This is a genomic window from Streptomyces sp. BRA346 (assembly GCF_052851135.1).
This window is the reverse complement of the sequence record NZ_JAIWIH010000006.1, coordinates 226432-341774: the sequence shown is the minus strand read 5'-3', so window position 1 is coordinate 341774 and position 115343 is coordinate 226432. Positions and strand designations below refer to the sequence as shown.

Genomic DNA, 115343 nt, shown 5'->3' with positions numbered 1-115343 from the left:
GCCGCAGCCGCACCCTGTGGCTGCTGGACCGGGCGGCGGCGAGCGGTCTGCCGCGCGGGCTGTACCCGCCGGCCTCGCCGTAGGGCTCTTTCACCCGGATCCCCCGTGCGCCCGCGTGCGCACGGGGGATCGCCGCGTTCAGGGGCGGCTCAGCGGCCGCGCAGCGAGCGGTACGTGGCGACGAGGCGGGCCGTGGAGGCGTCGAGCCCCGGCACCTCGGCGCCCTCGGTCAGCGCGGGCTCGACCCGCTTGGCCAGCACCTTGCCCAGCTCGACGCCCCACTGGTCGAAGGAGTCGATGTTCCAGATGGCGCCCTGCACGAACACCTTGTGCTCGTAGAGGGCGATCAGCTGGCCGAGCACGGACGGGCTCAGCTCGGCGGCCAGGATGGTGGTGGTGGGGCGGTTGCCCGGGAAGGTCTTGTGCGGCACCAGCTCCGCGGGCACGCCCTCGGCGGCGACCTCTTCCGGCGTCTTGCCGAAGGCCAGCGCCTGCCCCTGGGCGAAGAGGTTGGCCATCAGCAGATCGTGCTGGGCGACCAGCCCGGGCTGCAGGTCGTCCACCGGCTTGGCGAAGCCGATCAGATCGGCCGGGATCAGCTTGGTGCCCTGGTGGAGCAGCTGGTAGTAGGCGTGCTGGCCGTTGGTGCCGGGGGTGCCCCAGACCACCGGGCCGGTCTGCCAGCGCACCGGCTCGCCCTCCCGGTCCACCGACTTGCCGTTGGACTCCATGTCCAGCTGCTGGAGGTAGGCGGTGAACTTGGACAGGTAGTGGCTGTAGGGCAGGACGGCGTGCGCCTGGGCGTCGTGGAAGTCGCCGTACCAGACGCCCAGCAGGCCGAGCAGCAGCGGCACGTTCTGCTCCGGCGGGGCGGTGGCGAAGTGCTCGTCCACGAGGTGGAACCCGGCCAGCATCTCGCGGAAGCAGTCCGGGCCGATGGCGACCATCAGGGAGAGGCCGATGGCCGAATCGTAGGAATACCGGCCGCCGACCCAGTCCCAGAACTCGAACATGTTGTCCGTGTTGATGCCGAACTCGGCGACCTTCTCCGCGGCGGTCGACACCGCCACGAAGTGCTTCGCGACGGCCTCCTCACCGGCCCCGAGCCCGCTCAGCAGCCACTCGCGGGCGGAGACGGCGTTGGTGATGGTCTCGATGGTGGTGAAGGTCTTGGAGGCGACGATGAACAGCGTCTCCGCCGGGTCCAGGTCGCGCACCGCCTCATGGAGATCGGCGCCGTCCACATTGGAGACGAAGCGGAACACCAGCTCGCGGTCGGTGTAGGCGCGCAGCGCCTCGTACGCCATCGCCGGGCCCAGGTCCGAGCCGCCGATGCCGATGTTGACGATGTTCTTGATGGGCTTGCCGGTGTGGCCGTGCCAGTCCCGGGCCCGGATCCGGTCGGCGAACACGCTCATCTTGGTGAGGACCGCGTGCACCTCGGGGACGACGTCCTCGCCGTCCACCGTGATGACCGCCGAGCGGGGCGCGCGCAGCGCGGTGTGGAGCACCGCGCGGTTCTCGGTGGTGTTGATCTTCTGACCGCGGAACATCGCGTCCCGCAGGGCGGCCACTCCGGTCGCCGACGCCAGCTCGCGCAGCAGCCGCAGCGTCTCGTCCGTCACCAGGTTCTTGGAGTAGTCGACATGGAGATCGCCGACCTGGAGCGTGAACCTGCTCGCGCGCTCCGGGTCGTTGGCGAACAGCTCGCGCAGATGCGCGTCGCCCAGCGCCTTGCGGTGCTCGGCCAGTGCGCTCCACTCCGGCAGCTGATCGAGCCTGGTGCGGCCTTCTGCGTTCATCTCGGACATCAGCCCACTTCTCATCGGTGCCTGGCCCCCGTTGTCCACCAACCTAATTGACGGTAGCCCGCGGCACTGACAACGGCCCGGCCGGGCACCCCCGTCAGGGGTGCCCGGCCGGGCCGTCGTCGCGCGCTGTCGCTGGGCTCCGCTCAGATCTCGCCGCGGAGCTTGGCGAGCGCCTCGGCGAGGATCGCCTCGCCGTCGGCGTCGCTGCGCCGCTCCCGCACATAGGCGAGGTGCGTCTTGTACGGCTCGGTGCGGGGCGGGTCCGGCGGGTTGTCCCGGTCCTTGCCGGCCGGGAAGCCACAGCGGGGGCAGTCCCACGTGTCCGGGATCTGCGCGTCGCTGGCAAAGCTCGGCACGGTCTCGTGCCCGTTCGAGCACCAGAAGGAGATGCGCAGGCGCGGCGCCGATTCGCCTCGCTCGGCTTCTCCCATCGGCCCCGCTCCGACCCGACTTCCACGGATCGCGTTGCCACTTGCCACGGTCGTAACTCCCTGCGTGATGGTGCCGCGAAGCATCGAATGGCGGCCCCGCTGCCCGGCGCCCCAGACTACGAAAGGCCCAACGCGCGTCCATCGAGAGGAGTTACACCCGCCTTGAGGACGCCACTCCATGATAGGCCGCGAATCCGCCGCACTGACGACGGTACGTCAGTTATCGGGCCGGAATCGGGCCCCGACCGCGCTTCGGTCGAACGTCAGTCGAGCTTCATCAACAGGCCGAGCACGACGATGACGACGAACCACAGCAACCCGACCACGATGGTGATGCGGTCCAGGTTGCGCTCAGCGACCGAAGAGCCACCGACGGAGGACTGCATTCCGCCACCGAACATGTCGGACAGACCCCCGCCCTTCCCCTTGTGCATGAGCACCAGCATCATCATCAAAAGGCTCAAGATGATGAGGGCGATCGAAAACCCCATGATCACAGCTGGACCAACTCTCTCGGGCTCGTTACGGACGGTTTCTTACGGGAGACGGGGGCCGGGGAGGCGCGAAATGCGCCACCACGACCCCCGACAGAGTACGACGAGGCCAGGCTCAGGACCTACTCACTGGTCGCGGAATCGAACGATCTTGACGAATTCGTCCGCGTCCAGCGCGGCGCCGCCGATCAGGGCGCCGTCGACATCCGGCTGCGCCATGATCGCCGCCACGTTCCCGGACTTCACCGAGCCGCCGTACTGGATCCGGACCTTGTCGGCCAGCTCCTGGCTGTACAGCTCGGCCAGCCGGCCGCGGATGGCCCCGCAGACCTCCTGGGCGTCCTCGGGGGTGGCGACCTCGCCGGTGCCGATCGCCCAGACCGGCTCGTACGCGATCACGATGGTCTCGGCCTGCTCGGCCGGGACGTCCTTGAGGCCGCCGTCCAGCTGCGCCAGGGTGTACGCCACCTGCTGGCCCGCCTTGCGGACGTCCAGGCCCTCGCCCACGCACAGGATGGGCGTGAGGTCGTTCCGGAAGGCCGCCTTGACCTTGCCGTTGCAGATCTCGTCGGTCTCGGCGTGGTACTGGCGGCGCTCCGAGTGGCCGATGGCCACATAGGTGCACTTCAGCTTGGAGAGCATCGGGCCGGAGATCTCACCGGTGTACGCGCCGGAGTCGTGCGCGGAGATGTCCTGGGCGCCGTACTTGATCTTCAGCTTGTCGCCGTCGACCAGGGTCTGCACCGACCGCAGATCGGTGAAGGGCGGCAGAACCGCGACCTCGACGGCCTCGTAGTCCTTTTCTGCCAGCGCGAAGGCGAGCTTCTGGACGTGGGCGATGGCCTCGAGGTGGTTGAGGTTCATCTTCCAGTTGCCCGCCATCAGCGGGGTGCGGTCACTCACGGTGTTCAGTCCTCCAGTGCGGCGAGGCCGGGGAGCGTCTTGCCCTCGAGGTATTCGAGGCTCGCTCCGCCGCCGGTCGAGATATGGCCGAAAGCGGATTCGTCGAAGCCCAGGATGCGGACGGCCGCGGCGGAGTCGCCGCCGCCCACCACGGTGAAGGCGGGGCTGTCGAGGAGCGCCTGGGCCACGGCCTTGGTGCCGTCGGCGTAATCGGGGTGCTCGAAGACGCCCATCGGGCCGTTCCAGAAGACGGTGGCCGTGTCGGCGAGCTTCGAGGCGTACAGCTTGCGGGTGTCCGGACCGATGTCCAGCCCCTCCAGGTCCGCCGGGATGGCATCCGCGGGGACGACCTGCGGATGCGCCGGGGCCTTGGTCTTCAGGTCCGGGAACCCGTCCGCCGCGAGGACGTCGACGGGCAGCACGAACTCCACGCCGCGCTCCTGCGCCCGCCGCAGGTAGTCCTGGACGGCCGGGACCTGGTCCTCTTGGAGCAGCGACTTGCCGACCTCGTGGCCCTGGGCCTTGAGGAAGGTGTACGCCATGCCGCCGCCGATCAGGATGCGGTCGGCCTTCTCCAGCAGGTGGTCGATGACGCCGAGCTTGTCGGAGACCTTGGCGCCGCCGAGGACCACCGCGTACGGCCGCCGGACGTCCTCGGTGAGCTTCTTCAGGACGTCGACCTCGGTGGCGATGAGCCCGCCCGCGGCGTGCGGCAGCCGCGCCGGGAGGTCGTACACGGAGGCGTGCTTGCGGTGCACCGCGCCGAAGCCGTCGCCCACGTAGAGGTCGGCGAGGGCGGCGAGCCGGTCCGCGAAGGCGCCGCGCTCGGCGTCGTCCTTGGCCGTCTCACCGGCGTTGAAGCGCAGGTTCTCCAGCAGCGCGACCTCGCCCGCTGCGAGCCCCTCGACGGTGGCCCGGGCGCTGTCGTCCACGGTGTCGGTCGCGAACGCGACCGGCTTGCCGAGGAGTTCACCGAGCCGCTCGGCGACCGGGGCGAGCGAGAACTGCGGGTCGGGCGCGCCCTTGGGGCGGCCGAGGTGCGAGGCGACGACCACCTTGGCGCCCGCGTCCAGGAGCGCGGAGATGGTCGGCACGGCGGCGCGGATCCGGCCGTCGTCGGTGATCGTCCCGCCGTCGAGCGGGACGTTGAGGTCGGCGCGGACGAAGACCCGCTTCCCGTCGACCTGGAGATCGTCAATCGTCTTCACAGAGTGACTCCTTGTTCATGGCACGGGGCCCGTTACGACGTGTGCCGTAGCGGGCCCCGTTCTCGCTCATCGCGGCAGGGTCAGAGCCGGCCGCCGACGTAGACGGTCAGGTCGACGAGGCGGTTGGAGTAGCCCCACTCGTTGTCGTACCAGCCGACGACCTTGACCTGCTTGCCCTGGACCATGGTCAGGGAGGAGTCGAAGGTGCAGGACGCCGGCCAGTTGACGATGTCCGAGGAGACGATCGGGTCCTCGGTGTACTCCAGGACCCCCTTGAGCTGACCCTCGGCGGCCTTCTGGAAGGCGGTGTTGATCTCGTCCTTGGTGACCTCGCGGTCCAGCTCCAGGACCAGGTCGGTGACCGAGCCGGTCGGGACCGGGACGCGCATCGCGATGCCGTCCAGCTTGCCCTTGAGCTGCGGCAGGACCAGGGCGGTGGCCTTGGCGGCGCCGGTGGAGGTCGGAATGATGTTCTCCGCGGCGGCGCGGGCGCGGCGCAGGTCCTTGTGCGGGAAGTCAAGGATGCGCTGGTCGTTGGTGTACGCGTGGACCGTCGTCATCATGCCCTTGACGATGCCGAAGTTCTCGTCGAGAACCTTGGCCATCGGCGCCACACAGTTGGTGGTGCAGGAGGCGTTGGAGATGACGTCGTGCTGGGACGCGTCGTACTTGTCCTGGTTGACGCCCATCACGATCGTGATGTCCTCGTCCTTGGCGGGCGCGGAGATCAGGACCTTCTTGGCGCCCGCGGCCAGGTGCTTGGCCGCGTCGTCACGCTTGGTGAAGATGCCGGTGGACTCGACGACGATGTCGGCCCCCAGCTCTCCCCACGGAAGGGCGGCCGGGTCGCGCTCGGCCATGGTCTTGAAGGTCTGGTTGCCCACCGTGATGGTGTCCTCGGTGTGGCTGACCTCGTGCTTCAGCCGTCCGAGGATGGAGTCGTACTTCAGCAGGTGCACCAGGGTGGCATTGTCGGTCAGGTCGTTGACACCGACGATCTCGATGTCCGCGCCCTGCTCCAGGAGCGCGCGGAAATAGTTGCGACCGATGCGGCCAAAGCCGTTGATGCCTACGCGGATCGTCACGAACCGATCTCCTCGTTGGTGTGCCGGTCTGGACGCCGGCGAGCTGTTTGGGAATCCCCGACCGCCTCCGACCCTACCGCTATCACGGAACGTCCGTGACATTGGCGTTCGGCGGCCCATGACCACCGGAAAGGGGCATGGGCCGCCGATTCAGTCACGATTCGTCACGCTCTGTCAACGGCGCAGCGCACGCAGCGCACTCCTCACGAGCGACGCCCGCTGGGCGGCGTCCCGGACGTGTTCCAGGCCGAAGCCGAGCAGCACGGTGTCCCGGGTGGTGACCGCGGCCGCGGTACGGAACAGCTCCTTCGAGCGCGTCCAGTCCGCCGCGTTCGCGGGGCTGCCCGCCGGCGGCCCCGGTACCGACCAGGGGCCGAGCGCCGTTTCGAAGCCCTCGGCGTCCCGCGTGTCGCCGCCGGTGACGAGCGCGGTGCTGTCGACGAAGGCGCCGCGGCCGCCGATGCTCGAATCGGTGACGTACGACAGGGCCAGTTCGACCTTCTCGCCCGCGTAGCGGCTCAGGTCCAGGGTGACCGGCTTCCAGCCGCCCGAGGAGCCCGTGAAGCTGTTCCAGGCGCCCGTGCTGCCCTCGGCGCGGCAGCCGTCGTCGGCGGCCGTCAGGTAGCGCTTCAGGAACGGGTGGGTGGTCAGCAGGAAGCCCGCCTCGCACTCGGCCGGGACCTTGCCCGAGCCGGCACCGCCCGCGTCCGGCAGCGTGGTCCAGTCGTCCTCGCCGACGGTGTGCGCCTCGGCGATCACATGGTCGTAGCCGGGCTCGGTGTCGTAGCTGAGCCGGAAGGTCAGGCTCGGCTCGTCCCCCGCGCCCACCCCGGTCAGGTCGACGGTGCGGGACAGCCGCGTCCAGGAGCTGTTCCGGTGGACGGCGGCGGCCATCCACTCGCCCTCGTAGGGCTGGTACGGGGTGCGCGCGCCGGAGTACGCGCCCGCGCCCGCGCTGCGGAACTGCGGGAAGTCCTCCGGCGGCAGCACATCGGAGGTGACGGTGTACGCGCCCGCGGCGTCCAGGGGGTTGCCGGGCGCGTCGCCGAGGGTCGCGGAGGTGCCGTCGAGCGCCCCGCCGCCCTCGTACACGGGCGGCGACTGCACCGTGGTGCGGCCGTCGGCGCCCAGGTAGTACTGGCTGAAGTCGTCGGTGTCGGCCGGGCCCACCACGGAGCTGCCGCCCGCCTGCTCACCGGTGGTGATCAGCTTGCCGCCCTCGTTGAGGTAGTCGCGCACCGCGAGCAGGGTGGCGCCGCCGGGCTTCTGGGCACCGGTGTACCAGAGCACCGTCCTGAAGTGACCGAGCACCCCGAGCGCGGACGGCGCCCCCTGGGTGGCCACGTCCCAGACGGCGGCCTTGCGGCCGTTCCGGGCGAGCGCGTCGGTGTACGCGGCGAGGTGCCGGGCCGGTGAGGCGCCGCCCTCCTCGGCGATCACCAGCGTGTCGGCGCGGGGCCGCTCGGCGACGGTGTAGGTGAACGGCTCGCTCGCGGTCCGCTCGCCGCCCCTCGTACGGCCGGTGAACCAGACCTTCACCGTGTCGCCGGGGTCCGCGCCCCTGACCGCGGCCCGGTACCGGTCGAAGTGGATGTTGTCCTCGCCGCCGTAGGTCTCGCCGCCCTTCCAGGGCCGCAGGGACGCGGTGTGGGTGCGCCCGCCGTTCACCCGGTACGCGAGCGTCTTGGCGCGGACGCTCTTGCGGGCGGTGACGGAGACGTCCTGGGCGGCGCCGCGGGCGTAGGAGGTGGTGAAGGCGTCCGGGGTGAAGTCGGGCGCGGTCATGCCGACCGATGACGACGGCTGGTCGGGGTGGCGGGCGGTCTCGGCGACGGAGAGCGCGAAGGGGATGTTCTTGGCGAACTCCTGCTGGATCAGCTTCTCGTCGTCCGGGAAGGTGAAGACGGACGCGCAGTCGCGCGGCTGCCAGGCGTCGTTCGGGTCGACGTCGGAGGCGGCCTGACAGGTCGACATCTCCGGGGTGAACATCATCATCCCGTTGACGTTGGCCGCGTGGCCGTCGGCCTCGCCGTTGGTGGTGTACAGCTCCGAGGACACCTGCGGGTGGTAGCCGGGGATCGCCGAGTGTTCGGGGGTGCCCGCGAGCGCCTTGTACAGCACGTCGTCGGGGGTCGGGGTGGCGACCTGCCAGCCGACGCCGTAGAGCAGCAGTTCGGCGGCCGAGTGGTAGTTGATGCCGTAGGTGAAGCCGATGCGCTTCTGGAAGCGGTCCAGCGCCTTGGTCTCGGGCTCGGATCCGGGGGCGGGGCCGCGGTAGGTCTCGTCGGCCGGTTCGGCGGACGACCCCTCGTTGTCGTAGCCCCACTTGTAGGGGAAGTTGCGGTTGGGGTCGACGCCGTCGCCGGGGGCGATCTTGCCGTCGCCGTTGTTGTCCCGCAGGGTCTTGCGCCATTGGCGGTTGGCCGGGCTCTGATGCGTGTAGTCGTAGCCGTCCGGGTTGGCGGAGAGCACGAACCACAGCTCGGTGCGGTCCACGATCCTGGTGACGCGGTCGTCCTTGCCGTAGTGGTCCAGGTAGTAGTGCATCAGCCGCCGGGTCATCTCCGGGGTGATCCACTCACGGGCGTGCTGGTTGGACATGTACAGCACCGACGGCTTGCTGCCGTCACGGCTCTTCGCTGCGCCCTTGGTGAGCTTGAGCGCGAGGATGTCCTTGCCCTGGGTGGTCTTGCCGATGCTGACCACCTTGGTGAGACCGGGATGCGTCTGCCCGGTCCGGACGATCTCCTGCCGGAGGCCACCGTCGCCGCTGTACGGGCGGAAGACGCCGTCGCCCGCGGCCTTCACGCGGCCCAGGGTCCGCTGCGAGAGCTTCTTCTCGGTGAGCGCCACGCCCTGGCCGCGCAGCGCGGCGGCCTGAGTGCCGGTCAGATACAGCTCGACCGGTCCGGCGCCCTTCTCGGGCACCTGCGTGCCGAGTTCCGTGCCGTCCACACCCGCCCTCAGCAGCAGCGGGATCTGCGCCCGGGTGACCTGGGCGGTCCATACGGTGAGCGTCTCGCCCGCGCTGTCGGCCGCGGGTCGAGCGTGGGCCGCGGGTGTGGCGGCCAGTCCGGTGAGAGTTAAGGAAGCCAGTGCCGCGGCCGAGCCGACCGCTCTCGCCGTGCGTCTCCATCCGGCCGTGCGTGTCTTCATGAGCCCCCCTGCGTGTCGTTCCGACGTGTGGGTGCACCGACGCATAAGCCTCATGTCGGCACATGGCCATGTCAACAGCGACTCGCGCCGATGATCCGATGGTGTGACCACCCGGTTCCCCGTGCGGACCCGGACGCACCGCACCCCCGGGTCCGCACGGGGAACCGGGGGCGCGGGACGCGAGGGGCTGTGGGCGGTCAGCCGACCATGCCCTCGGCCATCTCGTCGGTCAGGGTCGACTCCGTACCCGGAATGCCCAGGTCCTGCGCCCGCTTGTCGGCCATGGCGAGCAGCCTGCGGATACGGCCCGCGACGGCGTCCTTGGTCAGCGGAGGATCGGCGAGCGCGCCCAGCTCCTCCAGGGACGCCTGCTTGTGCTCCATGCGCAGCCGCCCGGCCGCGGCCAGGTGCTCGGGCACCTCCTCGCCCAGGATCTCCAGCGCGCGCTGCACCCGGGCGCCCGCGGCGACCGCGGCCCGGGCCGAGCGGCGCAGGTTGGCGTCGTCGAAGTTGGCCAGCCGGTTGGCGGTGGCCCGCACCTCGCGGCGCATCCGCCGCTCCTCCCAGGCGAGCACCGACTCGTGCGCCCCCAGCCGCGTCAACAGCGCGCCGATGGCATCACCGTCCCGGACGACCACCCGGTCCACCCCGCGCACCTCGCGCGCCTTCGCGGCGATCTGGAGCCGCCGGGCGGCGCCGACCAGCGCCAGCGCGGCCTCCGGGCCGGGGCAGGTCACCTCCAGGGAGGACGAGCGGCCGGGCTCGGTGAGCGAGCCGTGGGCGAGGAACGCCCCGCGCCAGGCCGCCTCGGCGTCACAGGTGGCGCCGGAGACGACCTGCGGCGGCAGTCCGCGGATCGGCCGGCCGCGGCCGTCGACCAGACCGGTCTGGCGCGCCAGCTGATCACCGCCCGCCACCACCCGCACCACGTACCGACTGCCGCGGCGCAAGCCCCCGGGGGCCATCACCACCAGATCGGAGGAGTGCCCGAAGATCTCCAGGATGTCCTTGCGGACCCTGCGGGCCGCGATGCCCGTATCCAGCTCCGCTTCGATCACGATGCGCCCGCTCACCAGGTGCAGGCCGCCCGCGAACCGCAGGATCGCCGAGACCTCCGCTTTCCGGCAGCAGGTGCGGGTGACGGGGAGCCGGGAGATTTCGTCCTTCACCGCTGCCGTCATCGCCATGGGCCGATCCTTCCATGCATCCGAAAAATACGGTCGTACGCGGCCGCCAGAAGCTCCGGGTCGTGCTTCGGGGAACCGTCGGTCGCGGCCACCGGCGCCAGCTCGACCGTGCCGCCCAGTCGCTTCGCGGCATCGCACAGACTGCTCTGGTCGGGAACGGCGGCCTCGTCGGCCAGCACCACGTCGAAGGCGAGTTTAGGGGCGTGTCGGGCCAAAACCTCCAAATGACGCTGCGGGGAGAAGCCATCGGTTTCACCCGGCTGGGGTGCCAGATTCAGCGAGAGCACCCGCCGGGCCTTGGTGTCGGTGAGGGCCCGCAGCAGATCGGGCACCAGGAGGTGCGGGATCACGGAGGAGAACCAGGAGCCGGGGCCGAGCACCACCCAGTCGGCGTCCATGACCGCCTCGACCGCCTCCGGGACCGCCGGCGGGTCGTTCGGCACCAGGTGGACCGACTGCACCTCGCCGGGCGTGAGGGCGACGGTGGCCTGCCCGGCGACCGTCGACACCTCGTCAGGGCGGGCCGGGTCATGACCCTTGACGTACGCCTGGAGCTCCAGCGGCACCGCCGACATCGGCAGCACCCGGCCGTGCGCGCCCAGCAGCTTGCCGACCAGGTCGAGCGCGGCCACATGGTCACCCAGCTGCTCCCACAGGGCGACGATCAGCACATTGCCCACCGCGTGGCCGTGCAGCTCGCCCTCGCTGATGAAGCGGTGCTGGATCACCCGGGCCCACGTCTGGCCCCAGTCGTCGTCCCCGCACAGGGCCGCCAGCGCCTTGCGCAGATCACCGGGCGGCAGCACCCCCAGCTCGTCGCGGAGCCGCCCGCTGGAGCCGCCGTCGTCGGCCACCGTGACCACGGCGGTCAGATCACCGGTGATCCGGCGCAGCGCGGCGAGCGACGCGGACAGGCCCATACCGCCGCCGAGCGCGACCACCTTGGGCTGCGCGCTCCGGCCCGTACGGGCCCCGACGAGCCGCCGCAGCCGCCCGTTACGGATCGTCACTCGCGCCCCATGTCACGGTGGACGATGACGGTCTCGACACCTTCGGCGCCGAGCCGGGCGGCCAGCCGCTCGGACATCGCGACGCTGCGGTGCTTACCACCCGTACAGCCGACCGCGATCGTCACATAGCGCTTGCCCTCGCGGCGGTAGCCCGCGGCGATCAGCTGGAGCAGCTCGGCATACCGGTCCAGGAACTCCTTGGCGCCGGGCTGGTTGAAGACATAGCCGGACACCTCCTCGTTGAGCCCGGTGAAGGGGCGCAGCTCGGGAACCCAGTGCGGATTGGGCAGGAAGCGGCAGTCCACCACCAGATCGGCGTCGACCGGCAGGCCGTACTTGTAGCCGAAGGACATCACGGTGGCGCGCAGCTCCGGCTCCTCCTCACCGGCGAACTGGGCGTCCATCTTGGCGCGCAGCTCGTGCACGTTGAGGCTGGAGGTGTCGATCACCAGGTCGGCGTCACCGCGCAGCTCGCGCAGCAGATCGCGCTCGGCCGCGATGCCGTCCACGATCCGCCCGTCGCCCTGGAGCGGGTGCGGGCGGCGCACCGACTCGAAGCGCCGCACCAGGGCCTCGTCGGACGCCTCCAGGAACAGCACGCGCCGCTTGACGTTCTTGGCGGCCAGGTCCGCGAGGGACTCGCGGAGGTTGTCGAAGAAGCGGCGGCCGCGGACGTCCACCACCACGGCGATGCGCGCCACATTGCCCTGGGAGCGGGCGCCGAGATCCACCATGGTGGGGATCAGCGCGGGCGGCAGGTTGTCCACCACGAACCAGCCGAGGTCCTCCAGACATTTGGCGGCGGTGCTGCGCCCCGCGCCGGACATGCCAGAGATGATCACCAGCTCGGGAATGGCTGCCGCCGTCTCGGCGGACTCTCCCGTCGTGCCCGTATTCACCTGCGCTCCGTCTCCGTGGATCTCGTGCTCGGTCATGATCTCGTCCCCCGGTTCGCGGACGGCGCCGACGATGCGGCCTCGTCCTCAATGATCTCTCCTGTCGCGGTGTTCACGGCGGGGGCGGCCGGAGCCGCTCCGGTGAGCGCCGCCGCGACCGTCTCGGCCGTCTTCCGGCCGACGCCCGGCACCTCGCAGATCTGCTCGACCGTGGCGGCCCGCAGCCGCTTGACGGAGCCGAAGTGCTTCAGCAGCGCCTGCTTACGGCTGTCACCGAGGCCGGGTACGGCGTCCAGCGGCCCGGCCTTCAACGCCTTGGCGCGCTTGCTGCGCTGGTAGGTGATGGCGAACCGGTGGGCCTCGTCGCGGACCCGCTGGAGCAGATACAGCCCCTCGCTGCTGCGGGGCAGCACCACCGGGTCGTCCTCGTCGGGCAGCCAGACCTCTTCGAGCCGCTTGGCGAGCCCGCAGACGGCCACGTCGTCGACGCCCAGCTCGTCCAGCGCCCGCTTGGCCGCGGCGACCTGCGGCTGCCCGCCGTCGACCACGACGAGCTGCGGCGGGTACGCGAACCGCTTGGGCCTGCCGTCGTCGTCGAGCGGGCCGGAGGTCTCTTCGCCGGGGGGCGCCTCGCCAGGGGCCGCCTGGGCGGGCTCGCCGGGAGCCTCCTCCCACTCCCCCGACTTCTGCTTCTCCTGGAGGTAGCGACGGAAGCGGCGGCCGACGACCTCGTGCATGGAGCGGACGTCGTCCTGCCCGGCGAAGCTTTTGATCTGGAAGCGGCGGTACTCGCTTTTCCGCGCCAGCCCGTCCTCGAAGACCACCATGGACGCCACCACGTCATCGCCCTGGAGGTGGGAGATGTCGAAGCACTCGATGCGCAGCGGCGCCGAGTCCAGCCCGAGCGCCTCGGCGATCTCCTCCAGGGCCCGGGAGCGGGTGGTGAGGTCGGAGGCGCGCTTGGTCTTGTGCAGCGCGAGCGCCTGCTGGGCGTTGCGCTGGACGGTCGCCATCAGGTCCTTCTTGTCGCCGCGCTGCGGGATGCGCAGATCGACCCGGGAGCCCCGGCGCTCGCTGAGCCACTGGGTGACCGGCTCGGCCGGGTCCGGTACGGCGGGCACCAGGACCTCCTTGGGCACGGCGTCGCCCCGCTCCTCCCCGTACAGCTGCTGGAGGGCGTGCTCGACCAGGTCGGCGGTGTCGACGGCCTCGACCTTGTCGGTGACCCAGCCGCGCTGGCCGCGCACCCGCCCGCCGCGGACGTGGAAGATCTGGACGGCGGCCTCCAGCTCGTCCTCGGCGACCGCTATCAGGTCGGCGTCGGTCGCGTCGGCGAGGACGACCGCGTTCTTCTCCATGGCGCGCTTGAGCGCCCCTATGTCGTCACGCAGCCGGGCGGCCTTCTCGTACTCCATCTCCTCGGCGGCCTGCTGCATCTGCTGTTCGAGGCGGCGGATGTAGGTGCCGGTGCGCCCGGCCATGAAGTCGCAGAACTCATCGGCGAGTTCGCGGTGCTCCTCGGCGCTGACCCGGCCGACGCAGGGGGCGGAGCACTTGCCGATGTAGCCGAGCAGACAGGGGCGGCCGATCTGGGCGGAGCGCTTGAACACCCCGGCCGAGCAGGTGCGCACGGGGAACACCCGCAGCATCAGGTCGACGGTCTCGCGGATCGCCCACGCGTGCGCGTACGGACCGAAGTAGCGCACGCCCTTCTTCTTGGCGCCGCGCATGACCTGGACCCGGGGGAACTCCTCGTTGAGGGTCACCGCGAGCGACGGATAGCTCTTGTCGTCCCGGTACTTGACGTTGAACCGGGGATCGAACTCCTTGATCCACGAATACTCGAGCTGGAGCGCCTCGACCTCGGTCGACACCACGGTCCACTCGACCGCGGCGGCCGTGGTGACCATGGTCCGGGTGCGCGGGTGAAGGTTCGCCAGGTCCTGGAAGTACGAGGAGAGCCGCTGGCGCAGGCTCTTCGCCTTTCCGACGTAGATCACCCGGCCGTGCTCATCACGGAACTTGTAGACCCCCGGCGACTCGGGGATCTGTCCCGGCTTGGGGCGGTAGCTGCTCGGGTCGGCCATGGTCACCACCCTACTGGCGGGCGGTGACAGTTCAGGCGGATCAGGCGTCCGGCCCCGCGACGAGCTTTCCGCCCTTCGTCCGGACGGGCACGGACGGCAGCGGGGAGACGGCGGGGCCCTGGAGGACCTTGCCGGTACGGGCGTCGAAGACGCTGCCGTGGCAGGGGCAGCTGATCCTTCCGTTCTCGACGGCGTCCACGACGCAGCCCCGGTGGGTGCAGACCGCGCTGAACGCCGTGTACCGGTCCTCGGCGGTCCGGGAGACCACCACCCGGTCCTCGCAGTAGATCTTCGCGCCCCCGGCCGGGACGGCGTCGGCCGGGCCGAGGTCGACGGGGGCGGTGGGGGTCGGGGACGCCTTCTCGCCCGACCCCTCCGGACCGCAGGCCGCCGCCCCGAGCCCGGCGGCTCCGGCCAGCGCCGCTCCGCACAGCACGGTTCTACGGGAGGCGGGCTGGCTGGGCATGGGGGCTCCACGGGGCATAGCGGTACGAGCTGGGACTGCTCTACGACGATACCGGTACGGATCGGTCCGCCCACCGGCGGATCCGGGTTCGTCCGGGGCGACGTAAACGTTTGCGCAAGCGTTTACGCGCGGTCGCCGATGCGATACGTTCCCCCACGTTCCCGCAGCACACCGCGAAGACAGCACACCGAGGAGAGGGGCGGGCGGATGGCGACCATGGTCGACGTGGCCCGGCGCGCGGGCGTCTCCGTGGCCACGGTCTCGCACGTCCTCAACGAGACCCGCCGGGTGCGCCCGGACACCCGCCAGGCCGTCCTGGACGCCATCGACGCCCTCGGCTACACCCCCAACACACTGGCCCGCTCCCTGGTCACCGCCCGCACCCGCTCGATCGGGCTGGCCGTTTCGGCGATCAGCAATCCGTACTTCACCGAGATCCTCCAGGGCGTCGAGTCCAGCGCCCTCGCCCACGGCTACAGCCTGCTGATCGCCGATCCGCATGACGACCCGGACCATGAACGGAAGGTCGTCCAGCTGCTCCATGAGCGGCGGGTGGACGGAGTGATCGTCGCGCCCTCCGCCGAGCCCTCCGCGCTGATCGGCTATCTGACCCGGAGCGGGATCCCCTGCGTCTTCCTCGACCGGATGGTCGGCGACGGAGACGACCATCCGTACGACCAGGTCGGCGCCGAGAACGCGTTCCACCTCGAACAGCTGGTGCGCCACCTCGCCGAGCTGGGCCACACCCGCATCGGCCTGGTCGCGGGCCTGCCGGGGTTGAGCACCACCGCCGAGCGGATCGCCGGATACCGCACCGGACTGGACCACAGCGGACTGCCGTTCGACCCCGGGCTGCTGGCGGACGGCCACTCCGAGGCGCGGGGCGCGGCGGACGCCACCCACCGGCTGCTGGCCTCCGCCGAGCCGCCCACCGCGATCATCACCGCCAACAACGCGATGACGATCGGCGCGCTGCGCGCCCTGCGGACGGCGGGCCGCACCGTCCCCGGCGATCTGGCGCTCGCCTGCTTCGACGACTTCTCCTGGGCCGATGTCTTCTCCCCCGGGCTCACCGCGATCTCCCAGCCCAGCCGGGAGATCGGCAGCACCGCGGTCCGGCTGCTGCTGGACCGGCTGGAGCGGCCGGAGCGGCCGCCGCGTACCGTGCGGCTGCCCTGCGCCTTCGTCCACCGCACGTCCTGCGGCTGCGCTCCCGAACCCCCCGACCGCCCAGCACCTGGAAAGGACCCCGTCTCTTGAACCCTCCCTCAGCTGAAGCAGAGGGATTCCTGGCTCAGGAAGCCCCGCAGGTCAGCGACCTGAAAGGTCTTACTCCCTCAGCACCAGCCGGGACGGAACCTGCCCGGTTGCCCGAAAGCATTGAGTTGCGCTGGCTTGGTTCTCGCTCAGCGCGTTGTGCGTGCTTGGTTCTCGCAACACACGATACGCACCTTACCCGTTCGCGCAGGCGGTATTTCGCCCTAGAGGCGAAATACCGTTCTTTGCCCTGCTCCGCAGGGGTTCGGTTCCTCCCCCGCCTGAAGGCAGGGGCATCCTCGAAGGAGGCCAGGTGATCGTCGTCGCCGGAGAAGCCCTGATCGATCTCGTGCCCGATCGCGCGGCCCCCGCCGCGACGGGCGACGAGCTGCCCGCGCTGCGTCCGGCGCGCGGCGGCGGCCCCTACAACACCGCGATGGCGCTGGGGCGGCTCGGCGTACCGACCGCGTTCTGCTCACGGGTCTCCACGGACGGCTTCGGCGAGGCGCTGCTGTCCCGGCTGCGGAAGGACGGGGTGGACACCGCCCTGGTGCAGCGCGGCCCGGAGCCCACCACCCTCGCCGTCGCGTCGATCGGCGCCGACGGGTCGGCGGGCTTCGGCTTCTACGTACAGGGCACCGCGGACCGGCTCTTCGCGCTGCCCCCGGCCCTGCCCGAGGGGACCACCGCGCTGTCACTGGGGACCTGTTCGCTGGTGCTGGAGCCGGGCGCGAGCGCGTACGAGGCGCTGCTGCGGCGCGAGGCCGGACGCGGCGTCTTCACCGCGCTGGACCCCAACATCCGCACCGGGCTCATCCCCGACGCCGACGCCTACCGGGCCCGCTTCCGCGGCTGGCTGCCGTACGTCGAGCTGCTCAAGCTGTCGATCGAGGACGCGCGCTGGCTGGCCGGTTCCGGGGACACCCCGGCGGAGTCCGACGCGGCGGTCGAGGCGGCGATACGGGAGTGGGCGGCGGCCGGTCCTGGGGCCGTGGTCTGCACCCACGGCGGGGACGGGCTGAGCGTGCTGTGCCAGGACGGATCCCGCTGGGCCGTGCCCGGGGAGCGGGTGGAGATCGTGGACACGATCGGGGCGGGCGACACCGTGAACGCCGCGCTGCTGCACCGGCTGGCCGCCCACGACGCGCTGTCGGCGCCCGCGCTGGCCAAGCTGGGCGAGGCGGCCTGGCGGGACGTCCTGGGCTTCGCCGCCCGCGCCGCCGCGATCACCTGCTCCCGGGCGGGCGCCGAGCCGCCGTACGCCGCCGAGCTGGCGTAAGCGCGAAGCGAGCGCCGCTGCGTGTCAGCACACGAGTGCGCCGCGCCCGGTCCGGGCGCGGCGCACTCGCACGAAGGGCCTTCCGCGGCCTACTTGGCGGCTGTCCGCTTCGAGGCGGCCGTGGACTTGGCCGCCGCCTTCTTGGTGACGGTCTTCTTCGCCGCGGCCTTCTTCACCGCGGTCGTGTTCGCGGTGGCCTTCTTCGCCGCGGTCTTCTTGGCCGCCGCCTTGGCCGGGGCCTTCCTGGCGGTGGCCTTCTTCGTCGTACCACCCGTGCGCGCCGCGGGCACCGACGCGTCGCTCACCCGCTCGCCCAGCATGTCCCGCAGGAACTTTCCGGTGTGGCTGGCCGGAACCGAGGCCACCTCCTCCGGGGTGCCCTCGGCGATGACCAGACCGCCGCCGCTGCCGCCCTCGGGACCCATGTCGACAACCCAGTCCGCCGTCTTGATCACATCGAGGTTGTGCTCGATGACGATCACCGAGTTGCCCTTGTCGACCAGTCCGGACAGCACATTGATCAGCTTGTTGATGTCCTCGAAGTGCAGACCGGTGGTCGGCTCGTCCAGCACATAGACCGTCCGACCGGTGGACCGCTTCTGGAGCTCGCTCGCCAGCTTGACGCGCTGTGCCTCACCGCCGGAGAGGGTGGGCGCGGGCTGGCCGAGCCGCACATACCCGAGGCCGACCTCGTTGAGGGTGCGCAGATGGCGGGCGATCGTCGGCACCGCCTCGAAGAAGTCCAGCGCCTCCTCGATGGGCATGTCCAGCACCTCGGCGATGGACTTGCCCTTGTAGTGCACCTCCAGCGTCTCCCGGTTGTAGCGCGCGCCGTGGCAGACCTCGCACGGCACATACACATCCGGCAGGAAGTTCATCTCGATCTTGATCGTGCCGTCGCCGGAGCAGTTCTCGCAGCGGCCGCCCTTGACGTTGAAGGAGAAGCGCCCGGGCATGTAGCCGCGCACCTTCGCCTCCATCGTCTCGGCGAACAGCTTGCGCACGTGGTCGAACACCCCGGTGTACGTGGCCGGGTTGGACCGTGGCGTACGGCCGATGGGCGACTGGTCGACGTGGACGACCTTGTCGACCAGATCGTCACCGGCGACCCGGGTGTGCCGCCCGGGGACGGTCTTCGCCCCGTTCAGCTCGCGGGCCAGATGGGTGTAGAGGATGTCGTTGACCAGCGTGGACTTACCGGATCCGGAGACGCCGGTGACGGCCGTGAGCACGCCGAGCGGGAAGGACACGTCGATGTCCTGGAGATTGTTCTCCCGGGCGCCGTGCACCGTCAGCTGCCGCTCCGGGTCCATGGGACGCCGGTTCCGGGGCAGCGGGATGACCTTCTTGCCCGACAGATAGTGGCCGGTCGCCGACTCCTCGTTGACCAGCAGCTCGCTCAGCGGCCCGCTGTGCACGACCTTGCCGCCGTGCTCACCCGCGCCCGGGCCGATGTCCACCACCCAGTCCGAGGTCTTGATGGTGTCCTCGTCGTGCTCCACGACGATCAGAGTGTTGCCGAGGTCGCGCAGCCGCACCAGCGTCTCGATCAGCCGGTGGTTGTCGCGCTGGTGCAGACCGATCGACGGCTCGTCCAGCACGTACAGCACGCCCACCAGACCGGAGCCGATCTGGGTGGCCAGCCGGATGCGCTGGGCCTCGCCGCCGGAGAGCGTGCCCGCCGCCCGGTTGAGCGAGAGATAGTCCAGGCCGACGTCGACCAGGAACCGCAGCCGCTCGTTGACCTCCTTGAGGACGCGCTCGGCGATGGTCTTCTCGCGGGCGGTCAGCTCCATGTTCCGCAGGAACTCGGCGCATTCGCTGATCGACATCGCGGAGACGTCCGCGATGGACCGCTCCTGCACGGTGACCGCGAGGACGATCGGCTTGAGGCGGGTGCCCGCACAGGTGGGGCAGGGCACCTCGCGCATATAGCCCTCGAACCGCTCCCGGCTGGCGTCGCTCTCCGCCTCCGTGTGCCGCCGCTTGACGAAGGGCACGGCGCCCTCGAACGCGGTGGTGTACGCCCGCTGGCGGCCGTACCGATTGCGGTAGCGGACCTCGATCTGGGTGCGGTGGCCGTTCAGCAGCGCCTTCTTGGCCCGCTGCGGCAGCCCCGCCCAGGGGATGTCCGTACGGAAGCCGAGAGCGTCGGCGAGCGCGCCGACCAGCCGGCCGAAGTAGTCCTTGGTGTGGCCGTGGGACCAGGGGTGGATGGCGCCCTCGTCCAGCGACTTCTCCTCGTCCGGAACGATCAGCTCCGGGTCGACCTCCATCCGGGTGCCGATCCCGGTGCAGTCGGGGCAGGCGCCGAACGGCGAGTTGAAGGAGAAGGAGCGCGGCTCCAGCTCCTCGAAGGACAGGTCGTCATACGGGCAGTAGAGGTGCTCGGAGAACATCCGCTCGCGCTGCGGATCGTCCTCGTCCAGATCCACGAAGTCCAGGATGATCATGCCGCCGGAGAGGCCGAGCGCGGTCTCCACCGAGTCGGTCAGCCGCCGCTTGGCGCTGTCCTTGACGGTGAGGCGGTCGACGACCACCTCGATGGTGTGCTTCTCCTGCTTCTTCAGCTTCGGCGGGTCGGACAGGTGGATCGTCGCGCCGTCCACCCGGGCCCGGCTGTAGCCCTTGGTCTGGAGATCGGAGAAGAGGTCGACGAACTCCCCCTTGCGCTCGCGCACCAGCGGCGAGAGCACCTGGAAGCGGCTGCCCTCGGGCAGCTCCAGCACCCGGTCCACGATCGCCTGGGGCGACTGGCGGGCGATCGGACGGCCGCACTCCGGGCAGTGCGGCTTGCCGATGCGGGCGAACAGCAGCCGGAGGTAGTCATAGACCTCGGTGATGGTGCCGACGGTCGAGCGCGGGTTGCGGGACGTCGACTTCTGGTCGATCGACACCGCCGGGGACAGGCCCTCGATGAAGTCCACATCGGGCTTGTCCATCTGGCCCAGGAACTGCCGCGCGTAGGAGGAGAGCGACTCGACGTAGCGGCGCTGCCCCTCGGCGAAGATCGTGTCGAACGCGAGGGACGACTTGCCCGACCCGGACAGTCCGGTGAAGACGATGAGGGAGTCACGCGGGAGGTCGAGCGAGACGTTCTTGAGATTGTGCTCGCGAGCGCCACGGACGATGAGACGGTCGGCCACGCCGGTCGGCACCTTTCTTGAGGAGAGGCGGGTGCGCCGGGCCCGCTCCCGGGTCCCTCCCGACGGGCAGGACGGAGCGGAGCGAAGCCCCCGACCCAGGGTATGGGGGCGCCACGGCGATGTCTTAAGGATGCAGCACACCGAGCCTATAGCACGCACATTCGATTTGCGGGGCCCGTGCGCCTGGTTCACCCGATCGTGTGGCAGGCACTACCGGATAAAAGGCGCATCACGCCCCCGGTATTCCCCTGCCGCCATCGCGCCCCCGACCCCGCGCCGCCCGGTCGCCCGGGACTAGGCTGAGGCCATGACCTACAGCGGAGTTGTGACGGTCGGCGGACCGGCGGACGTACACGAACTGCCCGATCTGATGATCTCGAAGGTCGCGGTCGGCCCCATGAACAACAACGCGTATCTGCTGCGGTGCCGGGCCACCGACGAGCAGCTGCTGATCGACGCCGCCGCCGACCCACAGACCCTGCTGTCACTGATCGGCGAGAGCGGCATCGCGTCCGTCGTCACCACCCACCGCCATCAGGACCACTGGAACGCGCTGCGCGAGGTGGTGGACGCCACCGGCGCCCGCACCCTGGCGGGCCGGTACGACGCCGAGGGCATCCCGGTCCCCACCGACGTGCGGGTCGAGGACGGCGACACGGTGCGGGTCGGCCGGGTCGAGCTGACCGCACGCCATCTGGTGGGCCACACCCCGGGCAGCATCGCCCTGGTCTACGACGACCCGCAGGGCCATCCGCACGTGTTCACCGGCGACTGTCTGTTCCCGGGCGGCGTCGGCAACACCTGGAAGGACCCCGAGGCGTTCGAGAGCCTGATCAACGACGTCGAGACCAAGCTCTTCGACCGGCTCCCGGACGAGACCTGGGTCTACCCCGGCCACGGCGACGACACCACCCTCGGCGCCGAGCGCCCCCACCTCGCCGAATGGCGCGAGCGCGGTTGGTAACACCCCCTTCACCACCACACCGCACCGCACGCCGCCGCGCGCCCCGTAACCGGGGGCCCGCGGCGGCTGTTGGCGCGGCATGCACGACGTCCCGCGCGACGACGACCGCGCCCCGCCCGCCCCTGCCGCCCCTGCCGCCCCTGCCGCCCCTTCCATGGTCCGCCTCGCTGCCGCGGCCCTGGCCGGCACCGCCATCGAGTTCTACGACTTCTTCGTCTACGGCACGGCCGCGGCCCTCGTCCTCGGGCCGCTCTTCTTTCCCACCTTCTCCCCGCCGGCGGGCACCCTGGCCGCCTTCGGCACCTTCGCCGCCGGGTTCGTCTCCCGGCCGCTGGGCGCGATGCTGCTCGGGCCACTGGGCGACCGCCACGGACGGCGGCCGGTGCTCATCGCCTCCCTGCTGCTGACCGGCCTCGCGACGGTCGCGGTCGGCTTCGTCCCCACGTACGACTCCATCGGCATCGCCGCCCCCGCCCTGCTGCTCACCCTCCGCTTCCTCCAGGGGCTCGGGCTCGGCGGCGAATGGGGCGGCGCGGTGCTGCTGACCGTCGAGCACGCGCCCGCCGGGCGGCGCGGCCTGTGGTCGGGCTTTCCGCAGATCGGCCCGGCCATCGGCTTCCTGCTGGCCAACGGCACCATGCTGATCCTGTCCGCCACGCTCTCCGACGCCGCGTTCCGCTCCTGGGGCTGGCGGGTGCCGTTCTGGGGCGCGGGGCTGCTGGTCGCCGCCGGGCTGCTGCTGCGCACCCAGTTGACCGAGACCCCGCGGTTCCGGGAGCTGGCCGAGCGCGACGAGCTCGCCGCCGCGCCGCTGGCCGAGGTGGTGCGCGGCCACTGGCGGCTGGTGCTGCTGACCGCGGGCGGGCTCGCGGTGGGGTACGCGGTCTTCTACGCGGTGACGACCTGGTCCCTCGCCTACGGCACCGAACGGCTCGGAGTGGACCGCACCGTCATGCTCGGCTGCATCATGGCGGCGGTGGCGGTCAAGGGCGCCGTGACGCCCCTGGCGGCCCATCTCGGCGACCGCTTCGGACGGCGGCCGTTGTGCCTGCTGGGCTGCGCGGCCACGGTGGTGTGGATGTTCCCGCTGATCGCGCTGCTGCGCACCGGGGAGCCGCCGCTGATGTTCCTGGGCTTCCTGGGCGCGCTGCTCGCCTTCATCACCCTGTTCGCCGTGACCTCGGCCTATCTGCCCGAGCTGTACGAGCCGCGGGTACGCTGCACGGGCGCGGGGCTCGGCTACAACCTCGCGGGGGTGCTCGGCGGTGCGCTCACCCCCATCGTGGCGACCGCGGTCTCCCGGGGTGATGGCCCGCCCTGGGGCGTCGCGGCGTATCTGACCGCGGTCGCGCTGCTGAGCCTGGGCTGCTTCGCCCTGCTGCCGGACACACGCCCGACGGCCGACCGTCCGACGGACGGACGGTCGGCCGTGCGGCCCCTGGAGGCCGGGGAGGCCACTGCCTGAGCCGGCATCGTGCGGGCGGGGCCGCCGCAGAGGACGGGCCGCCCGCACGGACAAGCGTCAGACGTCGGCGCTGTCCCTGTCCCGGGACCCGCCCTCCCCGGTCCCCGCCTCCGCCAGGGCCTGCTTCTTCGAGGCGTAGAGGCTCGTGATCGTCGTGACCGCGAGCACCGCGCAGATCACACCCAGCGACACCGGTATGGAGATCTGCGGGACATGCACCCCGGACTCGTGGAGCGCGTGCAGCACCAGCTTGACGCCGATGAAGCCGAGGATGACCGACAGCCCGTACGACAGGTGGACCAGCTTCTTGAGCAGCCCGCCGATCAGGAAGTACAGCTGGCGCAGACCCATCAGCGCGAAGGCGTTGGCGGTGAACACGATGTACGGGTCCTGGGTCAGGCCGAAGATCGCGGGTATGGAGTCCAGCGCGAAGAGGACGTCCGTGGTGCCGATCGCCAGCATGACGATCAGCATCGGCGTCATCAGCCGCTTGCCGTTCTCCATGATGAACAGCTTGGTGCCGTGGTACTGGTCGGTGGAGGGGACGCGCTTCTCGACCGCTTTGAGCAGGCGGTTCTCCTCGTACTCCTCGTCCTCCTCGCCCGAGCGCGCCTCCTGGATGAGCTTCCAGGCGGTCCAGATGAGGAAGGCGCCGAAGATGTAGAAGACCCAGGCGAAGGTCGAGATGATCGCGGCGCCCGCGGCGATGAAGACCGCGCGCAGCACGAGCGCGATCAGCACGCCCACCATCAGTACCCGCTGCTGGTAGATCGTGGGCACCGAGAACTTCGCCATGATCAGGACGAAGACGAAGAGGTTGTCGACACTGAGCGACTTCTCGGTGATGAAGCCCGCGAAGAACTCGCCGGAGGGCTGGCCGCCCGCGAAGACCAGCAGCCCGAGCCCGAAGAGCCCGGCGAGGACGATCCAGACGGTCGTCCAGATACCGGCCTCCTTGAGGGAGACCTCATGCGGTTTGCGGCCGCCTATGAAGAAGTCGACGGCGATGAGAGCGCAGAGACCGACAATCGTCAGCCCCCACATGGCCACGGAAACGTCCACGGATCCTCCGGCATTCGTACGGCAATTTCAGCGTCGTCGCTGCCGGAGGTCTCTTCCGCCCGGGCTCGCGCCACGGACCGGTGTCCCGGGATCGCGCCCGACCCGACTCAAGGTGCACGGGCGCGATCCGTGGTGACGGGAACACCGCTAAGGAGTACTCCCCTCCGCGTAAAGGAGAGTACAGGAAATCCCATGAAAGAGTAAAGAGAAAGGCAAATGCTCTGCTCAGAGGGGCCGTTGGCGAGTAGTGATCTTCCGGTTCAGCGCCCGTACGCCTGCCGGGCCCGCGCCACCTGCCCCAGCACCTGCTGGAGCACCTGGCTGCCCGCCGGGACCAGCGGCGGCTCGTACGTCCAGGCGTGGCCGACCCAGGGGTCGGCCAGGTGATCGTCGGCGACCGGGGTGATCCGCAGCAGCGAGCGCCACAGCGGGTCCAGCACCGGCCCGTACGCCTGCGCGTCCTCGCGGTCGGCGACCATCATCAGATGCACCCCGACCGAGGGGCCTTCGTCCGCGAGGTAGCGCAGCTGCGTGACGGCCCGGTCGTCGAAGCCGTGGGGGAAGTCGTGGACGATCAGCAGCTGCTGGGCGAGGTCCAGATCGGGCGGCAGCGCGTCGGTGGCCCCGCTGCGGATCGCCATCTGCACCAGGTCGACGCGCCGGGTCAGCGCGGCGAGCACCGAGGACACGCCCGCCGCCCCGGCCGCCGGCGGCTCACGCAGCGCACCGGACGACACCAGCGGGGCCAGCGACACCGCGGCCGAGCCCGCCGGGTCGATCACATGCAGCGAGAACTCGTCCACCGGATACACCGCCAGCAGCCGCGCCGCGTGCGCCACCGCCGTCTCGGCGGCCAGCCTGCGCAGCTCCGCGGAGTCCAGCAGGGCGCCGTGGGCGGAGCCGGTGCGCCCCGCGTCGATCCACAGACCGCGCTCCAGCGGCAGCCGCACCAGCATGGGGATGCGCAGCCCCGTGCGCTCCGGAAGGTGCAGATCGCCCAGGCGCAGCGCCATCGGGACCTCCATCGGCACCTGATAGCCCTGCCAGACCGGGCTGTCCCAGCGGGCGTACGCGGGCGGCAGCGCGGGCTCGACGACCTCGGCCTCGGCGGTCAGCTGCGCCAGGTCGCGGTCGAGGGCGGTCCGGGCCTGCTCGACCAGTCCGGCCTGCTTGGCGCGGGCCTGCGCGCGGGCGGAGTCGGCAGCGGGGCCGACCCGGGTGCGCGGGTCGGAGAGGACCTTGTCCAGCTCCTGTTCCATCCGGGATTCGGCGAAGTCGACGGCGCTGCGATAGGCGGCGGTGGTGCGGGCCAGGTCCTCGAACATGCCCCAGACCTGGTTGTAGAGCCGCTCGTCCATGGTCCAGCCGGAGGCGTCGCCCGCGACGGGCTGCGCGGGCTGTCCGGGCGGGGCGGGCGGCGCGGCCGGCGGGGGCGTGGGCGGCGCGGCAGTACGGCGCCCGGGGTGCTGGTAGTTGATCGGCCCGCCCGGGGACGTGTCCCCCGCGGAGGACGCCTGGGTCTGGGGCTGAGTCTGCGGCTGGGCCGGGGCCGGGGTGTCCGGCGCGGCCCCGGTGCCCGCCGTGGCCGTGCGCACCCGGCCGTCGCCCCCGGCAGCACGCGGCGGGGGCTGGGCCACCGAGCGGGCCATGCCGTGCGCCACCGCGTCGTTGATCTCGGCGGCCAGCTCGGCGGCCTGGGGCAGCCCCTGGTCCCGCAGCATCTCGGCCAGCCCGCCCGCGTACCCCTGGCCCACCGCGCGCACCTTCCAGGCGCCCTGCCTGCGGTACAGCTCCAGGGCGACCACCGCGGACTCCGCGTCCAGGTCGGTGATGGTGTAACCGGCCACCTCGGTGCCGTCGAGGCCGGTGACGGCGACGAACGGCGCGGCCATGGCGCCGAACCGGACCGGGCCGCCGGCCCCGCTCACCAGGGCGAGCAGCACATGCACCCGGTGGACGCCCTCGGGCAGCGCGTCGAGGTCGACGGCGAGCCGATGGGCTGCCGCCGCCTGTTTGGACACTTCGATGCCGGGCAACTGCGGCGAGGCGGGGTGCGCGACCCACTCCACGCCCTGCACCGTGCCCTGCTCATCGCCGAGTGTCGCCCCGGCCACGATCGGATTACCCGCCGAGATCCGGATCTCCAAACGGGTCTGGGGCAGCGGGTGGTTCTGCCCCCGGACCAGCTCGGCCGTCATCGTGCGTCCCCTCGTTGTGTTCCGTTGTGTGCATGGTGGTGCGTGGTACGTCGTGACCGCGTGGTTAGCGCCGTGTCGGGCGTGCGGACGGTGCCGCATGAGCGCGTCGGCCCGGCGGGCAGACGCACCACCGGGCCGACGGGACAACCACTTCCGCTTACAGGTGCGGCACGATGTGCGGCATCAGGTCCTGGAAGGTGCGGCCGTTGGCGGGCTCGCCCACGGCCTTCATCTGCCAGGCACTGCCCTGGCGCTGCACGATCGCCATGATCTGCGCGGTGTACTGGCCGCCACCGGTGAGGGTATAGCGGGCCAGCTCCTGGCCGTTGGTCTCGTCGACCAGTCGGCAGAACGCGTTCTGCACCTCGGCGAAGGTCTGGCCGGTGAACGAGTTCACCGTGAAGACGATCTGGTCGATGTGCACCGGCACCCGCTGGAGGTCGACCAGGATCGCCTCGTCGTCACCGCCCTGACCGGCGCCGCCGACCAGGTTGTCGCCGGTGTGGCGCACCGAGCCGTCGTCGCTCACCAGGTGGCGGAAGAACACGACGTCGGTCGGCTGCTTGTCGGCGAAGAGGACCGCCGACGCGTCGAGGTCGATCTCACGGGTACGGGAACCGAACAGTCCGCGGCGGGGCGCCGCCTGCCAGCCCAGTCCCATCCGCACCGCGGTGAGGGTGCCCCCGTCGGCCTTCTGCAGGCTGATGGCCTGTCCCTTGGACATGTTGACCGTCACGCGCTGTCCCTACTCTCGTCTCTCGGTTTCCCCGTGGCCCCAGGCCCTGCCCACGGCCCTCCCGAAAACCCTATGCACGCCGACCAGCACTCCGGCCAGGCGAGCGGGCTTTTGTGTCGGTCTTGCAACACAGCAGGCCCACAGCGCAGTCCCAGCAAAACCCCAACCGCCCCAGGGGTCAGGAGAGCCCGGCCTCCCTCATCTGCCGCAGCTCCTTCTTCAGCTCCCCGACCTCGTCCCGCAGCCGGGCCGCGACCTCGAACTGGAGCTCCGCCGCCGCGGCCTTCATCCGGTCGGTCATCTCCTCGATCAGCTCGGCCAGTTCGGCGGCCGGACGGTCGGTCAGCTCGCCGTCCTTCGCCCCCTTGCCGCCCGTCTTGTGGGACGCCAGGGCGGGCACCGGCGCCTTCGCCTGACCCTTGCCCGCTCCCTTGCCCTGGTCCGCCGACTTGCGGTAGCCGGTTTCCAGCAGCTCCTTGGTGTCGATCTCCTCGCGCGCGAGGGTCGCCACGATGTCGCCGATCTTCTTGCGGAGGGGCTGCGGGTCGATCCCGTTCTTCTCGTTGAACGCGATCTGCTTCTCCCGGCGGCGGTTGGTCTCGTCGATGGCCTTCTCCATCGCCGGGGTGACCTTGTCGGCGTACATGTGGACCTGGCCCGAGACGTTACGGGCGGCACGGCCGATGGTCTGGATCAGGGAGGTGCCGGAGCGCAGGAAGCCCTCCTTGTCCGCGTCGAGGATGGCGACCAGCGAGACCTCCGGCAGGTCGAGGCCCTCCCGCAGGAGGTTGATGCCGACCAGCACGTCGAACTCGCCCGCGCGCAGCTCGCGCAGCAGCTCCACCCGGCGCAGGGTGTCCACGTCGCTGTGCAGATAGCGCACCTGGATGCCCAGTTCGAGCATGTAGTCCGTCAGGTCCTCGGCCATCTTCTTGGTGAGGGTGGTGACGAGGACCCGCTCGTCCTTCTCGGTGCGGGTGCGGATCTCATGGATCAGATCGTCGATCTGGCCGTCGGTGGGCTTGACCACGACCTCGGGGTCGACGAGACCGGTGGGCCGGATGATCTGCTCCACGAAGCCGTCGCCGCGGGACATCTCGTACGTCCCGGGGGTCGCGGAGAGATAGACGGTCTGGCCGACCCGCTCGAGGAACTCCTCCCACTTCAGCGGGCGGTTGTCGAGCGCGGAGGGCAGCCGGAAGCCGTGCTCGATCAGCGTGCGCTTCCGGGACGCGTCGCCCTCGTACATCGCGCCGATCTGCGGCACGGTGACATGCGACTCGTCGATGACCAGGAGGAAGTCGTCCGGGAAGTAGTCGAGCAGGGTGTGCGGCGGGGAGCCGGTCTCCCGGCCGTCGATGTGCAGCGAGTAGTTCTCGATGCCGGAGCAGGTGCCGATCTGCCGCATCATCTCGATGTCGTACGTGGTGCGCATGCGCAGCCGCTGGGCCTCCAGCAGCTTGCCCTGCTTCTCCAGCCGGGCCAGGGTCTCCTCCAGCTCGGCCTCGATCCCGGCGATGGCCTTCTCCATGCGCTCGGGTCCGGCCACGTAGTGGCTGGCCGGGAACACATACAGCTCCTGGTCGTCGCTGATCACCTCGCCGGTGAGCGGGTGGAGCGTCGACAGCGCCTCGATCTCGTCGCCGAACATCTCGATCCGGACCGCCAGCTCCTCGTAGACCGGGAAGATCTCGATGGTGTCGCCGCGGACCCGGAAGGTGCCCCGGGTGAACGCCATGTCGTTGCGCGCGTACTGGATGTCCACGAAGCGGCGCAGCAGCTGGTCGCGGTCGATCTCCTCGCCGACCTTGAGCGGCACCATGCGGTCCACGTACTCCTGCGGGGTGCCCAGGCCGTAGATGCAGGAGACGGAGGCCACCACGACCACATCGCGCCGGGTGAGCAGCGAGTTCGTCGCGGAGTGGCGCAGCCGCTCGACCTCCTCGTTGATCGAGGAGTCCTTCTCGATGTAGGTGTCCGACTGCGGTACGTACGCCTCGGGCTGGTAGTAGTCGTAGTACGAGACGAAGTACTCGACCGCGTTGTTCGGCAGCAGCTCGCGGAACTCGTTGGCGAGCTGGGCGGCGAGGGTCTTGTTCGGCGCCATGACGAGCGTGGGCCGCTGAAGCTTCTCGATCATCCACGCGGTGGTCGCGGACTTGCCGGTGCCGGTCGCGCCGAGCAGCACGACGTCCTTCTCACCGCCGCGGATGCGCCGGTCCAGGTCGGCGATGGCCGTGGGCTGGTCGCCGCTGGGCTGGTACGGGCTGACGACCTCGAAGGGCGCCACCTTGCGTTCGATCTGAGTCACGGGCCGCATGAGACCCACCGTACGACTCGCCACTGACAACGGCCGGGCCTCCCGCTCCCGCGGCCGCTCCGGGAGGGGTACGGGATGGATCAATGTACGGCCTTTCTGTGACTGTCCTCCGGTACGGCCGGTCTGGCACGCTTCGGCCGTCCACGAGTCAGACGACGCGAGGAGTCCGTATGCAGATCCGCCCCGCCGCCGCGTTATCCGGCGCTCTCCTGGGTGTCTCGGCGCTCTTCCTCCCCACGGCGGCGCAGGCCGCCGGCGGCGCATCGCACCACCACACGGTCACGGTGGCGCACCGGGGCGCCTCCGCCTATGCCCCCGAGAACACGCTCGCCGCCGTCGACGCCGCCGATGACCTGGGCATCGACTGGGTGGAGAACGATGTGCAGCGCACCCGGGACGGGGAGCTGATCATCATGCACGACACCACCCTGAACCGGACCACCGACGTCGAGGAGGTCTTCCCGGACCGCGCCCCCTGGAAGATCTCCGACTTCACCCTGGACGAGATCGAGAAACTTGACGCCGGGAGCTGGTTCGGGCCGGCGTTCGCGGGCGAGCCGGTGCCGACCCTGGAGGAGTACCTGGATCGGGTTTCGGACAACCACCAGAAGCTGCTGATGGAGATCAAGGCGCCGGAACTGTACCCGGGCATCGAGCGGCAGGCGCTGCGCGAGCTGCGCCGGGAGGGCTGGCTGGACCGCAAGCACCTCAAGCGGCTGATCGTGCAGAGCTTCAGCGCCGACTCCGTCCAGGCGGTCCACAAGCTGCGGCGGGACGTCAAGACCGGTTTCCTGGGCACCCCGCCCGTCGCCGATCTGCCGCGGTACGCGGAGTTCGCCGACCAGATCAACCCCAGCCACACGACGATCGACGCCGCGTACGTGCAGGAGATCCAGGCGGTGCGCGGCGCCCACGGCCGTCCGCTGGAGGTCTACACCTGGACGGTGAACGACGCCCCGAACGCGGTCAAGGTCGCGCGGATGGGGGTGGACGGGATCATCACCAACAAGCCCGATGTGGTGCGGGAGGCGCTGGACGACCTCCGCTGACGGCGGCTGACAGCAGCGTGTGACGGGGGCTGTCGGACCCCCGCCTACGCTTGACAGGTGTGACGAACGAGCAGCGGCAGCCGGAGCGGCAGTCCGAGCGGTTGGAGACCCACGACTGGTCCTGGGCGGTGTCCGACACGCCCATCGGTCCCCTGCTGCTCGCGGCCACCGGCCAGGGGCTGGTCAACGTGGTCTTCCACGCCGACCCGAGGACGGCGGCCGCGGCCGTCGACCGGCTCACCCGCCGCCTCGGCACCGGCCCCGCGCCCGAGCCCGGTGCGCATCTCACCGAGGCGATACGGCAGGTGGAGAGCTACTTCGCCGAGCAGACGCAGGCGTTCACCCTGCCGCTGGACTGGTCCCTGTCCACCGGTTTCAACCGCCGGGTGCTGCGCGAGCTGGCCGCCCACGTTCCGTACGGCACGGTCGTCGGCTACCAGGACCTCGCCCGCCGGGTCGGCGAGCCGGACGCCGCCCGTGCGGTCGGGGTGGCCATGGGCAGCAATCCGCTGCCGGTGGTGGTTCCCTGCCACCGCGTCGTGGAGAGCGACGGCGGCATAGGCGGCTTCGGCGGCGGGCTGGAGACCAAGCGGACCCTGCTGGCCCTGGAAGGTGTGCTTCCGCAACCGCTTTTCTGACCGGAAGGGTTCTCCGGTTACCGGGTCCGAAAATATCTTGCCGCGGAAATCCACCGACATCTTGTCATGGACCCGTTCCACCCTTACCTTAAGAGCGCTCGCGGGCCCCACCCGGCGAGAATGCTACGCAAGCACATTCAGGTACGCGGTAACGCTCTTTCGTTCTTCCGCTCTTCCTTCTGCTCTTCCTCCGCTCTTCCCGCTCGCGCTCGAAAGACGTACGCGTTCCTTCACGGCTCAACCACGTCCCCCGATGATCGAATTGGAGAGCCATGTCCGGTGTTCTGCTCGCCGGCGGCGCGGCTGCGGCGTTATTCGCCTCCGCCTTTTCCGCCCAGGGTGTTTCCTCGGCCCCCGATGTACCGCCGGAAAAGATCCAGATCAGCGTCAATACGGTGAACGGCTCGGGCTGCCCGAAAGGGACCGCAGCGGTGGCCGTGGCCGGTGACAACACGGCATTCACCGTGACCTACAGCGACTACCTCGCCCAGGTCGGCCCCAGCTCGAACCCCACCGACATCCGTAAGAACTGCCAGCTCAACCTGGGCGTTCACGTGCCGCAGGGGTTCACCTACGCCATCGCCCAGGTCGACTACCGCGGCTACGGCTCCCTACAAAAGGGCGCGAAGGGCACCGAGAAGGCGAGTTACTACTTCCAGGGGTCGCCGGACACGGCATCGCGCACCCATGAGTTCAGCGGTCCGTACAACGACAACTGGCAGACCACCGACAGCACGGAATACAGCGCCCTGGTGTGGGCGCCGTGCGGCCAGGACCGCAACTTCAACATCAACACCGAACTGCGGGTCAGTGCGGGCACCTCCGCGGCCGGGACCACCAGCTTCATGGCCATGGACTCGACGGACGGCGGAGCCAACACCATTTACCACCTGGCCTGGAAGGAATGCCCCTAGCCCTTCCAGCGGGGCGGGCCCATCCGGCAGGGCGGGTAAATCCACCATCGAATGGAGAATCATGCCCGGTGTTCTGTACGCAGGCGGCGTGGTCGCGGCGTTATTCGCCTCGACACTCACCTCCCAGGCATACGCGCAACCACCGTTCGACACCGTGCCACCCGACAAGATCGTGATCAAGGTCGCGACCGTCAACGGCTCGGGCTGTCCGGCCGGAACGGCGGCGGTGGCCGTCTCTCCCGACAACACCGCGTTCACGGTCACCTACAGCAATTACCTCGCCCAGGTGGGCAAGGGCTCCAAGCCGACCGACTTCAGGAAGAACTGCCAGCTGAACCTGGTCACGCATGTGCCGCAGGGCTTCTCCTACGCCATCGCCAGCGTCGACTACCGGGGCTACGCCCACCTGGAAAAGGGCGCCTCCGCCACCGAGAAGGCCTCGTACTACTTCCAGGGCCAGTCGCAGACGACGTCGAGCTCGCATGACTTCAGCGGCTCGTACGACGACAACTGGCAGGTCACCGACACGGCCGACATCGCCACCGTGGTCTGGTCCCCCTGCGGTGAGCTGCGGAACTTCAACATCAACACTGAACTGCGGGTCAACGCCGGATCGTCGAACACCACGGACACGACGAGCTTCATCACCATGGACTCGACGGACGGCGACGTGAGCACCACCTACCACTTCGCGTGGAAGGAATGCCCACAGAAGAAGTAGCGCGCGGACGCGGACGGACGGCCCTCCGGGACTCTCCGGCAGCCCCAGGAAGTCCCCGGCAATCCCCGGAAAGGACCCAGGCCGGTCCCCCAGGCGGCCCTACGGTTCCGGGCGGTGCCACGCCGGGTGCCGGGGGTCGTCCGCCCGCACCACGACGTCGGCGCTCTCGACGGGCCGCACCTCGTCCTCGTACCGCGCGAAGGCGGGCAGCGTCCAGTGCTCGTCCTCCTCGGTGCGGCGGGCGAGGGCGGCCCGCGTCAGCCACAGATGCACCGACAGGTCGAACGGGAACCAGTGCCCCAGCAGCAGCGCGCCGTGCAGCAGCAGTACGCCGCCCGGCGGCAGTTCGGCGTAGGGGCTGCGGGTGGCCCGGTCGGTCACCGGGTCCCACAGGTCGGGCAGCACCCGCCCGGTGCCGCCCGGCCCCGGCTCCAGCGGGGTGAAGACCTCGCGCCACAGGGCTCCGGTGTCCAGCCAGCGGTCGTAGTACGCGTCGGCGTCCCGCTTCCCGTACTCGTAACGCAGCGACGCGGGCCGCAGGAACCCCGCCGCCGCGACCACGAGCACCGGGCGCCCGCGTATCCGCAGCGCCTCCGCCAGGTCCCGGGCCAGCTCCCCGGGGCGCGCCGCGGGGGCGCCGTCGACCGCCACCCTGAGCCAGGGGCCGCCGTCCGCCGCCGTCATTCCGGCGATGCGGTCGGCGGTCGCGTCGGTCAGCCGTTCCCAGGTGATCGCTTCGAGCCGCACCCACCCCATGATGCCGTGCCCCTCCCGGCGCGCTGCGGGTACGCTCCCCGCAGGCGTCACGTCAGGAGATCCGGCCATGGCATCCCAGGTAGCGCTGCTGCGCGGCATCAATGTGGGCAGCGGCAGAAGGTTCCCGATGGCGCGGCAGCGCGCGCTGATGGCCGAGCTGGGCTTCGAGGACGTCACCGTCCACCTCCAGAGCGGCAACATCGTCTTCGCCGACCCCGGCACCCCACCCGAGCGCACCGCCCGCAGGCTGGAGGACGCCTTCGCCGCCGACCTGGGCTTCTCCGTACCGGTGCTGGTGCGGACCCGCGACGAGCTGGCCGCCGTCGTGGACGCCAACCCGTACCCCGCCGCCGTGGCCGAGCCCAAGACCCTGCACGTGGTCTTCCTGTCGGACGTGCCCACCGACACCTCGGCGCTGGACGCGGTGGACGCGTCCGCGTACGCGCCCGACGAGTTCCGGCTCGTCGGGCGCGAGCTCTACCTCCACCTGCCGGGCGGACTCGGCCGTTCCAAGCTGGCCGCGAAGCTCACCAACCCCCGTCTCGGGGTGACGGCCACCGCCCGCAACTGGAACACGGTCACCAAGCTGCTGGCGCTCGCCGACGCCTGACCACCCGCCCGCCGCGGGGGGGGCTCAGCGCCAGCCGTACCGCTGCCGCAGCCGCATCACGACCAGGTCGAAGCGCGGCCGGTCCAGCGCACACGCCTCGCGCCGCATGCCGTCCGGGTGCACCCGCAGGACGCGGTCCAGGTCGACCCAGGAGTCCCGCCCGGCCCGGTCCCACGGCCCGGCGCCGATCGCCACCCACTCGTGGTCACCGTCGTGCCGCTTGCTCGACAGCTGTACGGCCAGCAGCGTGCCGCCGCGCTCACGCGCGACGACCAGCACCGGCCGGTCCTTGCCGCGGCCGTCGTTCTCCTCGTACGGAACCCACGTCCAGACGATCTCGCCCGGATCGGGGTCCCCGTCCGGATCCGGTGCGTACTCGGTCCGTACCCGCCCGACCTGGCGCGGCGCGGCTTCGACGGTGGCGGTGGGGCCGGTGCTCCCGGGCAGCGCCTCGTCGTCTTCGGTCCCCTTGAATGGCCTGATCACGCCCCACACGTTAGCCCGTCCGAGGTGGCCGGGCGGCGGCGCGGTACCCGTCGTGGACGCAGCGGGAAGGGACAAGCATGTGCCTGATGTCCTCGACCCGGTGGCGGATCTCGTCAAGCGCCGCAAAGCCCCCGTCGTCGTCCAGACCCTGCGTTCCGCGGCGGCCGCGACCATCTCCTACGTCGTCGCCCTCCAACTGAGCGCCGAAGCGGCCCCGCTGACCGCCCCGCTCACCGCGCTGCTCGTGGTGCAGGTGACCCTCTTCGCGACCCTCACCACCGGTATCCGCCGGGTGAACGCCGTGGTGGTGGGCGTCCTGCTCGCCATCGCCTTCTCCATCCTGGTCGGGCTGACCTGGTGGAGCCTGGGCCTGATCATCCTCGCCTCGCTGACGGCCGGTCACTTCGCGCGGGTGAGCGAGTTCGTCCCCGAGGTGGCGATCAGCGCCATGCTCGTCCTCGGCGTGAGCCAGGTGACCACCACCGCCTGGTCCCGGGTGCTGGAAACCCTGATCGGGGCCGTCGTCGGACTGGCCTTCAACTTCCTGTTCGCGCCGCCCGTCTGGGTCCAGACCGCGGGCGAGTCCATCGTGGACCTGGCCCGCCGGATGCGTCAGCTCCTGCTGCACATGGCCGAGGAGCTGGGCAGCCCCACCCCGGTCGAACGCGCCGCCGCCCGCCTCCACGAGGCCCGCCGCCTCGACCACGACATCTCCCAGGTCGACGCCGCCCTCCGGCAGGCCGAGGACAGCGTCCGCCTCAACCCCCGGGTCAAGGAGGGCCTGCTGCACCGGGTGGTGCTGCGCACCGGCCTGGACACCCTGGAGATCTGCACGGTCGTCCTGCGCGTCCTCACCCGCACCCTCACCGACCTCGCCAAGAAGCGCACGGACGAACCCCTCTTCCCCGCCGACGTGGCCGAGGCGCTGGAGCGCCTCTTCCGCTACACCGCCGCCGCCGTCGAAAGCTTCGCCCTCCTGGTCACCAGCTCGATCAGCGCCAACGCCGAGGAGGCCGAATCCCATCTGGCCACCGAGCTGGCCCGGGCCCACACCAGCCGCGACGAGGCCGCCCACCTGCTCCTCCGCCGTGTCCAGCGCCACCCGGGCCAATGGCAGCTCCAGGGCGCCCTGCTCGCCGAGGTCGACCGCATCCTCGCCGAGCTGGACATGGAGCAGCGCTCCCGGCGCCTCATGGAAGAACTGGACCGCAGCACCCGCGAGAAGCGCGACCGCTTCCCCGCCCTCCGCAAGCTCCGGCACCGCATCCGCGGCGACCGGGGCCGCCAGTTGAGCACGTAGTCGGTTCAGCGGGTGGTCAGTTCAGCGGGTAGCGGTCCTGGGGGAAGACCGTCGCGTCGTACGGCTGGGCGGACGGGTGGAATACGGAGGCGAAGTCATCGGCCAGCTCGGCTATCGTGCCGCGGCCCTCCACCTGCGCCAGCCAGGACGGCGGCAGGCGCAGGTCGCCGTGGTGGACGCCCAGCAGGTTGCCGCAGATCGAGCCGGTCGAGTCGCTGTCGCCCGAGTGGTTGACGGACAGCAGCAGCGCCGCCGGGAGGCTGGGGCCCGCCAGGGCCGCGTAGACGCCGATGGCCAGCGCTTCCTCGGCGATCCACCCGCCGCCGAGCGACTCGACCTTCTCCGCGGTGGGGTCGCCCCCGGCCGCCAGGTCGATCGCGCGGCGCAGGGCGGTGGCGGTCTCCTCGTGCCGCGGATAGCCGCGCAGGATCTCCAGGGTGCGCAGGGCGGCGCCCTCCAGGGAGTCGCCTTCGAGGAGGTACGCGACGATCGCGGCCAGGGCGCCCGCCGCGAGGTAGCCGGTCGGATGGCCGTGGGTGATCTGGGCGCAGCGGGCGGCGAGTTCGAAGCAGTCGCGGGCGGGCAGACCGGTGAGGCCGAACGGGGCCGACCGCATCACGGTGCCGCAGCCCTTGGAGCCGCTGTTCACCGGGCCCGGGCCGCCGTAAAGGGGAGCGTCCACGGCGGGGGTGTGGCCTTCGAGGAGGCCGGAGAGGCAAGCGTTGCCGGGCGCGCGGCGGGCGTACAGCCACGGGTGGGTGCGCAGCCAGCCGGAGCGGCCGATGTCCTCCGGGGTCCTCTGGCGCGGCGGCTCGGGATAGTTCTGCGTGTCGAGCCAGCGCAGATACGCCCGGCGGATGACGGCGATCACGGCGCCCCCGGCGCCCTCGGCGGAGGCGAGGGCGTGGGCCCGGATCAGCCCCTCGGCCGTGAACAGGGTCATCTGGGTGTCGTCGGTGATCCGGCCCGCGACGCCGCTGTCGTCCGGGACGAAGCCGGTGGCGCCCGCCGGGCCGTACGCCTCACGGATCCCCGACAGGGAGCGGAACTCGATCGGGTTGCCGATCGCGTCACCGATCGCACCGGCCAGCAGACAGCCGCGGATGCGGGCCCGCCGGGCGGCCGATTCGTCCCAGGACTGCTGGATCACGTGCGACTCCTCTTCCCGCGCGGCTGGCTGCACGGCTCCCGTGTGCTCAGCACATGATCGCAGATCACACCGACAGGCCCCGGCGCGGTAGCGTCGAAGCAGGGGGTGGGTGGGAGATGCCTGTGATGTCGATGCGATTCATCCGTACGGGCGATGAGCCCGCGCATGCCCGCAGCCCGCTGCGCATGCGGCTGTGGCTCGCCGTCTGGGGGCTGTTGTGGACCGCCGGCGGCGCGGTGGCCTTCGTCCTGGCGGGCAGGCCGGGCTGGGCGGCCGCCTGCGCGGCGATCGCCGCGATCACCCTGATCGACCTGGCGCTGGTCATCCGGCACATCCGGCAGGGGCCGCACTACCAGCCGGGGCGGGACGTGCCGCCGTACACTCCGGTCAGGGGGCGCGGCCCGGGGCAGCGGCGCTAGCGGTGCTACGCCGGAGCCGCCGCCCGGCCCGGCTCAGCCCTGCTCGCCGAACCGCGCCGCCTCCACGAAGTCCGGGCGCGGATCCAGCGCCGCGGCGAGGCGGAAGTGGCGGGTCGCCTCCGCCCGGCGAGAGGCGCGCTCCAGCGTGCGGGCGAGGGCGAAGTGGGCGAACGCGTTGTCCGGCTCGCGCTCCAGCACGATGTGGAATTCCAGTTCCGCGGCGCGGAGCTGGGCCGCGCCGAAGAACGCGCGGGCCCGCAGCAGCCGGGCCGCGGTGTTCTCGGGGTGGGCGGTGATGACCGAGTCGAGCAGCTTGACGGCGCCTCGCGGATCTCGGGCGGCGAGCAGCTGCTCCGCGGCGCGGTAGTCGATGACATGGGTCTCGGGCGTGGGCTCGGGCACAGCCGCTTCCTTCCCCGGGCTTGCGTGATCAGTGGCCCCGTATGGGGTGATCCCTCGGTGGTCCCTGGGTGGTCCCTCGGTGATGATCGTCGTTACGGGCAGCACAACAACCACCCGGTGCGCCACATTCCCCCTCGGCCCGCCCCGCAAGCATGCCCGTCCCGCACGTGCGGCTCTTCGCCTCAGTCCGTGGCGGCGGCCCGTTCCACCAGCTCCGTCCAGACCTTGCGGACCCGCGGCTCCAGCTCCTCCAGCGGGCCGTCGTTGTCGATCACGACATCGGCGACGGCCAGCCGCTCCTCGCGGGTCGCCTGGGCCGCCATCCGGGCCCGCGCCTCGTCCTCGGTCATGCCGCGCAGCCGGACCAGCCGGTCGAGCTGGGTCTCGGGCGTGGCGTCGACGACCAGCACCAGGTCGTACAGGGACCCCAGGCCGTTCTCGGTGAGCAGCGGGACGTCGTGGACGACCACCGCCTCCGGCCCGGCGCCCGCCTGGAGCTCGGCGGAGCGCTCGCGGACCAGGGGGTGGACGATGGCGTTCAGGGCGCGCAGCCGCTCGGGGTCGTGGAAGACGATCCCGCCGAGCTTCGGCCGGTCGAGCCGGCCGTCGGCGGTCAGCACCTCGGGCCCGAACTCGGCGACGACGGCGGCGAGGCCGGGGGTTCCGGGCTCCACCACCTCACGGGCGATCCGATCGGAGTCGATCAGTACCGCGCCGTAAGAGACCAACAAACGCGAGACTTCGCTCTTGCCCGCGCCGATTCCGCCCGTGAGCCCCAGCTTCAGCATGGGGCCCACGCTATACGAGCACAGAGCCCCGCTATATGGGCACGGGGCTCCGCTGGAGGGGCCGCCCTGCCGGAGGGGCCGCGGCTCAGGCGCCGCCCTCGCCCTCCCGCTCGGCCAGGAAGCGTTCGAACTCGGCGCCCAGCTCGTCCGCCGACGGCAGCTCGGCCGGTTCCGCGACCAGGTTGCCGCGGCTGTCGGCCCCGGCCACCGCGTCGTACTGGTGCTCAAGGCCCCGTACGAGCGCGACCAGCTCGTCGTCCCCCTCCGCGACCTGCCGCTCGATCTCCTCCTGCGTCTTCAGCGCCTCGTTGCGCAGCGCGTGCGCCGCGCCCGGCAGCACCAGGCCGGTGGCCGCGGTGACCGCCTCCAGCGCGGTGAGCGCCGCGTCGGGGTAGGCGGACCGGGCCAGGTAGTGGGGGACGTGGGCGGCGACCCCGAGGACGTCGTGGCCCGCCTCGCCGAGCCGGTACTCGATCAGCGACTCGGCGCTGCCGGGCACCTGGGCCTCGTCGAAGTAGCCGCGGTGGCCGGGCATCAGATCGGTGCGGTTGCCGTGCGGGGTGAGACCCACCGGCCGGGTGTGCGGAACGCCCATCGGGATGCCGTGGAAGTTCACCGCGAGCCGCACGCCGAGCCGCTCGACGATCTGCCGCACCGCGGCGGCGAAACGCTCCCACTCCACGTCCGGTTCGGGCCCGCAGAGCAGCAGGAAGGGCGCCGCGGTCGCGTCCCGCACCAGGTGGAGTTCGATCGCCGGGGTCTCGTAGGCCGTCCAGCGGTCGCGCTGGAAGGTGAGCAGGGGGCGCCGGGCCCGGTAGTCGACGAGCCGGTCGTGGTCGAAGCGGGCGACGACCTGCCGCGGCAGCCCGTCGAGCAGCCGCTCCACGATCTGGTCGCCGGTCTCACCGGCGTCGATGTAGCCGTCGAAGTGGTAGAGCAGCACCAGCCCGGCCGAATCCCGGGAGGCTATCGCGTCGACTTCGGCGAGCCCACTCGGTTCCCACGCGTACAAATCCTGCGGATCAAGCACTGTGACCGCTCCTCCTTGTGTTCCGTACGCGAAAACACCACATGGGGGCGGGCGCATTCCCGGCCGCCGGTCCCAACTCCTGTGCGCATCATGGCCTGTGCGCATCATGGCCGTCCGTGCCCCGAGACATGCGTGAGCCGGAAACATGCGTGGGGACATGCGCCGGAACATGCGTGAGGCCCGCTCCCCCGAAGGGGAACGGGCCTCACGCACGTTCAGCCGGTGCCGCTAGCGGTCAGCGGCGCAGCGATTCAGCTCTGGCCACCGGCCAGCTTCTCGCGGAGCGCGGCCAGCGCCTCGTCCGACGCCAGGGCGCCGGAGTTGTCGGCCGACTCCGAGGAGTACGAACCGCCGCCGGAGGCCTGCCCGCCGCCGGGCGCCGGGGCAGCCCCGCTGCCGGCCTCGGCAGCGGCCTGCTCGTCGGCCTCGCGGGACTTGATGACCTGCGCCTGGTGCTGCTCGAAGCGGGTCTGCGCGTCGGCGTACTGACGCTCCCACTCCTCGCGCTGCTTCTCGTAGCCCTCGAGCCAGTCGTTGGCCTCGGGGTCGAAGCCCTCGGGGTAGATGTAGTTGCCCTGGTCGTCGTAGGACGCGGCCATGCCGTACAGGGTCGGGTCGAACTCGACCACGGACGGGTCGGCACCGAAGGCCTCGTTGGCCTGCTTCAGCGAGAGGCTGATGCGGCGGCGCTCGAGGTCGATGTCGATGACCTTGACGAAGATCTCGTCGTTGACCTGGACGACCTGCTCCGGGATCTCCACGTGGCGCTCGGCCAGCTCGGAGATGTGGACCAGGCCCTCGATGCCCTCGTCGACGCGGACGAACGCACCGAACGGAACGAGCTTGGTGACCTTACCCGGGACGACCTGACCGATCTGGTGGGTCCGGGCGAACTGCTGCCACGGGTCTTCCTGGGTCGCCTTGAGCGACAGGGAGACGCGCTCGCGGTCCATGTCGACGTCCAGGACCTCGACCGTGACCTCCTGGCCGACCTCGACGACCTCGGACGGGTGGTCGATGTGCTTCCAGGACAGCTCGGAGACGTGGACCAGACCGTCCACGCCGCCCAGGTCCACGAAGGCACCGAAGTTGACGATGGAGGAGACGACGCCGGAGCGCACCTGGCCCTTCTGGAGGGTGGTGAGGAAGGTCTGACGGACCTCGCTCTGGGTCTGCTCCAGCCAGGCGCGGCGGGACAGGACCACGTTGTTGCGGTTCTTGTCCAGCTCGATGATCTTCGCCTCGAGCTCCTTGCCCACGTAGGGCTGGAGGTCGCGGACGCGGCGCATCTCGACCAGGGAGGCGGGAAGGAAGCCGCGGAGGCCGATGTCGAGGATGAGACCACCCTTGACGACCTCGATGACGGTACCGGTGACGATCCCGTCCTCTTCCTTGATCTTCTCGATGGTGCCCCAGGCACGCTCGTACTGGGCGCGCTTCTTCGAGAGGATCAGGCGGCCTTCCTTGTCCTCCTTCTGGAGAACCAGGGCCTCGATCTCATCGCCGACGGCCACGACCTCGTTCGGGTCGACGTCGTGCTTGATCGAAAGCTCGCGGGAAGGGATGACGCCTTCGGTCTTGTAACCAATGTCGAGCAGGACCTCGTCCCGGTCGACCTTCACGATGACGCCGTCGACGATGTCGCCGTCGTTGAAGTACTTGATCGTCTCGTCGATCGCGGCGAGGAAGGCTTCCTCGGAACCGATGTCGTTGACCGCCACCTGCGGGGTGGTGCGGGTTGCCTCGGTGCTGCTCGTCATGTGGGAAAGGGCTCCGGTACGGACATTGAGTCGTAGGTACTGCTACGCCGAGGACCCTTATCGCACCGCCGAAGCCGGACAGCCTGTGAGGCGTGAATCTTTCCGAATCTTTACCAGAGACCGAAAGCGCCTCGACAACCGAGGGGACATACAACAGATGCGAGCGCGGCCTGCTCCGTCTGAGTCGCGCAGGCCCGCAGCGCAACTTGTAGCATACGGGGGCGGCCGGGCATGGTCAATGCACGAAGAGCGCACGTGGGGACTAACGCCCCTAACCCGGCAATTTGCAGGTCACTGCTGCGACGCGGTTTCGTGCCGCGCCCCGCAGCCACAGGTCGATACAGAGAGTACGACGACGCGCCCGATGGTCCAAGAACACAAGCCCAGCGGTGCCTTCAGGGCTCCCGAGAGTGCCCTCGGGGCCCTTGCGGAGGCCCTTGACGAGGCCCCCGAGGCCTTCGAGCCCACCGCCACCCGCCGGATCGCCGACGACACCGAGAGCAGCCGGGCCAGCCGCGGCTGGTGGGATCGCAACGCGGACGAGTACCAGGAGGAGCACGGCGCCTTCCTCGGCGACGACCGGTTCATCTGGGGGCCGGAGGGGCTGGACGAGGAGGAGGCCGGGCTGCTCGGGCCCGCGGACCAGCTGGAGGGGCGCGACGTGCTGGAGGTGGGCGCGGGCGCGGCACAGTGCTCGCGCTGGCTCGCGGCGCGCGGGGCCCGGCCCGTGGCGTTCGACATCTCCCACCGCCAGCTGCGGCACGCCCAGCGGATCGACGCGGAGGCGGCCGCTCCCGGCCCGTCCGGAATCGCGCTGGTCCAGGCCGACGCGACCACGCTCCCCTTCCGGGACGGCGCGTTCGACCTCGCCTGCTCCGCGTACGGGGCGGTGCCTTTCGTGGCGGAGCCGGTGCGGGTGATGCGCGAGGTGCACCGGGTGCTGCGGCCGGGCGGCCGGTGGGTGTTCTCGGTGACGCATCCGGTGCGGTGGGCGTTCCCGGACGAGCCGGGGCCCGAGGGGCTGAGCATCTCCGGCTCGTACTTCGACCGCACCCCCTATGTGGAACAGGACGACGCGGGCCGTGCCGTCTATGTGGAACACCACCGGACCCTCGGTGACCGGGTACGGGACGTCGTGGCCGGGGGCTTCCGGCTGATCGACCTCGTGGAACCGGAATGGCCCGCCTGGAACCGTCAGGAGTGGGGCGGCTGGTCGCCGCTGCGCGGCGGTCTCATCCCGGGCACGGCCGTCTTCGTCTGCGAGCGGGACTGAGCGGGGCACCACCGGCCATGCGTACGGACGTCCTCGACCAGCTCCCCGTCCGCGAAGCCGTCCCCGAGCTGCTGCGCGCGCTCGACCGGCGGGGGTCGGCGGTGCTGTGCGCACCGCCCGGGACCGGCAAGACCACCCTCGTGCCGCTCGTCCTGGCCGGACTGCTGGACGGCGGCGGCGACGGCGGCTCGCCGGTTCGTCGGGTCCTGGTGGCCGAGCCGCGCCGGATCGCGGCGCGGGCCGCCGCGCGGCGCATGGCGTGGCTGCTCGGCGAGCGGACCGGCGAACGCGTCGGCTTCACCGTGCGCGGGGAGCGGCAGGCCGGCCCCCGCACCGTGGTCGAGGTGGTCACCACCGGGGTGCTGGTGCAGCGGCTGCAACGGGACCAGGAGCTGGCCGGCATCGACGCCGTCGTGCTGGACGAATGCCATGAGCGGCACCTGGACGCGGACACGGCGGCCGCCTTCCTGCTGGACGTCCAGGCCACGCTGCGCCCGGAGCTGCGGCTGATCGCCGCGTCGGCGACGACCGACGCGGAGGGGTGGGCGCGGCTGCTGGGCGGCGACGGTGGCGGCCCCGCCCCGGTCGTCTCGGCCCCGGGCGTGTCGCACCCCGTGGAGGCGGTGTGGGCGCCGCCCGTACGCCCCGTACGCCCACCGCATGGGATGCGCGTGGACCCGGCCCTGCTCGACCACGTCGCGGACGTGGTGCGGCGCGCGCTGCGCGAGCGGTCCGGTGACGTCCTGTGCTTCCTGCCCGGCGTCGGCGAGATCGGCCGGGTGGCGGGGCTGCTGGGCGGCGCCGACGCGGACGTCCTCCAGGTCCACGGGCGCGCCCCCGCCGCCGTGCAGGAGGCCGTGCTCGCGGGTGCGGACGGCGGTCGGCGGCGAGTGGTGCTGGCGACCTCGGTCGCCGAGTCGAGCCTGACCGTGCCGGGCGTACGGATCGTCGTCGACAGCGGCCTCGCCCGCGAACCGCGCATGGATCACGCGCGGGGGCTGAGCGCGCTGACGACCGTGCGGGCGTCGCGGGCCGCGGCCCGGCAGCGCGCGGGCCGGGCCGGGCGCGAGGCGCCGGGGACGGTCTACCGCTGCTGGCCGGAGGCCGAGGACGCCCGGCTGCCGCGCTTCCCGTCGCCGGAGATCGCCGAGGCCGACCTGACGGCCTTCGCGCTCCAGGCGGCGTGCTGGGGCGAACCGGACGCGTCCGGTCTCGCCCTGCTCGACCCGCCGCCCGGCGGGGCCATGACCGCCGCGCGGGAGGTGCTGACCGCGATCGGCGCCGTCGACGCGGCCGGGCGCGCCACCGAGCGCGGCCGCCGCATGTCCCGTCTCGGCCTCCACCCCCGCCTCGCCCGCGCCCTCATCGACGGCGCCCCCGAGGTCGGCGCCCGCCGGGCGGCCGAGGTGGTGGCCCTGCTGAGCGAGGAGCCGCCGCGGGAGTACGGCGACGACCTGTCCGCCGCCTGGCGCACCGCCCGCCGCGCCGGCGACCCGTACGCGACCCGCTGGCGCCAGGAGGCCCGCCGCCTGGAGCGCGCGGTGACGGGGGACGCGGGTGGTCCGCGTGCGGATGCGGGTGCGGCACGGTCCGATGACGCCGTCGCCGGGCTCGTCGTCGCGTTGGCGTTTCCCGAGCGGGTGGCTCGGGTGCGGGGCGGGCGGTCGTATCTCATGGCGGCCGGGACCGGGGCCGAACTGGGCGACGGGTCGCGGCTGGGCGGTGCCCCGTGGCTGGCCGTCGCGGTCGCGGACCGGCCGGTGGCCGCCGCGTCGGCGCGGGTGCGGCTCGCCGCCGTCACCGACGAGGCGACGGCCCGTACGGCGGCCGCGGCGCTGGGGTCGGACGGCGAGGAGGTGCACTGGGCCGACGGGGACGTCGTCGCCCGGCGGGTGTCCCGGCTCGGGGCGATCGAGCTGGTGGCCCGGCCGCTGACCGCGCCCGACCCGGCGCTCGTGCACGCGGCGCTGCTGGAGGGGCTGCGCCGCGAGGGGACCGGGCTGCTGCGCTGGTCCGCGCAGGCCACGGCGGTGCGGCGGCGGATGGCGTTCCTGCACCGGGAGCTGGGGGCGCCCTGGCCGGACGTATCGGAGGCGGCGCTGCTGGCGGACCCGGACGCGTGGCTGGGCGTGGAGCTGGGCCGGGCCCGGCGGCGGGCGGATCTGGAGCGGGTGGACGCCGGTCAGGCGCTGGCCCGGCTGCTGCCGTGGGCGACGGGCGACGCGGCGCGCTTCGAGGAGCTGGCGCCGGAGCGCGTCGAGGTGCCGAGTGGGTCGCGGGTGCGGGTGGACTACGGGGACGGGCAGCCGGTGCTGGCGGCGAAGCTCCAGGAGCTGTTCGGGTGGCAGGAGTCGCCGCGGATCGCGGGCGGGCGGGTGCCGCTGCTGGTGCACCTGCTGTCACCGGCGGGGCGTCCGGCCGCGGTCACGGCCGACCTGGCGTCGTTCTGGCGGGACGGCTACCGCTCCGTGCGGGCCGAGCTGCGCGGCCGCTACCCCAAGCATCCGTGGCCGGAGGATCCGACGGCGGCCGAGCCGACGCGGCGCACCAACGCCCGCCGCTGACCACCAGCTTCATACGGCCCAGGCGCGCAGCCGCCGGGCGGTCTCGCTCAGGCGGAGCCGGTTGTCCCGTATGTCGCGGATGAGGGACACCATGGCGCCGGGCGGCGGGGCGATCGCCTCGCCGGACTCCTCCAGGTACATCTGGGCGCAGGCCGCGCCGATGACCGCGTTGTAGTCGGAGAAGGGTTCCAGGATCAGCGAGGTGTGGAGGAAGGTCGCGGCGCGGGCCGCGGCCTCCTCGTAGTACGGCTCCCCCGCGAACCGTTCGTAGCGGTGCCGTTCGCTCATGCAGTGCAGTGCGCCCCAGTCGCGCACGGGGGTGTTCACCGGGGAGACGTCGACCTGCACGTTGAGCACCCAGCCGGCGTCGACGTACAGGATCAACGCAACCCTTCCGGGAACTCCCGCTCGAACTCGGCCTTGTATCCCAGGGCGAAGCGCACGGCGCCCTCGACGAAGCGCTGCTTCTGACGCCGCCGCACGACGTCCTCGGTCAGTATGTCGTGGGCGAGGCGCTTGATGGCCACGCCCTTCTCCTTCGCCTCGGCGCGCAGCTCCGCCAGTTCCTGTTCGGTGAACTCGATCGTGATACCCGGCATGGAGCGCATGCTAGCCAGCGGACTACCGAGATCACTACCGGCGTCACTATCAGGAGGGAACGCGGGGACGGAGGTTGACGAGCCGTCGCCGTGGGCTCGGCGACGGCACCCCTGGCTTCCGGCCGCGCGCCTCCAGCAGCAGCGCGACCGCGAGCAGTCCGGCCCCCAGCAGCCCGAAGCCCCAGGGCAGATACGTGGTGAAGGCCAGGACCAGCTGCCGCTGGGAGGAGACCATCTTCACCGTGTGGGCGATGTAGTCCTCGCGCATCTTCACGTGGCCCGAGAAGACGGTCACCCGGTCCCGGCCGCCCAGCAGGGTGCCGCCGCGCAGTTCCTCGCGGTGGATCTCCTGCCCGTTGACGGGCGCACCGGTGGTGGGTTCGACCCAGAACATGCGCTTGGTGGTGTACCAGCGGGAGGTTCCGGCCTTGCGGACGGTCTCGGGGGTGACGCCGTCGACCGGCATGGTCTTGGGCAGCGGGACCCTGGTCCAGGGGATGGTCTGCTCGAAGTAGTACACCGTCAGGCCGCGGAAGTTCCGGGTGCCCTTGTAGTGGATGGGCGCGGAGGTACGGGTCTGGGCGTCGAAGTAGCGGTAGTCGCGCTTCTCGGTGAGGAAGGGCCACTTGTACTCGATGCCGTCGCGGCGCACGGCGTCGCCGTCGACGTGCTCGCCGCCCGCGTGCACCGGGTCCTGGGAGTGGGCGTCGAAGACGTAGCGCTCGGGGATCCGGGAGACCATGTTGCCGTCGGGCCCCGCGATGTACGACAGGGCGTCCCAGACGACGACGTCGCGCCCGGTCTCCTTCCCGACCGTCCGTGCCGCGCCCACGTTCCCGCGCAGGGTCTGCACGATGCTGACCTTGGAGACCTTCCGGGGCTTCATGGTGGCGTAGTCGAGCAGGGTGGCGGGGCGGGCCTCCAGGACGGCCGTCTGGTACTCGCTGGGCGGGATCTTGGCGAGCCGGGGGAACGCGTACCAGCGCACCAGCGGCGCGAGGGCGGCGAAGAAGACGGCGAAGGCGAGCAGCACCAGGCTGGCTTTGCGGCGCATGGCGGGGCGTCCCTCCCTCAGGGGTGCTCGGGGACGGTGGTGAGCAGCGGCTCGGGGGAGGTGGCGCCGCCGGGGGCGCCGATGGCCGTCACCGTGAAGACGAGGGCGAGCGCGGCGGCGAGTCCGATCGCGGCGGCGGCGAGGGCGCGCATGCGGGCCTCCCGTGAGTGCGGTACGACAACTGACAGGGCGTCAGTGACAGCCGGGGCTGGGCACCGTAGCAACGGGCGGCGCAGATGAGAACACGAAGGGCCCAACGCGAACGCGCCGCCCCCGGGCCCGGTGAGGCCTCGGGGGCGGCGCGCGGTGTGCCCGGGTCGGCGGCCGCTAGTCGGCGGCGGCCGGGGTGACGGTCAGCTCGACGTCGAGGACGGCGCCGGCGGCCGTGGTGAGGCGGAGCAGATAGGTGCCCGCGTGCTCGTCGGTGAGGATCTTCGGCAGCGTCAGCTGCCCGAGGACGTTGGTCTTCAGCCCGTCCAGGGTGCGGACCGGCTTGCCCTTGGCGTCCAGGAAGTACGGACCCTTGTCGTTCACCTGGGGCTTCTTGGCGTCCGTGATCATGGTCGCGGTGACCGGGACGCCCGCCGCGACCTTGCCCTTGTTGGTCGCCTTGACGGTGAGGAGATCGGCGAAGGAGCCACCGGTCCCGGTCTTGAGGACACCGTCACCGAGGCGGGCCAGTGCGTCGGCCTGCGGTACGGGGCGGGGCTTGACGGTCCCGGCGAAGTCGACCGGGGACACCTTCTCGCGCCCGACGGCCATGGCGCGCAGGGTGAACGAGCCGGGCTGCTCGCCCGCGAGCAGCTTGGGCGCGGTGGCGGTGCCGTCGAGGCCGGTGAGCACGGTGACGGAACGGACGAGGCCGAGGAAGCGGGCGCTCGTCTCGCCGCGGATCTCGTACTTCACGCGCGCCGCCGCCACCGGCTTGCCCTCGGCGTCCACCGCACGGATCTTGGGGGACCCGGTGAACGTCTCACCGGCGGTGGCGGTGAACTGCTTGGAGCCGACCGCGGTCAGTTTGGCGGTGCCGGTGGGCTTGGGCGCGGGGGTGGTGGGCGGCGTGGTCGGCGGCTTGGGGAGCTGCGGACCGGGCGTCTGCGTCCCGCCGTCGCCCGGCCGCGGCGAGGGGGACGTGGAGCCGTCGCGGCCGTCCTCGGGCTTGGGCAGGGTGTGCGCACCGCCGTTGCCCCTGCCGGATCCCTTGTCCGTGTCCTTGCCCTTGTCGCCGCCCTTGCCGGATTCCTTGGAACCCGCCTTGGAACCGTTGCCGGGCGGGGTGCTCCGCTCCGAGGGCAGCACGCCGGAGCCGTCGGGGACCTCGTGGGTGCCGCTCTTGTAGTACTCGAACCACGACAGGACGGTGTTCAGATACTCCTGCGAGTGGTTGTAACCGAGGATCGCCTTGTTGATGTCCTCCTGGACGGACAGATCACGGCCGTTGGCGCACAGGTAGAACCCGGCGGCGAGCGCCGCGTCGTAGATGTTGTTGGGGTCCGAGCGGCCGTCGCCGTTCCCGTCCTCGCTCCAGTTCGCCCAGGTGGACGGGATGAACTGCATCGGCCCGACGGCCCGGTCGTGGGTGGTGTCCCCGTCGAACTCGCCACCGTCGGTGTCCTTGATCAGGGCGAAGCCGTTGCCGTTGAGGGCCGGTCCGAGGATGGGGCTGACGGTCGTGCCCTTGTTGTCCACGTTGCCACCGCGGGCCTGGCCGGACTCGACCTTGCCGATCGCGGCCAGCAGCTGCCACGGCAGGTTGCAGCCGGGCTTGGACTCCTTGAGGGCCGCCTCCGCCTTCTTGTACGCGGCGAGGACGCTCGCCGGGATGCCCGCCTCGGCCTTGGTGCTGCTGCCCGGGAACCCCGGTAGGTCGATCGAGGAGCCCGGCTTGTCCGGCTTGGTCAGCGGCGGCAGATCGGTGTGGTAAGAGCCGCCGCCGTCGATGGGCGCATCGGGCGAAGGCTGTGCCCCACTGGCCCGGTCCCGGTCCCGGTGGTCCCCGTCCGCGTGCTCCTGCGCGGCGAACCCGGGCGCCTGGGATGCGGTGAGGGCGGCCATCGCGGCCGCCGCCACCGCCGTCGTGGCCGCCCCCTTACGCAGACGTCGGCCGATAAGCGGTGCCATCCGTGTGTCCCTCCCGTCGAACACAGTGCGCTCCCCCGCGCGTCAACCCTGGTGACACTACGACAACTTAAGGCCCGCGACTACCGCTGCCCACCGCCCGTCAGCGGCCATTCGAGGGCCCGGACTTGACCGTTCCGCCGGTTCCACCGGGCCCCCGCTCAGTGCGCGGCCGACTCCCAGTCGGTGCCGACACCCACCGACACGTCCAGCGGAGCGCGCAGTTGGAAGGCACCGGCCATCTCGCGCCGCACCAGCTCCTCGACCCGCTCCCGCTCGCCCGGCGCGATCTCCAGCACGATTTCGTCGTGCACCTGGAGCAGCATCCGCGACGAGAGTTCGCCTGCCGTCAACGCGGCGTCCACCTTCAGCATCGCGATCTTGACGATGTCGGCGGCGGTGCCCTGGATCGGGGCGTTGAGCGCCATCCGCTCGGCCATCTCGCGGCGCTGCCGGTTGTCGCTGGTGAGATCGGGGAGGTAGCGGCGGCGGCCGAGCATGGTCTCCGTGTAGCCGATGGCGCGCGCCTCCTCCACGACCCGCTGGAGATAGTCGCGGACACCGCCGAACCGCTCGAAGAAGTTCTCCATCAGCCGACGGGCCTCGTCCGCGCCGATGCCCAGCTGCTGGGAGAGGCCGAACGCCGAGAGCCCGTACGCCAGGCCGTACGACATGGCCTTGATCTTGCGCCGCATCTCCGGGTCGACCTCGGACTTGGCGACGCCGAACACCTGGGAGGCGACCGTGGTGTGCAGGTCCTCGCCGGAGGTGAACGCCTCGATCAGGCCCTCGTCCTCGGAGAGATGGGCCATCACGCGCAGCTCGATCTGGCTGTAGTCGGCGGTCATCAGGGATTCGAAGCCCTCGCCGACGACGAAGCCGCGCCGGATCGCCCGGCCCTCGTCCGTGCGCACCGGGATGTTCTGGAGATTGGGGTCGGTCGACGACAGCCGACCGGTCGCCGCCACCGTCTGGTTGAAGGTGGTGTGGATGCGGCCACTGGGGGAGATGGTCTTGATCAGCCCCTCCACGGTGGAGCGCAGCCGGGCCTGCTCCCGGTGGCGCAGCATGATCACCGGGAGTTCGTGGTCGGTCTGCCCGGCCAGCCAGGCGAGCGCGTCGGCGTCCGTCGTGTACCCGGTCTTGGTCTTCTTGGTCTTGGGCAGGCCCAGCTCGCCGAAGAGCACTTCCTGGAGCTGCTTGGGCGAGCCGAGGTTGAACTCGTGGCCCACCGCGGCGTGTGCCTCCTTCACCGCCTGCTGGACGGCGCCCGCGAACTGCTGCTCCATGCGGTCCAGCCAGTCGCGGTCGGCGGCGATGCCGGAGCGCTCCAGCCGGGCCAGCAGCTCGGAGGTGGGCAGCTCCACATCGCTCAGCAGCCCGGCCGCGCCGACCTCCTCCAGTCGGCCGCGGAACGCCTCGCCGAGGTCGAGGACCGTACGCGCCTTGATCATCAGGGCGTCCTGCTCGGCCTGTTCGTCGGCGCCGAAGGCGAGCTGCCCGCTGTCCGCGGCCGCCGCCGGGGACAGCTCACGGCCCAGGTACTCGACCGACAGGGCGTCCAGCTCGAAGGAACGGCGGCCGGGCTTGACCAGATAGGCGGAGAGCGCGGTGTCCATCGAGATGCCCGCGACGGACCAGCCGTGCTCGGCGAAGACCCGCATGGTGCCCTTGGCGTTGTGCAGCACCTTCGGCCGGTCCGGGTCGGCGATCCAGGCGGCGAAGGCCCGCTCGTCGGCCTCGTCCAGCTCCGCGGGGTCGAAGCAGACCGCGGGCCCGCCCGCGGTGGCCAGCGCGACCTCGCTGACGCTGCCGCTGCCCAGCGCCCAGGTGTCCACGGTGGCCAGGCCCAGCGGCTCGGCGCCGCGGTCCGCCAGCCAGGGCGCCAGCTCGCCCGCGCTCAGCGTCACCCCGTCGACCTCGACGCCGGGCTCCGCGGCGGCGGGCTCCTCGTCGGCCGCGCCCGGGTCGACGGCCAGGACCCGGTCGCGGAAGTTCTGGTGGCGGAACTCCAGCGCGTCCATGATGACGGCCAGCGCGGCCCGGTCGTACGGAACGCGCTTGAGACCGTCGGGGCCGATGCCCAGCTCCACGTCCCTGACCAGCTCGGTCAGCTGCCGGTTGAGCTTGACGGACTCCAGGTGGTCGCGCAGCTTCTCGCCGACCTTGCCCTTGACCTCGTCGACCCGCTCCACCAGATCCTTGAACGACCCGAACTGGTTGATCCACTTCGCGGCGGTCTTCTCTCCGACACCCGGGATGCCGGGCAGGTTGTCCGACGGGTCGCCGCGCAGCGCCGCGAAGTCGGGGTACTGGCTCGGGGTGAGCCCGTACTTCTCCTGGACCTTCTCCGGGGTGAACCGGGTCAGCTCGGAGACGCCCTTGGTCGGGTAGAGCACCGTGACATGGTCGCTGACCAGCTGGAACGAATCGCGGTCACCGGTGACGATCAGGACCTCGAAGCCCTCGGCCTCGGCCTGGGTGGCAAGGGTGGCGATCACGTCGTCCGCCTCGAAGCCGTCCACCGCGAAGCGGGTGACGTTCATCGTGTCCAGCAGCTCGCCGATCAGCTCGACCTGCCCCTTGAACTCGTCGGGGCTCTTGGAGCGGTTCGCCTTGTACTCCGCGAACTGCTCGGAGCGCCAGGTCTTGCGCGAGACGTCGAACGCCACCGCCAGGTGCGTGGGCTGCTCATCACGGAGCGTGTTCGCCAGCATCGAGGTGAAGCCGTAGATCGCGTTGGTCGTCTGGCCGGAGGTCGTGCTGAAATTTTCCGCCGGCAGCGCGAAGAACGCCCGGTATGCCAGGGAATGCCCGTCCAGCAGGAGCAGGCGGGGACGGTCCCCCGTGCGGTCGGGCTCGGGCGCTGCGGTCTTCTTCGATGCTTTCTCTGCCACGCCCCCGATCCTGCCACGCCCCACCGACAACGCCTCCCGCCTCCCGCCCTCCGGCCCACCGCCCCGGGTGGTCCCAAAGTCCATGACTCATGAAAGGATCGATGGGGGACAACCGAGCCGATGTCGAAGCCGACAAGTCGAGTCGAAAAAGGGGAGCGACATGGCATCCAAGCCACCCGCAGGCGATCCGGTACAGGACGCGCCCGAGGTCGCACCCCCGAAACACGCCGCCGCCGGGTTCCCCGCGGTCGGTCACTCACTGCGCATCGCCCATCAGCAGATGGGAATCCGCCGCACCGCCCTCACCCTCATGCGGGTCAACCAGAAGAAGGGCTTCGACTGCCCGGGCTGCGCCTGGCCCGAGGGCGACAAGCGGCACGCGGCCGAGTTCTGCGAGAACGGCGCGAAGGCCGTCGCCGAGGAGGCGACCCTGCGCCGGGTCACCCCCGACTTCTTCGCCGCCCACCCGGTGGCCGACCTCGCCACCCGCAGCGGCTACTGGCTCGGCCAGCAGGGCAGGCTCACCCAGCCCATGTACCTGGACGAGGGCGCCGAGCGTTACGAGCCGGTCAGCTGGGACCGCGCGTTCGACATCATCGCCGACGAACTGCACGCGCTGGACTCCCCCGACGAGGCCGTCTTCTACACCTCCGGCCGCACCAGCAACGAGGCCGCGTTCCTCTACCAGCTCTTCGCTCGCGAATTCGGCACCAACAACCTGCCCGACTGCTCCAACATGTGCCACGAGTCCTCGGGCTCCGCGCTGACCGAGACCCTGGGCGTCGGCAAGGGCAGCGTGCTGCTGGAGGATCTCCACAAGGCCGACCTGATCATCGTCGCCGGGCAGAACCCGGGCACCAACCATCCGCGCATGCTCTCCGCCCTGGAGAAGGCGAAGAACAACGGCGCGAAGATCATCTCCATCAACCCACTGCCCGAAGCGGGTCTGGAGCGGTTCAAGAACCCGCAGAACGCCCGCGGCCTCGCGGGCGGCGGCACCTCGCTCACCGACCTCTTCCTCCAGATCCGGATCGGCGGCGACCAGGCCCTCTTCCGCCTCCTCAACAAGCTCATCCTGGAGGCTTCCGACAACGCCTCGGATGCGGACGAAGCCGTCGTCGACGAGGACTTCATCCGCGAGCACACCCACGGCTTCGAGGAGTTCGCCGCCGCGGCCCGCGCCGCCGACTGGGACGAGACGCTGAGCGCCACCGGCCTCACCCGGGACGACATCGAGCGCGCGCTGCGCATGGTCCTCGCCTCGAAGCGCACCATCGTCTGCTGGGCCATGGGCCTGACCCAGCACAAGCACTCGGTGCCCACCATCCGGGAAGTCGTGAACTTCCTGCTGCTGCGCGGCAACGTCGGTCGCCCCGGCGCCGGGGTGTGCCCGGTGCGCGGCCACAGCAATGTGCAGGGCGACCGCACCATGGGCATCTTCGAGCGGCCCGCCCCCGCCTTCCTGGACGCCTTGGAGAAGGAGTTCGGCTTCGCCCCGCCGCGCGAGCACGGCTTCGACGTCGTCCGCGCCATCCGCGCGCTGCGCGACGGCCAGGCCAAGGTCTTCTTCGCCATGGGCGGCAACTTCGTGGCCGCCTCCCCCGACACCGACGTCACCGAGGCCGCCATGCGCGCCGCCCGGCTGACCGTCCACGTCTCCACCAAGCTCAACCGCTCGCACGTGGTCACCGGCACCCGCGCCCTGATCCTGCCCACCCTCGGCCGCTCGGACCGGGACATCCAGGACGGCGGGCCGCAGTTCGTCACCGTCGAGGACTCGATGGGGATGGTGCACGCCTCGCGCGGCAGGCTGGAGCCCGCGAGCCCGCACCTCCTCTCCGAACCGGCCATCGTCTGCCGGCTGGCCCGGCGGGTGCTCGGCCCGGAAAGCGCCACCCCCTGGGCGGAGTTCGAGCGCGACTACGCCACGGTCCGTGACCGCATCGCGGCCGTCATCCCCGGGTTCGAGGACTTCAACGCCAAGGTGAGCAACCCGTCCGGTTTCGCCCTGCCGCACGCCCCGCGCGACAGCCGACGCTTCCCGACCGCCACCGGCAGGGCCAACTTCACCGCCGCCCCGGTCGAGTACCCGAAGGCCCCCGAAGGCCGGCTGCTGCTCCAGACCATGCGCTCGCACGACCAGTACAACACCACCATCTACGGCCTCGACGACCGCTACCGCGGCATCAAGAACGGCCGCCGGGTGGTGCTCATCCACCCCGAGGACGCCCGCGAGCGGGGGCTCGCCGACGGCGCGTACGCCGATCTGATCAGCGAGTGGACGGACGGCACCGAGCGGCGCGCCGCCGGGTTCCGGGTGGTCCACTACCCGACCACCCGCGGCTGCGCCGCCTCGTACTACCCGGAGACCAACGTCCTGGTCCCGCTGGACTCCACCGCCGACACCAGCAACACCCCGGCCAGCAAGTCCGTGGTGATCCGACTGGAACCCACCAACCCCGTCTAAGCGTCCGCTCAGCGCACCTGATAAGAAGGTGGCCACCACAGACAACCGAAACGGAGCCGGTCCGATGGGCGAGCAGGCCAGCGTGAAGTTCCCGCAAGAGGTCATCGACGAGTACGCGGCACTCGGCGTCGACCTCCTCGCGCTGTTCTCCGCCGGCCATCTCGGCACCCGCATGGGCGTGCAGATCCTCGAAGCCTCCGCGGAGCGGGTCGTGGGCACCATGCCCGTCGAGGGCAACACCCAGCCGTACGGGCTGCTGCACGGCGGCGCCTCCGCCGTGCTGGCCGAGACCCTCGGCTCGGTGGGCTCGATGCTGCACGGCGGCAGCGGCCGGATCGCGGTCGGCGTCGACCTCAACTGCACCCACCACCGCGGGGTGCGCTCCGGCCTGGTCACCGGCGTCGCCACGCCCGTCCACCGGGGGCGCTCGACCGCCACGTACGAAATCGTCATCAGCGACGAGCAGGACCGCCGGGTGTGCACCGCCCGGCTGACCTGCCTGCTGCGCGAGGCGGAGGGCCTGCCGAAGCCGTAGGCCCGGTCCGGCGGATCTTCGCGGGCCCGCGACGCCTGGCACGGCGCCGCGCTGCGTTGTCGGGATCGTCCGAGTACAACCCGGTACGAGGACGACCACCCTCCGCCTTGCGATACTCCCCCAGCTACCACTGGGAGGTGCCCCCTGCACCAGATGCCGCGGGCTGATCCACGAAGATCCGCCGGACAGGACCTAACTCCCCACCTCGCTCCACCTCGGCCACAGAGAAGCGGCGTCCCCGGATCCGGGGAGGCCGCTTCTGTGTGCGCGCCGGTCTGCGCGCCTGCCCGCACACCGTTCACGCGCGGGCTGGAATCACTCGCCCCGGTTGTAACACTGCGTAATGTGCTTGCAATACAAGATCGAACGCTTGTACGCCGTGACGTCATCGGTGATGACCTCGCTCCGTAACCACGAGCACACGTCTCCACACTTCATTCGCAAGTCCCCTCGACTCCTTAGCGGAACTGCACCTTCTCACTATCCGGACTTCATGGATTGTCCGTAAACACCTATTTTGTCCTTTCCGTTCCGCTACACCGAGACGGGAACGTGACCTGCGTCATAACAAGACAGTCACATCATGGGCTGCACTCTGCCACCTGACGCGTCCCACGCTTACATTCACAGCCAGTCACGACCCCCGTCGGGTGTTCGCCAGCGCCCGAACGGCTGTAACAGGTCCACCGGCGCGGACACGGCGTCCCATCCAGAGGGGCGGCCGGGCCAGGGAAAGGATTCTTCGTGCGACAGCGCTCCTTGCTCATCCTGACGACCGCGATCACCGCGGGAGCCCTCACCCTCAGCGCCTGCGGTTCGCGCGGCCAGAACGACAGCGGGGACAAGAACAAGAAGACCACCGTCGTCATCGGCGTCGACGCCCCGCTCACCGGCTCACTGTCGGCACTCGGCCAGGGCATCAAGAACTCCGTCGACCTCGCCGCCAAGGTGGCCAACAAGCAGAACGAGGTCCCGGGCGTCACCTTCAAGATCAAGTCCTATGACGACCAGGCGGTGCCGTCCTCCGGCAAGCAGAACGCCACGTCGATGGTGGACGAGGACGCCATCCTCGGCACGGTCGGCCCGCTGAACTCCGGCGTCGCCCAGTCCATGCAGGGCGTCTTCGCCAAGGCGGACCTGGCCGAGGTCTCCCCCGCCAACACCAACCCGGCGCTGAGCCAGGGCGACGCGTGGGCCTCGGGCAAGAAGTCCCGCCCCTTCAAGACGTACTTCCGCACCGCGACCACCGACATCATCCAGGGCCGCTTCGCCGCGCAGTACTACTACAAGGACGCGAAGAAGCGGAAGGTCTTCGTCATCGACGACAAGCAGACCTACGGCGCCGGGCTCGCCAAGATCTTCGCCCAGGAGTTCAAGCGCCTCGGCGGCACCGTCGTCGGTACCGACCACCTCACCGTCAAGGAGACCGACTTCTCCGGCATCGCGGGCAAGGTCAGGTCATCCGGCGCCGACTCCGTCTACTTCGGCGGCCAGTACCCCGAGGGCGGTCTGCTGTCCGACCAGATCAAGCAGGCCGGTGCGCAGGTCCCGGTGATGGGCGGCGACGGCATCTACGACCCCGCCTTCATCAAGGCGTCCGGCACCAACAACGACGGCGACCTCGCGACCTCCGTCGGCTACCCGGTCGAAGACCTGCCCTCCGCCAAGACGTTCGTCAAGAACTACGCGGGCCAGAAGTACCCGGACCCGTACGGGGCGTACGGCGGCTACTCCTACGACGCCGCCTGGGCCATCATCCAGGCCGTCAAGGCGGTCGTCGCCGACAACGACGGCAAGCTCCCCGACGACGCCCGCGCCAAGATCACCGAGGCGCTGAACAAGGTCTCCTTCGACGGCGTCACCGGCAAGGTCTCCTTCGACCAGTACGGCGACACCACCAACAAGCAGCTGACCGTCTACCAGGTGAAGAACGGCGCCTGGAAGGACGTGAAGAGCGAGACCTTCAAGGACTAGTGCCGCCCGGGGCAACACCCCGCCCACCCAAGCAACGCAACCGCGCGAGGGCGCACACCAGCGCCCTCGCGCGGCGTCATATCCGACACGCTCATCGGAGGCCCTGCGGTGCACGAACTGCCGCAAACGCTGGTCAACGGCCTGACCCTCGGCGCCCTCTACGGCTTGATCGCCATCGGGTACACCATGGTCTACGGCATCGTCCAGCTCATCAACTTCGCCCACGGCGAGATCTTCATGATCGGGGGCTTCGGCGCCCTCACCATCTATCTCTGGCTGCCCAGCGGCACCACGCTGGCGCTGGCCCTGCCGCTCATGCTCATCGGCGGCATCCTCGCCTCGGTCGCCATCGCCACGGCCGCCGAACGCTTCGCGTACCGGCCCCTGCGCGGCGGCCCCCGGCTGGCACCGCTGATCACCGCGATCGGTCTGTCCATCGCGCTCCAGCAGGCCGTCTGGGCGTTCTACCCCGACGCCAAGAAGGCCCGCAGCTTCCCGCAGTTCGAGGGCAGCTCATTCGCGATCGGCGACAGTCTGCACATCCAGCGCGGCGACGCGTTCCTGCTGATAGCCGCCCCGCTGTGCATGCTCGCCCTGGGGCTGTTCGTCTCCAAGAGCCGGGCCGGGCGCGCCATGCAGGCCACCGCGCAGGACCCCGACACCGCCAAGCTGATGGGCATCAACACCGACCGCATCATCGTGATGGCCTTCGCCATCGGCGGTGCGTTCGCCGCCGTCGCCGCCCTCTCCCACGGGCTCAAGTACGGCCAGATCAACTTCGAGATGGGCTTCATCGCCGGACTCAAGGCCTTCACCGCCGCCGTGCTCGGCGGCATCGGCAACATCTACGGCGCCATGCTCGGCGGCGTCGTCCTCGGCATCGCCGAGGCCCTGGCCATCAAATACATCCAGGACATCCCCGGAATGGATCAGCTCGGCGGCGGGGCCTGGAAGGACGTCTGGGCCTTCACCCTGCTCATCCTCGTCCTGCTGGTCAGGCCCCAGGGGCTGCTCGGCGAACGCGTAGCGGACCGGGCGTGAGGGAGTGAACCGATGACCACCCACATCAGCAAGGCACCCGGCGCCGGCACCCCGGCCCCGCGCACCACCCTGCTCCGGGCGCTCACCGCGGCCGGCGGCCTCGCCACCGTCGCCTCCACCTTCCTCGCCTGGACCTGGACCTCCGACTTCCCCGGCGACCTCACCGTCTACGGCTACCCCGGCGGACTCCAGGTCCTCACCCTCGCCCTGGGCCTGGCCACCCTGCTGTTCGCGGTCGCCGCCCTGGACGTCCGGGGCTTGCGCTGGCTCACCCCCGCGGGCTCCACCGCGGCCCTGCGGCTGCTGGCCCTCGGCGCCCTCACCACCACCTGGTTCACCCTCATCGCCATCGCCGTCGACCAAGGCGGCCTGGTCAACCTCGAACCGGGCGGCTGGGTCGCCGCCGTCGCCACCGCCGTACCCGTCGCCACCGCGTTCCTGCTCACCGACGACACCCGGCCGGTCCGCCGCCCCAAACAGCTCCCCTCCTGGGCGGACATCCTCATCATCGCGGCCGTCTTCACCCTCGGCCTCTACATCGTCAACTACGGCATCCAGACCGACGAGGACAACCCCGAGCCCTTCATCGGCTACCTCATCGCGCTGTGCTTCGCCGCCGCCGCGCTCCTCAAGGCCGGGCTCATCACCCGGCTCAGCGGACTCACCAGCACCTACCGCTCCCTCACCCTGGTGGCGGCCCTGGTGACCGCGCTGGTCTTCCCCTTCACCCAGGACAAGGCCAGCTACACCGAACTCGGCGTCAACATCGCCATCTTCGCGACCGTCGCGCTCGGCCTGAACATCGTCGTCGGACTCGCCGGACTCCTCGACCTCGGCTACGTCGCCTTCCTCGGCGTCGGCGCCTACACCGCCGCCCTGGTCTCAGGAACCGCCGCCTCCACCATCCACGTCCACTTCCCGTTCTGGGCCGCCATGCTCACCGGAGCCCTGGCCTCCCTCGTCTTCGGCGTCGTCATCGGCGCCCCCACGCTGCGGCTGCGCGGCGACTACCTCGCCATCGTCACCCTCGGCTTCGGCGAGATCTTCCGCATCGCCGTCAGCAACCTCGACGGCACCTCGGGGCCCTCCGTCACCAACGGCCCCAACGGCATCCCCAACATCCCGCCACTGGAGATCTTCGGCTTCAACTTCGACGACGAGCACAGCTTCGCCGGGCTCACCCTCGACTCCAACAGCAACTACTACCTGCTGATGCTGCTCGTCACCGTCATCGTCGTCCTCATCTTCAGCCGGGCCGGAAACTCCCGCATCGGCCGCGCCTGGGTCGCCATCCGCGAGGACGAGACCGCCGCCACCGCCATGGGCATCAACGGCTTCCGCGTCAAGCTCATCGCCTTCGCCCTCGGCGCCACCCTCGCCGGAGTCGCCGGCACCATCTGGGCCCACGTCCAGACCACCGTCGTCCCCGAGCAGTACGTCTTCGCCGGGCCCGTCCCGCCGAACTCCACCTTCCTGCTCGCCGCCGTCATCCTCGGCGGCATGGGCACCATCGGCGGCCCCCTGCTCGGCGCCGCCCTGCTCTTCCTCATCCCCGAGAAGCTGGAATTCCTCCAGGACTACCAGCTCCTCGCCTTCGGCATCGCGCTCATCCTGCTGATGCGCTTCCGCCCCGAAGGGATCATCCCCAACCGGCGGCAGCAGCTCGAATACCACGAGACGGGACAGCTCGACGTGCCCGACCAGGCCGCCCTCAGCGGCAGCGCCGTCGGCGTCACCAAGGCGGAGGCATGACAGACATGACCACGACCACCGTCGCGAAGGCCGCCCCCGTGCTCACCGCCACCGGCGTCACGATGCGCTTCGGCGGCCTCACCGCCGTACGCTCCGTCGACCTCGACGTCCACCCCGGCGAGATCGTCGGCCTCATCGGCCCCAACGGCGCGGGCAAGACCACCTTCTTCAACTGCCTCACCGGCCTCTACGTCCCCACCGAGGGGCGCGTCGCCTACCGGGGCACCGTCCTGCCGCCCAAACCCCACCTGGTCACCCAGGCAGGCATCGCCCGCACCTTCCAGAACATCCGCCTCTTCGCCAACATGACCGTCCTGGAAAACGTCCTGGTCGGCCGGCACACCCGCACCAGGGAAGGACTGTGGTCCGCCATCCTGCGCGGCCCCGGCTTCAAACGCGCCGAAGCCGCCTCCAAGGCACGCGCCATGGAACTCCTTGAGTTCACCGGCCTCGCCGCCAAGGCCGACCACCTCTCCCGCAACCTCCCCTACGGCGAACAGCGCAAGCTGGAGATCGCCCGCGCCCTGGCCAGCGACCCCGGACTGCTGCTCCTCGACGAGCCGACCGCGGGCATGAACCCCCAGGAGACCCGGGCCACCGAAGAACTCGTCTTCGCCATCCGCGACACGGGCACCGCCGTCCTCGTCATCGAGCACGACATGCGGTTCATCTTCAACCTGTGCGACCGGGTCGCCGTGCTCGTCCAGGGCGAGAAGCTGGTCGAGGGCTCCTCCGACGTCGTCCAGAGCGACGAACGCGTCATCGCCGCCTACCTCGGCACCCCCTTCGAGGGCGCCCCCGGCGCCGAGGAGGCCGCGGCGGTCGAAGCGGCAGAGGCACGTACAGAGGAGGACGGACAGTGACCGCACTGCTCGAGGTCGAGGACCTCAGGGTCGCCTACGGCAAGATCGAGGCCGTCAAGGGGATCTCGTTCAGCGTCGAGGCCGGCCAGGTCGTCACCCTCATCGGCACCAACGGCGCGGGCAAGACGACCACCCTGCGCACCCTCTCCGGCCTGCTGGCTCCGCTCGGCGGCGCCATCCGCTTCAACGGCAAGCCGCTGAGCGGCGTCCCCGCGCACAAGATCGTCGCCCTGGGCCTGGCCCACTCACCCGAGGGACGGCACATCTTCCCCCGGCTGACGATCGCCGAGAACCTCCAGCTCGGAGCGTTTCTCCGCAAGGACGCCGACGGGATCGCCGCGGACATACGGAAGGTGTACGACCTCTTCCCCATCCTCGGCGAACGCCGCACCCAGGCGGCCGGCACCCTCTCCGGCGGCGAACAGCAGATGCTCGCCATGGGCCGCGCCCTGATGTCCCACCCCAAGCTGCTGATGCTCGACGAACCCTCGATGGGTCTCTCCCCCATCATGATGCAGAAGATCATGCAGACCATCGCCGAACTGAAGGCGCAGGGCACCACGATCCTGCTGGTCGAACAGAACGCCCAGGCGGCGCTGTCGCTCGCGGACCACGGCCATGTGATGGAGATCGGCAAGATCGTGCTGTCCGGGACCGGGGAGGCGCTGCTGCACGACGAGTCCGTGCGGAAGGCGTACCTCGGCGAGGACTGACGTAGTGAGGGGAGGCCTTTGGCCTCCCCTCACTTTTTACTACTCCTTGGCCTTCTTCTCCGCCGCGTCCTCGATGACCGCCTCGGCCACCTGCTGCATCGACAGCCGCCGGTCCATCGAGGTCTTCTGGATCCAGCGGAACGCGGCCGGTTCCGTCAGCCCGTACTCCGTCTGGAGCACGCTCTTGGCCCGGTCCACCAGCTTGCGGGTCTCCAGCCGGAGGGAGAGGTCGGCGACCTCCTGCTCCAGCGTCTTCAGCTCGGTGAAGCGGGAGACGGCCATCTCGATGGCGGGCACCACGTCGCTCTTGCTGAACGGCTTCACGAGATACGCCATCGCCCCGGCGTCCCGGGCCCGGTCGACCAGTTCGCGCTGCGAGAACGCGGTCAGCATCAGGACGGGCGCGATGCGCTCGCCCGCGATGCGCTCGGCGGCGGAAATCCCGTCGAGGACGGGCATCTTCACGTCGAGGATGACGAGGTCGGGCCGGTGTTCCCGAGCGAGCGCGACGGCCGTCTCACCGTCTCCCGCCTCGCCGACGACGGAGTACCCCTCTTCTTCGAGCATCTCCTTGAGGTCGAGGCGGATGAGGGCCTCGTCCTCGGCGATGACGACGCGGGTTGTCTGCGGCGGGACGTGCGACTGCGCGTCGGGGGCGTCAGCGGTGCTCACTGTGCTCCTCGGGTTCCTCTACAGGTGGGGGCACCACGAGCCTACCGATGTCCTGTATCTTTGACGCACGGAGGGGCTAGACTGACCTTCGGAATGCAGGGGCTCCGGTAGTCCAATCGGCAGAGACGATACCCTCAAAAGGTATTCAGTGTGGGTTCGAATCCCACCCGGGGCACTTTTCCTTCGATCCCAAGATCACCGGGGAACGAGAAGCTTTCACTCAATGAAGTGAACAACTCTTCGAATGCGCGCATTGGAGCCGCACAGCGGCCAGGCTCGCAATCGTGTACGACCTCGAAACACGTAAGCGGGCCCTCGCGCTGGTCGCCCAAGGCCGAAGCCTCAACTCCGTAAGCAAACAAACGGGGATATCCCGCTACGCGCTTCGCGCATGGCAGGTCCGACTGGAGCCGACACCCCGTAGGACGGATTGCCCCAGGTGCGCGCCCGAACCAAGTCCGCCGGAAGACGTCGCCGCCTACGCCTACCTGCTCGGGCTCTATCTCGGCGACGGGTGCGTAAGTCACCTGCGAAAAGGCGTGCACTTCCTGCGCATCGCGTGTGCGGATGCCTGGCCGGGCCTCATCGACGCCTGCGCGGGGGCGATTCGCGCCGTACGGCCCGACAACAGCGTCTACCGCGTCCAGCGCCCAGGGTGCGTCATGGTGACCGGCTACAGCAAGCACTGGCCGTGCCTGTTGCCCCAACATGGGCGGGGGAAGAAGCACGACCGCGTCATCGCCTTGGAGCCGTGGCAGCAGGAGATCATCATCGCCCATCCCTGGGAGTTCGTCCGGGGGCTGGTGCACTCCGACGGCTGCCGGATCACCAACTGGACAACGAAGATCGTCGCCGGGGAGCGCAAGCGCTATGAGTATCCCCGGTACTTTTTCACCAACCGGTCCGACGACATCCGAAGGCTCTACACCGACACGCTCGACCAGCTCGGGGTCGCCTGGCGGCAGACCAACGCGTGGAACATCTCCGTCGCCCGCCGCGACTCCGTCGCGCTCATGGATGCGCACGTCGGGCCGAAGTACTGACCGCAGTACTTCGGCCCAGAAAGGCGGCTAGCGGAGGTCGTCGGCGCCGATGTGGTGGACGCGGACCAGGTTGGTGGAGCCGGAGACTCCGGGCGGGGAGCCCGCGGTGATGACGACGAGGTCGCCCCGGCGGCAGCGGCCCAGCCGCAGGAGTTCCTCGTCGACCTGGCGGACCATCTCGTCCGTGGAGTCGACCGTCGGGCCGAGGAAGGTTTCGACGCCCCAGGTGAGGTTGAGCTGGGAGCGGGTGTTGGGGTCGGGGGTGAAGGCCAGGAGGGGGATCGGGGAGCGGTAGCGGGAGAGGCGGCGGACGGTGTCGCCGGACTGGGTGAAGGCGACCAGGAACTTGGCGCCGAGGAAGTCGCCCATTTCGGCCGCCGCGCGGGCGACCGCGCCGCCCTGGGTGCGGGGCTTGTTGCGCTCGGTGAGCGGGGGGAGGCCCTTGGCGAGGATGTCTTCCTCGGCGGCGGTCACGATGCGGCCCATGGTCCGGACCGTGGCGATCGGGTATTTGCCGACGCTGGTCTCGCCGGAGAGCATCACCGCGTCCGTGCCGTCGATGACGGCGTTGGCGACGTCGGAGGCCTCCGCGCGGGTGGGGCGGGAGTTGTCGATCATCGAGTCGAGCATCTGCGTCGCGACGATCACCGGCTTGGCGTTCCGCTTCGCCAACTTGATCGCGCGCTTCTGGACGATCGGCACCTGCTCCAGCGGCATCTCGACGCCGAGGTCGCCGCGGGCGACCATGATGCCGTCGAAGGCGTCGACGATCTTCTCCAGGTTCTCGACCGCCTGCGGCTTCTCGATCTTGGCGATGACCGGGAGCCGGCAGTCCTCTTCCTGCATCACCCGGTGCACGTCCACGACGTCGTCCCCGTTGCGGACGAAGGACAGGGCGATGACGTCGGCCCCGGTGCGCAGCGCCCAGCGCAGGTCCTCGATGTCCTTCTTGGAGAGGGCGGGGACGGAGACGGCCACGCCGGGCAAGTTGAGGCCCTTGTGGTCGGAGATCATCCCGCCTTCGATGACGATCGTGTGCACCCGCGGCCCGTCGACGTCGACGACCTCGAGGGTGACGCGGCCGTCGTCGACGAGGATGCGCTCGCCCTTGTTGACGTCGGCGGCCAGCCCCTCGTAGGTGGTGCCGCAGCGGAAGCGGTCGCCCTCGATCGGCTCGACGGTGATGGTGAACTCGTCTCCGCGTTCAAGGAGTACGGGCCCCTCGCGGAAGCGGCCGAGCCGAATCTTCGGACCTTGAAGGTCGGCGAGGATACCGACGCTGCGGCCGGTTTCCAGCGAGGCCTTGCGGACTCGCCGATAACGCTCCTCGTGCTCGGCATAGGTGCCGTGGCTGAGGTTGAAGCGGGCCACGTCCATTCCGGCTTCGACGAGCGCCTTGATCTGCTCGTACGAGTCGGTGGCGGGTCCCAAAGTACAGACGATTTTTGCTCGGCGCATGCTGCCGAGCCTATGACTTACTCATGGGTAAAGAACCGGAAAGCAGCCACTCCCCCATGGCCTTTGCATGGCGGGTTATCGACAACTAATGAAACGTGCATAGGGGTGCTCCGATGAGCGATTCGGGGCCGCTACACGGGCCGCAGCACGGAGTCGATTCACAGGTCCGGGGGCGTGATCGTAAAGCGCGCCGTGACGTGCGCGTATACGGTCTGGCGTTCGGGTTCCAGATCGAGCGCGGCCGCGTCCCCCGCGCCGGAGCGGGCGGAGCGGTGACGCGGGGCCGCCACCGCCACCGGCATCGGCGGACCCGCCTCCCCCTCCGCACCCAGGTCGGCCAGCTCGACCAGGGCGACGAGCCCGGCACCGAGCGCCCCCGCGTACTCGCGGGCGCGCTGCACCGCCTCCCGCACCGCCTGCTGCCGGGCCCGGCCGTGGACGGGTGAGTCGGGGCGCAGCCCCCACCAGGGGCCGTCGACCCGGGTCAGTTCGAGGTCGGCGAGGCGGGTGGTGAGTTCGCCCAGGGCGGTGAAGTCGGTGACGGTCACGGCGAGGTGCACCCGGCCGTGGTAGGCCCGCACCCGCTCCTGGCGGCCCCTGGCCAGCTCCGGGTTGATCGCGAAGGCGCCGGTCTCCAGCTTCTCGATCGCCTCGCCGTAGGACTTCACCAGGTCCAGCGCCCGCTGGTTGCGGCGGGTGAGGTCGTCCAGCGCGGCCCGCCGGTCGGCGCCGCGGGCGCTGACCGTGACGGAGAGGCGGGCGATCTCGGGGTCGACCTCCAGCGTTGCCTCGCCGAGCACCGCGACGCGCGGGGTGTCGGGGGTGCCGTACGGGACGTGCCGGTCCGTATCCATACGGGGGCTCCTGTTCGGGGCTCGTGGACGTGGCTTGATCCTGCCCTGCGCCGGGCGCTCGGCGTGCTCTGATCGCAACCTGTCGGGGGTGTTGCGGACGGGTGCGGCTGCGCCAGAATCTACGCGCGTTGTGCCCATTTCGCAGGTATCCCAGGGGAGTTCAGCCATGCCGCTCAACCGTCGGACGTTTCTGGGCCGCACCGCGGCCACCAGCGCGGGGGTCGCGCTCGCCTCGGCCGCGGCCACCGCTCCGGCGGACGCGCACGGCCACGGGCGCGGTGAGCGGTACGAGTTCACCGTCATGGGCACCACCGATCTGCACGGCAACGTCTTCAACTGGGACTACTTCACGGACGCCGAGTTCGACGACGCGGCGCACAACGACGTCGGCCTCGCGAAGATCTCGACCCTGGTCGAGCAGGTCCGCGAGGAGAAGGGGCGGCGCAACACGCTGCTGATCGACGCGGGCGACACCATCCAGGGCACCCAGCTGTCGTACTACTACGCCAAGGTCGACCCGATCACCGGCAAGGGCGGGCCGGTGCACCCGATGGCGCAGGCGATGAACCTCATCGGCTACGACGCGGCGGCGCTCGGCAACCATGAGTTCAACTACGGCATCCCGGTGCTGCGGAAGTTCGAGGAGCAGTGCGACTTCCCGCTGCTGGGCGCGAACGCGCTGGACGCGAAGACGCTGCGGCCCGCGTTCCCGCCGTACTGGATGACGCGGCTGCGCACGCCCTGCGGCCGCGGCGTGAAGGTGGCGGTGCTGGGGCTGACGAACCCGGGGATCGCGATCTGGGACAAGGCCCATGTGCAGGGGAAGATGACGTTCCCGGGGCTGGAGGAGCAGGCGGCGAAGTGGGTGCCGCGGCTGCGTTCGATGGGCGCGGACGTGGTGCTCGTCTCGGCGCATTCGGGCACCAGCGGGACGTCCAGCTACGGCGATCAGCTGCCGTACGTGGAGAACGCGGCCGCGCTGGTGGCCGAGCGGGTGGCGGGCATCGACGCGATCCTGGTCGGCCATGCGCATGTGGAGGTGGCCGAGCGCCGGGTGGTGAACAAGGAGACGGGCCGGGAGGTCGTGCTGTCCGAACCGCTCAAGTGGGGTCAGCGGCTGACGCGCTTCGACATCGGGCTGGAGTGGGCGCGGGGCCGCTGGCAGGTGGAGTCGGTGTCGGCGAGGGTGCTGAACTCGGCCTCGGTGGCGGAGGATCCGCGGATCGTGGAGCTGCTCGGCGATGAGCACGGGCAAGTCGTCGGATACGTCAACCAGGTCATCGGCACCTCCACGGCGGCGATGACGGCCACGGAGGCGCCGTACAAGGACGCGCCGATCATCGACTTCATCAACCAGGTGCAGACGGAGACGGTGAAGGCGGCGCTGGCGGGCACGGCGCACGCGGAGCTGCCGGTGCTGTCGCAGGCGTCGTGCTTCTCGCGGACGGCGCGGATCCCGGCCGGGGAAGTCACGATCCGGCAGGTGGCGGGGTTGTATCCGTTCGAGAACACGCTGGAGGCGAGGGTGCTGACGGGTGCCCAGGTCAAGGACTACCTGGAGTTCTCGGCGCGGTACTACGTACGGACCCCGGCGGGCGGTGACGTCGATCCGTCGAAGCTGACCAACGCCGACGACACCCCCGACTACAACTACGACGCGGTGAGCGGTCTGACGTACGAGATCGACATCGCGAAGCCGGTGGGTTCGCGGATCGCCGCGCTGCGCTTCGACGGCAAGCCGGTCGAGGACGCGGCGCGGTTCGTGCTGGCGGTGAACAACTACCGGGCGAGCGGCGGGGGCAACTTTCCGCATGTGGCCGCCGCCCAGCAGGTGTGGGCCAACTCGGAGGAGATCCGTAACACGATCATCGCGTGGGTGAAGGCGAAGGGGACGATCGACGGGGTCGGGTTCGCGTCGGTGGACTGGAAGCTGACGCGCGACGGCACGCCGGTGTTCTGAGGCGGCCGCTCAGGTCCGGGTGGGGGTCCGGCCGGTGCGCTGGTCGGGCAGGTGCATCCGGCCGCTGCCCCGGGCGACCGGCGCCGACGGGGCGGCGGGCCGCTGCGGGGCGGCGTCGCCCGGCCGGGAGGGCTGGAGTCCGAAGGTGGTGAAGGCGGTGCGGGACGGCAGGGGGAAGACGGGTTCGGCGCTGAGCGAGTTGAGGATGACGGCGGAGCGCCAGGCGGCCAGCCCGAGGTCGGGGGTGCCGACGCCGTGGGTGTGCCGCTCGGCGTTCTGGACGTGCACGGATCCCTTGATGAGGGGGTCGAGGACCAGCCGGTGCTGGGCGTCGACGCGGGGCCGTTCCGAGGAGTCGCGCCGGATGTACGGGTCGAGGGCGGCGAGCAGGGTGTCGACGCGGCGCTCGCGGTAGCCGGTGGCGAGGACGACGGCCTCGGTGGTGTGGCGGGTGCGGGTGCCCTGGTGGGCGTGCTCCAGGTGGAGTTCGAGCCGGGCGGCGGCGATGCGGCCTGCGGTGCGGACGGTGACGCCGGGGGTGAGGACGGCGCCCGGCCAGTCGCCGCCCTGCTGGGCGCGGCGGTACAGCTCGTGGTGGATGGCGGTGATGGTCTCCTGGGCGATGCCCTTGTAGAGCTGCCACTGTCCGGGGAGGAGCTGGTCGCGGACGGCCTCGGGGAGGGCGTGGAAGTAGCGGGTGTAGTCGGGGCTGAACTGCTCCAGGCCGAGCTTGCTGTACTCCATGGGCGCGAAGGACGGCGTACGGGCGAGCCAGTGCAGCCCCTCGGCGCCGAGCGGCCGGTGGCGCAGCAGGTCGAGGAAGACCTCGGCGCCGGACTGGCCGGAGCCGACGACGGTGACGTGGCCGGTGTTCAGCAGCCGTTCGCGGTGTTCCAGGTAGTCGGCGGAGTGGAGGACGGGGACGTTGGGGGCGTCGGCGAGGGGGCGCAGGGTTTCGGGGACGTGGGGTTCGGTGCCGACGCCGAGGACGAGGTGGCGGGCGTGGGTGCGGCCGGGGGACACGGCCTCGCCGTCGGGGCCGAGCGTGCTGAAGTCGAGTTCGAACAGCTCGTGGTCGTGGTCCCAGCGGACGGCGTCGATCCGGTGGCCGAAGTGGAGGCCGGGGAGCTGTTCGCTGACCCAGCGGCAGTAGGCGTCGTATTCGGTGCGCTCGATGTGGAAGCGCTCGGCGACGTAGAAGGGGAAGAGCCGTTCGCGGGCCTTGAGGTAGCTGAGGAAGCTCCAGGGGCTGGCGGGGTCGGCGAGGGTGACGAGGTCGGCGAGGAAGGGGACCTGGACGGTGGCGCCGTCGATGAGGAGCCCGGGGTGCCAGTGGAAGGCGGGCCGCTGTTCGTAGAAGGCGGTGCGCAGGGTGGGGACGCCGTGGGCGAGGGCGGCGAGGGAGAGGTTGAACGGGCCGATGCCGATGCCCGCGAGGTCCAGGGGCTGGTCCGGGGTGGTGGGTTCGGCTTCGGGTTCGGGGGCGAACGGCGGGGTGGGGGGTTGTGCGGTGCTCATGGGGTGGTCGTGCCTTCCACGAGGTCGAGCAGCCGGCGCAGATCGCCGGGCTGGATGTGCGGGTTGAGGAGGGTGGCCTTGAGCCACAGCCCCTCGGGGGTGGTGGCGCGGCCGAGGACGGCGGTGCCGCGGTGCAGGAGGCCGCGGCGCAGCGCGGCGACGGAGTCCGGTCCGGCTCCCTTGGGGCGGAAGAGGACGGTCGAGAGGGTGGGGCGGGCGTACAGCTCCAGGGCGGGGCGGGCCTGGACGAGGTCGGCGAGGGCGTGGGCGTGGGCGCAGACCTGGTCGACGAGGTCGCCGAGGCCGTGGCGGCCGAGGGCGCGCAGGGTGACGGCGATCTTGAGGATGTCGGCGCGGCGGGTGGTGCGGAGGGAGCGGCCGAGCAGGTCGGGGAGTCCGGCGTCGGTGTCGTCGTGGGCGTTGAGGTAGTCGGCTCGGTGGCCGAGGGGGGCGAGGGCGGTGGTGTCGGGTACGGCGAGCAGACCGGCCGCGGCCGGTTGCCAGCCGAGCTTGTGGAGGTCGAGGGCGACGGTGTGGGCGCGGTCGAGTCCGTCGAGGCGCTTGTTCAGGGTGTCGCTGAACAGGAGCGGCCCGCCGTAGGCGGCGTCGATGTGGAGGGTCGCCCCGTGGCCGTCGCAGAGGTCGGCGAGGTCCGGGAGGGGGTCGATGGCCCCGGTGTCGGTGGTGCCCGCGGTGGCGACGAGCAGGGTGGGGCTTGGTAGCTGTGCGGTGAGGGCGTCGTGGACGCGGGCCGGGTCGAGGACGCCGGTGGGGGCGGGCAGGGTGTGCGGCGGGCGCAGGCCGAGCAGCCAGGCGGCGCGGTGGACGCTGTGGTGGGCGTTGGCGCCGCAGACGATACGGAGGGGCGCGCCCTGGGCGGCTTCGCGGGCGAGGAGCAGGGCGAGCTGGTTGGATTCGGTGCCGCCGGTGGTGACGAGGGCGTCGGGCGCGGGGCCGTGCGGGTACACCAGTTCGGCGAGGGCGCGGCAGGTCAGCGCCTCCAACTCGGCGGCGGCGGGCGCCTGGTCCCAGGAGTCGAGGGACGGGTTGAGCGCGGAGACGGCGAGGTCGGCGGCGGCCGCGACGGCGAGCGGCGGGCAGTGCAGATGGGCGGCGCAGTGCGGGTCGGCCGGGTCGGCGGCGCCCGCGGTGAGGGCGGTCACGAGGGTGCGCAGCGCGTGGTGCGGCCCTTCCCCGTGGTCGGGGATGCAGGGCCGGGCCGCGCCGTGCGTCCGGTGGGCCACGGCGCCGGGTCCTCCGGCGGGGATCGGCCCGCCGCGGTCGGCGGCGCCGTGGGTGAGGGCGTCGAGGACGGTGTCGAGCATCGGGCGAAGCGCGCCTGGTCCCTCGCTCCCCCCGGCGAGGAGGCGGGCGGTGCCGGAAGCGGGCATGGGCCTCAAGCTACTTGGCCCGCCGGCGGATCGGCCGGGCTCGGCCGGAAGTGCACCCGTACGTGGTACGGGTGCACGGCGCGGGTTGATCGAAACCCGCGCCCCCTGGGGGTGTCTTGTCGATCAGGCCGGATCAGCGAGCGGTGTCTGGTGCGGTACATCGCAACCCGCGTGAGGAGAGCGCAGCGGCGCTGCGCGCGACGAGCGCGGGGCCGCGAGGTGCCGCCCGCCGCGGCAGCGGCTGATGTCACCGCGGCGTCGCGAGCCCGGCATGATCGGCGAGACACCCCTAGCGCACGGGTTCGTTCCGTACCCGCAGGGCGCGCCGCAGGTCGTCGAGCTGGTCTTCGAGGCGGCGGCGCAGGGCGGGGAGGAGGTCGGGGGCGGTGAGGCACTCCTCGCCGAGCCGCAGGGTCGTCGCGTCCACCGTCGTCGGGAAGCCGGAGCGGGCGAGGGCATCGGCGATGGCGGGGCCGCGGCGGGCGGCGGTCGCGGGGGCGTCGGTGAAGAAGCGGGGGACGTACTCGGTGAGCAGGTCGTGGTGTTCGGGCTGCCAGAAGCCGGTGGCGGTCGCGGTGACGAGGTAATTGGAGAGAGCCGGAAGGGCCGGACTGTCGCCGAACAGGGCGTCCCAGGCGGCCCGTTTGGCGTCCGGGTCGGGGAGTGCGGCGCGGCAGCGGGCGGCGCCCTCCTGTCCGGTGGCGCTGGAGTCGCGGGCGAGTTCGGCGTCGATGTCGGCGGGGCCCGCAGCGCCGAGGACGGCGAGCCGTCCGAGGATCTGCCAGCGCAGTTCGGGGTCGAGGGCGGGGCCGCCGGGGACGGTGTCGCCGTCGAGCCAGTCGGTCAGCTCGGCGGGGGCGGTGGCGCTGGCGATGTAGGTGCGTACGGCGGACAGCCGCAGCCCGGGCCCGGAGCCGTCCTCGGTGCGGCGCAGCAGGTCGCGGCAGGTGGCGGCGAGGGTGCTGAGGGCGGCGGGCCGCTGGTCGGCGGGGACGTAGCGGTCGGCGATCTGGGTGCGGGCGAACGCGAGGACGCCCTGCACGATCGCTATGTCGGTCTCGTGCGGGAGGTGGGTCCGGGCGGCGTCGAGGTAGTCGGCGGCCGGGAGGTCGCCGTCGCGCACCATGTCGCGGGCGGCGTTCCAGAGGGTGGCGCGGCTGACGGTGTCGGGGAGGCCGGAGAGGGAGCGTACGGCGGCCTTCCAGGAGCCGGGGTCGAGGCGGATCTTGGTGTAGGTCAGGTCGCCGTCGTTGAGGAGGATCAGGTGGGGGCGGGGGCCGGTGAAGGAGAGGCGGGCGGTGGGGTCGGTGCCGTTCAGTTCGGCCTCGACGCGCTTGCGCAGGACGAGTTGGTGGGGGGCGGCGGGTTCGTGGTCGTAGAGGCCGATGGCGATGCGGTGGGGGCGGCGGCGGACGGGTTCGGGGGCTCCCTCGTGGTGGATCTCCAGGTGCCAGTGGCCGCCGTCCGTGGTGACGGCGGGGGTGAGGGTGTCCACTCCGGTGGTGCGCAGCCAGGCGTCGGCCCAGGCGTGGACGTCGCGGTCGGTGGAGCGGGCGAGGGAGTCGAGGAAGTCGGCGAGGGTGGTGTTGCCGAAGCGGTGCCGCGTGAAGTGCTCGTTGATCCCGGCGAGGAAGTCCTTCTCGCCGAGCCAGGTGACGAGCTGGCGCAGCGCGGAGGCGCCCTTGGCGTAGGAGATGCCGTCGATGTTGAGGCGGGCGGCGGCGGTGTCGGGGACGAGTTCGGGTGCGGGGGCGACGGGGTGGGTGGAGGAGCGCTGGTCGGCGTCGTAGCCCCAGGTCTTGTGGCGGATGCCGAAGTCGGCCCAGGTGTCGGTGTAGCGGGTGGTCTCGGTGAGGATCTGGAAGCCCATGTACTCGGCGAAGGACTCGTTGAGCCAGAGGTCGTCCCACCAGGTCATGGTGACGAGGTTGCCGAACCACATGTGGGCCATCTCGTGGGCGATGACCATGGCGCGGGTCTGGCGTTCGACGTCGGTGACGGCGGAGCGGAAGACGAATTCGTCGCGGAAGGTGACGAGGCCGGGGTTCTCCATGGCGCCGAAGTTGAATTCGGGGACGAAGGCCTGGTCGTAGGAGTCGAAGGGGTACGGCTCGTCGAAGATCTCGTGGTAGCGGTCGAAGCAGCGCCGGGTGATGTCGAGGATTTCGTCGGCGTCGGCTTCGAGGTGGGGGGCGAGCGAGCGGCGGACGTGCAGTCCGAAGGGCAGTCCGGCGTGCTCGATGTGCACGGAGTGGTACGGGCCCGCGGCCAGCGCGACCAGGTACGTGCTGATGGGCGGGGTGGGGGCGAGCCGCCAGCGGCCGTCCGCGGGGTCGCCGTCGCGGGTGGCGGTGCCGTTGCCGAGGACGGTCCACCGCGGCGGGGCGGTGACGCGGACGTCGAAGACGGCCTTCAGGTCGGGCTGGTCGAAGGCCGCGTAGACGCGGGGGGCGTCGGACATGGCGCACGTGGTGTAGAGGTAGGTCTCGCCGTCGGCGGGGTCGGTGAAGCGGTGCATGCCCTCGCCGGTGTGCGAGTACGTCATGTCCGTCTCGACGCGCAGCTCGTGCTCGCCCTCGGCGAGGCCGGTGAGCGGGATCCTGCCGTCGGCGATGACCCGGGCGGGGTCGAGCGCGAGGTCGTGTCCGTCGAGCACCGCCCGGTGCAGGGCGGCGGGGTTCAGCTCCACGAAGGTGTCCGCGCCGTCCTCGCGGGCGCTGAAGCGGATGGTCGTGGTGGAGCCGAAGTGTGCGTCGCCGCGGGTGAGGTCGAGGTCGATCGTGTAGCGGTGGACCTCGATGAGGCGGGCTCGGATCTGCGCGTCCTCGCGCGTCAGTACGGACATGGGGACATGCTGCCCTACCCGCGGTAGGCGGCACACGGGAGTTCGGAGTCTGCCGGGCGCGGGCGTACGTGGGGGCGCACCACCGGTGTGCGCCCGTGCCGTACGCCCGTGCCGTACGCCCGACGGGCGGGGCCGCGGTGGGGCTCAGGAGCGCGCGATCGTCTCGTGATGCCGGATGACCTCGGCGATGATGAAGTTGAGCAGCTTCTCGGCGAAAGCAGGATCGAGTTTGGCGCTTTCCGCCAGTTCGCGCAGCCGGGTGATCTGGCGGGCCTCGCGGGCGGGGTCGGCCGGGGGAAGCTTGTGGGCGGCCTTGAGGTGACCGACCTGCTGAGTGCACTTGAAGCGCTCGGCGAGCATGTGGACCACGGCCGCGTCGATGTTGTCGATGCTCTCGCGCAGCCGGGCCAGCTCCGCGCGTGCGGCGTCGTCGGCCTCGTGGGTCGTGCTGGTCGGGTCCGGCCGGCCGGGGCGGGCGGCGGGGTCGGTCTCGCGGTGCGTCATGGCCCCCGACCCTATGCCAGCGGGGCCGGGCCCTCGGCTCCGGGACCGCCCCGCCCCCGGTGGGGGGTTGTGAAGGGGACGGAGCGGCTCCCGGGGAGGTCTGCCCCCGGTAGCAGCGCCTCCACCGTGGAGGAGCCGGAAACGCGAGACGGGGTTCCCTTCGGCGCGGGGATTTTCCGGCCCGGCCGGGCCCCGGATGTGCCCTGCCGGACCCCCGGACGTGCCCGGTAGGGCCCCGGCCGGGCCCCGGACGTCACGCGGACCCGGCGCGCACTGCCGCGCCGGGTCCCGTTCCTGCCGTGGTGCGGGTGCCGGGGTCAGCCGCCGAGCTGGGCCGCCGCGGTCTTGATGTTCTGGGCGAAGGTGCTCACCTCGGTGTAGACACCGGGCTTGCCGGGGCGGGCGCAGCCCTCGCCCCAGCTGACGATGCCGACCTGGATCCACTGCCCGGCGTCGTCCTTGCGGAACATCGGGCCGCCGGAGTCGCCCTGGCAGGTGTCGACGCCGCCGGTGGACATCTTGCCGGCGCAGATCTCCTCACCGGCGACGAGTTCGCTGTACGCCGACTTGCAGGTGGCGTCGTCGACGAACGGCACGGTGGCCTTGAGCAGGTAGCGCTGCTGGCTGCCGCCTTCGGTGGCGGCGCCCCACCCGGCGACGGTGAAGTCGCCCTTGTTGTACGCCGTGGTCTCGGCGATCTTCAGGGTGGGCTGGTTGATGGGCTGGGCGAGCTTGATGAGGGCCCAGTCCTTGCCGGTGCCGTTGTAGCCGGGGGCCCGGAGCACCCGGGTGGACTTGACCTTGGTGGCGCTGGAGCTCTGGAGGTCGACGACGCCCGCGGTGGCGGTGATGGAGGTGTTGGCGCCGCTGCCGTTCACGCAGTGGGCGGCGGTGAGCACCAGGGTCGGGGAGTAGAGCGCGCCGCCACAGCCCATGGAGAGGCGGACCATGAAGGGGAATTCACCCTGGGCGGCGCGGGTGCCGCCGACGACGGAGGGGCCGGGCTCGGGGCCGGTGGGCTGGGCTGTCGCGGTGCCCGGCATGAGGCTGAACGCGGCGAGGGCGACCGCGCCGAGGGCCGCGGATCTCTTCAGGTGCTTCAGTGCGTTTCGCAACGGAAGTCCTTTCGTGGGGGGTTGCGCAAAAATGTCAGGCCCACGTCAAATGACGAGACCTGCGAATGCCCAGCGATTATGTGAAGTCCGCGAACAGCCTGGCAAGGGTTGCTTTCCGGCCAATCCGACGCCCCGTCAGCTACGCCCCCACACCCTCACCTGCCGCACCGCCGCCCCGGACCACACGGCCCGCGCGGCCTCCGCGCCACCGCGCCCGGCCGACCGTACAGTGGGCACGTGGCGGCACCGGGCAGCGACATCGAACATGGCTATCCGCACCTGGACATGGTCCGGGCCTCGCTCACCGCGCTCTACCGGCGGCTGTCGCGCGACACGGTGGACACCTTCGGGCTCAGCGTGGTCCCCGGTGACGTGGCCTTCGCCGACCAGGACGACCTGCACCTGGGCGTCCAGCGGGTGGCCCGGGTGATGGTGCGGCACATGCGGCTGCCGGACGCCCGGATGATCGTGAGCTTCCGCGAGATGCGGCACGCGGGGAACGTGGAGCTGGCCGCCGGGCCGGAGTACTTCATCGAGCTGAACTCGCGCTTCAAGACCCACCGCCGCGACATCGGGGCGGCCCTCGCCCACGAGGTCACCCATGTGTATCTGCACCGGCTCGATCTGGCCTTCCCCGGCACCCGCGACAACGAGATCCTCACCGACACCACCGCCGCCTACCTCGGCACCGGCTGGCTGCTGCTCGACGCGTACCGCCAGGACGCGGTCACCAGTCAGAAGCTGGGCTATCTGACGCCGGAGGAGTTCGGCTACGTCCTCGCCAAGCGGGCCCGGCTCTTCGACGAGGACCCGTCGCCCTGGTTCACCAGCCCGCAGGCGTACGAGGCGTACGCCAAGGGGCTGGAGCTGGCTCTGCGCGACGAACGGCAGCCACCGCTCGCCGCGGCCGGCTGGACCGGACGCCGCCGGTACGCCAAGGACCGCCGTTCGGCGCAGTCCGGTCACCCCTCCCCCACCGGGGGCGACTACGTCTTCGAGGGCGGCCCGCCGCTCAGCGTGTCGTTCCCCTGTCCTACGTGCCGCCAGCGCATCCGGCTCCCGGTGCGCGGCAGGCTGCGGGCGCGCTGCGGACTGTGCCGTACGGTCCTGGAGTGCGACACCTGACACGGCCCTGAGGGGGCGGGGCGGCGTGCGAGCGCACTCCACGTCGTACCCTCGCGTGCATGAGCCCCTCCATCGCCACCAACACCCGTGTCGCCCTGGACGAGCTGCTGGAGTTCGTCCGCCCGCGGCACCGCGCCATCCTGATGACCCGCCGCTCCGACGGTTCCCCGCAGGCGTCCCCGCTGACCTGCGGCGTCGACGACTCGGGCCGTATCGTCATGTCCACCTACCCCGAGCGCGCCAAGGTCCGCAACGCCAAGCGCGACACGGCCGTCAGCCTGATCGTGCTGTCCGACGAGTGGAACGGACCGTGGGTGCAGATCGACGGCACCGCCGAGGTCATCGACACCCCCGACTCGGTCGAACCGCTGGTCGAGTACTACCGCAACATCGCCGGTGAGCACCCGGACTGGGACGAGTACCGCTCGGCCATGCGCAAGCAGGGCAAGTCGCTGATCCGGGTCACGCCCGAGCGCTGGGGCCCGATCGCCACCGGCGGCTTCCCCGCCCGGCTGGTGGAGGACTCCCCCGAGGGGTGAGCACCTTCGCACACGCCACGCGGCGCCCTCCCCCGGTCGGGTGGGGGAAGGCGCCGCGCGGCCGGTCCCGTACGCCGTTGTACGGGCGGAGACTCGAGGACCGTCAGTCCATGCGGGTCAGACCTCGGGGTCAGACCATGAGGGCCCGGTCGGTGGGGCGGATCGGGGCGGGCAGGGCGCTGGCCCCGGCCAGGTAGCGGTCCACGCCGCGCGCCGCGGAGCGGCCCTCGGCGATGGCCCAGACGATCAGCGACTGGCCGCGGCCCGCGTCACCGGCGACGAAGACGCCGTCCACGTTGGTCGCGAAGTCGGCGTCGCGCGCGACGTTGCCGCGCTCGTCCAGCTCCAGGCCGAACTGCTCGACGAGGCCGTTCTCCCGATCGGTGCCGGTGAAGCCCATGGCCAGGGTGACCAGCTGGGCCGGGATCTTCCGCTCGGTGCCCGGCTTCTGCTCCAGCTTGCCGTCCTTGAACTCCACCTCGATCAGGTGCAGCCACTGGACGTTGCCGTCCTCGTCGCCCTCGAAGTGGGTGGTGGAGACGGAGTAGATCCGCTCGCCGCCCTCCTCGTGGGCCGAGGTGACCTTGTAGAGCATCGGGAAGGTGGGCCAGGGCTGGCCCTCGCTGCGCTCCTCGCCCGGCTTGGGCATGATCTCCAGCTGGGTGACGGAGGCGGCGCCCTGCCGGTGGGCGGTGCCGACGCAGTCGGCGCCGGTGTCACCGCCGCCGATCACCACGACGTGCTTGCCCTCGGCGGTGATGGGGGACGCCGTCAGGTCGCCCTCCTGCACCTTGTTGGCGAGCGGCAGGTACTCCATCGCGAAGTGGATGCCGTTCAGCTCGCGGCCCGGGACGGGCAGGTCGCGGGAGGTGGTGGCACCTGCCGCGATGACGACCGCGTCGTACCGCTTGCGCAGCTTGGCCGCGTCGATGTCGCGCCCGATCTCCGTCTCGGTGCGGAACTTGGTGCCCTCCGCGCGCATCTGCTCGATGCGGCGGTTGATGTGGCGCTTCTCCATCTTGAACTCGGGGATGCCGTAGCGCAGCAGCCCGCCGATGCGGTCGGCCCGCTCGTACACAGCGACCGTGTGTCCGGCGCGGGTCAGCTGCTGGGCGGCGGCGAGCCCCGCCGGGCCCGAGCCGATGACGGCGACGGTCTTGCCGCTGAGCCGCTCGGGGGGCTGCGGGGTGACGTCGCCCGCGTCCCACGCCTTGTCGATGATGGTGACCTCGACGTTCTTGATGGTCACCGCGGGCTGGTTGATGCCGAGGACACACGCCGACTCGCACGGGGCGGGGCACAGTCGCCCGGTGAACTCCGGGAAGTTGTTGGTCGCGTGCAGCCGCTCGCTGGCCTCCCGCCAGTCCTCGCGGTAGGCGTAGTCGTTCCACTCGGGGATGAGGTTTCCGAGCGGACAGCCGTTGTGGCAGAACGGGATGCCGCAGTCCATGCACCGGCCGGCCTGCTTGCTGATGATCGGCAGCAGCGAGCCGGGGACGTAGACCTCGTTCCAGTCCTTGACCCGCTCGTCCACCGGACGGGTCTTGGCCACCTCGCGGTCGGTGGTCAGGAAGCCCTTGGGGTCAGCCATTGGTCGCCGCCTCCATCATCTTCTCGTGGGTCTCGGACTCGGAGAGTCCGGCTCGCTCGGCGGCGTCCTTGGCGGCGAGCACGGCCTGGTACGTAGCGGGGATGATCTTGCTGAAGCGGGCGAGGGCGCGGTCCCAGTCGGCGAGCAGCGCGGCCGCGACGGTGGAACCGGTCTCCTCCTGGTGGCGGCGCACAGCGTCGTGCAGCGCCTGCTTGTCGGTGTCGTCCAGCTCGCCGGAAACGGCGTCGCGGAGCTCGACGTTGACGTTGTCCCGGTCGAGGTCGATGACGTACGCGATGCCACCGGACATGCCGGCCGCGAAGTTGCGCCCGGTCGGGCCGAGGACGACCGCCTGGCCACCGGTCATGTACTCGCAACCGTGGTCGCCCACGCCCTCGGAGACCACGGTCGCGCCCGAGTTGCGGACGCAGAACCGCTCGCCGACCTTGCCGCGCAGGTACATCTCGCCGCCGGTCGCACCGTACGCGAGGGTGTTGCCCGCGATGGTCGAGTACTCGGCCAGGTGGTCGGCGCCCCGGTCCGGGCGGACGATCACTCGGCCGCCGGACAGGCCCTTGCCGACGTAGTCGTTGGCGTCGCCCTCCAGCCGCAGCGTGATGCCGCGGGGCAGGAACGCGCCGAAGGACTGTCCGGCCGAGCCGGTGAAGGTGATGTCGATGGTGTCGTCCGGCAGGCCGGCGCCGCCGAACTTCCGGGTCACCTCGTGGCCGAGCATGGTGCCGACGGTCCGGTTGATGTTGCGGATGGCGACCTGGGCGCGGACCGGCTGGGCGGCCTCGGCGGAGTCCGCGTTCAGCGCGTCCGCCGCGAGCTTGATCAGCTCGTTGTCCAGGGCCTTCGCCAGGCCGTGGTCCTGCTCGATCACCTGGTGCCGGACGGCGCCGTCCGGCAGCTCGGGGACGTGCAGCAGCGGGCCGAGGTCCAGGCCCTGCGCCTTCCAGTGCTGAACGGCCTGGCTGGTGTCCAGCAGCTCGGCGTGGCCGATGGCCTCGTCCAGCGTGCGGAAGCCCAGCTCGGCGAGGAGCTCGCGGACCTCCTCGGCGATGAACTGGAAGAAGTTCACCACGAACTCGGCCTGGCCGTTGTAGCGCTCGCGCAGCACCGGGTTCTGGGTGGCGATGCCGACCGGGCAGGTGTCCAGGTGGCACACGCGCATCATCACGCAGCCGGAGACGACCAGCGGCGCGGTCGCGAAGCCGAACTCCTCGGCGCCGAGCAGTGCGGCGATCACCACGTCGCGGCCGGTCTTCAGCTGGCCGTCGGTCTGCACGACGATGCGGTCGCGCAGCCCGTTGAGCAGCAGCGTCTGCTGGGTCTCGGCGAGGCCCAGCTCCCAGGGGCCGCCCGCGTGCTTGAGCGAGGTGAGCGGCGAGGCGCCGGTGCCGCCGTCGTGGCCGGAGATCAGCACCACGTCGGCGTGCGCCTTGGAGACGCCCGCGGCGACGGTGCCGACGCCGACCTCGGAGACCAGCTTGACGTGAATGCGCGCCTTCGGGTTGGCGTTCTTCAGGTCGTGGATCAGCTGGGCGAGGTCCTCGATGGAGTAGATGTCGTGGTGCGGCGGCGGGGAGATCAGGCCGACGCCGGGCGTCGAGTGCCGGGTCTTCGCCACCCACGGGTACACCTTGTGGCCGGGGAGCTGGCCGCCCTCGCCGGGCTTGGCGCCCTGCGCCATCTTGATCTGGATGTCATCGGAGTTGACCAGGTATTCGCTGGTCACGCCGAAGCGGCCGGAGGCGACCTGCTTGATGGAGGAGCGCCGCGTCGGGTCGTGCAGCCGCTCCGAGTCCTCGCCGCCCTCACCGGTGTTGGACTTGCCGCCCAGCTGGTTCATGGCGATGGCCAGGGTCTCGTGCGCCTCCTGGGAGATGGAGCCGTACGACATGGCGCCGGTCGAGAACCGCTTCACGATCTCGCTGACCGGCTCGACCTCCTCGATCGGGATCGAGGGCCGGTCGCCGTCCTTGAAGGAGAACAGGCCGCGCAGCGTCATCAGCCGCTCGGACTGCTCGTTCACCCGCTCGGTGTACTTCTTGAAGATGTCGTAGCGGCGCGAGCGGGTGGAGTGCTGGAGCCGGAAGACCGTCTCCGGGTCGAACAGGTGCGGCTCGCCCTCGCGGCGCCACTGGTACTCGCCGCCGATGTCCAGCGCGCGGTGCGCGGAGGGGATGCCGCTGGCCGGGTACGCCTTGGCGTGCCGGGCGGCGACCTCCTTGGCGACGACGTCCAGGCCCGCGCCGCCGATCTTGGTGGCGGTGCCGTGGAAGTAGGCGTCCACGAAGGACTCGTCCAGGCCGACGGCCTCGAAGACCTGGGCGCCGCGGTAGGAGGCCACGGTGGAGATGCCCATCTTGGACATCACCTTCAGGACGCCCTTGCCGAGCGCCTTGATCAGGTTCTTGATCGCGGTCTCGGACTCCATGCCGGGCAGGAACGTACCGGCCCGGACCAGGTCCTCGACCGACTCCATCGCCAGGTACGGGTTGACGGCCGCGGCACCGTAGCCGATGAGCAGCGCGACATGGTGCACCTCGCGCACGTCGCCCGCCTCGACCAGCAGCCCCACCTGGGTGCGCTGCTTGGTGCCGATGAGGTGGTGGTGGACGGCGGAGGTGAGCAGCAGCGAGGGGATCGGCGCGTGCTCGGCGTCCGAGTGCCGGTCGGAGAGCACGATCAGCCGGGCGCCGTCCTCGATGGCGGCGTCCGCCTCGGCGCAGATCTCGGCCAGCCGCGCGGCGAGCGCGTCGCCACCGCCGCTCACCCGGTACAGACCGGAGAGGTTGGCGGCCTTCAGGCCCGGCATGTCGCCGTCGGCGTTGATGTGGATGAGCTTGGCCAGCTCATCGTTGTCGATCACCGGGAAGGGCAGGGTGACGCTGCGGCAGGAGGCCGCGGTCGGCTCCAGCAGATTGCCCTGCGGGCCCAGCGAGGAGATCAGCGAGGTGACCAGCTCCTCGCGGATCGCGTCCAGCGGCGGGTTGGTGACCTGCGCGAACAGCTGGGTGAAGTAGTCGAACAGCAGCCGCGGCCGCTCCGAGAGGGCGGCGATCGGCGAGTCCGTGCCCATCGAGCCGATCGGCTCGGCACCGGCCTTGGCCATCGGCGCGAGCAGGACCCGCAGCTCCTCCTCGGTGTAGCCGAAGGTCTGCTGGCGGCGGGTGACCGAGGCGTGGGTGTGCACGATGTGCTCGCGCTCGGGCAGGTCCGCCAGGTCGATCAGCCCGGCCTCCAGCCAGTCGCCGTACGGCTGCTCGCCGGCCAGCTCGGCCTTGATCTCGTCGTCCTCGATGATCCGGTGTTCGGCGGTGTCCACCAGGAACATCCGGCCCGGCTGGAGCCGGCCCTTGCGGACCACCTTGGACGGGTCGATGTCCAGGACGCCGACCTCGGAGGACAGCACGACCAGCCCGTCGTCGGTGACCCAGTAGCGCCCCGGCCGCAGACCGTTGCGGTCCAGCACGGCGCCGACCTGGGTGCCGTCGGTGAAGGTGACACAGGCCGGGCCGTCCCAGGGCTCCATCATCGTGGAGTGGTACTGGTAGAAGGCGCGCCGGGCCGGGTCCATCGAGGGGTGGTTCTCCCACGCCTCGGGGACCATCATCAGCACCGAGTGCGGCAGCGAGCGGCCGCCCAGGTGCAGCAGCTCCAGGACCTCGTCGAAGGTCGCCGAGTCGGAGGCGTCCGGGGTGCAGAGCGGGAAGATCCGGTCCAGGCCCTTCTCCCCGAACAGGTCGCTGACCAGCTGGGATTCGCGTGCCCGCATCCAGTTGCGGTTGCCCTGGACGGTGTTGATCTCACCGTTGTGGGCGACGAAGCGGTACGGGTGGGCCAGCGGCCAGCTCGGGAAGGTGTTCGTGGAGAACCGGGAGTGGACCAGCGCGATGGCCGTGGCGAAACGGCGGTCGGACAGATCCGGGAAGAACGGCTCCAGCTGGCCGGTGGTCAGCATGCCCTTGTACACCACGGTGCGGGAGGACAGCGACGGGAAGTACACGTCGGCCTCGCGCTCGGCGCGCTTGCGCAGCACGAACGCCTTGCGGTCCAGGGCCAGCCCGCTGCTGGTGCCGTCCGCGACGAAGAGCTGGCGGAAGGCGGGCATGGTGGTGCGCGCGCCGTTGCCCAGCAGCTCCGGCGCGACCGGCACCTCGCGCCAGCCGAGGACGGTCAGCTCCTCCTCGGCGGCGATCCGCTCGATGTGCTCCGCGGCCTCGTCACCCGCCGCCTCGGGCAGGAACCCGATACCCACGGCATACGAACCGGCCTCGGGAAGATCGAAGTCGGTCACGTCCCGCAGGAAGGCGTCCGGAACCTGCACGAGGATGCCCGCGCCGTCACCCGAGTCGGGCTCGGAGCCGGTGGCTCCACGGTGCTCCAGGTTCCGTAGCACGGTGAGAGCCTGCTCAACGAGCTCGTGGCTGGCCTCGCCGGTGAGGGTCGCCACAAAGCCGACGCCACAGGCGTCGTGCTCATTGCGCGGGTCGTACATCCCCTGGCGGGCGGGGTGGGATGCGGAACGCATCGGCTCTCCCGTCGTCGTCATGGCATTTTGCGTGTGCCGAGGGACGACGTTGGCCCTCCGCGAGAATTTCGTGCAGGTTACATGATGAGTCGGTTCTCGGGAAGTGGATATTCCGTTTCACCATGCGGACACCCCTGCACGGGGCGAGTCGGGCGATGGGGTCTGAAACGACCACCGTCGCCCCGGCGCGAGACGGGCCACACTGCCCGAGCGCTTCGGCTTTATGCCCGCTGGTTAATGGATCGAAACCGTCGAGTAACAGCGTAGTTATACGGTTACTCGTATGAGAGGTCGGTGAGGGGTCAGCCTACGGCCGTGCCGAAGAACGTGCCCAGGGCGTAGGTCACACCCGCCGCCGCCCCGCCCAGCGCGAGCTGCCGCAGCCCGCTGTACCACCACGGCCGGGCCGTCACCCGGGCCACCACCGCACCGCATGCGAACAGCCCGAGCAGCGCCAGCACCACCGCCGGCCACAGCGCCACCGCGCCCAGCAGGTACGGCAGCACCGGCAGCAGCGCGCCCAGCGCGAACGAGCCGAACGAGGACACCGCGGCGACCAGCGGCGACGGCAGATCGTCCGGGTCGATGCCCAGCTCCTCGCGGGCGTGTATCTCCAGCGCCTGCTCCGGGTCCTTCGACAGCTGCGCGGCCACCTCGCGGGCCAGCTTCGGCTTCACGCCCCGCGACTCGTACAGCGCCGCCAGCTCCGCCATCTCGTCCGCCGGGTGTTTGCGCAGCTCCCGCCGCTCGACCTCCAGCTCGGCCTCGACCAGCTCGCGCTGGGAGGCGACGGAGGTGTACTCACCGGCCGCCATCGAGAACGCACCGGCGGCGAGCCCCGCCAGCCCAGTGATCACGATGGTCTGCCGGTCGACGGCCCCGCCCGCGACGCCGGTCATCAGCGCCAGGTTGGAGACCAGCCCGTCCATGGCCCCGAAGACGGCCGGGCGCAGCCAGCCGCCGTTCACATCGCGGTGGGTGTGGTTGTCGCGGTGGGCGATATGCGGTGGCTGAACGGTGTCGATGACGGACATGCGCTGTCGTGCTCCCTTCACGGGCGCGGACCTGCCGCCCGCACCCCAATAGCTCGAAGGTAGACACGCGATCCCCTGTCCCGCCAGCAAGGAAGGCCAAACTTACCGCCCTGACCTGGGGAAACGTAAAAAGGCCGCCGAAACCCGAAGGTTCGGCGGCCTCTTGGCGCAGGCGTCAGGGTTGCTCGGTGGCCTTCGCCTCGGCGGGAGCCTCGGCCTCGGCGGGAGCCTTCGCCTTCGTGTCCTTCCCGGCCGGGGCGTCCTCCTCGGCCGGAGCGTCCTCCTCGGCCGCGCCGTCCTCCACCGCCGCGGGCTCGACGACCTCTTCCCGGCCCGGGGCCTTCTTCGCGGAGATCACCAGGTACGCCACCGCCGCCGCGAAGACGACGATCGACGTCCAGTCGTTGAGCCGCAGGCCCAGGATGTGGTGGGCGTCGTCCACCCGCAGGGCCTCGATCCAGCCGCGGCCCACGGTGTACGCGGCCACATAGAGGGCAAACGCCCGGCCATGCCCCAGCGTGAAGCGGCGGTCCGCCCAGATCACCAGCAGCGCCACGCCGATGCACCACAGCGACTCGTAGAGGAAGGTCGGGTGGTACGTGCCGGCGACGCGCCCGGTGTCCGGGTCGGCGTCGATCTTCAGCGCCCACGGCAGGGTGGTCGCCTTGCCGTACAGCTCCTGGTTGAACCAGTTTCCCCAGCGGCCGATCGCCTGGGCCAGGGCGATCCCGGGAGCGATGGCGTCCGCGTACGCCGGGAGCGGGATCCCCCGGCGGCGGCAGCCGATCCAGGCCCCCAGCGCGCCCAGCGCCACGGCTCCCCAGATTCCCAGGCCGCCCTGCCAGATCTTGAAGGCGTCGACCCAGTTCTTGCCGTCCGTGAAGTACAGCTGGTAGTCGGTGATGACGTGGTAGAGCCGCCCTCCCACCAGTCCGAAGGGCACCGCCCACACGGCGATGTCGGCAACGGTGCCGACCTGGCCGCCGCGGGCGACCCAGCGCCGCCCACCGAGCCAGACGGCGACGAAAACGCCGATGATGATGCAGAACGCGTAGCCGCGCAGCGGGATCGGACCGAGGTAGATCACGCCGGAAGACGGGCTGGGAATGTAAGCGAGTTCCATGACAGGGTCGACGCTACCGTGCCGGGCGGTCAATGCGGCAACCTGCCCGGCACAACGTGTGGATAACGGGTCTCAGCCCCTCGCCGCCGCGGCCACCATGCGCTTCAGCTTGTTGGGCGACAGCGGGGTGTCCGGACCGTAAATCGACTTCCCGTCGAGCAATACGGTCGGGGTCGAGGCGAAACCGGAACGGTTGAAGTCGGCGTGGGCCTTCCTGACCCACCCGTCGTGCCGACCGTCCTCGACGCACGTCCGGAACGCCGCCGTGTTCAGTCCCGGGACCTTGTCCGCCAGCCGGATCAGCCGGGCGTTCTTCGCGTACGCGTCCCGGGTCTCCTCCGGCTGATGCCGGTACAGGACGTCGTGGTACGCCCGGAACTTCCCCGCGTCCTGGGCGCACGCGGCGGCGTTGGCCGCGCGCACCGAGCCGGTGCCGCCCAGATTGCCGTCGATGATGGCGACGAGGTGGTATTCGACCCGCATCCGACCGCGGTCCGCCAGCTGGTTCACGGTCTTGTGGAAGACGTCCTCGAACTGCTTGCAGCCCGGGCAGCGGAAGTCCTCGTACACGGTCAACGTGGCCGGAGCGCCGCGCTTCCCGGCCGGAACGACCAGATCGCCCTTGCCCACCGCGCCCCGCGGCGGCTCGGCGGAGCTGCCCGACTTCCCCGAGTCCTGGTTCGCCTTGGTCGCGAACACGCCCACCCCGCCGGCCACCGCGAGGACGGCGATCACCGCCCCGACCATGCCGAGCGTCCGCTTTCGCTTGCCGCGCGCCTTGTCCTTCTCGCGCTGTTCTTGCAGTCGCTCCCGGGCGCTGCGCTTACCCACACGGTTTTTCTGGCTCACGCCCTCGCCTAACGAGGCGGAGGGGCACCGCTCAGCCCCTCCGCCCCGTATTCCCTCGAACGAGCTACTACCGCGCGGCCCTGACGCCCTCCGCCAGCTCACCCGCGAGCCGGCGCACGCCGTCCAGCCCGGCCTCCGGGCTCTCCGCGTCCAGCAACCGCTTCACGAAGGCCGACCCCACGATGACCCCGTCCGCGAACGCGGCGACCTCGGCGGCCTGCGCGGGGTTCGACACCCCGAGCCCCACGCACACCGGCAGCGCGGTGGTCGCACGGGTGCGCGCGACCAGCTCGCGCGCCTCCTGTCCCACCGATTCCCTCGTTCCGGTGACGCCCATCAGGGACGCGGCGTAGACGAAACCGCTGCCCGCTGCCGTGATCTTCGCCAGCCGCTCGTCCCGGCTGCTCGGCGCGACCACGAACACCGTGGCCAGCCCGTGCTGCTCGGCGGCCTTCCGCCACACCTCGGACTCCTCGACCGGCAGGTCCGGCAGGATGCACCCGGCGCCGCCCACCGCGGCCAGGTCCGCGGCGAACCGCTCGACGCCGTAGCGGTCGACGGGGTTCCAGTAGGTCATGCACAGGATCGGCGCACCCGTCGCCGCGTGCACCTCGCCGACCGTACGGATCACATCGCGGATCCGGACCCCGCCCCGCAGGGCGATGTCGTCCGCGGTCTGGATCACCGGCCCGTCCAGCACCGGATCGCTGTGCGGCAGACCGACCTCGACCACATCGCAGCCGCCCTCGATCATCGCGGTCATCGCCGCGACCCCGCCGTCGATCGACGGAAAACCGGCGGGCAGATATCCGACGAGCGCCGAGCGCCCCTCGTCCTTGGCCTTGGCCAGGACGGACCCCAGCAGCTCCAGATTCCCGGCCATCACTTGGCTCCCTCGTCGTACAGCCCGAAATACCGCGCCGCGGTGTCCATGTCCTTGTCGCCGCGCCCGGAGAGGTTGACGACGATGACGGCGCCCCCGCCCAGCTCCCGCCCGAGATCCAGCGCCCCGGCCAGCGCGTGCGCGCTCTCGATGGCCGGGATGATGCCCTCGCTCTGCGACAGCAGCCGCAGCGCCTGCATCGCCTCGTCGTCCGTGACGGCCCGGTACTCGGCCCGCCCGACGTCCTTCAGATACGCGTGCTCGGGACCGACCCCGGGGTAGTCGAGACCGGCCGAGATCGAGTACGGCTCGGTGATCTGCCCGTCCTCGTCCTGGAGCACATACGAGCGCGACCCGTGCAGGATCCCGGGCTCGCCCTGGCTCAACGTCGCGGCGTGCTCGCCGGACTCCACCCCGTGCCCCGCGGGCTCGAAGCCCACGATCCGCACGCTCTCGTCCCCCAGGAACGCGTGGAACAGCCCGATGGCATTGGAGCCTCCGCCCACGCACGCCGCCACCGCGTCCGGCAGCCGCCCGGTCCGCTCCAGGATCTGCCGCCGCGCCTCCACGCCGATCACCCGGTGGAAGTCCCGCACCAGCGCCGGGAAGGGGTGCGGCCCGGCGACCGTGCCGAACAGATAGTGCGTGCGGTCCACATTGGCGACCCAGTCGCGGAACGCCTCGTTGATCGCGTCCTTCAAGGTGCGACTGCCCGACTTCACGGCGACGACCTCGGCGCCCAGCATCCGCATCCGCGCCACGTTGAGCGCCTGCCGCTGGGTGTCGACCTCGCCCATGTAGATCGTGCACTCGAGGCCGAACAGCGCACACGCCGTGGCCGTCGCCACCCCGTGCTGGCCCGCGCCGGTCTCGGCGATGACCCGGGTCTTGCCCATGCGCTTGGTGAGCAGGGCCTGCCCCAGCACGTTGTTGATTTTGTGGGACCCCGTGTGATTGAGGTCCTCCCGCTTCAGGAAGATCCGCGCGCCCCCGGCGTGCTCGGCGAACCGCGGCACCTCGGTCAGGGCGCTCGGCCGCCCCGTGTAGTTGACCAGCAGATCCTCGAGCTCGGCCGCGAAGGCGGGATCGGCCTTGGCCTTGTCGTACTCCGCGGCGACCTCATCGACCGCGGCGACGAGCGCCTCGGGGATGAACTTGCCGCCGAACGCACCGAAATACCCCTCGGTACTGGGGACCTGACCCTCGGGGTCCGGAATGAAGAAGTCAGAGGACATGGAAGCACTCCGCAAGTCTTGAGGGAACGACGAACCGGGTCCCACCGGCGGACGGCCGCCGACGAGACAGGAGGGGACGGGGTCGCAGGGGTGGGGTCCTGGACACCACGTGTATGTGTGGCGCCGTGGACTTCCGGCTCACTCCGCGCTTCCGGGTGGCGGCGCCGTAAATAGACGGTCCAGGGCCCCGCCCCGGAGGCCCGGCCCGCACCCGAAAAGCACCGTCAGCGCACCGGCAACGAACCCCGGCACACCCAGCGACACCCCGCCGCCCTCAACGCCATCGGCGCCCGTTGACCTGCCCCGGCTCGCATCCGATGTGGTAGCGCACGCGACGCCCCCGCACCCGCCGGGCGGGTGCGCGGCAACCCCGGGGGCGGCACCCCCGCGCCAGGCGCGCGTACACGTCCATGGTCCGCTCAGTCCCGCCCGTGCCGCAGCGCCGGATGCGCACCGGCCGCCACCAGATCGGCGACCGCGCCCTTGGGGTCGCGCCCCGTCACCAGGGCCTCCCCCACCAGCACCGCGTCCGCGCCGTCGTTCGCGTAGGCGATCAGGTCGTGCGGTCCGCGCACACCCGATTCCGCGATCTTGACGATGTGGTCCGGGATCTCCGGCGCGACCCGCGCGAAGTTCCCCCGGTCCACCTCGAGCGTCTTCAGGTTCCGCGCGTTGACGCCGATCAGCCGCGCCCCGGCGGCCACGGCCCGCTCGACCTCTTCCTCGTCGTGCACCTCGACCAGCGGGGTCAGCCCGATCGACTCGGCCCGCTCGATCAGCGAGACCAGTGCCTCCTGCGGCAGCGCGGCCACGATCAGCAGCACCACGTCGGCGCCGTACGCCCGCGCCTCCCACAGCTGGTAGGACGTGACGATGAAGTCCTTCCGCAGCACCGGGATGTCGACCTTGGCCCGCACGGCCTCCAGGTCGGCCAGCGATCCGCCGAAGCGCCGCTGCTCGGTGAGCACGCTGATGAGCGATGCGCCGCCCGCCTCGTAGTCGGCGGCGAGCGCGGCCGGGTCGGCGATCGCGGCGAGCGCGCCCTTGGAGGGGCTGGACCGCTTGACCTCGCAGATCACCTTGACGCTGTCGCCCTTGAGCGCCGCCACGCCGTCCTTCGCCGGCTGGGCCTTGGCCGCCCGCTCCTTGAGCTCGTCGAGGGTGACACGCGCCTGCCGCTCCGCGAGGTCGGCACGGACACCGTCGATGATCTCGTCGAGCACACTCACGCGAGCGGCCCCCTTCCGGGACGGGGATGGAGCTTCTGGTCGAATGCGATGGTAGCTGTCAAAGGACCGAGGTCCCGCATCCGGTTGACGCCGCGTCCCACCAAGTGGTCCTGGACGACGTCATACACAACAACGGTCAGGGTGCCAGTAGTCCCCCGAACGGGAAATTCCGGATGAGGGTGAAGGCGAGGACGGCGCCTCCGATCGCCCAGGCGTGCCACGTCCGCCAGGCCCACGCCCCGCGGCGGTGCCGCCGGCCGAGAGCCCGGACACACCACACCACCCACGCCACACAGAACACGCCGCCGCACACCACGACCAGGGCGTTGTCCCCCAGCGCCCGCAGCAGCTCGCCGTGCGCCAGGGCGTGGGCGCTGCGCAGCCCGCCGCATCCGGGGCAGTAGAGGCCGGTCAGCCGGAACAGCGGGCAGACGGGGTAGTGGCCGGGCTGATGGGGATCGACGACGCCGACGTAGGCGAAGGCGGCGGCCACGCCGGTGAGCACGCCGAGGGGAGCGAGGAGCCGACGCGCCGCGGGAGACAGGACCACACCGCCGAGTCTCCCCGGGAAACCACGAAGGCGCAGCTCAGGGCCGTGCCCGATGATCCGTACGGATCAGCCCGTACGAACTCGTCGGCACCGGCCCCGCGCCGCGCCTCGGCTCACTCGGCTCACTCCTGGGGCTGTACCTGCTTCTCGCCCACCATCCGCAGCGGCTTGGCCTTCGGGGCGCCGAGCCCGGCCGCGCGCATGGCCATCGTGACGACACCGCCGAGGAGAGCGATGACGATGCCCGCCCAGAAGCCGAGCGGGTTGGCCAGCACGGTGAACGCTCCGGCGACGCAGAAGCCGATGAAGGCGATGGTGACACCGGTCCAGGCGGCCGGGGTGTGCCCGTGGGCGTTGGACATGAATTCTCCTCGTAGCTCTACACAGCGCCTGGTCCGGGCCTGGTCCGGGCGCGCGGGGCGAAGCTCCCACGCCATTGTCCCCGATGCCGGAACCGCCCTTGAGCGGGGGTCGCCTCCCCTCGCGCTTCTCCCGGCGCTTCCCCCGCGACTACCGCGAAACCGTCGGGTCCTCGCCCCGGTCCAGGGCCTTCCACAGCTCCTCGGGACGCTCGGGGTCGGGGGCCGCGGAGGCGCGCGCGGTGCGGCGCCCGGCGCCCCGGCCTTCCGCCCCGGCCCGCTCGTACCGCCCGGACATGGCGGGCCAGTGGCGCCCGTACGCCAGCGCCAGCACGCCCGCGCACAGCAGCAGCACGCCACCCGCCAGGGCGACCCACGGCCAGGGCGTGTACGACACGTCGTGGATGGCGCTGCCCGCCACGCCGGTCACCTTGGACGCCTTCTCCTTGAGCGCCGCCTTGTCGGTGGCGCCGAGCGCGGCGCTGATGACGATGCCCGTACCGCTGAGGGCGAGGAGGAGGGAGACGACGACGCGGCCGACGCGGCGTACGGCGAAGACGGCCACGAGCGCGGCGAGACCGACGACGGCGAGGGCGCCGGGCAGCCCGGTGATGTCGTCGCCGTTGGCGCTCTGCGGCAGGGAGCCCTGGGCGACGCTGGCCGTGCCCTCGGCCCACTTGCGGCTGGTGGCCAGCAGGACGAGCGCCGCGCCCAGCGCACCGCACAGCAGCGCGACGGCGAGGCTGCCGCGCGCCGCTCGGCGGCCGCGCGCGGCGGGGGCGGAGGGCTCGTTCTCGGCCCGGGGCGGGGGTACGGCTGCTGCACTCACGCCTACCACTATCCCCCACGCCGAACACCTGCCCGCCCGTGGGCTGCGCGGGACCGCCGCAGGCCGCCCCGCGCGGGGCCTAGGGGGGTGTCGTGCCGATCACGCCGGGCTCCCGACGCCGCGGTGACATCAGCCGCTCCAGCTACCGCTGGGCGGTGCCCCCTCGCGCCTCCCCCAGCTACCGCTGGGAGGTGCCCCCTGACGCCACTCGCTGATCCGGCCTGACCGACAAGACACTCCCTACCGCCCCAGGCGGTTGGCCGCGTGGACCGCGCGCAGCACCGCCGCCGCCTTGTTGCGGCACTCCGCGTCCTCGGCCACTGGGTCGGAGTCGGCGACGACACCGGCGCCCGCCTGGACGTAGGCCGTGCCGTCGCGCAGCAGCGCGGTGCGGATGGCGATGGCGGTGTCGGAGTCGCCCGCGAAGTCGAGGTAGCCGACGCAGCCGCCGTACAGCCCGCGGCGGCTCGGCTCCAGCTCCTCGATGATCTGCATCGCGCGCGGCTTGGGGGCGCCGGAGAGGGTGCCCGCGGGGAAGCAGGCGGTGAGGACGTCGAACGCGGTGCGCCCCTCGGCGAGCTTGCCGGTGACGGTGGACACGATGTGCATGACGTGGCTGTAGCGCTCGACCGACATGAAGTCGACCACCTCGACGCTGCCGGGCTCGCAGACCCGCCCCAGGTCGTTGCGGCCGAGGTCGACCAGCATCAGGTGCTCGGCCCGCTCCTTGGGGTCGGCCATCAGCTCCTCGGCGAGGGCGGCGTCCTCCTGCGGGGTGGCGCCGCGGGGCCGGGTGCCCGCGATGGGGTGCAGCATGGCGCTGCCGTCCTCGACCTTGACCAGGGCCTCGGGGCTGGAGCCCACCACGTCGAAGCCGTCGAAGCGGAAGAGGTACATGTACGGGCTGGGGTTGGTGGCCCGCAGGACCCGGTAGACGTCGAGGGCGCTCGCCGAGCAGGGCGTCTCGAAGCGCTGCGAGGGGACGACCTGGAAGGCCTCGCCCGCGCGGATGCGCTCCTTGATGTCGTCCACGGCCGTCATGAAGTCCGGGCCGCCCCACAGCGCGGTGTACTCGGGCACCTCGGAGGGCGGCAGCGCGGTGGGGTCGGTGGGGACGGGTCGTACGAGGTCGGCGGCCATCGCGTCGAGCCGGGCCACGGCGTCCGCGTACGCCTCGTCCACGCCGGTGTCGAGGTCGTTGTGGTTGATCGCGTTGGCGATCAGCAGCACGGTGCCGTCCCAGTGGTCGAGCACGGCGAGGTCCGAGGTGAGCAGCATGGTCAGCTCGGGGAGCCGCAGGTCGTCGCGCCCGTGCTCGCCGATCTTCTCCAGGCGGCGGACGACGTCGTAGCCGAGGTAGCCGACCATGCCACCGGTGAAGGGCGGCAGATGGACGAGACCGCCCAGGTCACGCGGGGTGTGCAGGGTCTCGACCGTGGCGCGCAGGGCCGCGAGCGGGTCGCCCTCGGTGGGGACGCCGACCGGCGGGGTGCCCAGCCAGTGGGTGCGGCCGTCGCGCTCGGTGAGGGTGGCGGAGCTGCGGACGCCGACGAAGGAGTAGCGGGACCAGGAGCGGCCGTTCTCGGCGGACTCCAGCAGGAAGGTGCCGGGGCGCTCGGCGGCGAGTTTGCGGTAGAGGCCCACCGGGGTGTCGCCGTCCGCGAGCAGCTTGCGGGTGACGGGGATGACACGGCGGTCGGCCGCCAGCTTGCGGAAGGTCTCGAGGTCCATCGTGGCAGCGTCCTGGGTCATGGCTGGGGAGCCTAGTGGGCGGTCTTCCGGCGGTCTTCGGTCCGAAGGGGCTACTCGCCCAGGGGGAGGACGTCGGCGTCGAAGCAGGTGCGGTCGCCGGTGTGGCAGGCGGCGCCGACCTGGTCGACCTTGACGAGCACGGTGTCGCCGTCGCAGTCGAGCGCGACGGACTTGACCTGCTGGGTGTGGCCCGAGGTGTCGCCCTTGACCCAGTACTCCCGGCGGCTGCGGCTCCAGTAGGTGCAGCGGCCGGTGGTGAGGGTGCGGTGCAGCGCCTCGTCGTCCATCCAGCCGAGCATCAGCACCTCGCCGGTGTCGTACTGCTGGGCGATGGCGGGGACCAGGCCGTCGGCGCCGCGCTTGAGGCGGGCGGCGATGGCCGGGTCGAGGGCGGAGGGACGATCGGAGCCGGTCATGCGACCATTCTGCACGTCCCGGAGGGTGATCCTCTCGCCTGCCGATCGCCTGCCGAAATGGCCGGGCCCGATGGTGGGGGTACGGGGCTGATGGGGCATGCTTCGGGCATGACGTTTCCGTCGCCGTCGCATGACCACAACCGGCCTGGAAACGGCGGGGGGTTTGGTCCACCGCCGCAGCCGCAGCAGGAACCACAGCAAGCACAGCAACCACCGCAGGGGGGCTTCGGGCCGCCCGTCGATCCCGCCCCGGGACAGCCCGGTCCGCCCGCGCTCCGCGGCGGTTCCGGACCGCCCCCGCCTCCCCCGCCGCCGGGTGGACCGCCACCCCGCCGGTCCAGGGCCGCGGCGATCGTGACCGGCGTGGCGGTGGGCCTGGCGGTGGTCGCGGGCGTGACCTTCTTCGGCTCACAGGACGACGACGGCGGCGACAAGGCGTCCGACGCCCCGCATTCCGCCGCGAACCGCCCCCTCTCGTCGCCGTCGGGCGACGCGTCCGCTCCGGCCGGTACGGAGGACCCGGGCCAGGGCGCACCGCTGGGCGGCGGGGACGACCAGGCCGCCCCGTCCCCCGACGCCTCGGAGTCCGCCCCGTCCGACCGCAGGATGCCGTACGTCGTGCTCGAGCCGGGCACCTGCTTCGACCACCCGGCGATGGACAGCAGCGTGAGGAAGGTCGAGAAGCGCTCGTGCGACCGCGCGCACGACGGCGAGGTGATCACCAACGAGAGGCTGAAGGGGGACTTCTCCTCCGAGCGGGCGATCCAGCGCAAGGCGCTCTCGCTGTGCGCGACGGACGCGGAGAAGCGGCTGGAGAGCGTCCCCAATGACGGCCGGGAGTACTACTACTACGCGTTCTACCCGGCCCTGGGCACGTACACGGAGCACCGCAAGAACCGGGTCTCGTGCGCGCTGACGGTGAGCACGGGCAAGGACGGCGCCAAGCTGCGCGAGCCGATACCCGAGTAGCGCCCCCGGGCCCCGGGGCGGGCGCTTCTCATGGCGGGCGGCGGGCGTCGGCCGTAGGGTGGGCGGTATGTCCACTCACGCGAAGCGCGAACGCCTGCTCCTCGCCGATCTCTTGGAGAACGCGGGCCCCGACGCCCCGACGCTGTGCGAGGGCTGGACCACCCGCGACCTGGCGGCCCATCTGGTGGTGCGCGAGCGCCGCGCCGACGCGGCCGGCGGCCTGGTGATCAAGCCGCTGGCCCAGCGGCTGACCCGGGTGCAGGCCGAGTTCGCCGCGAAGCCGTACGAGGAGCTGGTGCAGCTCTTCCGCTCCGGCCCGCCGCGGATGTCGCCCTTCGCGATGAAGCAGGTGGACGAGGCGGCCAACACCGTCGAGTTCTACGTCCACGCCGAGGACGTCCGCCGCGCCCGCCCGGACTGGAAGCCGCGCGAGATCGACCCGGTCTTCGCGGACGCGCTGTGGTCCCGTACCGAGCGGGTCGCGCGGGTGTTCGGCCGCAAGTCTCCCGTCGGGCTGGTGCTGCGCCGCCCCGACGGGCGTACGGCGGTCGCCCACCGCGGCGTGCCGGTGGTCACGGTCACCGGCGAGCCGGGCGAGCTGGCGCTGTTCCTGTACGGGCGGCAGAAGGCGGCCCGGGTCGAACTGGACGGCGACAAGGGGGCGGTGGCCGCGGCGCTGGACGCCACGCTCGGCGTCTGACGCCAGGGCTGAGTCACGGCTGAGCCACGGCGCCCGGGCTACGGCGTCACTGCGTGCTGCCGAGGTTGAGGGTGATGACGCCGCCGATCACCAGGGCCACGCCCAGCGCCTTCGCCGCGGTGAGCGGTTCGCCCAGGAAGAGCAGACCGATCACCACGATGAGGGCCGTGCCGAGGCCCGACCACAGCGCGTACCCCACGCCGACCTGCATCCCGTCGTGGATCGCCCGCGCCAGCAGGAAGCACGCCACCGCGTAGGAGGCGAGGCAGGCCAGGGCGGGCCCGGGGCGGGAGAAGCCCGCGGTGGATTTGAGGAGACTGGTGCCGATCAATTCGGCGGTGATGGCGGCCAGAAGGAGGAGGTAGGCCATGCCGACAGTCTCCGAGCGCCGAGAAGTACACGTCAAACCTGTCAACGGGGGCCTGAGCCTCCCGAAATGTGTTGCTCGCCCCTTGCCCGGCCGGAGGGCCCCGCGTAGCGTCGCCGACCGTGCGTACGCCCCTCCCTCCACTGCCCGGACTGCTGGCCTACGAGGCGACCGCGCGGCTCGGCAGCATCGCGGCGGCCGCCGATGAGCTGGGCCTGTCGGCCTCGGCGGTCAGCCAGCGCATCCGGGTGCTGGAGACGCACCTGGGGATCGCCCTGTTCGAGCGCCAGGCGCGCAGCATCCGGCTGACGCCGATGGGGCAGGCGTATCTGCCCGCCGTCCGGGGCGCGTTCGACGATCTGTCGGCGGGCACCACCGGGCTGTTCGGCCCGGCCGGGCGGGGGCGGCTGACCGTGCGGGTGCAGGTGTCGTACGCCATGACCTGGCTGGTGCCCCGGCTCCAGGACTTCCACGACGACTACCCGCACATCGACCTGCGGGTGGTGACCGCGATCTGGGCCAACGAGGTCCCGCCGCACGAGGTGGATCTGGAGATACGTCACGGCAACGGCCGCTGGGCCGGATTCACCGCCGATCTGCTGCACGAGGACCAGGCCGTGGTGGTCGGCTCCCCCGCCCATCTGGCGGCGTACGGCCCGCTGACCGGGCCCGCCGACCTGGAGCAGCGGCCGCGGGTCCAGGTCATCGGCTACGACGACCTGTGGCAGCGGCTGTTCCCGCACACGCCGCCGCCGTCGCGGGGCGCGGAGGCCACCATCACGCTCGATACGACGGTGGCGGCGACCCAGTTCGCCGCGTCCGGGCTGCACTGCGCCCTGGTGCCCGAACGCTTCGCGCGCGCCGCCGTCCGCGACGGCCGTCTCGTGGTCCTCCACGACCGGCTGGTGCCGCTGCGCCAGGCCCACTATCTGCTCCAGCGGAAGGGCGACGGCGAGGCCCCTATGTCCCCGGAGGGGCGGACGTTCGTCCAGTGGCTGATCCGCCAGGACATCGAGGACCCGCCGCTCCAGCCGGGAGGCTAGGGGGTGTCCGCAAAGTCCCGTCGGGCCCGCGACGCCTGGCACGCTCCCCCAGCTACCGCTGGGAGGTGCCCCCTCTCGCTGCGTTGTCGGGAGACCCTCCGCCTTGCGATCGCACGCGCCCCCAGCTACCGCTGGGAGGTGCCCCCTGACGCCGCGGGCTGATCCGACGCGACTTTGCGGACACCCCCTAGTACGTTCTAGAGGGCTACGGGAGCCCCGGGACCGGGCCGGTGGTGGCGCGCTCCACCAGGTGCGGCGCGAACACGCTCTCGGACGCCTCCCGGCCCGCGACGAGATCCAGCGCCCCGCTCACCGCGGCCTCCGCGAGCCGGGCCGCGTCCTGCGACACCGTCGTCATCTGCACATGCGGGAACTTGGCCAGCCGCGAGTCGTCGTACCCGACCACCGAGATCTCCCCGGGAACCGCGTGGCCCTCCCGCCCGAGGACGTCCAGCACGCCCGTGGCGCAGCGGTCGTTGAAGGCGACGACGGCCGTGGGCGGGGTCTCGCGGGCCAGCAGATAGCGCATGCCCTGCGCCCCCGCGGCCTCGGTGAGCCCACCGGCCAGCACCTCGGCCGAGTCCTGGAGCCCGTGCCGCCCCATGGCCTCCAGGAAGCCGAGGCGGCGGTCGGAGCTGCCGGGCGCCCCGGCGCCGTCGATGTGCGCGATGTGCCGGTGGCCGAGGGCGGCGAGGTGGTCGACGGCGAGCGCGACCCCGGCCTTGTCGTCGCCGCGTACGACGCCCACGCCAGGGACGTCGGCGCGCCGGGCGACCAGCAGCGTCGGCCCCCGGCGGGCCAGCCGGGCCAGCTCCTCCGCACCGAGCCGGCTGCCCAGCAGGATGGCCGCCTCGCAGCGCTCGCGCAGCAGGGCGCCGACCGCGGTGGACTCCTCGCGGCTGGGCGCCACGGCGCTGAGCGTCACGTCGTAGCCGCGGCGGGCGGCGGCGGCGTAGATCTGTTCCACGAGGTCGCCGTGGAAGGGCTGCTGGAGTTCGAAGGTGACGCCGAGCAGCCGTGAACTGCTCTGGCGCAGCTTGCGGGCGCGCTGGTCGGGGACGTACCCCATCTCGTCGGCGATCTTCAGGACGCGCTTGCGGGTGGCCTCGCTGGCTCCCGGTACGCCGCGCATCACGATCGAGACCAGCGCGGTGGAGATACCGGCGGCCCGTGCGACGTCGGCCATGGTCGGCCGCGTACCGCCCGTCTCCTCGGTCACTCCCGTCACTCCTGCCCGACTCCTGCCTGCCGCCCCGGCCGATCCGCGTCCGAGCATATCGATCTCTTGACCGGCTCCCCCTTCTCGCTCTACCGTCCTGGGCGTTACTAGAACGTACTAGTTCTCCACGGTACGAGGCCTCAGGGAGCTACGCATATGACCGTCACCGACACCGTGCGGCTGGCCACGATCGGCGCGGGCCGCATCGGCGGCAACCACGCCGGGCTCGTGGCCCGGCACGTCCCCGGCGCCACCCTGGCCGCCGTCGCCGATCCGGTGCCCGGCTCCGCGGAACGCCTCGCGGCCTCCCTCGGCGCCCCGTACGCCACCACCGACCCCGGCGCCGTCCTCGGCCGGGACGACATCGACGGGGTGCTGATCACCGCCCCCGCCCGGGCCCACACCGACCTGGTCGTGGCGGCGGCGGCCGCCGGAAAGCACGTTTTCGTGGAGAAGCCGATGGCGGTGACCCTGGCGGACGCCGACCGCGCCATCGCCGCCGCGCGCGACGCGGGCGTCGTCCTCCAGGTGGGGTTCAACCGCCGGTTCGCCCCCGGATTCGCCGCCGCCCGCGCCGCGGTCGACGACGGCCGGACCGGCACCCCGCAGCTGCTGCGCTCCCTCACCCGCGACCCGGGCCCGTTCACCGCCGACCCGGCCCGTATCCCGCAGTGGACGATCTTCCTCGAAACCCTCATCCATGACTTCGACACCCTGTGCTGGCTCAACCCCGGCGCCGCCCCGGTCCGCGTCCACGCCACCGCCGACGCCCTGATCCGCCCCGACGCCAAGGCGGACGGCCACCTCGACACCGCCGTGGTGACGATCCGTTTCGACAACGGCGCCATCGCCACCGCCGAGGCGTCCTTCTCCGCCCTGTACGGCTACGACGTACGCGCCGAGGTCTTCGGCTCCGGCGGCATGGTCACGGCCGGAAGCGGCCGCAGCACCGACATGACCTACTACGGCCCCGACGGCCTGCACGCCGACACCGCCCGGCGCGATACGGACCTCCTGCGCCCGGCCTACCTCGCGGAGCTGACCGCGTTCGCCGACGCGATCCGCCACCGCACGCCGCCCCCGGTCACCGGGCACGACGCCCGCCGGGCGCTGTCCATCGCCCTGGCCGCCATCCGCAGCGTCGAGACCGCGGCCCCCGTGAACCTGGCCGATGTGACGGCCGAGGTGAGCGCCGTATGAGCCCCTTCACCCTGGCCGCCAGCGCCGAAATGCTCCACCTCGACCTGCCGTTCACCGAACGGGTCCGGCGCATCGCCGACCAGGGCTTCCAGGTCGAGATCTGGGACTGGTCCACCAAGGACATCGACGCCCTCGCCGCCACCGGCGCCACGTTCTCCTCCATGACCGGCTACCTCACCGGCGACCTCACCGACCCCGACGGCATCGAGGCCCTGCTCGCCTCGGCCCGCACGTCCCTCGACGTGGCCGCACAATTGGACTGCCCGCGCCTGAATCTCCACGGCACCGGCCTGGACGGCAAGGGCCTCCCCGTCCGCCCCGTCGAGACCGTCACGCCCGCGATGTGGCTCACCGCCGCCGACACCCTCCGCCGCATCGCGGCCCTCGGCGAGGAAGCGGACCGCGTCTTCACCCTCGAAAACCTCAACCTCGCCGTCGACCACCCGGGCACCCCCTTCGCCCGCGCCGCCGACACCCTCGCCCTGGCCCGCGCCGTCGACAGCCCCCACCTGCGGCTGAACCTGGACCTCTACCACGCCCAGATCGGCGAGGGAAACCTCATCGACCTCCTCGGCCGGGCCCTCCCGTACGTCGGCGAGATCCAGGTGGCCGACGTCCCCGGCCGCTGCGAACCGGGCACCGGCGAGATCCACTACCCCGCCATTGCCACCGCCCTCCACGACCTCGGCTACACCGGCGTCGTGGGCCTCGAATCCTGGGCCCGCGACGACCCCGACACCGCCCTGGAGCGGTTCCGCTCCGCATTCATGGGGTAGCTTTCGCCGCTGGCAGGGCTTGCCGTCTATGAGGAGTGTCGAAACGATGGGCCGTCAGCACACCTACCGCACCACCGTCCGCTGGACCGGCAACACCGGAGCCGGTACCGGCAGTGGCTACCGGGGCTACGGGCGGGGGCACGATGTCGTCGCCGAGGGCAAGCCAACCCTCCTGGGCAGCGCCGATCCGGCGTTCCTGGGCGATCCGGAGCGCTGGAACCCGGAGGAGTTCCTCCTCGCCTCGCTCTCGCAGTGCCACATGCTGACGTATCTGTCGGTGTGCGCCCGGGACGGGGTGACGGTCACGGCGTACGAGGATGCCGCCACCGGGACCATGGAGGAGCAGGCCGGGCACAGCGGGCGGTTCACCGAGGTGGTGCTGCGGCCGGTGGTCACCGTCGCGGACGCGGGGATGGTGGAGCGGGCGCGTTCGGCGCACGGCGATGCCCATCGGGCGTGCTTCATCGCCAACTCCGTCAACTTCCCCGTCCGTCACGAGCCGACGGTCAGCGTGGGGTAGTCGGTGTAGCCGGTCTCGCCGCCCACGTACATCAGGTACGCGTCGCGGATCGGGTTGAGCGGGGCGCCGGTGCGCAGGCGGTGCACCAGGTCGGGGTTGGCCAGGAAGGGGCGGCCGAGGGCGATCAGGTCGGCGCCCTCGGCCAGGAGGCGGGTGGCCCGGCGGAGGCCGCCGTCGGCGGGGATCGCGGCACCGGGCAGGTGGGGGTTGGCGATCAGTGTGCCCGGCCATGTCGTGCGGATCTCCCGGAAGACGGGGTCGTCCGGTTCGGCGCGGACGATGTGCACATAGGCCGGGGCGATGTCCGCCAGCGCCTCGATGAGCGCGGGGTAGATGAGCTCGGTGTCGCCCTCCTCGATGCCGTTGACGGTGGAGTGGGGGGAGATCCGTACGCCCACCCGCTCGGGGCCTATCGCGTCGGCGACGGCGCGGACCGTCTCGGCCACGAAGCGGACGCGGCCGCTCGCCGGGCCGCCGTAGGCGTCGGTGCGGCGGTTGGTGTTCCGGGCGAGGAACTGGTGGAGGAGGTAGCCGTTGGCGGAGTGCACCTCCACCCCGGCGAAGCCCGCGTCGAGGGCGTTGCGCGCGGCGGCGGCGAAGTCGGCGATGGTGGCGCGGATGTCGTCGGTGGTCATCTCGCGCGGCACGACGGCCTCCTGGTGGCCGCCCGGGGTGAAGATGGTCTCCGGGAGCGGGACCGGGGAGGGGGCCAGCGGGGTCAGTCCGCTGGTGTCGGGGTGGCCGACCCGGCCGCCGTGCTGGAGCTGGAGGAACATCGGGCGGCCGCCCGCGGCGTGGACCGCGTCGGTGACGCGCCGCCATCCGGCGACGTGGGCGTCGTTGTGGATCGCGGTGATGTTGGGGTAGGTCTGCCCGACGGCGTTGGGCGTGGCGGCCTCGGCGACGATCAGCCCGGCGGAGGCGCGCTGCGCGTAGTAGGTGTCCATGATCGGCAGCGGTGCGCCGTCGGCGGCGGCGCGGTTACGGGTCATCGGCGCCATGACCAGGCGGTTGGGCAGGTCGAGTTCACCGAGGCGGGCGGGTTCGAACAGGGAAGTGATCGCTGGTGCGTTCGTCATGCCGGTACCGTAGAAGTTCACATTGGTGTCAGATTCAAGCCCGGACCGGCGTGCGAGGTGGGGAATGCGGATCGGCGAACTGGCTCGGCGCACCGGCGTCAGCGAGCGCTCGCTGCGCTATTACGAGAAGCAGGGGCTGATGGACGCCGAGCGCACCCCGGGCGGCCATCGCGAGTACGCCGAGGGCGCGGTGGACCGCGTGATCCGCATCCAGGAACTGTTCGCCGCGGGACTGTGCAGCGAGAAGATCGCCGAACTCCTGCCCTGCATGCGGGACTCGGACGGCGGCCCGTCCCGCATCGCGGGTGGGCGGCTGGTCGCCGACCTCACCGTGGAGCGGGACCGCATCAACCGGATGATCGCCGACCTGATCCGCTCCCGGGAGGTCCTGGACGAGGTGATCGACGCGGCGTCGGCCCCGCCGGAATAGCCGGGCACGCCCCCTGTGGCGCAGGTCACGGGAACCGCCCACCGCGTGCGGAGAGGCACGGGTGTGAGGTGGAAACGACATGACTGAGGGTCTGCGCGAGCGGATACGGGCGGGTGACCGCGAGGCGTTCGCGCAGCTCTACGAAGAGCATGCGCGCGCCGTCTACAACCATGCCTTCCGGCTGACCGGCGACTGGTCGGCGGCCGAGGAGGTGATGGGGGACATGTTCCTCGACGCCTGGCGGGGCCGGGGGCAACTGGAGCCGGGTGACGCCTCGTTGAAGCCGTGGCTGCTGGGCGTGGCGACGAACAAGGCGCGCAACGCCAACCGGGGCCTCGGGCGGCGGCTGGCCTTCCTGGCCCGCCGCCCCGCGCCCGCCCCGGTGGCGGACTTCGCGGACGAGGCCGCGGGCCGGATCGACGACGCCCGCCACCTGGCCGCCGTCCGGGAGGTGTACGGCCGACTGCGGCGCGGCGAGCAGGAGGTGCTGGCGCTGTGCGTGTGGTCGGGGCTGGACTACGCGCAGGCGGCCGAGGCGATGGGAGCGGACGTGGATCGCGAAGAGTAGATCTTCGACCGGGACAGCCTCGCCTACCTCGGTGAGCGCGAATACCGGACGAAGGACTTCGCGGCGGGCAAGAAGGGCGACATCCTGGCGGAGTACGCCCTTCTGGAGCACGGGATCGTCGACCACTACCGCGAGCGGCCCGCCACCAAGTGATCAGAGCATGAAGCGGGGGATCACCGTCCGGTGATCCCCCGCCGTACGCGTACGCCTCAGCGGACCGGGTGCCCCGCGTCCCGCAGCGCGCCCTTGACCTGGCCGATCCGCAGGTCGCCGAAGTGGAAGACGGAGGCGGCCAGCACCGCGTCCGCGCCCGCCGCGACCGCCGGGGCGAAGTCTTCGAGCTTGCCCGCGCCGCCGCTGGCGATGACGGGGATGGTGACGTGCTTGCGCACCGCTTCGATCATCTCGGTGTCGTAGCCGTCCTTGGTGCCGTCCGCGTCCATCGAGTTCAGCAGGATCTCCCCGGCGCCCAGCTCGGCCGCGCGGTGGGCCCACTCCACGGCGTCGATGCCGGTGCCGCGGCGGCCGCCGTGGGTGGTGACCTCGTAGCCGGATTCCGTTTCCGTTCCGGAAGGGCAGCGGCGGGCGTCGACCGACAGGACGAGGACCTGGCTGCCGAACCGCTCGGCGATCTCTCGGATCAGCTCGGGCCGGGCGATGGCGGCGGTGTTGACGCCGACCTTGTCGGCTCCGGCGCGCAGCAGCTTGTCGACGTCCTCGGTGGTGCGCACGCCGCCGCCGACGGTCAGCGGGATGAAGACCTGCTCGGCGGTGCGGCGCACCACGTCGTAGGTGGTCTCGCGATCGCCGGAGGAGGCGGTGATGTCGAGGAAGGTCAGCTCGTCGGCGCCCTCCTGGCCGTAGATCCGGGCCATTTCGACGGGGTCACCGGCGTCCCGCAGGTTCTGGAAGTTGACGCCCTTGACGACCCGGCCGTTGTCCACGTCCAGGCAGGGGATGACTCGGACCGCCAGGGTCATGACGCTCGGGCTCCTCGGAATGCTTCCAGTTCGACTTCCACCAGCACGCGCGAGTCGACGAACCCGGACACCACGACGAGGGTCGCGGCCGGGCGCACGGCGTCGAAGATCTCCTTGTGGGCGCGGCCCGCCTCGTCCACGTCGCGGGCGTGGGTGAGGTACATGCGGGTGCGGATGACGGATTCGACGCCGAGGCCGAATTCCTTCAGCGCGTCCAGGGCGTGCCGGAAGGCCGCATGGGTCTGCTCGTACGGGTCGCCCTCGCCCTCCAGTACACCGCGGTCCGCGAGCGGCATGGTGCCGGAGACGACCACCAGATCCCCGGCCGCGACGGCCCGGGCGAAGCCGATGCTCTCCTCCCAGGGGCTGCCGGTCTGCACGCGCCGCGGGGTCTTCCCGGCCGGGCTTTCGGGTGAGGTCATGCGGATACCGCCTCCAACGCCTCTTCCAGGGTGAACGCCTTGGCGTAGAGCGCCTTGCCCACGATGGCGCCCTCGACACCTTCCGGTACCAGGGTCGCAAGGGCGCGCAGGTCGTCGAGCGAGGAAACGCCGCCGGAGGCGACGACGGGCTTGTCGGTGGCGGCGCAGACGCCCCGCAGCAGCTCCAGGTTGGGGCCCTGGAGGGTGCCGTCCTTGGCGATGTCGGTGACGACGTAGCGGGCGCAGCCCTCGGAGTCGAGGCGGGCGAGGGTTTCGTACAGGTCGCCGCCGTCGCGGGTCCAGCCGCGGCCGCGCAGGGTGGTGCCGCGGACGTCGAGGCCGACGGCGATCTTGTCGCCGTGCTCGGCGATGACCTTGGCGACCCACTCGGGGGTCTCCAGGGCGGCGGTGCCGAGGTTGACGCGGGTACAGCCGGTGGCGAGGGCGGCGGTCAGCGAGGCGTCGTCGCGGATGCCGCCGGACAGCTCGACCTTGAGGTCCATGGCGCGGGCCACCTGGGCGATCTGCTCGCGGTTGTCCCCGGTGCCGAAGGCGGCGTCGAGGTCCACCAGGTGCAGCCACTCGGCGCCGGCCCGCTGCCAGGCGAGGGCGGCCTCCATCGGGTCGCCGTACGACGTCTCGGAGCCGGACTCGCCATGGACGAGGCGGACGGCCTGGCCGTCGCGGACGTCGACGGCGGGGAGAAGTTCGAGGCGGTGCGTTGGCATGCGGGAACCTTACGGTGCGTACGGGGCGGGCGGGTACGGGCGGGGCGGGCCGGTCAGAGCGTGTCGAGCCAGTTGCGCAGCAGGCGGGCCCCGGCGTCGCCGGACTTCTCGGGGTGGAACTGGGTGGCCCACAGCGGGCCGTTCTCCACGGCGGCCACGAACGGCTCGCCGTGGGTCGTCCAGCTGACCTTGGGGCCGGGCATGTGCGGGTTGCTGACCTCCAGCTCCCAGGTGCGGACGGCGTAGGAGTGCACGAAGTAGTAGCGCTCCTCCTTGTCCAGTCCCGCGAAGAGCTGCGAGTCGCCGGGCGCGGTGACCGTGTTCCAGCCCATGTGGGGGACGACGGGGGCGCGCAGCGGTTCGACGGTGCCGGGCCATTCGTCCAGGCCCTCGGCCTCGACGCCGTGCTCGATGCCGCGGCCGAAGAGGATCTGCATGCCGACGCAGATGCCCATGACCGGGCGGCCGCCGGCCAGGCGGCGGCCCACGATCCAGTCGCCGCGCGCCTCGCGCAGCCCCTTCATGCAGGCGCCGAAGGCGCCGACGCCGGGGACGAGGAGGCCGTCGGCGGCCATGGCCTGGTCGTAGTCGCGGCTGATCTCGACGTCCGCGCCGACGTGGGCGAGGGCCCGTTCGGCGGAGCGGACGTTGCCGAAGCCGTAGTCGAAGACGATCACATTCTTAGCGCTGGTGCTCAATTCCAGACCTCCAGCCGAAGGATCCCGGCCAGCAGAGCCATCGTGGCGCCCACTCCCAGCAGCACGATCACGCCCTTGGGCAGCCCCTGCTTGGCGAAGGAGATGACTCCGCCGAGGAGGAACAGCCCGAGCAGGATGAAGACGGTCGACAGCCCGTTCATTCAGAGGGCGCCCTTCGTGGAGGGAAGGATCCCGGCGGCGCGCGGGTCGCGCTCGCTCGCGTACCGCAGCGCCCGGGCGAGCGCCTTGAACTGGCACTCCACGATGTGGTGCGCGTTGCGCCCGTAGGGCACGTGGACGTGCAGGGCGACCTGCGCCTGGGCGACGAAGGACTCCAGGATGTGCCGCGTCATCGTGGTGTCGTAGGTGCCGATCATCGGCGCGATGTTCTCCGGCTCGGTGTGCACGAGGTACGGGCGGCCGGAGAGGTCGACGGTCACCTGTGCGAGGGACTCGTCCAGCGGCACGGTGCAGTTGCCGAAGCGGTAGATGCCCATCTTGTCGCCGAGCGCCTGCTTGAAGGCGGCGCCGAGCGCGAGGGCGGTGTCCTCGATGGTGTGGTGGGTGTCGATGTGCAGGTCACCCTCGGTCTTGACCGTGAGGTCGAAGAGGCCGTGGCGGCCGAGCTGGTCGAGCATGTGGTCGTAGAAGCCGACGCCTGTCGATACATCGACCTGGCCGGTGCCGTCGAGGTCGATCTCGACGACGACCGAGGTCTCCTTGGTCGTGCGCTCCACGCGTCCCACGCGGGTCATGCGCTCTTCTCCTTCATCAGCTCGCGAACCGCGTCGAGGAACGCGTCGTTCTCGGTCGGGGTGCCCGCGGTGACCCGCAGCCGGCCCGGTACGCCGTTGTCCCGGACCAGGACGCCGTGGTCCAGCAGGGTCTGCCAGGCCGCATGGGCGTCCTCGAAGCGTCCGAACTGGACGAAGTTGGCGTCCGAGTCGGTCACGTCGCAGCCGATGGCGCGCAGCTCCCGCACCAGCCGGTCGCGCTCGGTCTTGAGCGCTTCGACGTACCCGAGCAGCGTATCGGTGTGCTCCAGGGCGGCCAGCGCGGTGGCCTGGGTGACGGCGGACAGGTGGTACGGCAGCCGCACCAGCTGGACGGCGTCGACCACGGCGGGGTCGGCGGCCAGGTAGCCGAGCCGCAGCCCGGCGGCGCCGAACGCCTTGGACATCGTCCGGGAGAGCACCAGATGCGGCCGGCCCTCGATCAGCGGCAGCAGCGACGGGCGGTGGCTGAACTCGGCGTATGCCTCGTCCACCACCACCAGCGACGGCTTGGCCGCCTGCGCCGCCTCGTACAGCGCGAGCACCGTGTCGGCCTCGACGGCCGTGCCGGTCGGGTTGTTCGGCGAGGTGATGAAGACGACGTCGGGCTTGCGCTCGGCGATCGCCCGGCGGGCGGCCTCGACATCGATGGTGAAGTCGTCGTTGCGCGGGCCGGAGATCCAGCCGGTGCCGGTGCCGCGCGAGATCAGCGCGTGCATCGAGTACGAGGGCTCGAAGCCGATCGCGGTGCGCCCGGGCCCGCCGAAGGTCTGGAGCAGCTGCTGGAGCACCTCGTTGGAGCCGTTGGCCGCCCACACCTGCTCGGGGCCCACCGCGAGACCCGCCGTACGGGTGAGGTAGCGGGCCAGCTCGGTGCGCAGCTCGACCGCGTCCCGGTCCGGGTAGCGGTTGAGCTGGCGGGCCGCCTCGGCGACCCGCTCCGCGATCCGCTCCACCAGCGGCTCGGGCAGCGGATAGGGGTTCTCGTTGGTGTTCAGCCGTACGGGGACGTCCAGCTGCGGCGCGCCGTACGGGGACTTGCCGCGCAGCTCGTCCCGGATGGGGAGATCGTCAATCCCGGTCACTTGCTCCCAGGTACCTTCCAGTCGAACCGTGCCTTCACCGCCGCGCCGTGCGCGGGCAGGTCCTCCGCGTCGGCGAGCGTCACCACATGGCCCGCGACCTCGGCCAGCGCCTCGCGGGTGTAGTCCACGACGTGGATGCCGCGCAGGAAGGACTGCACCGACAGGCCGGAGGAGTGGCAGGCGCAGCCGCCGGTGGGCAGGACGTGGTTCGAGCCCGCCGCGTAGTCGCCGAGCGACACCGGTGCGTACGCGCCGACGAAGATCGCCCCGGCGTTGCGCACCCGGGCCGCGACCGCCGCCGCGTCCTCGGTCTGGATCTCCAGGTGCTCGGCCGCGTACGCGTCGACCACCGCGAGGCCCTGTTCGAGGCCGTCGACCAGCACGATGCCGGACTGCCGCCCGGCCAGCGCGGGGGCGATGCGGTCCTCGATGTGCTTGGTGGCCGCGACCTGGGTCTCCAGCTCCTTCTCGACCGCCGCGGCCAGCTCCTCGGAGTCGGTGACCAGGACGGACGCGGCCAGCGGGTCGTGCTCGGCCTGGCTGATCAGGTCCGCGGCGACGTGCACCGGGTCGGCGGTGGCGTCGGCGAGGATCGCGATCTCGGTCGGCCCGGCCTCGGCGTCGATGCCGATACGGCCCTTGAGCAGCCGCTTGGCGGCGGCGACCCAGATGTTGCCGGGCCCGGTGACCATGGAGACCGGACGGCACTCCTCGGTGCCGTACGCGAACATCGCGACCGCCTGGGCGCCGCCCGCCGCGTACACCTCGTCGACGCCGAGCAGCGCGCAGGCCGCCAGGATCGTGGGGTGCGGCAGCCCGCCGAACTCGGCCTGCGGCGGGGAGGCGACGGCCATCGAGGCGACCCCGGCCTCCTGCGCGGGCACCACGTTCATCACCACGGACGACGGGTAGACGGACCGGCCGCCCGGTGCGTACAGCCCGACGCGCTCGACGGGCACCCAGCGCTCGGTGACCGTGCCGCCCGGCACGACCTGCGTGGTGTGGTCGGCGCGCCGCTGCTCCCGGTGGACCAGCCGGGCCCGCCGGATGGACTCCTCCAGGGCCGCGCGCACGGCCGGGTCCAGCTCCTGAAGGGCGCGGCTGAGCGCCTCGGCGGGCACCCGCACCCGCTCCATGGTCACGCCGTCGAAGCGATGCGCGTACTCGATCAGTGCAGCGGTGCCGCGATGGCGCACGTCGTCGCAGATGGGCCGCACCTTCTCCAGGGCGGCCTCGACGTCGAGCTCGGCACGGGGCAGCAGGTCGCGGTCGATCCCGCCCTCGGGGAAGGCGGCGCCGCGCAGATCGATACGGGAGATCACGCGATCAATTGTCTCAGACGTGCTCCGACGCCCCGCCCCCCGTATCAGTGAGTGATACGGACCCCCTAAGTTGATCCTGACCGTTGGCGTTCAAGCGGTTACTCAGCGGGAATGGGGTTCCGTACGGGGGTACGGAGGACAGGAGGCACACGGCTGTGACCGAGCCACACGACGGCGATCCTCCCCCCGGGCTGGACCTGACCACCGCCGAGTGGGGCATGTGGCAGGCGTTCCGCAACGGCAGTACGCACGATCTGCGCACCTCCCACCCCCAGCGGAACGACCCCTCGGGACCATACGCCTGGGGCCCGGAGCGCAGTGTGCGCGCGCGTGTCGTCGCCCTGCTGCTGCTCGACGGGCCGCCCGCCCAGCCGGGCCGGGTGGCCGCGCTCAAGCTCAACGGGGTGCACATCACCGGCACGCTCGACCTGGCCGGCGGCAGCATCGACCCGTACGTGGAGCTGAAGAACTGCCGCTTCGAGCGGGAGGTGCTGCTTCCCGAGTCGAACTTCACCACCCTCCGTCTGGTGGGCTGCTCGCTCCCCCGGCTGGAGGCGGCGCGGCTGAGCACCGAGGGCGATCTGCATCTGCCGCGCTGCGTGGTCGACCACGGCATCCGGCTCACCGACGCCCACATCGGCACCGATTTACTGCTGAACCAGCTGATCGTGCGCCGCGACCGCCGCGGCATGTCGATCACGGCCGACGGGCTGACCGTGGCCCAGGACTTCCAGGCCGACATGATCGAGTCGTACGGCGAGATCAGTCTGCGCGGCGCCCAGATCGGCGTGTCGCTCAGCCTGCGCGGCAGTCGGCTGCGCAACCCGTACGGGCGACGGGCGCTGAACGCGCCGCAGCTGACCGTCGAGCGCAGCCTGTACCTCACCGCGGGCGGGGTGAGCACCTACTCCAGCGGTTCGACACCCCCGTACGGCACCACCAGCACGCCGACCCGCGGCACCCGCATCCAGCGCTTCGAATGCGAGGGCGGGATCCGGCTGGACGACGGGCGGATCGGCGACGCCATCGACTTCGACCAGGCCCGCTTCGTCATGGAGAACGACCAGGAGCTGTCGCTGCGCCGGGTGCAGACGCCCGAGCTGCGCTTCCTGGGCGAGCGGCCGCAGCGCGGCCGGGTGATCCTTTCCGGCGCCAAGGTGGTCAACCTGGTCGACAAGTCGGTGAGCTGGCCCGGCCCCGGCGGGCTGACCATGGCGGGCTTCTCCTACGAGAACCTGATCCCGCGCGGCCACTTCCCGCTGTCCCGGCGGCTGGAGTGGGTGGCCGCCGCGACCCCCGAGTACGCGCCCGAGCCGTACGAGATGCTCGCCAACACGATGCGGGCCAGCGGTGAGGACGCCGACGCGCGCGAGGTGCTGCTCGCCAAGCAGCGGCGGCGCCGCGAAACGCTGCCGCTCGCCGGGAAGATGTGGGGCTACCTCCAGGACTGGACCGTGGCCTACGGCTACCGGCCCGGCCGGGCCGCGGTGTGGATGGCGGTGCTGTGGGCCGTCGGCTCGGTGTTCTTCGCCCACAACAGACCGGAGGCCATCAAACCGGGGGAAACGCCGTACTGGAACGCCTCGCTCTATACGCTCGATCTGCTGATCCCGGTCGTCAACCTGGGCCAGGACGGCTACTGGAAACCCGCGGGCGCGGTCCAGTGGGCGTCCATCGTGATGATCCTGCTCGGCTGGGTGCTGGCCACCACCGTCGCGGCCGGTGCGTCCCGGCTGCTGCGCCGCCAGTGACCGGCTCCGGCGCCGCCAGTGAAGGGACACGCGTGAGGCCATTAGGCTTACACCCCGTGACCTCCGCGCGCCTTCCGCTCTTCCCGCTGAACACGGTGCTGTTCCCGGGGCTCGTCATGCCCCTGAACGTCTTCGAACAGCGGTACCGCTCCCTTATGCGCGATCTTTCGGCGCTTCCCGAGGACGCCCCGCGCCGGTTCGGGGTGGTCGCCATCAGGGACGGTCACGAGGTCGCGCCCAGCGCGATCGGCCTCCCGGAGTCGGCGCCCGCGCCCGACCGGGGCCCGGCGGCGGGCTTCGGCCCGGACCCGGTCAAGTCGTTCTACGGGGTGGGCTGCGTCGCGGACGCGGCCACCATCCGGGAGCAGGAGGACGGCACCTACGAGGTGCTGGCCACCGGCACCACCCGCTTCGAGCTGCTGTCCGTGGACTCCACGGGCCCCTATCTGGTGGGCGAGGTCAACGAGCTGGAGGAGGAGCCGGGCGACGGCGCCGGGGCGCTGGCCTCCGGGGTGGTACGGGCGTTCCGCACCTACCAGAAGCGGCTCGCGGGCGCCCGGGAGCGCACCCTCGCCACCGAACAGGACCTGCCGGGCGAGCCCTCGGTGCTCTCCTACCTGGTCGCGGCCGCCGCCGTGCTCGACACCCCGGCCAAGCAGCGGCTGCTCCAGGCGCCCGATACGGCGAGCCGGCTGGCCGAGGAGCTGAAAATGCTGCGCTCCGAGAGCGCGGTCATCGGTAAGCTCCCGTCGCTGCCCGCCGTCGACCTGACCCGCCGCCCCACCAGCCCGAACTGACGCGAACTCACCTGTCATATGGCGAAGAAGACCAAGAAGAACTCCTCCGGAAGCACCGGAACCCCCGCCACCACCGCCCTCACCGCGGCGGGCACGGCCTTCACCGTGCGCTCCTACGACCACGACCCCGCGGCCCCCTCGTACGGCGAGGAGGCCGCGCAGGCGCTGGGCGTGGACCCGGGGCGGGTGTTCAAGACCCTCATCGCGAGCGTCGACGACCGCCTCACGGTCGCCATCGTGCCCGTATCGGCCTCGCTCGACCTCAAGGCGCTCGCCGCCGCGGTCGGCGGCAAGCGCGCCACCATGGCGGACCCGGCCGCGGCCGAGCGCACCACGGGCTACGTCCGCGGCGGCATCTCCCCGCTCGGCCAGCGCAAGCGCCTGCCGACCGCGCTGGACGCCTCCGCCGACGGCCACGAGACGGTCTGCGTCTCGGCGGGCCGCCGCGGCCTGGAGGTCGAGCTGTCCCCGAAGGACCTGGCGTCACTGACGGACGCGGTGGTGGCGCCGATCGCGCGGTTCGACACGCCGTAAAGCGCGGGCGCCCAGTCCCGCCGGGGCCACGGCGTCTGACACGCGCCCCCGGCGACCGCTGGGAGGCGCCCCTTCTCACCGCGGTGTCGGGCTCGCCGAGCAGGCCCGTCTCGGTCCTCCGCCCGGGAGGCGCCGCCTTGACGGGCGCGGGCGCGGCGGTGCGCCTCGCCGGACGGCGCTGACCGCGCGGACCGGGGGCCCTGGCCCGAGCGCGGCGGGTTTACGGCCGTCCCTCAGCCGCGGAGGGTCCGGGCCCTGACCACGTGGCCGTCGCGGATCTCCACGTCGTATTCCGCGCCCGGTCCGAGCGGGCCGCGTGCCGCGAGGGCCGCGGCGTCCAGCCGTCCGCTCTGCCGCGCCCACTCCAGCCGGAGCAGTACGTCGGCGGCGAGCCCGGCGGGTTCGGGGCGCGTACCGGCTGCCGGGCGTCCCCAGGCCGCGGAGACGCCCTCCACCCGCTCCAGAAAGCGTCGCGGCGACCAACGGGGCGAGGCGAGGGCGGCGATGACGGCGCGGGCCGTGGCCTCGTCCGCCACGACCGCCTCTCCCCCGGGACCGTCCAGCGCCGCGTCGGCGCAGGGGGCGCCGCCGGGGCGTACGCGCAGCACGACCCCGGTACGGCCGTCGCCCCCATCCGGCTCATCCGGCACCGACAGCGGCCCGGAGGACCGGCCGCGGTCCAGCGGGGCGGGCTCCCCGGACCAGCGCCGTACGGCGGCGACGAGCGCGCCGAGCCCGTCGCAGGCGGTCGCGGCCCCGGTGGGCCCGTGCACCAGCCATCCGCCGGTGCCCGCGGTCACCCGCAGCCCGCGCCGGTCCGCCGCCCGGGCCGCGGCGACGGCCACCGCCCGGCGGGCGGCGAGCCCGGCGGTCCAGGCCCGCGCCCAGTCGAACGCCCCGCGCTCACCACACGCCCCGCACATCCGTCACCTTCCTACGGCATGACGTCGCCGCTGTTGGGGCCCAGCGTCTGGCCGACGTACAGGTTGCCGCCCGGATCGCCGGCCAGCAGGACGGCGGTGGGGGCCACCTCCTCCGGGCGGCCGAAGCGGCCCAGGGGGAGTTCGGCCTGCTTGGCGGCCTTCCACTCGGCGGTGATCCCGGCGACCATCGGTGTGTCGATGGGACCGGGCGCGATGGCGTTCACCAGGACGCCGCGTTCCGCCACCTCCAGTGCGAGGGACTTGGTCAGCCCGATGACCCCGGCCTTGGCGGCGGCGTAGTGGGACAGCGAGCGGCCGCCCTTGATGCCGAGCTGGGAGGCGACGTTGATGACCCGGCCCCAGCCGCGCTCGGCCATCCCCGGGACGACGTAGCGGCAGCACAGGAAGACGCCGGTGAGGTCGACGGCGATGGTCTCGGACCACAGCCGCGGGTCCATCTCGGTCAGGGGCGCCTCGGTGAGGATGCCCGCGGCGTTGACCAGGATGTCGATGCCGCCGTGCTCCCCCGCCACCGCGCCCGTCACGGCCTCGACGGCGGCGGGGTCCGTGACGTCCAGGGCGGCGTGCCCCGCCGCGCCGGTCTCGGCGGCGGCGGCCGCGGCCCGGGGCGCGTCGCGGTCGGCGATCACGACGCGGGCGCCTTCGCGTACGTACGCCTCCGCGATGGCGCGGCCGATGCCGCTGGCCCCGCCCGTCACGAAGGCGGTGCGCCCCTGAAGGGCCCCGGCCGTCATGCGGGCATCCTGACGGTGAGTCCGCCGTCCACCACGAGGCTCTGCCCGGTGACGTACGAGGCGTCCTCGGAGGTCAGATAGGCGATCGCGGAGGCGACCTCCTCGGGGCGGCCCACCCGCCCCCAGGGGATGGAACCGGCGGCGCGGGCGAGCCCGTCGGGGCCGAGGGAGTTGACCGGGTCGGAGGACTGCGGGGTGACGATGAGTCCGGGGATCACCGCGTTGACGCGGATGCCGCGCGGGGCCAGCTCGACCGCCAGGCTCCGGCACAGCCCCAGCACGCCGGACTTGGCGGCGGCATAGTGGGCGTGGTCGCCCCAGCCGTAGACGCCGCCCGCGATGGAGGAGACGGCCACCATCGCGCCCGGCCCGGACATGCGCCCGGCGGCGGAGCGCAGAGTGCGCAGCACCCCGGTGAGGTCGACGGAGAGCATGTCGTCCCAGGCGTCGTCGGTGAGTTCGGCGAGCGGCGCCCGGCGCAGCACCCCGGCGTTCGCCACGGCGATGTCCAGGCGGCCGTACGCGGTGAGGGCGGCTTCGGCGAACGCCTCGACGGCCGCCGGGTCCCGTACGTCCACGGCGTGCCGTACGCACTCGCCGCCCGCCGCCTCGACCAGGCGCACGGTCTCGTCCGGGTCGTGGGGGTCGCCGGGGTAGTGGCCGAGCACCGTCCGCACGCCGCGACGGGCGTAGGCGACGGCGAGCGCGCGGCCGATGCCGCTGGCCGCGCCGGTGATCGCGGCGACCGGCCGCTCGGGCTGATCGTTCTGAACCACTGATCAAACTCCCTGCTGATATCAGGCTTCGACGGTGTCGACCCGGCGGGCCGCGAACATCACGAAGCCGGAGAGAAAGGTTCCGGCGGCGCCGATGAGCAGCGCGGTCTGGTCCCAGTGGGCGCCGGAGGCGAGCATCGTGGTGGCGAGGGCACCGGCGATGACGGCCCCGGGCTGGCTGAAGGCGTTGATGAAGGAGGTGCCGGTGGCCCGGCAGCGGGTGTCGTAGCACTCGCCCATGTAGAAGAGCATCGCCGCGTACGGGCCGATCAGGAAGAACATCCCGAGGGAGTAGAGCGCGACCACGGCCACCGTGCCGTGCGCGACGGTGAGCATGAGGGCGAAGAGGATGCCGGAGAGGATCCAGCCGCAGGCGATGACGTTGCGGCGGCCGAAGCGGTCACCGGCCCAGCCGTGGAAGAGGTAACCGGCGAAGCCGACGGCGTTGATGACGATGAACAGCAGCAGGGAGCCCTCGAAGCTGACGCCCTTGGCCTTGGTGAGCACCGTCGTGCCGAGCACGCTGAAGATCTGGATGCCGAACCAGTTGGCGAGCCAGGCGAAGCTGAGGACCAGGGTGTTGCGCCGCGCCCGGCCGCGGAAGATCTCCAGCAGCGGGGTGCCGGGGGTCTCGTCCACGCCGTACTCGGCGGCGAGTTGCCGCGCCTCCGCCTCCTTGCCGTCCTTCCGCAGCGCCCGCAGCCGCTTCTCCAGTTCGAACTGCGGGGTCTCCGGCAGGCCGCGCCGCAGCAGGGCGATGACGAGGGCGGGGAAGGTGGCGAGCAGGAAGCAGCCGCGCCAGCCGACGAGCGGCAGGAAGACGGCGACGAACGCGGCCGCGGCCAGGGTGCCGACGGGCCAGCCGGACTGCACCATGCTGTAGACGAAGCCGCGGCGCTTTTTGATCGCCTCGTCCTCGGTGACGGCATAGATCTCGTTCAGATAGGTCGTATTGACGGCCTGTTCCGACAGGCCCAGGCCGCCGATCGAGCGGACGCCGACCAGATAGGCCGCGCCGGGGGTGACGGCCGAGGCGGCGGAGGCCAGGGCGGTGCCCGAGACGGTGAGGATCATGCCCTTGCGGCGGCCGAGCCGGTCGACGAGCGGGCCGACGCCGAGGACGACGACGGCGGTGCCGACGGAGATCAGGGTGGAGACCAGCGCCGCCCGCTCGTCGCTCCAGCCGAAGCGGCCGGAGATCTCGGGCAGCAGGGTGCCGAACAGGATGTAGTCGTAGACGGCGAACACCCAGGCGCAGAAGGCGATGACGGTGGCCTTGCGCGTGGCGCGCACGCCGATGCGGGGCAGGCGGGCGGCGGGGGGTCCGGGGGTGTCGGTGGGGGTGTCTCTGTGCTGGGAGGGGACGGTGGTCATGGCGGATGCCCCTTGTCGGAAGCGGGGAGAGAGCGCGGGGAAGGAAGAACGGAGGGGAGAACGGAGGGGGATCAGGCCCGGGGGGAGCGGGCCTTGAAGTCGGTGGCGATCTCGTCGAACGTCGACCAGCGGACGCCCTCGTGGCCGCCGATGTACTCGATGAGCCGCTCCAGCATCAGCAGCGTCTGGGGGCGGCCGGAGACATCGGGATGGAGCGTCATGGTGAAGGCCGCGTAGTCCATTTCGCGGTAGACCCAGTCGAACTGGTCGCGCCAGGTCTGCTCCAGCTCGCGCGGGCTGACGAAACCATGGCTGTTGGCGCTGGCCTTGACGAACATCATGGGCGGCAGGTCGTCGAGGTACCAGTTGGCCGGGATCTCGACCAGGCCGGACTCCTCGCCGCGCACCAGCGGCTTCATCCACTCCTCGGCCGGACGCGAGTAGTCGATCTTCGTCCAGCTGTCGCCGACGCGCACGTAGTAGGGCGTGAAGTCGTTGTGCATCAGGGAGTGGTCGTACGCGATGCCGCGCTCGATCAGCAGCTCGTTGGTCACCGGCGAGAACTCCCACCAGGGGGCGACGTAGCCGGTCGGGCGGCGCCCCGCGACCTTCTCGATCAGGTCGATGCTGCGGTCCAGGATGGCGCTCTCCTGGGCGCGGGTCATCGCGATCGGGTTCTCGTGCGAGTAGCCGTGGGCGCCGATCTCGTGGCCCGCGTCGACCACCGCGCGGGTCTGGTCGGGGAAGGTCTCCAGGGAGTGGCCGGGGATGAACCAGGTGGTGCGCAGGTCCTTCCGCTCGAACAGGCGCAGCAGCCGCGGCACTCCGACCTCCCCGGCGAACAGGCCGCGGGAGATGTCACAGGGCGAGTCCTCGCCGCCGTAGCTGCCCAGCCAGCCCGCCACCGCGTCGACGTCGACGCCGAACGCCACAAACATCTCTTTAGCCATGCTGGTTCCTCTCGGTTTGTGTTTCCAGCGCTGTTTTCAGTGCGGTCCGCACCCGCGCCGGGTCGCCGTAGCACCCGAGCAGGGCGGTGAGCAGGACCCGCGCCTGGGAGGGGCGCAGGGTGCCGGTGGGGATCGCCCCGGCGCGGACCAGGTCGG

At 71.4% G+C, this 115343-nt stretch carries 104 protein-coding genes, 1 tRNA gene and 1 pseudogene (2 of these 106 only partly in view); 37 read left to right on the top strand and 69 right to left on the bottom strand.

Features of this window, described 5'->3' with window-relative positions:
• A protein-coding gene (gene pgl, locus LCH29_RS11310) for a 6-phosphogluconolactonase (RefSeq protein ID WP_446461555.1) crosses the window boundary here: on the top strand, positions 1-83 show its 3' end. It extends 700 nt beyond the left edge of the window; the window shows 83 of its 783 coding nt (coding positions 701-783); its start codon lies beyond the left edge, outside the window; the stop codon is at positions 81-83.
• Positions 84-149: 66 nt separating this feature from the next.
• Here the strand turns inward: pgl and pgi are convergent, their stop codons facing one another.
• The 12 genes from pgi to LCH29_RS11250 form a co-directional block, all read right to left on the bottom strand.
• Complete coding sequence (gene pgi / locus LCH29_RS11305) at positions 150-1802, bottom strand: glucose-6-phosphate isomerase (RefSeq protein ID WP_446461709.1); 1653 nt, start codon at positions 1800-1802, stop codon at positions 150-152.
• A gap of 152 nt (positions 1803-1954) precedes the next feature.
• Positions 1955-2290, bottom strand: coding sequence for an RNA polymerase-binding protein RbpA (locus LCH29_RS11300; RefSeq protein WP_009718803.1), 336 nt, complete (start codon positions 2288-2290; stop codon positions 1955-1957).
• 215 nt (positions 2291-2505) lie between these two features.
• A complete protein-coding gene (gene secG, locus LCH29_RS11295) occupies positions 2506-2733 on the bottom strand; it encodes a preprotein translocase subunit SecG (RefSeq protein ID WP_039942143.1) in 228 nt (75 codons plus the stop codon).
• Positions 2734-2862: 129 nt separating this feature from the next.
• The gene (gene tpiA, locus LCH29_RS11290) at positions 2863-3639 is read right to left on the bottom strand and encodes a triose-phosphate isomerase (RefSeq protein WP_446461554.1); all 777 of its coding nucleotides are present in this window, start codon (positions 3637-3639) and stop codon (positions 2863-2865) included.
• Between the two features lie 5 nt (positions 3640-3644).
• Positions 3645-4847 carry a phosphoglycerate kinase gene (locus tag LCH29_RS11285; protein WP_446461553.1) on the bottom strand — a complete coding sequence of 401 codons (1203 nt, stop codon included), beginning with the start codon at positions 4845-4847 and terminating at the stop codon, positions 3645-3647.
• A gap of 80 nt (positions 4848-4927) precedes the next feature.
• Positions 4928-5932: a type I glyceraldehyde-3-phosphate dehydrogenase gene (gene gap / locus LCH29_RS11280; protein ID WP_123108006.1), complete on the bottom strand. Its 1005-nt coding sequence runs from the start codon at positions 5930-5932 to the stop codon at positions 4928-4930.
• 174 nt (positions 5933-6106) lie between these two features.
• On the bottom strand, positions 6107-9088 hold the full coding sequence (locus tag LCH29_RS11275; protein WP_446461552.1) for a M14 family zinc carboxypeptidase: 2982 nt from the start codon (positions 9086-9088) through the stop codon (positions 6107-6109).
• A 197-nt stretch (positions 9089-9285) separates the two neighbouring features.
• Entirely contained in the window at positions 9286-10275 is a 990-nt protein-coding gene (gene whiA, locus LCH29_RS11270) for a DNA-binding protein WhiA (RefSeq protein ID WP_055554275.1), read from the bottom strand.
• Entirely contained in the window at positions 10266-11285 is a 1020-nt protein-coding gene (locus tag LCH29_RS11265) for a gluconeogenesis factor YvcK family protein (RefSeq protein ID WP_009718796.1), read from the bottom strand. Before LCH29_RS11265 ends, whiA begins: the two co-directional genes overlap by 10 nt.
• A complete protein-coding gene (gene rapZ, locus LCH29_RS11260) occupies positions 11282-12220 on the bottom strand; it encodes an RNase adapter RapZ (protein WP_446461551.1) in 939 nt (312 codons plus the stop codon). The genes LCH29_RS11265 and rapZ overlap by 4 nt, the downstream gene beginning before the upstream one ends.
• Positions 12217-14268 carry an excinuclease ABC subunit UvrC gene (gene uvrC, locus LCH29_RS11255; RefSeq protein ID WP_446461550.1) on the bottom strand — a complete coding sequence of 684 codons (2052 nt, stop codon included), beginning with the start codon at positions 14266-14268 and terminating at the stop codon, positions 12217-12219. The genes rapZ and uvrC overlap by 4 nt, the downstream gene beginning before the upstream one ends.
• Before the next feature lie 40 nt (positions 14269-14308).
• A complete protein-coding gene (locus LCH29_RS11250; RefSeq protein ID WP_446461549.1) occupies positions 14309-14734 on the bottom strand; it encodes a Rieske (2Fe-2S) protein in 426 nt (141 codons plus the stop codon).
• Positions 14735-14941: 207 nt separating this feature from the next.
• Here LCH29_RS11250 and LCH29_RS11245 point away from each other — a divergent pair, with 207 nt between their 5' ends.
• Positions 14942-15994 (top strand): LacI family DNA-binding transcriptional regulator, encoded by a 1053-nt coding sequence (locus LCH29_RS11245; RefSeq protein WP_446461548.1) that lies wholly within the window; start codon positions 14942-14944, stop codon positions 15992-15994.
• A gap of 310 nt (positions 15995-16304) precedes the next feature.
• Positions 16305-17270 carry a carbohydrate kinase family protein gene (locus tag LCH29_RS11240; protein ID WP_446461547.1) on the top strand — a complete coding sequence of 322 codons (966 nt, stop codon included), beginning with the start codon at positions 16305-16307 and terminating at the stop codon, positions 17268-17270.
• Between the two features lie 89 nt (positions 17271-17359).
• On the opposite strand, the gene uvrA is transcribed toward LCH29_RS11240, so the two are convergent.
• On the bottom strand, positions 17360-20416 hold the full coding sequence (uvrA, locus tag LCH29_RS11235) for an excinuclease ABC subunit UvrA (protein WP_446461546.1): 3057 nt from the start codon (positions 20414-20416) through the stop codon (positions 17360-17362).
• 307 nt (positions 20417-20723) lie between these two features.
• On the opposite strand from uvrA, the gene LCH29_RS11230 reads away from it, so the two are divergent.
• Both LCH29_RS11230 and LCH29_RS11225 read left to right on the top strand, forming a co-directional pair.
• Positions 20724-21380, top strand: a complete 657-nt coding sequence (locus LCH29_RS11230; RefSeq protein WP_446461545.1) for an MBL fold metallo-hydrolase — start codon at positions 20724-20726, stop codon at positions 21378-21380.
• 154 nt (positions 21381-21534) lie between these two features.
• The gene (locus LCH29_RS11225; protein ID WP_446461708.1) at positions 21535-22845 is read left to right on the top strand and encodes an MFS transporter; all 1311 of its coding nucleotides are present in this window, start codon (positions 21535-21537) and stop codon (positions 22843-22845) included.
• A gap of 57 nt (positions 22846-22902) precedes the next feature.
• Here LCH29_RS11225 and LCH29_RS11220 read toward each other — a convergent pair whose 3' ends face one another.
• From LCH29_RS11220 to uvrB, 4 genes are all read right to left on the bottom strand, one after another.
• Positions 22903-23907 (bottom strand): TerC family protein, encoded by a 1005-nt coding sequence (locus tag LCH29_RS11220; protein ID WP_446461544.1) that lies wholly within the window; start codon positions 23905-23907, stop codon positions 22903-22905.
• Between the two features lie 260 nt (positions 23908-24167).
• The gene (locus LCH29_RS11215; protein ID WP_446461543.1) at positions 24168-26105 is read right to left on the bottom strand and encodes a TerD family protein; all 1938 of its coding nucleotides are present in this window, start codon (positions 26103-26105) and stop codon (positions 24168-24170) included.
• A 157-nt stretch (positions 26106-26262) separates the two neighbouring features.
• Entirely contained in the window at positions 26263-26841 is a 579-nt protein-coding gene (locus LCH29_RS11210; protein ID WP_123099256.1) for a TerD family protein, read from the bottom strand.
• 178 nt (positions 26842-27019) lie between these two features.
• On the bottom strand, positions 27020-29161 hold the full coding sequence (uvrB, locus tag LCH29_RS11205; protein ID WP_446461542.1) for an excinuclease ABC subunit UvrB: 2142 nt from the start codon (positions 29159-29161) through the stop codon (positions 27020-27022).
• A gap of 170 nt (positions 29162-29331) precedes the next feature.
• Between uvrB and LCH29_RS11200 the strand changes: the two genes are divergently transcribed.
• The 4 genes from LCH29_RS11200 (at position 29332) to LCH29_RS11185 (ending at position 32483) form a co-directional block, all read left to right on the top strand.
• The gene (locus LCH29_RS11200) at positions 29332-30210 is read left to right on the top strand and encodes a glycerophosphodiester phosphodiesterase (RefSeq protein ID WP_446461541.1); all 879 of its coding nucleotides are present in this window, start codon (positions 29332-29334) and stop codon (positions 30208-30210) included.
• 59 nt (positions 30211-30269) lie between these two features.
• Positions 30270-30848, top strand: a complete 579-nt coding sequence (locus LCH29_RS11195; protein WP_446461540.1) for a methylated-DNA--[protein]-cysteine S-methyltransferase — start codon at positions 30270-30272, stop codon at positions 30846-30848.
• 272 nt (positions 30849-31120) lie between these two features.
• On the top strand, positions 31121-31762 hold the full coding sequence (locus LCH29_RS11190; RefSeq protein ID WP_446461539.1) for a DUF4360 domain-containing protein: 642 nt from the start codon (positions 31121-31123) through the stop codon (positions 31760-31762).
• 61 nt (positions 31763-31823) lie between these two features.
• Positions 31824-32483 carry a DUF4360 domain-containing protein gene (locus LCH29_RS11185; protein ID WP_009718780.1) on the top strand — a complete coding sequence of 220 codons (660 nt, stop codon included), beginning with the start codon at positions 31824-31826 and terminating at the stop codon, positions 32481-32483.
• Positions 32484-32582: 99 nt separating this feature from the next.
• On the opposite strand, the gene LCH29_RS11180 is transcribed toward LCH29_RS11185, so the two are convergent.
• Complete coding sequence (locus tag LCH29_RS11180; RefSeq protein ID WP_446461538.1) at positions 32583-33230, bottom strand: uridine kinase; 648 nt, start codon at positions 33228-33230, stop codon at positions 32583-32585.
• Positions 33231-33306: 76 nt separating this feature from the next.
• On the opposite strand from LCH29_RS11180, the gene LCH29_RS11175 reads away from it, so the two are divergent.
• On the top strand, positions 33307-33849 hold the full coding sequence (locus LCH29_RS11175; RefSeq protein WP_446461537.1) for a DUF1697 domain-containing protein: 543 nt from the start codon (positions 33307-33309) through the stop codon (positions 33847-33849).
• Positions 33850-33873: 24 nt separating this feature from the next.
• Here the strand turns inward: LCH29_RS11175 and LCH29_RS11170 are convergent, their stop codons facing one another.
• Positions 33874-34335, bottom strand: a complete 462-nt coding sequence (locus tag LCH29_RS11170; protein WP_446461536.1) for a type II toxin-antitoxin system PemK/MazF family toxin — start codon at positions 34333-34335, stop codon at positions 33874-33876.
• A 79-nt stretch (positions 34336-34414) separates the two neighbouring features.
• Between LCH29_RS11170 and LCH29_RS11165 the strand changes: the two genes are divergently transcribed.
• Positions 34415-35635, top strand: a complete 1221-nt coding sequence (locus tag LCH29_RS11165; protein WP_446461535.1) for an FUSC family protein — start codon at positions 34415-34417, stop codon at positions 35633-35635.
• 16 nt (positions 35636-35651) lie between these two features.
• Here the strand turns inward: LCH29_RS11165 and LCH29_RS11160 are convergent, their stop codons facing one another.
• Positions 35652-36785, bottom strand: a complete 1134-nt coding sequence (locus LCH29_RS11160) for an ADP-ribosylglycohydrolase family protein (RefSeq protein WP_446461534.1) — start codon at positions 36783-36785, stop codon at positions 35652-35654.
• 125 nt (positions 36786-36910) lie between these two features.
• On the opposite strand from LCH29_RS11160, the gene LCH29_RS11155 reads away from it, so the two are divergent.
• Positions 36911-37204, top strand: coding sequence for a DUF6343 family protein (locus LCH29_RS11155; RefSeq protein ID WP_446461533.1), 294 nt, complete (start codon positions 36911-36913; stop codon positions 37202-37204).
• 33 nt (positions 37205-37237) lie between these two features.
• Here LCH29_RS11155 and LCH29_RS11150 read toward each other — a convergent pair whose 3' ends face one another.
• From LCH29_RS11150 to rpsA, 4 genes are all read right to left on the bottom strand, one after another.
• On the bottom strand, positions 37238-37606 hold the full coding sequence (locus LCH29_RS11150) for a tetratricopeptide repeat protein (RefSeq protein ID WP_123099248.1): 369 nt from the start codon (positions 37604-37606) through the stop codon (positions 37238-37240).
• A gap of 182 nt (positions 37607-37788) precedes the next feature.
• A complete protein-coding gene (gene coaE / locus LCH29_RS11145; protein ID WP_446461532.1) occupies positions 37789-38394 on the bottom strand; it encodes a dephospho-CoA kinase in 606 nt (201 codons plus the stop codon).
• An 85-nt stretch (positions 38395-38479) separates the two neighbouring features.
• Positions 38480-39424 (bottom strand): PAC2 family protein, encoded by a 945-nt coding sequence (locus tag LCH29_RS11140; RefSeq protein WP_123099246.1) that lies wholly within the window; start codon positions 39422-39424, stop codon positions 38480-38482.
• 251 nt (positions 39425-39675) lie between these two features.
• Positions 39676-41184 carry a 30S ribosomal protein S1 gene (gene rpsA, locus LCH29_RS11135; protein ID WP_123099245.1) on the bottom strand — a complete coding sequence of 503 codons (1509 nt, stop codon included), beginning with the start codon at positions 41182-41184 and terminating at the stop codon, positions 39676-39678.
• 364 nt (positions 41185-41548) lie between these two features.
• Here rpsA and LCH29_RS11130 point away from each other — a divergent pair, with 364 nt between their 5' ends.
• Together LCH29_RS11130 and hrpB are read left to right on the top strand one after the other, a co-directional pair.
• Complete coding sequence (locus tag LCH29_RS11130) at positions 41549-42457, top strand: class I SAM-dependent methyltransferase (RefSeq protein WP_446461531.1); 909 nt, start codon at positions 41549-41551, stop codon at positions 42455-42457.
• Between the two features lie 17 nt (positions 42458-42474).
• Positions 42475-45021 carry an ATP-dependent helicase HrpB gene (hrpB, locus tag LCH29_RS11125; protein WP_446461530.1) on the top strand — a complete coding sequence of 849 codons (2547 nt, stop codon included), beginning with the start codon at positions 42475-42477 and terminating at the stop codon, positions 45019-45021.
• A gap of 9 nt (positions 45022-45030) precedes the next feature.
• On the opposite strand, the gene LCH29_RS11120 is transcribed toward hrpB, so the two are convergent.
• The 6 genes from LCH29_RS11120 to polA all read right to left on the bottom strand — a co-directional run bounded on the left by LCH29_RS11120 (position 45031) and on the right by polA (position 51689).
• Entirely contained in the window at positions 45031-45405 is a 375-nt protein-coding gene (locus LCH29_RS11120) for a hypothetical protein (protein ID WP_446461529.1), read from the bottom strand.
• Positions 45402-45620: a hypothetical protein gene (locus LCH29_RS11115; RefSeq protein ID WP_039942128.1), complete on the bottom strand. Its 219-nt coding sequence runs from the start codon at positions 45618-45620 to the stop codon at positions 45402-45404. The genes LCH29_RS11120 and LCH29_RS11115 overlap by 4 nt, the downstream gene beginning before the upstream one ends.
• Before the next feature lie 49 nt (positions 45621-45669).
• Positions 45670-46674, bottom strand: coding sequence for a DUF3068 domain-containing protein (locus LCH29_RS11110; RefSeq protein ID WP_446461528.1), 1005 nt, complete (start codon positions 46672-46674; stop codon positions 45670-45672).
• 17 nt (positions 46675-46691) lie between these two features.
• A complete protein-coding gene (locus LCH29_RS11105) occupies positions 46692-46826 on the bottom strand; it encodes an SPW_0924 family protein (RefSeq protein ID WP_446461527.1) in 135 nt (44 codons plus the stop codon).
• Between the two features lie 175 nt (positions 46827-47001).
• The gene (locus LCH29_RS11100; protein WP_446461526.1) at positions 47002-48795 is read right to left on the bottom strand and encodes a lytic transglycosylase domain-containing protein; all 1794 of its coding nucleotides are present in this window, start codon (positions 48793-48795) and stop codon (positions 47002-47004) included.
• Between the two features lie 158 nt (positions 48796-48953).
• Positions 48954-51689, bottom strand: coding sequence for a DNA polymerase I (gene polA, locus LCH29_RS11095; RefSeq protein WP_446461525.1), 2736 nt, complete (start codon positions 51687-51689; stop codon positions 48954-48956).
• Between the two features lie 160 nt (positions 51690-51849).
• Here polA and LCH29_RS11090 point away from each other — a divergent pair, with 160 nt between their 5' ends.
• The 7 genes from LCH29_RS11090 (at position 51850) to LCH29_RS11060 (ending at position 61034) form a co-directional block, all read left to right on the top strand.
• Complete coding sequence (locus LCH29_RS11090; protein ID WP_446461524.1) at positions 51850-54156, top strand: FdhF/YdeP family oxidoreductase; 2307 nt, start codon at positions 51850-51852, stop codon at positions 54154-54156.
• A 64-nt stretch (positions 54157-54220) separates the two neighbouring features.
• Positions 54221-54691, top strand: a complete 471-nt coding sequence (locus LCH29_RS11085; protein ID WP_123106570.1) for a hotdog fold thioesterase — start codon at positions 54221-54223, stop codon at positions 54689-54691.
• Positions 54692-55435: 744 nt separating this feature from the next.
• Entirely contained in the window at positions 55436-56665 is a 1230-nt protein-coding gene (locus LCH29_RS11080) for a branched-chain amino acid ABC transporter substrate-binding protein (protein ID WP_446461523.1), read from the top strand.
• Positions 56666-56773: 108 nt separating this feature from the next.
• On the top strand, positions 56774-57706 hold the full coding sequence (locus LCH29_RS11075; RefSeq protein ID WP_446461522.1) for a branched-chain amino acid ABC transporter permease: 933 nt from the start codon (positions 56774-56776) through the stop codon (positions 57704-57706).
• Positions 57707-57718: 12 nt separating this feature from the next.
• Positions 57719-59458, top strand: coding sequence for a branched-chain amino acid ABC transporter permease (locus tag LCH29_RS11070; protein WP_446461521.1), 1740 nt, complete (start codon positions 57719-57721; stop codon positions 59456-59458).
• Complete coding sequence (locus tag LCH29_RS11065; protein WP_446461520.1) at positions 59455-60321, top strand: ABC transporter ATP-binding protein; 867 nt, start codon at positions 59455-59457, stop codon at positions 60319-60321. Before LCH29_RS11070 ends, LCH29_RS11065 begins: the two co-directional genes overlap by 4 nt.
• Entirely contained in the window at positions 60318-61034 is a 717-nt protein-coding gene (locus LCH29_RS11060) for an ABC transporter ATP-binding protein (protein WP_446461519.1), read from the top strand. Before LCH29_RS11065 ends, LCH29_RS11060 begins: the two co-directional genes overlap by 4 nt.
• A gap of 39 nt (positions 61035-61073) precedes the next feature.
• Here the strand turns inward: LCH29_RS11060 and LCH29_RS11055 are convergent, their stop codons facing one another.
• The gene (locus LCH29_RS11055; RefSeq protein WP_446461518.1) at positions 61074-61706 is read right to left on the bottom strand and encodes an ANTAR domain-containing response regulator; all 633 of its coding nucleotides are present in this window, start codon (positions 61704-61706) and stop codon (positions 61074-61076) included.
• Positions 61707-61807: 101 nt separating this feature from the next.
• Between LCH29_RS11055 and LCH29_RS11050 the strand changes: the two genes are divergently transcribed.
• Together LCH29_RS11050 and LCH29_RS11045 are read left to right on the top strand one after the other, a co-directional pair.
• Positions 61808-61881 (top strand) — tRNA-Leu (locus LCH29_RS11050).
• 109 nt (positions 61882-61990) lie between these two features.
• Positions 61991-62749 (top strand): transcriptional regulator, encoded by a 759-nt coding sequence (locus LCH29_RS11045; RefSeq protein WP_446461517.1) that lies wholly within the window; start codon positions 61991-61993, stop codon positions 62747-62749.
• A gap of 27 nt (positions 62750-62776) precedes the next feature.
• Here LCH29_RS11045 and pyk read toward each other — a convergent pair whose 3' ends face one another.
• Together pyk and LCH29_RS11035 are read right to left on the bottom strand one after the other, a co-directional pair.
• Positions 62777-64207: a pyruvate kinase gene (pyk, locus tag LCH29_RS11040; protein WP_446461516.1), complete on the bottom strand. Its 1431-nt coding sequence runs from the start codon at positions 64205-64207 to the stop codon at positions 62777-62779.
• Between the two features lie 158 nt (positions 64208-64365).
• The gene (locus LCH29_RS11035; protein WP_446461515.1) at positions 64366-65061 is read right to left on the bottom strand and encodes an SIMPL domain-containing protein; all 696 of its coding nucleotides are present in this window, start codon (positions 65059-65061) and stop codon (positions 64366-64368) included.
• A 166-nt stretch (positions 65062-65227) separates the two neighbouring features.
• Between LCH29_RS11035 and LCH29_RS11030 the strand changes: the two genes are divergently transcribed.
• A complete protein-coding gene (locus LCH29_RS11030; RefSeq protein WP_446461514.1) occupies positions 65228-67021 on the top strand; it encodes a bifunctional metallophosphatase/5'-nucleotidase in 1794 nt (597 codons plus the stop codon).
• A gap of 9 nt (positions 67022-67030) precedes the next feature.
• On the opposite strand, the gene LCH29_RS11025 is transcribed toward LCH29_RS11030, so the two are convergent.
• The 5 genes from LCH29_RS11025 to LCH29_RS11005 all read right to left on the bottom strand — a co-directional run bounded on the left by LCH29_RS11025 (position 67031) and on the right by LCH29_RS11005 (position 74394).
• Positions 67031-68539, bottom strand: a complete 1509-nt coding sequence (locus LCH29_RS11025) for a lysine N(6)-hydroxylase/L-ornithine N(5)-oxygenase family protein (protein ID WP_446461513.1) — start codon at positions 68537-68539, stop codon at positions 67031-67033.
• Positions 68536-69930 carry a pyridoxal phosphate-dependent decarboxylase family protein gene (locus LCH29_RS11020; RefSeq protein WP_446461512.1) on the bottom strand — a complete coding sequence of 465 codons (1395 nt, stop codon included), beginning with the start codon at positions 69928-69930 and terminating at the stop codon, positions 68536-68538. Before LCH29_RS11020 ends, LCH29_RS11025 begins: the two co-directional genes overlap by 4 nt.
• A gap of 289 nt (positions 69931-70219) precedes the next feature.
• Complete coding sequence (gene pepN, locus LCH29_RS11015; RefSeq protein ID WP_446461511.1) at positions 70220-72775, bottom strand: aminopeptidase N; 2556 nt, start codon at positions 72773-72775, stop codon at positions 70220-70222.
• A 144-nt stretch (positions 72776-72919) separates the two neighbouring features.
• On the bottom strand, positions 72920-73279 hold the full coding sequence (locus LCH29_RS11010; RefSeq protein ID WP_446461510.1) for a chorismate mutase: 360 nt from the start codon (positions 73277-73279) through the stop codon (positions 72920-72922).
• Positions 73280-73596: 317 nt separating this feature from the next.
• The gene (locus LCH29_RS11005; RefSeq protein WP_446461509.1) at positions 73597-74394 is read right to left on the bottom strand and encodes a S1 family peptidase; all 798 of its coding nucleotides are present in this window, start codon (positions 74392-74394) and stop codon (positions 73597-73599) included.
• A gap of 237 nt (positions 74395-74631) precedes the next feature.
• Here LCH29_RS11005 and LCH29_RS11000 point away from each other — a divergent pair, with 237 nt between their 5' ends.
• Both LCH29_RS11000 and LCH29_RS10995 read left to right on the top strand, forming a co-directional pair.
• On the top strand, positions 74632-75519 hold the full coding sequence (locus tag LCH29_RS11000) for a hypothetical protein (protein ID WP_446461508.1): 888 nt from the start codon (positions 74632-74634) through the stop codon (positions 75517-75519).
• A gap of 59 nt (positions 75520-75578) precedes the next feature.
• Positions 75579-76058: a PPOX class F420-dependent oxidoreductase gene (locus LCH29_RS10995; RefSeq protein ID WP_446461507.1), complete on the top strand. Its 480-nt coding sequence runs from the start codon at positions 75579-75581 to the stop codon at positions 76056-76058.
• 130 nt (positions 76059-76188) lie between these two features.
• On the opposite strand, the gene LCH29_RS10990 is transcribed toward LCH29_RS10995, so the two are convergent.
• The 14 genes from LCH29_RS10990 to hisI all read right to left on the bottom strand — a co-directional run bounded on the left by LCH29_RS10990 (position 76189) and on the right by hisI (position 92448).
• Positions 76189-77649: a glutamate synthase subunit beta gene (locus LCH29_RS10990; RefSeq protein ID WP_446461506.1), complete on the bottom strand. Its 1461-nt coding sequence runs from the start codon at positions 77647-77649 to the stop codon at positions 76189-76191.
• The gene (gltB, locus tag LCH29_RS10985; RefSeq protein ID WP_446461707.1) at positions 77642-82189 is read right to left on the bottom strand and encodes a glutamate synthase large subunit; all 4548 of its coding nucleotides are present in this window, start codon (positions 82187-82189) and stop codon (positions 77642-77644) included. The genes LCH29_RS10990 and gltB overlap by 8 nt, the downstream gene beginning before the upstream one ends.
• A 302-nt stretch (positions 82190-82491) precedes the next feature.
• Positions 82492-83223, bottom strand: a complete 732-nt coding sequence (locus LCH29_RS10980; RefSeq protein ID WP_446461505.1) for a VIT1/CCC1 transporter family protein — start codon at positions 83221-83223, stop codon at positions 82492-82494.
• Positions 83224-83398: 175 nt separating this feature from the next.
• Positions 83399-84346: a prolipoprotein diacylglyceryl transferase gene (gene lgt / locus LCH29_RS10975; protein ID WP_446461504.1), complete on the bottom strand. Its 948-nt coding sequence runs from the start codon at positions 84344-84346 to the stop codon at positions 83399-83401.
• A 72-nt stretch (positions 84347-84418) separates the two neighbouring features.
• Complete coding sequence (locus LCH29_RS10970; RefSeq protein ID WP_446461503.1) at positions 84419-85195, bottom strand: DsbA family protein; 777 nt, start codon at positions 85193-85195, stop codon at positions 84419-84421.
• Positions 85196-85262: 67 nt separating this feature from the next.
• Positions 85263-86078, bottom strand: coding sequence for a tryptophan synthase subunit alpha (gene trpA, locus LCH29_RS10965; RefSeq protein WP_123108396.1), 816 nt, complete (start codon positions 86076-86078; stop codon positions 85263-85265).
• A complete protein-coding gene (gene trpB / locus LCH29_RS10960; protein ID WP_446461502.1) occupies positions 86078-87313 on the bottom strand; it encodes a tryptophan synthase subunit beta in 1236 nt (411 codons plus the stop codon). The genes trpA and trpB overlap by 1 nt, the downstream gene beginning before the upstream one ends.
• Positions 87314-87587: 274 nt before the next feature.
• A complete protein-coding gene (gene trpM / locus LCH29_RS10955) occupies positions 87588-87725 on the bottom strand; it encodes a tryptophan biosynthesis modulator TrpM (RefSeq protein WP_398300732.1) in 138 nt (45 codons plus the stop codon).
• Positions 87726-87732: 7 nt separating this feature from the next.
• On the bottom strand, positions 87733-88542 hold the full coding sequence (trpC, locus tag LCH29_RS10950) for an indole-3-glycerol phosphate synthase TrpC (RefSeq protein ID WP_446461501.1): 810 nt from the start codon (positions 88540-88542) through the stop codon (positions 87733-87735).
• 136 nt (positions 88543-88678) lie between these two features.
• Entirely contained in the window at positions 88679-89092 is a 414-nt protein-coding gene (locus LCH29_RS10945) for a DUF2752 domain-containing protein (protein ID WP_446461500.1), read from the bottom strand.
• Between the two features lie 122 nt (positions 89093-89214).
• On the bottom strand, positions 89215-89454 hold the full coding sequence (locus LCH29_RS10940) for an HGxxPAAW family protein (protein WP_446461499.1): 240 nt from the start codon (positions 89452-89454) through the stop codon (positions 89215-89217).
• A 148-nt stretch (positions 89455-89602) separates the two neighbouring features.
• Positions 89603-90280 (bottom strand): TIGR02234 family membrane protein, encoded by a 678-nt coding sequence (locus tag LCH29_RS10935; RefSeq protein ID WP_446461498.1) that lies wholly within the window; start codon positions 90278-90280, stop codon positions 89603-89605.
• A gap of 240 nt (positions 90281-90520) precedes the next feature.
• Positions 90521-92032, bottom strand: coding sequence for an anthranilate synthase component I (locus LCH29_RS10930; protein WP_446461497.1), 1512 nt, complete (start codon positions 92030-92032; stop codon positions 90521-90523).
• 50 nt (positions 92033-92082) lie between these two features.
• Positions 92083-92448 carry a phosphoribosyl-AMP cyclohydrolase gene (gene hisI / locus LCH29_RS10925; protein ID WP_123108148.1) on the bottom strand — a complete coding sequence of 122 codons (366 nt, stop codon included), beginning with the start codon at positions 92446-92448 and terminating at the stop codon, positions 92083-92085.
• A 363-nt stretch (positions 92449-92811) separates the two neighbouring features.
• Between hisI and LCH29_RS10920 the strand changes: the two genes are divergently transcribed.
• Together LCH29_RS10920 and LCH29_RS10915 are read left to right on the top strand one after the other, a co-directional pair.
• Positions 92812-93417 carry a hypothetical protein gene (locus tag LCH29_RS10920; RefSeq protein ID WP_446461496.1) on the top strand — a complete coding sequence of 202 codons (606 nt, stop codon included), beginning with the start codon at positions 92812-92814 and terminating at the stop codon, positions 93415-93417.
• A 67-nt stretch (positions 93418-93484) separates the two neighbouring features.
• Positions 93485-94117 (top strand): TIGR03085 family metal-binding protein, encoded by a 633-nt coding sequence (locus tag LCH29_RS10915; RefSeq protein ID WP_446461495.1) that lies wholly within the window; start codon positions 93485-93487, stop codon positions 94115-94117.
• 46 nt (positions 94118-94163) lie between these two features.
• Here LCH29_RS10915 and LCH29_RS10910 read toward each other — a convergent pair whose 3' ends face one another.
• Entirely contained in the window at positions 94164-94487 is a 324-nt protein-coding gene (locus LCH29_RS10910; protein WP_009718717.1) for a DMT family transporter, read from the bottom strand.
• Between the two features lie 119 nt (positions 94488-94606).
• Between LCH29_RS10910 and LCH29_RS10905 the strand changes: the two genes are divergently transcribed.
• Positions 94607-95527: a LysR substrate-binding domain-containing protein gene (locus LCH29_RS10905; protein ID WP_446461494.1), complete on the top strand. Its 921-nt coding sequence runs from the start codon at positions 94607-94609 to the stop codon at positions 95525-95527.
• Positions 95528-95732: 205 nt separating this feature from the next.
• Here the strand turns inward: LCH29_RS10905 and LCH29_RS10900 are convergent, their stop codons facing one another.
• Positions 95733-96746 carry a LacI family DNA-binding transcriptional regulator gene (locus LCH29_RS10900; protein ID WP_446461493.1) on the bottom strand — a complete coding sequence of 338 codons (1014 nt, stop codon included), beginning with the start codon at positions 96744-96746 and terminating at the stop codon, positions 95733-95735.
• A 156-nt stretch (positions 96747-96902) separates the two neighbouring features.
• Here LCH29_RS10900 and LCH29_RS10895 point away from each other — a divergent pair, with 156 nt between their 5' ends.
• From LCH29_RS10895 to LCH29_RS10885, 3 genes are read left to right on the top strand one after another with little or no spacing between them, the layout of a single operon-like run.
• Entirely contained in the window at positions 96903-97946 is a 1044-nt protein-coding gene (locus LCH29_RS10895; protein WP_446461492.1) for a Gfo/Idh/MocA family oxidoreductase, read from the top strand.
• Complete coding sequence (locus tag LCH29_RS10890) at positions 97943-98722, top strand: TIM barrel protein (RefSeq protein WP_446461491.1); 780 nt, start codon at positions 97943-97945, stop codon at positions 98720-98722. Before LCH29_RS10895 ends, LCH29_RS10890 begins: the two co-directional genes overlap by 4 nt.
• A 46-nt stretch (positions 98723-98768) precedes the next feature.
• Positions 98769-99242: an OsmC family protein gene (locus tag LCH29_RS10885; RefSeq protein WP_446461490.1), complete on the top strand. Its 474-nt coding sequence runs from the start codon at positions 98769-98771 to the stop codon at positions 99240-99242.
• Here the strand turns inward: LCH29_RS10885 and LCH29_RS10880 are convergent.
• On the bottom strand, positions 99215-100321 hold the full coding sequence (locus LCH29_RS10880) for an alkene reductase (RefSeq protein WP_446461489.1): 1107 nt from the start codon (positions 100319-100321) through the stop codon (positions 99215-99217). The two genes, LCH29_RS10885 and LCH29_RS10880, sit on opposite strands and share 28 nt — an antisense overlap.
• Before the next feature lie 64 nt (positions 100322-100385).
• On the opposite strand from LCH29_RS10880, the gene LCH29_RS10875 reads away from it, so the two are divergent.
• Both LCH29_RS10875 and LCH29_RS10870 read left to right on the top strand, forming a co-directional pair.
• Positions 100386-100751 carry a MerR family transcriptional regulator gene (locus LCH29_RS10875; RefSeq protein ID WP_446461488.1) on the top strand — a complete coding sequence of 122 codons (366 nt, stop codon included), beginning with the start codon at positions 100386-100388 and terminating at the stop codon, positions 100749-100751.
• A gap of 79 nt (positions 100752-100830) precedes the next feature.
• Positions 100831-101304: pseudogene (locus LCH29_RS10870) on the top strand (RNA polymerase sigma factor); the annotation flags it as partial.
• Positions 101305-101528: 224 nt separating this feature from the next.
• Here the strand turns inward: LCH29_RS10870 and hisF are convergent.
• Genes hisF through hisD form a run of 8 tightly spaced genes read right to left on the bottom strand, consistent with a single transcriptional unit; the run spans position 101529 to position 107327 of the window.
• The gene (hisF, locus tag LCH29_RS10865; protein WP_446461487.1) at positions 101529-102299 is read right to left on the bottom strand and encodes an imidazole glycerol phosphate synthase subunit HisF; all 771 of its coding nucleotides are present in this window, start codon (positions 102297-102299) and stop codon (positions 101529-101531) included.
• Positions 102296-102721: a RidA family protein gene (locus tag LCH29_RS10860; protein WP_446461486.1), complete on the bottom strand. Its 426-nt coding sequence runs from the start codon at positions 102719-102721 to the stop codon at positions 102296-102298. Before LCH29_RS10860 ends, hisF begins: the two co-directional genes overlap by 4 nt.
• Entirely contained in the window at positions 102718-103449 is a 732-nt protein-coding gene (gene priA / locus LCH29_RS10855) for a bifunctional 1-(5-phosphoribosyl)-5-((5-phosphoribosylamino)methylideneamino)imidazole-4-carboxamide isomerase/phosphoribosylanthranilate isomerase PriA (protein ID WP_446461485.1), read from the bottom strand. Before priA ends, LCH29_RS10860 begins: the two co-directional genes overlap by 4 nt.
• Positions 103450-103502: 53 nt before the next feature.
• Entirely contained in the window at positions 103503-104147 is a 645-nt protein-coding gene (gene hisH / locus LCH29_RS10850) for an imidazole glycerol phosphate synthase subunit HisH (protein WP_446461484.1), read from the bottom strand.
• The gene (locus LCH29_RS10845; RefSeq protein WP_009718698.1) at positions 104144-104308 is read right to left on the bottom strand and encodes a hypothetical protein; all 165 of its coding nucleotides are present in this window, start codon (positions 104306-104308) and stop codon (positions 104144-104146) included. Before LCH29_RS10845 ends, hisH begins: the two co-directional genes overlap by 4 nt.
• Positions 104309-104902 (bottom strand): imidazoleglycerol-phosphate dehydratase HisB, encoded by a 594-nt coding sequence (gene hisB, locus LCH29_RS10840; RefSeq protein ID WP_123108135.1) that lies wholly within the window; start codon positions 104900-104902, stop codon positions 104309-104311.
• Positions 104899-106005 (bottom strand): histidinol-phosphate transaminase, encoded by a 1107-nt coding sequence (locus tag LCH29_RS10835; RefSeq protein ID WP_446461483.1) that lies wholly within the window; start codon positions 106003-106005, stop codon positions 104899-104901. Before LCH29_RS10835 ends, hisB begins: the two co-directional genes overlap by 4 nt.
• Complete coding sequence (gene hisD, locus LCH29_RS10830; RefSeq protein WP_446461482.1) at positions 106002-107327, bottom strand: histidinol dehydrogenase; 1326 nt, start codon at positions 107325-107327, stop codon at positions 106002-106004. The genes LCH29_RS10835 and hisD overlap by 4 nt, the downstream gene beginning before the upstream one ends.
• Before the next feature lie 155 nt (positions 107328-107482).
• Between hisD and LCH29_RS10825 the strand changes: the two genes are divergently transcribed.
• From LCH29_RS10825 to ybaK, 3 genes are read left to right on the top strand one after another with little or no spacing between them, the layout of a single operon-like run.
• Positions 107483-109078, top strand: coding sequence for an oxidoreductase (locus LCH29_RS10825; RefSeq protein ID WP_446461481.1), 1596 nt, complete (start codon positions 107483-107485; stop codon positions 109076-109078).
• Positions 109079-109134: 56 nt separating this feature from the next.
• Positions 109135-109875 (top strand): LON peptidase substrate-binding domain-containing protein, encoded by a 741-nt coding sequence (locus tag LCH29_RS10820; protein ID WP_446461480.1) that lies wholly within the window; start codon positions 109135-109137, stop codon positions 109873-109875.
• Positions 109876-109893: 18 nt separating this feature from the next.
• Positions 109894-110409, top strand: a complete 516-nt coding sequence (gene ybaK, locus LCH29_RS10815; RefSeq protein ID WP_446461479.1) for a Cys-tRNA(Pro) deacylase — start codon at positions 109894-109896, stop codon at positions 110407-110409.
• Positions 110410-110642: 233 nt separating this feature from the next.
• On the opposite strand, the gene LCH29_RS10810 is transcribed toward ybaK, so the two are convergent.
• The 6 genes from LCH29_RS10810 to LCH29_RS10785 all read right to left on the bottom strand — a co-directional run.
• Positions 110643-111332 carry a hypothetical protein gene (locus LCH29_RS10810; RefSeq protein WP_446461478.1) on the bottom strand — a complete coding sequence of 230 codons (690 nt, stop codon included), beginning with the start codon at positions 111330-111332 and terminating at the stop codon, positions 110643-110645.
• A gap of 11 nt (positions 111333-111343) precedes the next feature.
• Positions 111344-112087, bottom strand: a complete 744-nt coding sequence (locus tag LCH29_RS10805; RefSeq protein WP_446461477.1) for an SDR family NAD(P)-dependent oxidoreductase — start codon at positions 112085-112087, stop codon at positions 111344-111346.
• A complete protein-coding gene (locus LCH29_RS10800) occupies positions 112084-112863 on the bottom strand; it encodes an SDR family NAD(P)-dependent oxidoreductase (RefSeq protein WP_446461476.1) in 780 nt (259 codons plus the stop codon). Before LCH29_RS10800 ends, LCH29_RS10805 begins: the two co-directional genes overlap by 4 nt.
• A 21-nt stretch (positions 112864-112884) precedes the next feature.
• Positions 112885-114237 (bottom strand): MFS transporter, encoded by a 1353-nt coding sequence (locus LCH29_RS10795; protein ID WP_446461475.1) that lies wholly within the window; start codon positions 114235-114237, stop codon positions 112885-112887.
• Positions 114238-114308: 71 nt separating this feature from the next.
• Entirely contained in the window at positions 114309-115187 is an 879-nt protein-coding gene (locus LCH29_RS10790) for a polysaccharide deacetylase family protein (protein WP_446461474.1), read from the bottom strand.
• Positions 115180-115343: the final stretch of an asparaginase gene (locus LCH29_RS10785; RefSeq protein ID WP_446461473.1), read on the bottom strand. Its footprint extends 856 nt past the window's final position; only the last 164 of its 1020 coding nucleotides appear in the window; its start codon lies beyond the right edge, outside the window; its stop codon occupies positions 115180-115182. The genes LCH29_RS10790 and LCH29_RS10785 overlap by 8 nt, the downstream gene beginning before the upstream one ends.

Coding starts and splice junctions, on each gene's coding strand:
- LCH29_RS11100 (WP_446461526.1), bottom strand. CDS start 48,795: ATGGCACCGCTTATCGGCCGACGTCTGCGTAAGGGGGCGGCCACGACG.
- hisF (WP_446461487.1), bottom strand. CDS start 102,299: ATGACCCTGGCGGTCCGAGTCATCCCCTGCCTGGACGTGGACAACGGC.
- LCH29_RS10995 (WP_446461507.1), top strand. CDS start 75,579: ATGAGCCCCTCCATCGCCACCAACACCCGTGTCGCCCTGGACGAGCTG.
- LCH29_RS11085 (WP_123106570.1), top strand. CDS start 54,221: ATGGGCGAGCAGGCCAGCGTGAAGTTCCCGCAAGAGGTCATCGACGAG.
- LCH29_RS11245 (WP_446461548.1), top strand. CDS start 14,942: ATGGCGACCATGGTCGACGTGGCCCGGCGCGCGGGCGTCTCCGTGGCC.
- LCH29_RS11175 (WP_446461537.1), top strand. CDS start 33,307: ATGGCATCCCAGGTAGCGCTGCTGCGCGGCATCAATGTGGGCAGCGGC.
- LCH29_RS10895 (WP_446461492.1), top strand. CDS start 96,903: ATGACCGTCACCGACACCGTGCGGCTGGCCACGATCGGCGCGGGCCGC.
- LCH29_RS11130 (WP_446461531.1), top strand. CDS start 41,549: ATGGTCCAAGAACACAAGCCCAGCGGTGCCTTCAGGGCTCCCGAGAGT.
- LCH29_RS10885 (WP_446461490.1), top strand. CDS start 98,769: ATGGGCCGTCAGCACACCTACCGCACCACCGTCCGCTGGACCGGCAAC.
- LCH29_RS10940 (WP_446461499.1), bottom strand. CDS start 89,454: ATGTCCAACGCCCACGGGCACACCCCGGCCGCCTGGACCGGTGTCACC.
- LCH29_RS11225 (WP_446461708.1), top strand. CDS start 21,535: ATGGTCCGCCTCGCTGCCGCGGCCCTGGCCGGCACCGCCATCGAGTTC.
- LCH29_RS11115 (WP_039942128.1), bottom strand. CDS start 45,620: ATGCCGGGTATCACGATCGAGTTCACCGAACAGGAACTGGCGGAGCTG.
- trpA (WP_123108396.1), bottom strand. CDS start 86,078: ATGGCCGGGAATCTGGAGCTGCTGGGGTCCGTCCTGGCCAAGGCCAAG.
- hisI (WP_123108148.1), bottom strand. CDS start 92,448: ATGACCGGCTCCGATCGTCCCTCCGCCCTCGACCCGGCCATCGCCGCC.
- LCH29_RS11275 (WP_446461552.1), bottom strand. CDS start 9,088: ATGAAGACACGCACGGCCGGATGGAGACGCACGGCGAGAGCGGTCGGC.
- LCH29_RS11070 (WP_446461521.1), top strand. CDS start 57,719: ATGACCACCCACATCAGCAAGGCACCCGGCGCCGGCACCCCGGCCCCG.
- LCH29_RS10930 (WP_446461497.1), bottom strand. CDS start 92,032: ATGACCCAGGACGCTGCCACGATGGACCTCGAGACCTTCCGCAAGCTG.
- hisB (WP_123108135.1), bottom strand. CDS start 104,902: ATGACCCGCGTGGGACGCGTGGAGCGCACGACCAAGGAGACCTCGGTC.
- LCH29_RS11155 (WP_446461533.1), top strand. CDS start 36,911: ATGTCGATGCGATTCATCCGTACGGGCGATGAGCCCGCGCATGCCCGC.
- trpM (WP_398300732.1), bottom strand. CDS start 87,725: ATGGACGTGTACGCGCGCCTGGCGCGGGGGTGCCGCCCCCGGGGTTGC.
- LCH29_RS10860 (WP_446461486.1), bottom strand. CDS start 102,721: ATGACCTCACCCGAAAGCCCGGCCGGGAAGACCCCGCGGCGCGTGCAG.
- LCH29_RS10890 (WP_446461491.1), top strand. CDS start 97,943: ATGAGCCCCTTCACCCTGGCCGCCAGCGCCGAAATGCTCCACCTCGAC.
- rpsA (WP_123099245.1), bottom strand. CDS start 41,184: ATGACGAGCAGCACCGAGGCAACCCGCACCACCCCGCAGGTGGCGGTC.
- LCH29_RS11035 (WP_446461515.1), bottom strand. CDS start 65,061: ATGGATACGGACCGGCACGTCCCGTACGGCACCCCCGACACCCCGCGC.
- LCH29_RS11025 (WP_446461513.1), bottom strand. CDS start 68,539: ATGAGCACCGCACAACCCCCCACCCCGCCGTTCGCCCCCGAACCCGAA.
- LCH29_RS11230 (WP_446461545.1), top strand. CDS start 20,724: ATGACCTACAGCGGAGTTGTGACGGTCGGCGGACCGGCGGACGTACAC.
- LCH29_RS11090 (WP_446461524.1), top strand. CDS start 51,850: ATGGCATCCAAGCCACCCGCAGGCGATCCGGTACAGGACGCGCCCGAG.
- LCH29_RS10980 (WP_446461505.1), bottom strand. CDS start 83,223: ATGTCCGTCATCGACACCGTTCAGCCACCGCATATCGCCCACCGCGAC.
- LCH29_RS11010 (WP_446461510.1), bottom strand. CDS start 73,279: ATGACGCACCGCGAGACCGACCCCGCCGCCCGCCCCGGCCGGCCGGAC.
- LCH29_RS11185 (WP_009718780.1), top strand. CDS start 31,824: ATGCCCGGTGTTCTGTACGCAGGCGGCGTGGTCGCGGCGTTATTCGCC.
- pgi (WP_446461709.1), bottom strand. CDS start 1,802: ATGAACGCAGAAGGCCGCACCAGGCTCGATCAGCTGCCGGAGTGGAGC.
- LCH29_RS10845 (WP_009718698.1), bottom strand. CDS start 104,308: ATGAACGGGCTGTCGACCGTCTTCATCCTGCTCGGGCTGTTCCTCCTC.
- LCH29_RS11215 (WP_446461543.1), bottom strand. CDS start 26,105: ATGACGGCCGAGCTGGTCCGGGGGCAGAACCACCCGCTGCCCCAGACC.
- secG (WP_039942143.1), bottom strand. CDS start 2,733: ATGGGGTTTTCGATCGCCCTCATCATCTTGAGCCTTTTGATGATGATG.
- rapZ (WP_446461551.1), bottom strand. CDS start 12,220: ATGACCGAGCACGAGATCCACGGAGACGGAGCGCAGGTGAATACGGGC.
- LCH29_RS10795 (WP_446461475.1), bottom strand. CDS start 114,237: ATGACCACCGTCCCCTCCCAGCACAGAGACACCCCCACCGACACCCCC.
- whiA (WP_055554275.1), bottom strand. CDS start 10,275: ATGGCGATGACGGCAGCGGTGAAGGACGAAATCTCCCGGCTCCCCGTC.
- LCH29_RS10875 (WP_446461488.1), top strand. CDS start 100,386: ATGCGGATCGGCGAACTGGCTCGGCGCACCGGCGTCAGCGAGCGCTCG.
- LCH29_RS10880 (WP_446461489.1), bottom strand. CDS start 100,321: ATGACGAACGCACCAGCGATCACTTCCCTGTTCGAACCCGCCCGCCTC.
- LCH29_RS10915 (WP_446461495.1), top strand. CDS start 93,485: ATGTCCACTCACGCGAAGCGCGAACGCCTGCTCCTCGCCGATCTCTTG.
- priA (WP_446461485.1), bottom strand. CDS start 103,449: ATGCCAACGCACCGCCTCGAACTTCTCCCCGCCGTCGACGTCCGCGAC.
- LCH29_RS11105 (WP_446461527.1), bottom strand. CDS start 46,826: ATGCGCGCCCTCGCCGCCGCCGCGATCGGACTCGCCGCCGCGCTCGCC.
- LCH29_RS11200 (WP_446461541.1), top strand. CDS start 29,332: ATGCAGATCCGCCCCGCCGCCGCGTTATCCGGCGCTCTCCTGGGTGTC.
- LCH29_RS11065 (WP_446461520.1), top strand. CDS start 59,455: ATGACAGACATGACCACGACCACCGTCGCGAAGGCCGCCCCCGTGCTC.
- trpB (WP_446461502.1), bottom strand. CDS start 87,313: ATGTCCTCTGACTTCTTCATTCCGGACCCCGAGGGTCAGGTCCCCAGT.
- lgt (WP_446461504.1), bottom strand. CDS start 84,346: ATGGAACTCGCTTACATTCCCAGCCCGTCTTCCGGCGTGATCTACCTC.
- ybaK (WP_446461479.1), top strand. CDS start 109,894: ATGGCGAAGAAGACCAAGAAGAACTCCTCCGGAAGCACCGGAACCCCC.
- hrpB (WP_446461530.1), top strand. CDS start 42,475: ATGCGTACGGACGTCCTCGACCAGCTCCCCGTCCGCGAAGCCGTCCCC.
- pepN (WP_446461511.1), bottom strand. CDS start 72,775: ATGTCCGTACTGACGCGCGAGGACGCGCAGATCCGAGCCCGCCTCATC.
- LCH29_RS10910 (WP_009718717.1), bottom strand. CDS start 94,487: ATGGCCTACCTCCTCCTTCTGGCCGCCATCACCGCCGAATTGATCGGC.
- LCH29_RS11190 (WP_446461539.1), top strand. CDS start 31,121: ATGTCCGGTGTTCTGCTCGCCGGCGGCGCGGCTGCGGCGTTATTCGCC.
- LCH29_RS10805 (WP_446461477.1), bottom strand. CDS start 112,087: ATGACGGCCGGGGCCCTTCAGGGGCGCACCGCCTTCGTGACGGGCGGG.
- LCH29_RS10790 (WP_446461474.1), bottom strand. CDS start 115,187: ATGGCTAAAGAGATGTTTGTGGCGTTCGGCGTCGACGTCGACGCGGTG.
- LCH29_RS11030 (WP_446461514.1), top strand. CDS start 65,228: ATGCCGCTCAACCGTCGGACGTTTCTGGGCCGCACCGCGGCCACCAGC.
- gltB (WP_446461707.1), bottom strand. CDS start 82,189: ATGCGTTCCGCATCCCACCCCGCCCGCCAGGGGATGTACGACCCGCGC.
- LCH29_RS10990 (WP_446461506.1), bottom strand. CDS start 77,649: ATGGCTGACCCCAAGGGCTTCCTGACCACCGACCGCGAGGTGGCCAAG.
- LCH29_RS11110 (WP_446461528.1), bottom strand. CDS start 46,674: ATGCGCCGCAAAGCCAGCCTGGTGCTGCTCGCCTTCGCCGTCTTCTTC.
- pyk (WP_446461516.1), bottom strand. CDS start 64,207: ATGCGCCGAGCAAAAATCGTCTGTACTTTGGGACCCGCCACCGACTCG.
- uvrB (WP_446461542.1), bottom strand. CDS start 29,161: ATGCGGCCCGTGACTCAGATCGAACGCAAGGTGGCGCCCTTCGAGGTC.
- LCH29_RS10810 (WP_446461478.1), bottom strand. CDS start 111,332: ATGTGCGGGGCGTGTGGTGAGCGCGGGGCGTTCGACTGGGCGCGGGCC.
- LCH29_RS11020 (WP_446461512.1), bottom strand. CDS start 69,930: ATGCCCGCTTCCGGCACCGCCCGCCTCCTCGCCGGGGGGAGCGAGGGA.
- uvrC (WP_446461550.1), bottom strand. CDS start 14,268: ATGGCCGACCCGAGCAGCTACCGCCCCAAGCCGGGACAGATCCCCGAG.
- coaE (WP_446461532.1), bottom strand. CDS start 38,394: ATGCTGAAGCTGGGGCTCACGGGCGGAATCGGCGCGGGCAAGAGCGAA.
- LCH29_RS11250 (WP_446461549.1), bottom strand. CDS start 14,734: ATGCCCAGCCAGCCCGCCTCCCGTAGAACCGTGCTGTGCGGAGCGGCG.